The sequence below is a fragment of the Pseudomonas marincola genome (assembly GCF_900682675.2).
Taxonomy (GTDB): domain Bacteria; phylum Pseudomonadota; class Gammaproteobacteria; order Pseudomonadales; family Pseudomonadaceae; genus Aquipseudomonas; species Aquipseudomonas marincola.
This window is the reverse complement of record NZ_LR215729.2, coordinates 3022902-3136772: the sequence shown is the minus strand read 5'-3', so window position 1 is coordinate 3136772 and position 113871 is coordinate 3022902. Positions and strand designations below refer to the sequence as shown.

Annotated in this window: 106 protein-coding genes, 7 tRNA genes, 1 pseudogene and 1 riboswitch (2 of these 115 running past the window's edge); of the genes and pseudogenes, 88 read left to right on the top strand and 26 right to left on the bottom strand. The window is 58.3% G+C overall.

Annotated elements, in window-relative coordinates; all coding sequences use genetic code 11:
• Both rlmD and relA read left to right on the top strand, forming a co-directional pair.
• Window positions 1–582, top strand: the final stretch of a protein-coding gene (rlmD, locus tag PMYSY11_RS14645) for a 23S rRNA (uracil(1939)-C(5))-methyltransferase RlmD (protein WP_150547262.1). It extends 774 nt beyond the left edge of the window; the window shows 582 of its 1356 coding nt (coding positions 775–1356); the start codon falls outside the window, past its left edge; it ends in the stop codon at window positions 580–582.
• Between the two features lie 229 nt (window positions 583–811).
• A complete protein-coding gene (gene relA, locus PMYSY11_RS14640; RefSeq protein WP_150547261.1) occupies window positions 812–3055 on the top strand; it encodes a GTP diphosphokinase in 2244 nt (747 codons plus the stop codon).
• 84 nt (window positions 3056–3139) lie between these two features.
• Here relA and PMYSY11_RS14635 read toward each other — a convergent pair whose 3' ends face one another.
• Window positions 3140–3364 carry a hypothetical protein gene (locus PMYSY11_RS14635; RefSeq protein ID WP_150547260.1) on the bottom strand — a complete coding sequence of 75 codons (225 nt, stop codon included), beginning with the start codon at window positions 3362–3364 and terminating at the stop codon, window positions 3140–3142.
• 202 nt (window positions 3365–3566) lie between these two features.
• Complete coding sequence (locus tag PMYSY11_RS14630; RefSeq protein WP_172970620.1) at window positions 3567–4106, bottom strand: phage infection protein; 540 nt, start codon at window positions 4104–4106, stop codon at window positions 3567–3569.
• A 445-nt stretch (window positions 4107–4551) separates the two neighbouring features.
• Between PMYSY11_RS14630 and PMYSY11_RS14625 the strand changes: the two genes are divergently transcribed.
• The 4 genes and pseudogenes from PMYSY11_RS14625 to PMYSY11_RS14610 all read left to right on the top strand — a co-directional run bounded on the left by PMYSY11_RS14625 (window position 4552) and on the right by PMYSY11_RS14610 (window position 9055).
• On the top strand, window positions 4552–5793 hold the full coding sequence (locus PMYSY11_RS14625) for a glutamine synthetase family protein (protein ID WP_172970695.1): 1242 nt from the start codon (window positions 4552–4554) through the stop codon (window positions 5791–5793).
• Window positions 5794–6060: 267 nt separating this feature from the next.
• Window positions 6061–7401 (top strand): annotated as a pseudogene (locus PMYSY11_RS14620) (MFS transporter); the annotation flags it as partial.
• Between the two features lie 347 nt (window positions 7402–7748).
• Window positions 7749–8441, top strand: coding sequence for a TIGR04283 family arsenosugar biosynthesis glycosyltransferase (locus PMYSY11_RS14615; protein ID WP_150547257.1), 693 nt, complete (start codon window positions 7749–7751; stop codon window positions 8439–8441).
• Window positions 8438–9055, top strand: coding sequence for a TIGR04282 family arsenosugar biosynthesis glycosyltransferase (locus PMYSY11_RS14610; RefSeq protein WP_150547256.1), 618 nt, complete (start codon window positions 8438–8440; stop codon window positions 9053–9055). Before PMYSY11_RS14615 ends, PMYSY11_RS14610 begins: the two co-directional genes overlap by 4 nt.
• Window positions 9056–9061: 6 nt before the next feature.
• On the opposite strand, the gene PMYSY11_RS14605 is transcribed toward PMYSY11_RS14610, so the two are convergent.
• From PMYSY11_RS14605 to flgA, 4 genes are all read right to left on the bottom strand, one after another.
• Window positions 9062–9811, bottom strand: coding sequence for a flagellar brake protein (locus tag PMYSY11_RS14605; protein ID WP_150547255.1), 750 nt, complete (start codon window positions 9809–9811; stop codon window positions 9062–9064).
• A gap of 70 nt (window positions 9812–9881) precedes the next feature.
• A complete protein-coding gene (locus PMYSY11_RS14600) occupies window positions 9882–10352 on the bottom strand; it encodes a flagella synthesis protein FlgN (protein ID WP_150547254.1) in 471 nt (156 codons plus the stop codon).
• Window positions 10353–10445: 93 nt separating this feature from the next.
• The gene (flgM, locus tag PMYSY11_RS14595) at window positions 10446–10766 is read right to left on the bottom strand and encodes a flagellar biosynthesis anti-sigma factor FlgM (RefSeq protein ID WP_069899197.1); all 321 of its coding nucleotides are present in this window, start codon (window positions 10764–10766) and stop codon (window positions 10446–10448) included.
• A gap of 191 nt (window positions 10767–10957) precedes the next feature.
• Entirely contained in the window at window positions 10958–11701 is a 744-nt protein-coding gene (flgA, locus tag PMYSY11_RS14590) for a flagellar basal body P-ring formation chaperone FlgA (RefSeq protein ID WP_150547253.1), read from the bottom strand.
• 76 nt (window positions 11702–11777) lie between these two features.
• Between flgA and PMYSY11_RS14585 the strand changes: the two genes are divergently transcribed.
• The 6 genes from PMYSY11_RS14585 to flgE all read left to right on the top strand — a co-directional run bounded on the left by PMYSY11_RS14585 (window position 11778) and on the right by flgE (window position 17770).
• Complete coding sequence (locus tag PMYSY11_RS14585; RefSeq protein ID WP_069899193.1) at window positions 11778–12713, top strand: chemotaxis protein CheV; 936 nt, start codon at window positions 11778–11780, stop codon at window positions 12711–12713.
• A gap of 102 nt (window positions 12714–12815) precedes the next feature.
• Window positions 12816–13643, top strand: coding sequence for a protein-glutamate O-methyltransferase CheR (gene cheR, locus PMYSY11_RS14580; RefSeq protein ID WP_069899191.1), 828 nt, complete (start codon window positions 12816–12818; stop codon window positions 13641–13643).
• A 1158-nt stretch (window positions 13644–14801) separates the two neighbouring features.
• Window positions 14802–15209: a flagellar basal body rod protein FlgB gene (gene flgB / locus PMYSY11_RS14575; protein WP_090508679.1), complete on the top strand. Its 408-nt coding sequence runs from the start codon at window positions 14802–14804 to the stop codon at window positions 15207–15209.
• A 14-nt stretch (window positions 15210–15223) separates the two neighbouring features.
• The gene (gene flgC, locus PMYSY11_RS14570; RefSeq protein WP_069899187.1) at window positions 15224–15670 is read left to right on the top strand and encodes a flagellar basal body rod protein FlgC; all 447 of its coding nucleotides are present in this window, start codon (window positions 15224–15226) and stop codon (window positions 15668–15670) included.
• Window positions 15671–15690: 20 nt separating this feature from the next.
• Window positions 15691–16365: a flagellar hook assembly protein FlgD gene (flgD, locus tag PMYSY11_RS14565; protein ID WP_069899185.1), complete on the top strand. Its 675-nt coding sequence runs from the start codon at window positions 15691–15693 to the stop codon at window positions 16363–16365.
• Between the two features lie 43 nt (window positions 16366–16408).
• Window positions 16409–17770, top strand: coding sequence for a flagellar hook protein FlgE (gene flgE / locus PMYSY11_RS14560; protein WP_150547252.1), 1362 nt, complete (start codon window positions 16409–16411; stop codon window positions 17768–17770).
• Between the two features lie 126 nt (window positions 17771–17896).
• Here flgE and PMYSY11_RS14555 read toward each other — a convergent pair whose 3' ends face one another.
• Window positions 17897–19228 carry an IS4 family transposase gene (locus tag PMYSY11_RS14555; protein ID WP_150547251.1) on the bottom strand — a complete coding sequence of 444 codons (1332 nt, stop codon included), beginning with the start codon at window positions 19226–19228 and terminating at the stop codon, window positions 17897–17899.
• Between the two features lie 220 nt (window positions 19229–19448).
• Between PMYSY11_RS14555 and PMYSY11_RS14550 the strand changes: the two genes are divergently transcribed.
• The 31 genes from PMYSY11_RS14550 to PMYSY11_RS14400 all read left to right on the top strand — a co-directional run bounded on the left by PMYSY11_RS14550 (window position 19449) and on the right by PMYSY11_RS14400 (window position 47636).
• Window positions 19449–20189: a flagellar basal body rod protein FlgF gene (locus PMYSY11_RS14550; protein WP_069899181.1), complete on the top strand. Its 741-nt coding sequence runs from the start codon at window positions 19449–19451 to the stop codon at window positions 20187–20189.
• 46 nt (window positions 20190–20235) lie between these two features.
• The gene (flgG, locus tag PMYSY11_RS14545) at window positions 20236–21021 is read left to right on the top strand and encodes a flagellar basal-body rod protein FlgG (protein WP_069899179.1); all 786 of its coding nucleotides are present in this window, start codon (window positions 20236–20238) and stop codon (window positions 21019–21021) included.
• Window positions 21022–21074: 53 nt separating this feature from the next.
• Window positions 21075–21770, top strand: a complete 696-nt coding sequence (gene flgH, locus PMYSY11_RS14540; RefSeq protein ID WP_090508677.1) for a flagellar basal body L-ring protein FlgH — start codon at window positions 21075–21077, stop codon at window positions 21768–21770.
• Between the two features lie 8 nt (window positions 21771–21778).
• Window positions 21779–22885, top strand: a complete 1107-nt coding sequence (locus PMYSY11_RS14535) for a flagellar basal body P-ring protein FlgI (protein ID WP_069899175.1) — start codon at window positions 21779–21781, stop codon at window positions 22883–22885.
• Window positions 22886–22898: 13 nt separating this feature from the next.
• On the top strand, window positions 22899–24089 hold the full coding sequence (flgJ, locus tag PMYSY11_RS14530; protein WP_090508676.1) for a flagellar assembly peptidoglycan hydrolase FlgJ: 1191 nt from the start codon (window positions 22899–22901) through the stop codon (window positions 24087–24089).
• Window positions 24090–24097: 8 nt separating this feature from the next.
• Entirely contained in the window at window positions 24098–26137 is a 2040-nt protein-coding gene (gene flgK, locus PMYSY11_RS14525; protein WP_150547250.1) for a flagellar hook-associated protein FlgK, read from the top strand.
• Between the two features lie 27 nt (window positions 26138–26164).
• Window positions 26165–27409, top strand: a complete 1245-nt coding sequence (flgL, locus tag PMYSY11_RS14520; RefSeq protein ID WP_150547249.1) for a flagellar hook-associated protein FlgL — start codon at window positions 26165–26167, stop codon at window positions 27407–27409.
• A gap of 75 nt (window positions 27410–27484) precedes the next feature.
• Entirely contained in the window at window positions 27485–28156 is a 672-nt protein-coding gene (locus tag PMYSY11_RS14515) for a DNA-3-methyladenine glycosylase I (RefSeq protein ID WP_150547248.1), read from the top strand.
• A 13-nt stretch (window positions 28157–28169) separates the two neighbouring features.
• On the top strand, window positions 28170–28928 hold the full coding sequence (locus tag PMYSY11_RS14510) for an NAD-dependent deacylase (RefSeq protein ID WP_150547247.1): 759 nt from the start codon (window positions 28170–28172) through the stop codon (window positions 28926–28928).
• Window positions 28929–29004: 76 nt separating this feature from the next.
• A complete protein-coding gene (locus PMYSY11_RS14505) occupies window positions 29005–29610 on the top strand; it encodes a C40 family peptidase (RefSeq protein ID WP_069899163.1) in 606 nt (201 codons plus the stop codon).
• Window positions 29611–29806: 196 nt separating this feature from the next.
• Complete coding sequence (locus PMYSY11_RS14500; protein WP_335723251.1) at window positions 29807–30352, top strand: C40 family peptidase; 546 nt, start codon at window positions 29807–29809, stop codon at window positions 30350–30352.
• A gap of 40 nt (window positions 30353–30392) precedes the next feature.
• The gene (locus tag PMYSY11_RS14495) at window positions 30393–30911 is read left to right on the top strand and encodes a C40 family peptidase (protein ID WP_069899160.1); all 519 of its coding nucleotides are present in this window, start codon (window positions 30393–30395) and stop codon (window positions 30909–30911) included.
• A gap of 18 nt (window positions 30912–30929) precedes the next feature.
• Window positions 30930–31580, top strand: a complete 651-nt coding sequence (locus PMYSY11_RS14490; protein WP_150547246.1) for a class I SAM-dependent methyltransferase — start codon at window positions 30930–30932, stop codon at window positions 31578–31580.
• Between the two features lie 18 nt (window positions 31581–31598).
• On the top strand, window positions 31599–31919 hold the full coding sequence (locus PMYSY11_RS14485) for a hypothetical protein (protein WP_150547245.1): 321 nt from the start codon (window positions 31599–31601) through the stop codon (window positions 31917–31919).
• 35 nt (window positions 31920–31954) lie between these two features.
• Window positions 31955–32183, top strand: a riboswitch (cobalamin riboswitch).
• 119 nt (window positions 32184–32302) lie between these two features.
• A complete protein-coding gene (gene btuB / locus PMYSY11_RS14480; RefSeq protein ID WP_150547244.1) occupies window positions 32303–34144 on the top strand; it encodes a TonB-dependent vitamin B12 receptor in 1842 nt (613 codons plus the stop codon).
• A 72-nt stretch (window positions 34145–34216) separates the two neighbouring features.
• Complete coding sequence (locus PMYSY11_RS14475) at window positions 34217–34789, top strand: hypothetical protein (RefSeq protein WP_069899152.1); 573 nt, start codon at window positions 34217–34219, stop codon at window positions 34787–34789.
• Window positions 34786–35397: a cob(I)yrinic acid a,c-diamide adenosyltransferase gene (gene cobO, locus PMYSY11_RS14470; protein WP_069899150.1), complete on the top strand. Its 612-nt coding sequence runs from the start codon at window positions 34786–34788 to the stop codon at window positions 35395–35397. Before PMYSY11_RS14475 ends, cobO begins: the two co-directional genes overlap by 4 nt.
• A gap of 70 nt (window positions 35398–35467) precedes the next feature.
• A complete protein-coding gene (locus tag PMYSY11_RS14465) occupies window positions 35468–36760 on the top strand; it encodes a cobyrinic acid a,c-diamide synthase CobB (protein WP_150549589.1) in 1293 nt (430 codons plus the stop codon).
• Window positions 36761–36782: 22 nt separating this feature from the next.
• Window positions 36783–37433, top strand: coding sequence for a 5,6-dimethylbenzimidazole synthase (bluB, locus tag PMYSY11_RS14460; protein ID WP_150549588.1), 651 nt, complete (start codon window positions 36783–36785; stop codon window positions 37431–37433).
• A 40-nt stretch (window positions 37434–37473) separates the two neighbouring features.
• The gene (gene cbiB, locus PMYSY11_RS14455; protein WP_069899702.1) at window positions 37474–38382 is read left to right on the top strand and encodes an adenosylcobinamide-phosphate synthase CbiB; all 909 of its coding nucleotides are present in this window, start codon (window positions 37474–37476) and stop codon (window positions 38380–38382) included.
• On the top strand, window positions 38375–39367 hold the full coding sequence (gene cobD, locus PMYSY11_RS14450) for a threonine-phosphate decarboxylase CobD (RefSeq protein WP_150549587.1): 993 nt from the start codon (window positions 38375–38377) through the stop codon (window positions 39365–39367). The genes cbiB and cobD overlap by 8 nt, the downstream gene beginning before the upstream one ends.
• Entirely contained in the window at window positions 39364–40851 is a 1488-nt protein-coding gene (locus PMYSY11_RS14445; protein ID WP_150547242.1) for a cobyric acid synthase, read from the top strand. Before cobD ends, PMYSY11_RS14445 begins: the two co-directional genes overlap by 4 nt.
• Window positions 40844–41362 carry a bifunctional adenosylcobinamide kinase/adenosylcobinamide-phosphate guanylyltransferase gene (gene cobU / locus PMYSY11_RS14440; RefSeq protein ID WP_150547241.1) on the top strand — a complete coding sequence of 173 codons (519 nt, stop codon included), beginning with the start codon at window positions 40844–40846 and terminating at the stop codon, window positions 41360–41362. The genes PMYSY11_RS14445 and cobU overlap by 8 nt, the downstream gene beginning before the upstream one ends.
• Window positions 41359–42414, top strand: coding sequence for a nicotinate-nucleotide--dimethylbenzimidazole phosphoribosyltransferase (cobT, locus tag PMYSY11_RS14435; protein WP_150547240.1), 1056 nt, complete (start codon window positions 41359–41361; stop codon window positions 42412–42414). Before cobU ends, cobT begins: the two co-directional genes overlap by 4 nt.
• Complete coding sequence (gene cobC / locus PMYSY11_RS14430) at window positions 42414–42986, top strand: alpha-ribazole phosphatase family protein (protein ID WP_150547239.1); 573 nt, start codon at window positions 42414–42416, stop codon at window positions 42984–42986. The genes cobT and cobC overlap by 1 nt, the downstream gene beginning before the upstream one ends.
• Window positions 42938–43714, top strand: coding sequence for an adenosylcobinamide-GDP ribazoletransferase (locus PMYSY11_RS14425; protein ID WP_150547238.1), 777 nt, complete (start codon window positions 42938–42940; stop codon window positions 43712–43714). Before cobC ends, PMYSY11_RS14425 begins: the two co-directional genes overlap by 49 nt.
• 53 nt (window positions 43715–43767) lie before the next feature.
• On the top strand, window positions 43768–44649 hold the full coding sequence (locus PMYSY11_RS14420; protein WP_150549586.1) for a hypothetical protein: 882 nt from the start codon (window positions 43768–43770) through the stop codon (window positions 44647–44649).
• A gap of 124 nt (window positions 44650–44773) precedes the next feature.
• Window positions 44774–45121, top strand: a complete 348-nt coding sequence (locus PMYSY11_RS14415) for a cupredoxin domain-containing protein (RefSeq protein ID WP_150547235.1) — start codon at window positions 44774–44776, stop codon at window positions 45119–45121.
• A gap of 14 nt (window positions 45122–45135) precedes the next feature.
• Window positions 45136–45966, top strand: a complete 831-nt coding sequence (locus PMYSY11_RS14410; protein ID WP_069899131.1) for an FTR1 family iron permease — start codon at window positions 45136–45138, stop codon at window positions 45964–45966.
• A 232-nt stretch (window positions 45967–46198) separates the two neighbouring features.
• Entirely contained in the window at window positions 46199–46981 is a 783-nt protein-coding gene (locus PMYSY11_RS14405; RefSeq protein ID WP_150547234.1) for a COG4705 family protein, read from the top strand.
• A gap of 151 nt (window positions 46982–47132) precedes the next feature.
• A complete protein-coding gene (locus PMYSY11_RS14400) occupies window positions 47133–47636 on the top strand; it encodes a glutathione peroxidase (protein ID WP_420830082.1) in 504 nt (167 codons plus the stop codon).
• A 74-nt stretch (window positions 47637–47710) separates the two neighbouring features.
• Here PMYSY11_RS14400 and PMYSY11_RS14395 read toward each other — a convergent pair whose 3' ends face one another.
• The 3 genes from PMYSY11_RS14395 to PMYSY11_RS14385 all read right to left on the bottom strand — a co-directional run bounded on the left by PMYSY11_RS14395 (window position 47711) and on the right by PMYSY11_RS14385 (window position 50729).
• Entirely contained in the window at window positions 47711–48976 is a 1266-nt protein-coding gene (locus PMYSY11_RS14395; RefSeq protein ID WP_150547232.1) for an OmpP1/FadL family transporter, read from the bottom strand.
• 163 nt (window positions 48977–49139) lie between these two features.
• A complete protein-coding gene (locus tag PMYSY11_RS14390; RefSeq protein WP_090508654.1) occupies window positions 49140–49628 on the bottom strand; it encodes a hypothetical protein in 489 nt (162 codons plus the stop codon).
• Window positions 49629–49868: 240 nt separating this feature from the next.
• Window positions 49869–50729: a sulfurtransferase gene (locus PMYSY11_RS14385; RefSeq protein ID WP_150549585.1), complete on the bottom strand. Its 861-nt coding sequence runs from the start codon at window positions 50727–50729 to the stop codon at window positions 49869–49871.
• A 195-nt stretch (window positions 50730–50924) separates the two neighbouring features.
• Between PMYSY11_RS14385 and PMYSY11_RS14380 the strand changes: the two genes are divergently transcribed.
• The gene (locus PMYSY11_RS14380; RefSeq protein WP_090508652.1) at window positions 50925–51299 is read left to right on the top strand and encodes a SpoIIAA family protein; all 375 of its coding nucleotides are present in this window, start codon (window positions 50925–50927) and stop codon (window positions 51297–51299) included.
• A gap of 85 nt (window positions 51300–51384) precedes the next feature.
• Window positions 51385–52068: a spermidine synthase gene (locus tag PMYSY11_RS14375; protein ID WP_150547231.1), complete on the top strand. Its 684-nt coding sequence runs from the start codon at window positions 51385–51387 to the stop codon at window positions 52066–52068.
• A gap of 302 nt (window positions 52069–52370) precedes the next feature.
• Here PMYSY11_RS14375 and putA read toward each other — a convergent pair whose 3' ends face one another.
• Window positions 52371–56318, bottom strand: coding sequence for a trifunctional transcriptional regulator/proline dehydrogenase/L-glutamate gamma-semialdehyde dehydrogenase (gene putA, locus PMYSY11_RS14370; protein WP_204881713.1), 3948 nt, complete (start codon window positions 56316–56318; stop codon window positions 52371–52373).
• 420 nt (window positions 56319–56738) lie between these two features.
• Window positions 56739–57800 (bottom strand): SMP-30/gluconolactonase/LRE family protein, encoded by a 1062-nt coding sequence (locus PMYSY11_RS14365; RefSeq protein ID WP_204881712.1) that lies wholly within the window; start codon window positions 57798–57800, stop codon window positions 56739–56741.
• Between the two features lie 309 nt (window positions 57801–58109).
• Between PMYSY11_RS14365 and rnd the strand changes: the two genes are divergently transcribed.
• The 5 genes from rnd (at window position 58110) to PMYSY11_RS14340 (ending at window position 62420) form a co-directional block, all read left to right on the top strand.
• Window positions 58110–59258, top strand: coding sequence for a ribonuclease D (gene rnd / locus PMYSY11_RS14360; protein ID WP_150547230.1), 1149 nt, complete (start codon window positions 58110–58112; stop codon window positions 59256–59258).
• On the top strand, window positions 59255–59548 hold the full coding sequence (locus PMYSY11_RS14355) for a YcgL domain-containing protein (protein ID WP_069899112.1): 294 nt from the start codon (window positions 59255–59257) through the stop codon (window positions 59546–59548). Before rnd ends, PMYSY11_RS14355 begins: the two co-directional genes overlap by 4 nt.
• A 3-nt stretch (window positions 59549–59551) precedes the next feature.
• Window positions 59552–60484 (top strand): D-2-hydroxyacid dehydrogenase, encoded by a 933-nt coding sequence (locus PMYSY11_RS14350; protein ID WP_150549584.1) that lies wholly within the window; start codon window positions 59552–59554, stop codon window positions 60482–60484.
• A gap of 145 nt (window positions 60485–60629) precedes the next feature.
• The gene (locus tag PMYSY11_RS14345) at window positions 60630–61079 is read left to right on the top strand and encodes a YcgN family cysteine cluster protein (RefSeq protein ID WP_069899108.1); all 450 of its coding nucleotides are present in this window, start codon (window positions 60630–60632) and stop codon (window positions 61077–61079) included.
• 111 nt (window positions 61080–61190) lie between these two features.
• Entirely contained in the window at window positions 61191–62420 is a 1230-nt protein-coding gene (locus PMYSY11_RS14340; RefSeq protein ID WP_150549583.1) for a hypothetical protein, read from the top strand.
• 993 nt (window positions 62421–63413) lie between these two features.
• Here the strand turns inward: PMYSY11_RS14340 and PMYSY11_RS14335 are convergent.
• The 3 genes from PMYSY11_RS14335 to PMYSY11_RS14325 form a co-directional block, all read right to left on the bottom strand.
• On the bottom strand, window positions 63414–63866 hold the full coding sequence (locus PMYSY11_RS14335) for a hypothetical protein (RefSeq protein WP_150549582.1): 453 nt from the start codon (window positions 63864–63866) through the stop codon (window positions 63414–63416).
• Between the two features lie 146 nt (window positions 63867–64012).
• Window positions 64013–64483: an RNA methyltransferase gene (locus PMYSY11_RS14330; protein ID WP_069899104.1), complete on the bottom strand. Its 471-nt coding sequence runs from the start codon at window positions 64481–64483 to the stop codon at window positions 64013–64015.
• A 57-nt stretch (window positions 64484–64540) separates the two neighbouring features.
• Window positions 64541–64903 carry a YajD family HNH nuclease gene (locus PMYSY11_RS14325; protein WP_069899102.1) on the bottom strand — a complete coding sequence of 121 codons (363 nt, stop codon included), beginning with the start codon at window positions 64901–64903 and terminating at the stop codon, window positions 64541–64543.
• A 144-nt stretch (window positions 64904–65047) separates the two neighbouring features.
• Here PMYSY11_RS14325 and PMYSY11_RS14320 point away from each other — a divergent pair, with 144 nt between their 5' ends.
• Window positions 65048–65383: a hypothetical protein gene (locus PMYSY11_RS14320; RefSeq protein WP_150549581.1), complete on the top strand. Its 336-nt coding sequence runs from the start codon at window positions 65048–65050 to the stop codon at window positions 65381–65383.
• Here the strand turns inward: PMYSY11_RS14320 and PMYSY11_RS14315 are convergent.
• On the bottom strand, window positions 65364–67391 hold the full coding sequence (locus PMYSY11_RS14315) for a S9 family peptidase (protein WP_150549580.1): 2028 nt from the start codon (window positions 67389–67391) through the stop codon (window positions 65364–65366). The two genes, PMYSY11_RS14320 and PMYSY11_RS14315, sit on opposite strands and share 20 nt — an antisense overlap.
• Before the next feature lie 111 nt (window positions 67392–67502).
• Between PMYSY11_RS14315 and PMYSY11_RS14310 the strand changes: the two genes are divergently transcribed.
• The 3 genes from PMYSY11_RS14310 to PMYSY11_RS14300 all read left to right on the top strand — a co-directional run bounded on the left by PMYSY11_RS14310 (window position 67503) and on the right by PMYSY11_RS14300 (window position 69477).
• Window positions 67503–67964 carry an MFS transporter gene (locus tag PMYSY11_RS14310; RefSeq protein ID WP_178115980.1) on the top strand — a complete coding sequence of 154 codons (462 nt, stop codon included), beginning with the start codon at window positions 67503–67505 and terminating at the stop codon, window positions 67962–67964.
• A 157-nt stretch (window positions 67965–68121) separates the two neighbouring features.
• Complete coding sequence (locus PMYSY11_RS14305; RefSeq protein ID WP_069899096.1) at window positions 68122–68898, top strand: class II glutamine amidotransferase; 777 nt, start codon at window positions 68122–68124, stop codon at window positions 68896–68898.
• 57 nt (window positions 68899–68955) lie between these two features.
• Window positions 68956–69477 (top strand): DUF2937 family protein, encoded by a 522-nt coding sequence (locus PMYSY11_RS14300; RefSeq protein ID WP_150549579.1) that lies wholly within the window; start codon window positions 68956–68958, stop codon window positions 69475–69477.
• A gap of 46 nt (window positions 69478–69523) precedes the next feature.
• Here the strand turns inward: PMYSY11_RS14300 and PMYSY11_RS14295 are convergent, their stop codons facing one another.
• From PMYSY11_RS14295 to PMYSY11_RS14285, 3 genes are all read right to left on the bottom strand, one after another.
• Window positions 69524–70423, bottom strand: coding sequence for an EamA family transporter (locus PMYSY11_RS14295; RefSeq protein WP_150549578.1), 900 nt, complete (start codon window positions 70421–70423; stop codon window positions 69524–69526).
• A 67-nt stretch (window positions 70424–70490) separates the two neighbouring features.
• A complete protein-coding gene (locus tag PMYSY11_RS14290; protein ID WP_150549577.1) occupies window positions 70491–72050 on the bottom strand; it encodes a DHA2 family efflux MFS transporter permease subunit in 1560 nt (519 codons plus the stop codon).
• Window positions 72040–73089, bottom strand: coding sequence for an HlyD family secretion protein (locus PMYSY11_RS14285; protein ID WP_069899088.1), 1050 nt, complete (start codon window positions 73087–73089; stop codon window positions 72040–72042). Before PMYSY11_RS14285 ends, PMYSY11_RS14290 begins: the two co-directional genes overlap by 11 nt.
• A 104-nt stretch (window positions 73090–73193) precedes the next feature.
• Between PMYSY11_RS14285 and PMYSY11_RS14280 the strand changes: the two genes are divergently transcribed.
• From PMYSY11_RS14280 to PMYSY11_RS14250, 7 genes are all read left to right on the top strand, one after another.
• Window positions 73194–74114 (top strand): LysR family transcriptional regulator, encoded by a 921-nt coding sequence (locus PMYSY11_RS14280; RefSeq protein ID WP_069899086.1) that lies wholly within the window; start codon window positions 73194–73196, stop codon window positions 74112–74114.
• Window positions 74115–74256: 142 nt separating this feature from the next.
• Window positions 74257–75738: a glutamate--tRNA ligase gene (gene gltX / locus PMYSY11_RS14275; RefSeq protein WP_069899084.1), complete on the top strand. Its 1482-nt coding sequence runs from the start codon at window positions 74257–74259 to the stop codon at window positions 75736–75738.
• A gap of 146 nt (window positions 75739–75884) precedes the next feature.
• Window positions 75885–75960: transfer RNA gene (locus PMYSY11_RS14270), tRNA-Ala, on the top strand.
• A 64-nt stretch (window positions 75961–76024) separates the two neighbouring features.
• Window positions 76025–76100, top strand: a tRNA-Glu gene (locus PMYSY11_RS14265).
• Window positions 76101–76150: 50 nt separating this feature from the next.
• Window positions 76151–76226, top strand: a tRNA-Ala gene (locus PMYSY11_RS14260).
• Between the two features lie 77 nt (window positions 76227–76303).
• A tRNA-Glu gene (locus PMYSY11_RS14255) sits at window positions 76304–76379 on the top strand.
• Window positions 76380–76616: 237 nt separating this feature from the next.
• On the top strand, window positions 76617–77066 hold the full coding sequence (locus tag PMYSY11_RS14250) for an acyl-CoA thioesterase (protein WP_069899082.1): 450 nt from the start codon (window positions 76617–76619) through the stop codon (window positions 77064–77066).
• 8 nt (window positions 77067–77074) lie between these two features.
• Here PMYSY11_RS14250 and PMYSY11_RS14245 read toward each other — a convergent pair whose 3' ends face one another.
• Entirely contained in the window at window positions 77075–77464 is a 390-nt protein-coding gene (locus tag PMYSY11_RS14245; protein WP_069899080.1) for a hypothetical protein, read from the bottom strand.
• Between the two features lie 142 nt (window positions 77465–77606).
• Between PMYSY11_RS14245 and PMYSY11_RS14240 the strand changes: the two genes are divergently transcribed.
• On the top strand, window positions 77607–78611 hold the full coding sequence (locus PMYSY11_RS14240; RefSeq protein WP_150549576.1) for a tRNA dihydrouridine synthase: 1005 nt from the start codon (window positions 77607–77609) through the stop codon (window positions 78609–78611).
• Between the two features lie 30 nt (window positions 78612–78641).
• Here the strand turns inward: PMYSY11_RS14240 and PMYSY11_RS14235 are convergent, their stop codons facing one another.
• Window positions 78642–79391: an SDR family oxidoreductase gene (locus tag PMYSY11_RS14235; RefSeq protein WP_239655488.1), complete on the bottom strand. Its 750-nt coding sequence runs from the start codon at window positions 79389–79391 to the stop codon at window positions 78642–78644.
• 197 nt (window positions 79392–79588) lie between these two features.
• Between PMYSY11_RS14235 and PMYSY11_RS14230 the strand changes: the two genes are divergently transcribed.
• Window positions 79589–80035: an Hsp20 family protein gene (locus tag PMYSY11_RS14230; protein ID WP_069899074.1), complete on the top strand. Its 447-nt coding sequence runs from the start codon at window positions 79589–79591 to the stop codon at window positions 80033–80035.
• Between the two features lie 68 nt (window positions 80036–80103).
• Here the strand turns inward: PMYSY11_RS14230 and PMYSY11_RS14225 are convergent, their stop codons facing one another.
• Entirely contained in the window at window positions 80104–83769 is a 3666-nt protein-coding gene (locus PMYSY11_RS14225) for a sensor domain-containing protein (protein WP_150549575.1), read from the bottom strand.
• Window positions 83770–83888: 119 nt separating this feature from the next.
• On the bottom strand, window positions 83889–84770 hold the full coding sequence (locus tag PMYSY11_RS14220; RefSeq protein ID WP_090508636.1) for a LysR family transcriptional regulator: 882 nt from the start codon (window positions 84768–84770) through the stop codon (window positions 83889–83891).
• Window positions 84771–84904: 134 nt separating this feature from the next.
• Here PMYSY11_RS14220 and leuC point away from each other — a divergent pair, with 134 nt between their 5' ends.
• The 19 genes from leuC (at window position 84905) to PMYSY11_RS14125 (ending at window position 103773) form a co-directional block, all read left to right on the top strand.
• A complete protein-coding gene (leuC, locus tag PMYSY11_RS14215; RefSeq protein WP_069899069.1) occupies window positions 84905–86332 on the top strand; it encodes a 3-isopropylmalate dehydratase large subunit in 1428 nt (475 codons plus the stop codon).
• Window positions 86333–86342: 10 nt separating this feature from the next.
• Window positions 86343–86987: a 3-isopropylmalate dehydratase small subunit gene (gene leuD, locus PMYSY11_RS14210; protein WP_150549574.1), complete on the top strand. Its 645-nt coding sequence runs from the start codon at window positions 86343–86345 to the stop codon at window positions 86985–86987.
• A gap of 148 nt (window positions 86988–87135) precedes the next feature.
• Entirely contained in the window at window positions 87136–88218 is a 1083-nt protein-coding gene (leuB, locus tag PMYSY11_RS14205) for a 3-isopropylmalate dehydrogenase (protein ID WP_150549573.1), read from the top strand.
• A gap of 51 nt (window positions 88219–88269) precedes the next feature.
• Entirely contained in the window at window positions 88270–89382 is a 1113-nt protein-coding gene (asd, locus tag PMYSY11_RS14200; protein ID WP_090508634.1) for an aspartate-semialdehyde dehydrogenase, read from the top strand.
• A gap of 129 nt (window positions 89383–89511) precedes the next feature.
• Window positions 89512–90537 carry an aspartate-semialdehyde dehydrogenase gene (locus PMYSY11_RS14195; RefSeq protein ID WP_150549572.1) on the top strand — a complete coding sequence of 342 codons (1026 nt, stop codon included), beginning with the start codon at window positions 89512–89514 and terminating at the stop codon, window positions 90535–90537.
• Window positions 90538–90677: 140 nt separating this feature from the next.
• Entirely contained in the window at window positions 90678–93761 is a 3084-nt protein-coding gene (locus tag PMYSY11_RS14190) for a motility hub landmark protein FimV (protein WP_150549571.1), read from the top strand.
• 3 nt (window positions 93762–93764) lie between these two features.
• The gene (truA, locus tag PMYSY11_RS14185) at window positions 93765–94631 is read left to right on the top strand and encodes a tRNA pseudouridine(38-40) synthase TruA (RefSeq protein ID WP_150549570.1); all 867 of its coding nucleotides are present in this window, start codon (window positions 93765–93767) and stop codon (window positions 94629–94631) included.
• 56 nt (window positions 94632–94687) lie between these two features.
• Window positions 94688–95308: a phosphoribosylanthranilate isomerase gene (locus PMYSY11_RS14180; protein ID WP_090508630.1), complete on the top strand. Its 621-nt coding sequence runs from the start codon at window positions 94688–94690 to the stop codon at window positions 95306–95308.
• Window positions 95309–95534: 226 nt separating this feature from the next.
• Window positions 95535–96446, top strand: coding sequence for an acetyl-CoA carboxylase, carboxyltransferase subunit beta (accD, locus tag PMYSY11_RS14175; RefSeq protein WP_150549569.1), 912 nt, complete (start codon window positions 95535–95537; stop codon window positions 96444–96446).
• Complete coding sequence (gene folC / locus PMYSY11_RS14170) at window positions 96443–97750, top strand: bifunctional tetrahydrofolate synthase/dihydrofolate synthase (RefSeq protein ID WP_150549568.1); 1308 nt, start codon at window positions 96443–96445, stop codon at window positions 97748–97750. The genes accD and folC overlap by 4 nt, the downstream gene beginning before the upstream one ends.
• On the top strand, window positions 97734–98363 hold the full coding sequence (locus PMYSY11_RS14165) for an SPOR domain-containing protein (RefSeq protein ID WP_150549567.1): 630 nt from the start codon (window positions 97734–97736) through the stop codon (window positions 98361–98363). Before folC ends, PMYSY11_RS14165 begins: the two co-directional genes overlap by 17 nt.
• A gap of 140 nt (window positions 98364–98503) precedes the next feature.
• Window positions 98504–99058: a CvpA family protein gene (locus PMYSY11_RS14160; protein ID WP_150549566.1), complete on the top strand. Its 555-nt coding sequence runs from the start codon at window positions 98504–98506 to the stop codon at window positions 99056–99058.
• A 46-nt stretch (window positions 99059–99104) separates the two neighbouring features.
• Window positions 99105–100610, top strand: coding sequence for an amidophosphoribosyltransferase (gene purF / locus PMYSY11_RS14155; RefSeq protein WP_069899047.1), 1506 nt, complete (start codon window positions 99105–99107; stop codon window positions 100608–100610).
• Window positions 100611–100765: 155 nt separating this feature from the next.
• Entirely contained in the window at window positions 100766–101977 is a 1212-nt protein-coding gene (locus PMYSY11_RS14150) for an O-succinylhomoserine sulfhydrylase (RefSeq protein WP_150549565.1), read from the top strand.
• 23 nt (window positions 101978–102000) lie between these two features.
• The gene (locus PMYSY11_RS14145) at window positions 102001–102765 is read left to right on the top strand and encodes an SDR family oxidoreductase (RefSeq protein ID WP_150549727.1); all 765 of its coding nucleotides are present in this window, start codon (window positions 102001–102003) and stop codon (window positions 102763–102765) included.
• Between the two features lie 400 nt (window positions 102766–103165).
• Window positions 103166–103241: transfer RNA gene (locus tag PMYSY11_RS14140), tRNA-Val, on the top strand.
• Between the two features lie 32 nt (window positions 103242–103273).
• Window positions 103274–103350 (top strand) — tRNA-Asp (locus tag PMYSY11_RS14135).
• 105 nt (window positions 103351–103455) lie between these two features.
• Window positions 103456–103532 (top strand) — tRNA-Asp (locus PMYSY11_RS14130).
• A gap of 88 nt (window positions 103533–103620) precedes the next feature.
• A complete protein-coding gene (locus PMYSY11_RS14125; protein ID WP_172929108.1) occupies window positions 103621–103773 on the top strand; it encodes a hypothetical protein in 153 nt (50 codons plus the stop codon).
• 21 nt (window positions 103774–103794) lie between these two features.
• Here the strand turns inward: PMYSY11_RS14125 and PMYSY11_RS14120 are convergent, their stop codons facing one another.
• Together PMYSY11_RS14120 and PMYSY11_RS14115 are read right to left on the bottom strand one after the other, a co-directional pair.
• A complete protein-coding gene (locus PMYSY11_RS14120) occupies window positions 103795–104832 on the bottom strand; it encodes an AraC family transcriptional regulator (RefSeq protein ID WP_069899043.1) in 1038 nt (345 codons plus the stop codon).
• A complete protein-coding gene (locus PMYSY11_RS14115; protein WP_150549564.1) occupies window positions 104829–105962 on the bottom strand; it encodes a carbon-nitrogen hydrolase family protein in 1134 nt (377 codons plus the stop codon). The genes PMYSY11_RS14120 and PMYSY11_RS14115 overlap by 4 nt, the downstream gene beginning before the upstream one ends.
• A gap of 212 nt (window positions 105963–106174) precedes the next feature.
• On the opposite strand from PMYSY11_RS14115, the gene PMYSY11_RS14110 reads away from it, so the two are divergent.
• From PMYSY11_RS14110 to PMYSY11_RS14090, 5 genes are all read left to right on the top strand, one after another.
• A complete protein-coding gene (locus PMYSY11_RS14110) occupies window positions 106175–108208 on the top strand; it encodes an NADPH-dependent 2,4-dienoyl-CoA reductase (RefSeq protein ID WP_150549563.1) in 2034 nt (677 codons plus the stop codon).
• A 43-nt stretch (window positions 108209–108251) separates the two neighbouring features.
• Window positions 108252–108662 carry a nuclear transport factor 2 family protein gene (locus PMYSY11_RS14105; protein ID WP_090508623.1) on the top strand — a complete coding sequence of 137 codons (411 nt, stop codon included), beginning with the start codon at window positions 108252–108254 and terminating at the stop codon, window positions 108660–108662.
• 304 nt (window positions 108663–108966) lie between these two features.
• Window positions 108967–110340: a chromosome partitioning protein ParA gene (locus PMYSY11_RS14100; protein WP_150549562.1), complete on the top strand. Its 1374-nt coding sequence runs from the start codon at window positions 108967–108969 to the stop codon at window positions 110338–110340.
• 8 nt (window positions 110341–110348) lie between these two features.
• A complete protein-coding gene (locus PMYSY11_RS14095) occupies window positions 110349–111272 on the top strand; it encodes a 1-aminocyclopropane-1-carboxylate deaminase/D-cysteine desulfhydrase (RefSeq protein WP_150549726.1) in 924 nt (307 codons plus the stop codon).
• Window positions 111273–111406: 134 nt separating this feature from the next.
• On the top strand, window positions 111407–112630 hold the full coding sequence (locus tag PMYSY11_RS14090) for a lytic murein transglycosylase (RefSeq protein WP_197737978.1): 1224 nt from the start codon (window positions 111407–111409) through the stop codon (window positions 112628–112630).
• A 13-nt stretch (window positions 112631–112643) separates the two neighbouring features.
• On the opposite strand, the gene PMYSY11_RS14085 is transcribed toward PMYSY11_RS14090, so the two are convergent.
• On the bottom strand, window positions 112644–113636 hold the full coding sequence (locus tag PMYSY11_RS14085) for a DUF1853 family protein (protein WP_239655487.1): 993 nt from the start codon (window positions 113634–113636) through the stop codon (window positions 112644–112646).
• Window positions 113637–113776: 140 nt separating this feature from the next.
• Between PMYSY11_RS14085 and PMYSY11_RS14080 the strand changes: the two genes are divergently transcribed.
• Window positions 113777–113871: the 5' portion of an NAD(+) kinase gene (locus tag PMYSY11_RS14080; protein WP_069899031.1), read on the top strand. 796 nt of this gene lie beyond the right edge of the window; only the first 95 of its 891 coding nucleotides appear in the window; the start codon lies at window positions 113777–113779; its stop codon lies off the right edge, out of view.

Here is a 113871-nt window from a genome sequence, read left to right as displayed (position 1 = left end):
AATCCCGAGCACCAATTGGCGTTTGCATTGTCCGAGTGGAATGTCGAACTCGCCTATCGGCCAGGTGACTTTGTTCAGGTCAACGAACAGGTGAATCAGGCGATGGTCGCTCAGGCATTAGCCTGGCTCGCGCCTAAAGCCGGTGAGCGGGTGCTGGATCTGTACTGCGGTCTGGGTAACTTTGCCCTACCGTTGGCGCGCTTCGCCGATCAGGTTGTTGCGGTTGAAGGCGTTGAAGGCATGGTTGAGCGGGCTCGCGAGAATGCCCGCAGCAATCAACTGGAAAACGTTGAGGTGCATTGCGCGGATTTGTCCGAGCCATTGGCGGCGGCTGATTGGGCCACCGGTGGTTTTGCTGCCGTGCTGCTTGATCCGCCGCGTGACGGCGCGTATCAGGTGGTCAAGCAGATGGCGAGTCTGGGTGCGCAACGAGTGGTTTATGTGTCGTGCAACCCGACCACGCTGGCCCGCGACAGCCTTGAGTTGCAAGCGCAGGGCTATCGACTGGAGCGTGCCGGCATTCTCGACATGTTCCCGCAAACGGCGCATGTCGAGGCGATGGCGTTATTTGTAAAGGGTTAAGCGCTGTTGTGGATTGAGCAGCGATTAAACCCGGTAAGTGCGGTAAATACAGTTATAAGTTGTGGCCGTTTTGTGATTGCGCTGGCCTTGCAAGGGCCTATATTGATTGATCACAGCTTATGACGTTCACGGACGTGAAGGATCCGTCTGACGTGGTTTAACCACCGGCCCGTAGAAGGCTGGGTATGACTCGGTGTAACAGATGTACACCGTAGGGAAGGTAAGTGACATGGTTCAAGTGAGAGCGCATCAGCCGATCAACGAAGACGGCAGCATCAACCTTGAGGCCTGGCTGGATCACGTGCTGAGCGTTGATCCGGCACTTGACCGCAATGCTTTGCGTGAGGCCTGCGTGTTTGCCCGCGAAGCTGAACAGCAAGCCAACGCTGCGCAGAATCTCTGGGCAGAAGGCGCGTCGAGTTTCCGCGTGGGGCTGGAGATTGCCGAAATTCTCGCCGACCTGCGCCTAGATCAGGACTCCCTGGTCGCTGCACTCATCTACCGGGGTGTTCGCGAGGGCACTTTCAGCCTGGCCGATGTGCATCAGCGTTTCGGGCCGGTGGTTTCCAAACTGATCGACGGCGTGCTGCGCATGGCCTCCATCAGCGCCAGTATGAACCCGCGTGATTCATTGGTTCTGGGCTCGCAGGCTCAGGTCGAGAACCTGCGCAAAATGCTCATCGCAATGGTCGATGATGTGCGCGTGGCACTGATCAAACTGGCCGAACGCACCTGCGCCATTCGCGCCGTCAAGCAAGCTGACGACGAGAAGCGCCAGCGTGTTGCCCGTGAAGTGTTCGACATCTATGCGCCGCTCGCGCACCGCCTCGGCATCGGCCATATCAAGTGGGAACTGGAGGACTTGTCGTTCCGCTACCTCGAGCCGGAACAGTACAAGCAGATCGCAACTCTGCTGCATGAGCGCCGTCTGGACCGCGAGCATTACATTAACGAGGTCATGAGTCAGCTGCGCTCGGAGTTGACCGATACCGGCATCGAGGCCGATATCAGCGGGCGCGCCAAGCATATCTATTCCATTTGGCGGAAGATGCAGCGCAAAGGCCTGCAGTTCAGTCAGATATACGATGTCCGTGCAGTTCGCGTGTTGGTGCCCGCCGTGCGCGATTGCTACACCGCGCTGGGTATCGTGCACACCTTGTGGCGGCACATTCCCAAGGAATTTGACGACTACATCGCCAACCCCAAAGAGAACGGTTACCGCTCGTTGCACACCGCCGTGCTTGGCCCGGAAGGCAAGGTGCTGGAGGTACAGATTCGTACCCACGCCATGCACGAAGAGGCGGAGCTGGGTGTTTGTGCGCACTGGCGTTACAAGGGCACCGACGTCAACTCGAGCTCCAACCATTACGAAGAGAAAATCTCCTGGCTGCGTCAGGTGCTCGAGTGGCATGAAGAACTGGGTGATATCGGCGGGTTGGCCGAGCAGTTGCGCGTGGATATCGAGCCTGACCGGGTGTATGTATTCACCCCGGATGGTCACGCAATCGATCTGCCCAAAGGCGCCACGCCGCTGGACTTCGCTTATCGGGTGCACACCGAGATTGGCCATAACTGCCGGGGCGCGAAGATCAATGGGCGCATTGTGCCGCTCACTTACAGCCTGCAAACCGGCGAGCAAGTCGAAATCATCACCAGCAAGCATGGCACGCCAAGCCGTGACTGGTTGAACTCCAACCTCGGCTACGTGACCACGTCACGGGCGCGGGCGAAGATCGTTCACTGGTTCAAGATGCAGGACCGCGACCAGAACGTGGCGGCGGGTAAAGCCATGCTTGAGCGTGAGTTGGGCCGGCTGGGCTTGCCATCTGTCGACTTTGAGAAGTTGGCTGAGAAGGCCAATCTGAAAACCGCCGAAGACCTGTTCGCATCACTCGGGGCAGGTGATGTGCGCGTGGTGCATGTCATGCACCTTGCCCAGCAGATGGTCGAGCCGGAGCGCAGCGAGCAACTGGAGCTGATTCCACGTAAAGCGCTGGGCTTCAAGCCTGGCAAACGCGGCGATATTCAGATTCAGGGCGTGGGCAATCTGCTCACACAGATGGCGGGATGCTGTCAGCCATTGCCGGGCGATCCGATTGTGGGCTACATCACCCAGGGGCGTGGCGTCAGTATTCACCGTCAGGACTGTGCCTCGGTGCTGCAACTGGCGGGGCGCGAGCCGGAGCGGATCATTCAGGTGACATGGGGCCCGGTGCCGGTACAAACCTATCCGGTGGATGTGGTTATCAAGGCATACGACCGCTCGGGGTTGCTGCGTGACGTCACGCAGATTCTGCTCAACGAGAAGCTCAATGTGTTGGCGGTTAATACCCAGTCCAACAAAAACGACAACACCGCGACCATGTCGATTACCGTCGAGATTCCGGGGTTGGATGCTTTGGGTCGCTTGCTTGGGCGTATCTCGCAGTTGCCGAATATCATTGAGGCACGACGCCTGCGCTCGGTCTCATAACTTCGACTGAACTGTTGGACCGAACTGTCGGGACGGAGCGCTTGGGCAATCCGTTCCGGCAACGCTTTTAGCGGTGTTGCTCAATCAGCTTTTGCGGCGATTGGGGTAGCCATCGGTTATCAGTCGCTGGCCCATCACTGCCGCGCAACCGGGGTGGAGCAGAATCGATTTTTGCTGGTGATGATTGGCGAATCCGTTGTAGTAAACGGCGCTGTTGGTCAGCTTGCCGCCACACTCGAAACACACTTCTTGTTCCTGCATGCGCTCGAGCGGCAATTGCTCTTCGGAAAACTGTGCGACAAATGTCATGGTGTTCACCTTGAGTGGGGACACTTCATTTATTAAGTTATTTTGGCGTATATGCAAGCCAGACCGTTATCGTGAGGCCATTCAAGGTAATCACTAAGGGCTAAAAGCAGATTCATGCAGACGTAAAAAAGGCGCCGGGTAGGGCGCCTTTTTAATGTGGCTAACAGCACGCCTGGGTAATGGCGAGGAGCCTGGGTACTGCTTAGCTGATGCGGTTAGCGCCAGTGCGGTCGAAACCGTCTTCGGCTACGCGGTTAGCACCGGTACGGTCGAAACCGTCTTCGGCTACGCGGTTAGCGCCAGTGCGGTCGAAACCGTCTTCAGCGACGCGGTTAACGCCAGTGCGGTCAAAACCGTCTTCAGCGACGCGGTTGACGCCAGTGCGGTCGAAACCATCTTCAGCTACGCGGTTGGCGCCGGTGCGGTCAAAGCCGTCTTCAGCGACACGATTAGCGCCAGTGCGGTCAAAACCGTCTTCAGCGACGCGGTTGGCGCCGGTACGGTCGAAACCGTCTTCCGCAACGCGATTGACGGCAGTGCGGTCAAAACCATCTTCGGCAATACGGTTAATGCTGGTGCGGTCGAATCCGTCTTCGGCAACACGGTTGACGCCAACATGGTCTGCGCCGTCAGCCGCGATGCTGATGGTGGCGGAGTCCACTGTTGGGGTAGTCAGTGGCAAGGCAAAAGCGCTGGTGGTAAGGGTGGCCAGGATCACGCTAGCTAGGATTTGCTTTTTCATTGTGTTGCTCCTCGTGGGGGCGATGTAAGTTGATGGGTTTAGTTTCACTTAAAAGAATTTGATCAAGAAGACACGAGTGAGCATGGTAATTATCAATGTTTTTAATAGTTGGTTATGGCCGCTCTAGCGCGGCCTTCTATGGATTTTTTGAGGCGTTTTTTTAAGCGCTTGTGGGATTTTTAAGATAGGTTTTAAATATCGAATTAATTGATGAAATTGATCTCGCAGCGCACACAGCCCGCAAAAGTACGGTGTATGTGCTTGATATCTTGAACAGCTGGTGCGTATTTTGTACGCGCAGTCTCTAAACCCCCGTTTTTCGCGCAAATAAGGATAAGAAAACATGAGCACCGCTAGCCGCCCTGCACTGGAAGAACTACTTCGCGGCGTTGATGAAATTGAATGCGTAACCCCTGACCTCAATGGTGTTCCGCGCGGGAAGGTGATGACCGCCGATGGCTTTCTCGAAGGCCGTCGTTTGCAATTGGCACGCGGCGTATTGCTGCAGTGCATGATGGGTGGATACCCCGAAGCCAAGTTTTATGGCAGCGATGACAGCGATCTGGCCCTCAATGCAGTGGCCGGGCAGGTTCATCGCCTGCCTTGGAGTGACACGCCGCGTGCCTTCGCCATCTGTGATGCGGATGAGTTTGATGGCAACAGCTCAGGCCTTTCGACTCGTGGACTGCTGAAGAAAATAGTGGCGCGTTATGCCGCGCACGGCTGGCAGCCCGTGGTCGCCACCGAGCTTGAGTTTTTCATCTTTGCCGCCAACCCGGATCCGCAAAAACCGTTTCAGCCGCCGGTTGGTCTTGATGGCCGCCGTGAAGATGGCGGCAGCGCGTTCAGCGTCAGCTCGAACAGTGGCCTGCGACCGTTCTTCAGCGAAGTGTATAAATGCATGGAGGCGGTAGGCCTGCCGCGTGACACCTTTATGCATGAGATGGGTGTTAGTCAGTTTGAGATCAACCTGCTGCACGGTGATCCGCTCCTGCTCGCCGACCAGACGTTCCTGTTCAAGCACCTGCTTAAAGAGGTTGCCCTCAAGCACGGCCTGACCGTGGTGTGCATGGCCAAGCCGTTGGCCAACACACCGGGCAGCTCGATGCACATTCATCAGAGCGTGGTCGAGCAGGGCACCGGCAAGAATATCTTTACCGCTGCTAATGGTGAGGCTACACCGGCGTTCTATCACTTTATTGGCGGCCAGCAGGCTGCGATGGCCGATTTCACCTTGCTGTTTGCGCCTCACGTGAACTCCTATCAGCGCCTGTTCCACCCCTATGCATCGCCCAACAATGCGTGCTGGTCGGAAGACAACCGCGCGGCAGGCTTGCGTATTCCGGCAAGTTCGCCGGTTGCGCGACGGGTCGAGAACCGTCTGGCCGGTGCTGACGCCAACCCGTATCTGGCGCTGGCTGCCAGCTTGGCGGCAGGGCTGCATGGTCTTGAGCGCGAGTTGCAGCCGACGCCGCCGATTCAGGGCGACTTCGATGTGCCGCGCGAAATGAAGCTGCCGAACAATATGCAGTCGGCTATTGAGCGCCTGCAGAATAGTCAGTTGGCTGTCGAAACTTTTGGTGCCGAGTTTGTCGAAGGCTACATCGCCACCAAAAACATGGAGCTGACCAGCTTCTTTGAAGAGATCACGCCTTGGGAGCGCCGCGTACTGGCGGCTCATGCCTGATTAGCGTCATTGGTTCAGTCACCTGACCGCTTCAAAAAAGCCAGTTGCACACTCTGCAACTGGCTTTTTTCATGATGAATCCCTGTTGTGAGGTGATTTTTCAGATTTATACGGCGTTTGAACCGCTAATTCGTTAGGCTGCGCGCTTTCACGTAACCTCGCATCCTTACGCTGCGTCTATCCTCATATCGCCTGCACATGCGTGCCCATCTCTGTGTTTGAGCCCTGTTGCTCGCGCAGCTGCTACTTAGGAGTTTTTCAGCGGCCATGACCCTGATTTTGAAGTCGTTTAGTTCATTGTATTTCGCCAGTCTGTTGATGCTCTTCGGCTCGGGCTTGCTAAGTACGTATTTGGGCTTGCGCCTTGCAGAAACAGCCGATGGCTTTTGGGTGGGTGCCTTGATGGCGGCCAACTATCTGGGGCTGGTGGTGGGCGGCAAACTTGGCCATCACCTGATTGCCCGGGTCGGGCATATCCGCGCCTATGTTGCCTGCGCGGGCGTGGTGACAGCAGCTGTATTGGTGCACGGCCTGACGGATTCCCTGCCGATATGGATCGCCCTGCGTTTGCTGGTGGGTGTGTGCATGATGTGCCAGTACATGGTGGTCGAGAGCTGGCTCAATGAGCAGGCCGATACCCAGCAGCGTGGCCAAGTGTTCGCCTGTTACATGGGCGCCTCCTATATGGGGCTTATTTTTGGTCAGTTGGTGCTGGTCGTGCACCCCGGTTTGGGCACTGATCTCTTAATGATCATCGCTCTGTGTTTTGCCCTATGTCTGGTGCCGGTCGCTCTCACGCAAAAACTCCACCCGGCCGCGCTGCATCCGGCGCCTATCGAGATGCGCTTCTTCCTTAAGCGTTTGCCGCTGTCTTTGCTGACGATTGCGGTTGCCGGTTTGATGATTGGCTCGTTCTATGGTCTCGCACCTTTATACGGTGCGCGCTATGGCCTCACGACCGAGCAAATCGGTATGTTCATGGGCTGCTGTATTTTTGCCGGGCTTATCGTTCAGTGGCCGCTGGGTTGGCTTTCGGACCGGATTGACCGGGTTAAATTGATTCGTACTTGCTCGGGGCTTTTGGCTATCGCCGCGCTGCCGTTGGCGATTTTTGCGCAGCTACCTATTTGGGGCCTGTTTGCCGCCGGCTTTGCCGTGAGCATGCTGCTGTTCTGTCTTTATCCGTTGGCTGTGGCGTTTGCCAACGACCACGTCGAGAACGAGCGTCGGGTTTCGCTCACCGTAATGCTGCTGGTGACATTCGGCCTGGGAGCAGCGATTGGCCCGCTGCTGGTCGGCGTACTGATGCGCTTTTACGGCCCCAATATGCTTTACGCATTCTTTGTCGGCTGTGGCCTGCTGTTGTTCTGGCGGGTTAAGTGCAAGAACGTCACTAACGATCATCAGGTACAGGAAGCGCCGCTGCACCACATTGCCATGCCCGATGCCATCTCCAGTTCGCCGTTGGTTGCCGCGCTCGACCCGCGTATCGACGAGCACTTCGTGCAGGAGCAAATGTGCGATGAGCCTGAAGATATTTGCGCACAGCGCGAAGCAGATGAAGCCGCTGCGGCGATCTTCGAAGCCGAGGCTGCTGCGGCCGCCGAGGTGGTTATCGGCGCGGCAACCGATGTCGGTAACGTGCATTTGGCCAGCGTGGATCTGGCCGTTGTAGAGCCTGAGGTGAGCGAGGTCTGGGCGGCTGGCACCACCCAGATAGACAGCGCCAGTATTCAGGATCTCTACACCGACATTCCCCTTGGCGAGACCGATGAACAGCAAGCTGACGCTTCCTCTGAGCCAGAAGAGCCCGGCTCGGCAGAACCGCAAGTGAGCATTCCAGCGGCAGGCACGCCTCTCGCCGGTACGCTGTCGCAGGGTGAGGCGATTGACGGCGCCAACTCGGCTGGAACCGAGAACGATGCGCCCGCCAACCCTGATAAGCGGGATTAATAATGGCTGAGCTGCTCAGTATCGTGATTCCTGCGCGTAATGAGCGAGAGGCGTTGCCCCTGCTGCTGAGCGACCTGGCGCCGTTGCGCAGCGCTGGTGCCGAGATCATCGTGGTTGATGGCGGCAGCACCGATGGCACCCCTGAGCGGGTCGCGCCACTGGTTGATAAATTGCTGCAAAGTGCGCCCGGCCGCGCCCGGCAGATGAATGCCGGTGCGGCGGCAGCCAGCGGCGAGTACCTCTGGTTTGTTCACGCCGATACGCGTGTGAGTGCAGCGGCATTGCAACGTTTGCTTGATACCCTGCTCAAGCGTCCGCTTTGGGGGCGTTTTGATGTGCGGCTCTCCAGTGGCGGGCCGTCTTTGCGCCTGATAGGAACGATGATTAATCTGCGCTCGCGGCTGACCGGTGTCGCCAGTGGTGATCAGGCGATATTCATCAAGCGCGAGGTGTTTGCGCAACATGCTGGTTTTGCCGATATTGCCCTGATGGAAGACATCGAACTGAGCCGCCGCATGAAGCGCCTGCAGCGCCCAGTCTGCTTGCGTCCGGCCTTGCTGACCTCAAGCCGGCGTTGGGAGACCAATGGAGTTTGGCGCACTGTATGGCTAATGTGGAGGCTGCGTTTGGCCTATTACTGCGGCGCTAATCCCGATCAGTTAGCCCGCGACTATCAGCGAGGTTCTCGCTCATGAGTTTGTCGATTTCGCTGCACATGCTCGCACGCTCGCCCATTCCCGGGCGCGTAAAGACCCGGTTGATCCCGGCGTTGGGGCCTGAGGGTTCGTGCGACTTGCAGCGCCTGATGCTGGAACGGGCGATGCGCCTGCCGGCAGAGGGGTTCAGTGACCGTTTTATCTGGCTGGACGACGGCCCGGATGAAAGCGTTCAGGCGCTTGCCGATAAGCATGGCTGGACGCTGGTGGAGCAGCCAGCCGGTGATCTTGGCGAGCGTATGCGAACCATTGCAGCCTTGGGGCTCGCCGGGAGCGACGCGGTCATGCTGATCGGTAACGACTGCCCCGCGCTGGATGGCGAATACCTGCAACAAGCCTGTTCAGCGCTGAGCAAGAATCCTGCGGTGATTGGCCCGGCCGAAGATGGCGGTTATGTGCTGCTCGGCTTGCGCCAGCTCGATCCGCTGCTGTTCAGTGATATGCCTTGGGGAACAGAGAAGGTTTTGCGCAAAACCTGCCAGCGTTTGCGCCAGCTCGGTTGGGCGCATCATCTGCTGGACCCGTTATGGGATGTCGATCGCCCGGAAGACTTGCCACGTTTGGCAAGTCTGGGGATTCGCATCGAGGTGTGAGTCAGCTCAGAGGAAGCTTTCGCTTTCGAAGCGGCGTGCCTCGCGCTGGAGTTGGTAGACGAAACGCTCGATATTGCGCTGAATCAATCCTTCCATCCGGTAGAAGCGGGCGCCCACGATGGTCGTATCAAGTTTTTCGTCATAGCTGATATGGCGCAGTTCCACCGCCGTGGTGATCGCGCCAAACGGCAGTTTGGCGGTGAACTTTTCATACACCTGGCCGGATTGCAGTGACTCGCTGACATCGCCCTTGATCTTCAGCTTGCAGCCCGTCGCCGAGATATCCTGAAGCCCCCCATTGAGGGCTTTACGCAGTTTGTTTCCCGCCAGTTCAATCTCGACTACGTCCGATTGCTTGAGTGGTGCGCGATAGGCACTGCGGCGCTGGTAGTAGCTGATTTCCAGCGGCAAAGGGGCGATGTAGCAGCGTGAGCTTCCCTTATCGGTGATTTGGGTTGCGCGGTTACATTCCCAGGCGATGCGCACGCCATCATGAAACGCCTGAACCGCATATTGCTCGCCGTTTTTAAGGAAGCGCTCGCCATCGTTGGGCACCAGTTCGTCCAGGACCAGGCGTCCGTTGTCACTGTCCACCTCCACAATGAAACTCTGGAAGCGCTGGTTGCGACCATTGAAGCTGAGTACCAACGGCTGATTGCTGTCTTGCAGGAGGCGCAAGTTGGCGACGATCTCTGCATGAGCTTTCAGCAGCTTCGGTGGCTGCGGGCCGTCTGCATCTTGGAAAGGGCTGGACACGCTAGATAATTCTCCATGACATGCCGTGGTCGGACGCAGCGAGTGCATCAGGTCGGCGGCGTCTTATTATTTAAGCTTGGCTCAGTGGTCGTTGCTGCCCGGTGCGAGAGGTGCCACCGGTGCTGTCGTAGAGCGTTGGGGCGCTGTCGTTGCCGCGCAGGATGCCGAGCATTGATCGGGTCGATGCCTGGCTAGTGCGGATCAAACGGCCGTTGCGAAGATTGCCAGCTTGGCAGCGTTCGAGCAACAGGGACAGGGCTTCGCTTTGTGTCAGCAAGTCAGTACCGACGCCACTGTTGGCGGCGACGCTTTGCAGGCCGGCGCGATCTGCCGTCAGGCCCAGTTCCAGTAACAGTTGGCTACGGGCTTTGGCATTCTGGTCGAGCAGCGCGAGCAGCGGCGTTTTCGCGCTCAGAAGGCTGTCGAGTTGTTTCAGGTCACGCTCGCCAAGGGCCGTGAACTCGCGGTCGATCAATTCGGCAAGTTGCTCGGTAGTGATTATGTCGGCGTTAATCAACTGCAACAGTTTGGTGTCGTGCATCACAGGCTCTAGGTAGTTGCAGTCGGTCGCGCAGGCAGTAACTGCCTGTGTCTCCGGCTGTCAGGCGTCCAACACACCAGGGCCGCCCGTGGGCTAGCGCTGGGATTCTAGGTTCAGCAGTTTGCTGGCAACTCGCTGATTGTCTATTTGGTAGCTGCCGTCGGCAATGGCTTGCTTGAGTTTGGCTACACGCTCGCTGTCGACAACCGGCGTTGATTTCAGGTCTTCCGTGGCTTTTTGCATGTGCTGGGCTTCACTGCTGAGCTTGACGGACTCGCCGCCTGCAGCCTTGCCGGTTTCGGCAGCGCTGGTGGCCGGGTCTTTAATCGTATCAGTGCCAGATTTGGCTGCGCCGGTACGGCCGGTATTACCCGGAGTAGGTGCGTTGATTGGGCGATTTAAGTCGATGACCATAGTTCGAAACCTCAGGCAGTGAATGGACGCTTACACAGTATCTCGGTCTCATTCGCGAAAACTTTAGCCTTTTTGATAAAAATCTCATTGGCAAGGCGAAGCCGGTATTTCGGGTGATGCCTGTCGCGCAGTTTAATCCAGCAAGCGCTTAATCGACAGCCTGCACCTCGATTAAACCAGACGCGCGCCACTTACATGTTGACCTCAACCTGTCCCGGCCCGGTAACGCGAGCCTTGACCACCCGACTCGAGCGCACATTACGCACGCTGATCTGGCGGCCGACTGCGCCATCAGACAACGCCTCTCCGGGCATTCTTACCTGAATGCCACCCGAGCTGGCGGTGATGGTGACTTGATCGCCGCGCCGGACCGCTTCTGCCAGTTCGATTGTGGCCGGTGTGAGCACTTGGTCCGGGCGCAGGGTGCGCGTCAGTTTTTTGCCGAGCGCCTGATTGAGCGAGGTCAGATAGCCTTGATTGAGGCTGCCGATGTCGCGTTCGGCCAGTGCAATATCTGCCGAACTTAATACCGCTCGTCGCTTAAGTGGGCGCTGGGCGATCACTACGTCGCGATACAGATGTACCTCGCCCGGTACAAACACCGTCCAACGGGCTGTGCTGTCACAGCGCACGCGCATGGTGACACGGCCCACTGGCTCGCTGGGGCTTTCGAGGGTGACAGTCAAATCATTGTCGCAGGTCGGCAGGCGCAAACGCGGGTCTATGCGCTTGATCTCGATCTCGTGACGGCCGCTGATAGAGCTGCGTTGTAAATAGTCGCTCACGGACAGCTCAAGAAACTCGCGGGTCGCGCCGATAAGCTGGTCAGACAAGGTTGTTGCCTGTGCTGAAAGGCTCAGCGCGCCAATTAATGCGCCTGTGAGGTAGCGGCCTTGAAGTGATCGGCGCCAGTATGTCGTCGTTTTTGCATTCATGCGAAGTCAAAAGCAAGCCCCGTGCCGTCTGCACGACTGAGCGCAATGTTGGTTACTCAGGCAAAGGAGTTTGGGTATGGTCGGTATCATGGATTCAGTCAACCAGCGCACGCAGCTGGTCGGCCAGAATCGCCTGGAGCTGTTGCTGTTTCGCCTTAATGGCAAGCAGATCTACGGGATTAACGTGTTCAAGGTGAAAGAGGTGCTGCAGTGCCCGAAACTCACCTGCATGCCGCGCTCGAACCCTGTGGTGCGTGGCGTTGCGAATATTCGTGGCGGCACGATTCCGATTATTGACCTGTCGATGGCAACCGGCAAACGTGCGCTGGCAGACCTTGAAAGCAGCTTTGTGATTATCACCGAATACAACACCAAGGTTCAGGGGTTTCTGGTCGGTGCGGTGGAACGCATCGTCAACATGAACTGGGAAGCGATTCATCCACCACCCAAGGGAACCGGCCGCGACCATTACCTGACGGCAGTGACGCAGCTGGAGAATAATCTGGTCGAGATCATTGACGTCGAAAAGGTGCTGGCTGAAGTGTCGCCGACATCCGAGGTCATCTCGGTCGGGGTTGTCGATCAGCAGACCCAGGACCTTGCGGTGAACAAGCATGTGTTGATCGTCGATGACTCATCGGTGGCGCGCAAGCAGGTTATGCGTTGTCTGCAGACTGTGGGTGTTGAGGTCACGGCCCTGAATGATGGACGTCAGGCGCTGGATTATCTGCGCGGCATGCTCGATCAAGGCCGTTCGCCCAGCGATGAGCTGTTGATGCTGATATCCGACATCGAAATGCCGGAAATGGATGGCTACACCCTGACCGCGGCTATTCGTGAGGACAGCCGTTTGGCCGGCTTGCACATTCTGCTGCACACCTCGTTGTCTGGTGTCTTCAACCAGGCAATGGTCAAGAAGGTTGGCGCGGATGATTTCCTGGCCAAGTTCCGCCCCGATGATCTGGCGATGCGAGTCGTCGAGCGCATCAATGGTGCCGTCGAGCCCGCGTAAGCTGGCTCGAGCATCCGGCGGCAGTACGCTGCCGGATATTGGTCATTTGTTATACAACTCATGTAAAGTCGCCAAGACTTTCATATTAAGCAGGGCTGACGATTGTCTTCAGGTAATTTGGATTTTGATCAGTTCCGGGCTTTTCTGGAAAAGGCTTGCGGCATTCTGTTGGGTGCCAACAAGCAGTATCTGGTGTCCAGCCGGCTGAACAAGTTGATGGCCCAGCACGGCATCACAACGCTCGGTGAGTTGGTTCAGCGCATGCAGAGCGCTCCGCGCAGTGGTTTGCGCGAGCAGGTTGTGGATGCCATGACCACTAACGAAACGTTGTGGTTTCGCGATACGTATCCCTTTGAAGTGCTGAAGAAACGTCTGTTGCCCGAGATGATCAAGACGTTCCCCGGGCAGCGCTTGCGCATCTGGTCGGCCGCCTGTTCGTCGGGGCAGGAGCCTTATTCGCTGTCGATGAGCATCGATGAGTTCGAGAAGAGCAATATCGGTCAGTTGCGCGGAGGCGTGCAGATTGTCGCGACCGACCTGTCGCCGTCGATGCTGGCAAACTGCAAAACCGGCGAGTACGACAGCCTGGCCATCGGCCGTGGCTTGTCGCCAGACCGGCTCAATCGCTATTTCGATGTGAAGGCGCCCGGTCGCTGGCAGGTCAAGCCGGCAATCAAAAGCCGCGTCGAGTTTCGCCCGTTAAACCTGCTCGACAGCTACGCCGGGTTGGGCAAGTTCGACATCGTGTTTTGCCGCAACGTGCTGATCTACTTCTCGGCCGAGGTTAAGCGCGACATCCTCACCCGCATGCACGCCACATTGAAACCGGGCGGTTATCTGGTGTTGGGCGCATCGGAGGCGCTTAACGGCCTGCCGGAATTGTTCCAGATGGTGCAGTGCAGCCCGGGCATCATTTACAAGGTTAAGTGATTCGCCCGTTCCACACGGTGCTTTGCTGATGTTTGATAAGTGACGGATTAACCGCGGGTTAATCCGTCATTTTTGTATTCGGGATATGCCAGGGTTTTACTTGGTGCGAGACCTGTGATGCCCCCTTCGCGTGAACCATGTATTGCCGCCAATATCGCCCGACGGATTGCCCCGCAGGGGCTATCCATCCTCCGTTGTGTGGCGAGCCATGCGCCAGCATAAGTCTTGCGCCCCACCCACGGCGGACCACGACGGACCACGACGGAGGATGGATAAGCCGCAGGCTAATCCGTCATGGCGACCTATGGGCTGCAGCTGGATATTGCTGGAGGCAGGGCGCATGGCCGAAATGCGGGCATACGCCGTGATACCCCTTCGCGTGAATCATGCGTTGACGCCAATATCGCCTGACGGATTGCCCCGTTGGGGCTATCCATCCTCCGGTTGTGCGGTGATCGCTGCGCCAGCGTAAATCTTGCGCCCCACCAACGGCGGACCACGACGGAGGATGGATAAGCCGCAGGCTAATCCGTCATGGCGACCTATGGGCTGCAGCTGGATATTGCTGGAGGCAGGGCGCATGGCCGAAATGCGGGCATACGCCGTGATACCCCTTCGCGTGAATCATGCGTTGACGCCAATATCGCCTGACGGATTGCCCCGTTGGGGCTATCCATCCTCCGGTTGTGCGGTGATCGCTGCGCCAGCGTAAATCTTGCGCCCCACCAACGGCGGACCACGACGGAGGATGGATAAGCCGCAGGCTAATCCGTCATGGCGATCTATGGGGTGCGGCTGGATTTTTGCTTGATGCGGGGTGGTGGTAGGTATTGCGGGTTGTGCGCCGTGATGCCTCCTTCGCGTGAACCATGCATTGAGGCCGATATCGCCTGACGGATTGCCCCGCAGGGGCTATCCATCCTCCGGTTTGGGTTGGTTGGTTTCGATTGGGTTTGGATTGGTTTTGACTCGATGGGATGGGCGGCAAGGTTGTTGAATGTGCTTGCCGCATGCGGAAAAGCCTTGCCGCTTTGCCTCTTTATTCGCTGCTTTAAATGTCCAAGATGCTGATTTATATGGGTTTTTGATACTGGCACAGGGTTTGCTATATGACTTGCACAGATCAACTGGCAAGGCTAACGGCAAAGGTTCCTGAGTATGAGCATCAGCTTCGAAAGCGCTCTCGGCATCCACGAAAAAGCACTGGGCTTCCGCGCTCAGCGTGCAGAAGTGCTGGCCAACAATATGGCTAACGCTGACACGCCTAACTACAAGGCGCGGGATCTCGACTTTGCCTCGGTTCTCGCCGAGCAGGCGGGCGCCAACAAGAACGCCATGAGCGGCCTCAACGTGACCAACAGCCGGCACATTGCCGCCGACACGGTGTCGTTCAGCACTGAGAGCCTCAAGTACCGCACACCGCTTAGCCCTTCGCTGGATCAGAACACCGTCGATGAGCAGCTTGAGCAATCCAACTACGCGCAGAACGCGGTGGATTTCCAGGCCAGCTTTACCTTGCTCAACAGTAAATTCAAAGGGCTCGTCAGCGCCCTGCGCGGCGAATAAAGGAGCCTGATGCCATGTCACTAGCAAGCGTATTCAATATTGCCGGTACCGGTATGAGTGCTCAGAGCACGCGCCTCAATACCATTTCGAGCAACATCGCCAACGCCGAAACCGTGTCCTCAAGCCTGGATCAGACCTATCGCGCTCGCCATCCGGTGTTTGCCACCGTGCTCGGCCAGCAGGCGGCAGGCGGTGACCGTGGCTCGCTGTTCGCCGAGCAGGATGAAGCCGGTCGTGGTGTGCAGGTGCTGGGCATTGTCGAAGATCAAAGCACCTTGATGCCGCGTTACGAGCCGAACCATCCGGCGGCGGATAAAGACGGCTACGTCTACTACCCGAACGTCAATGTGGTTGAAGAAATGGCCGACATGATCTCCGCCAGCCGGGCTTTTCAGACCAACGCCGAAATGATGAATACCGCCAAACAAATGTTGCAGAAGGTCCTGACCCTGGGTCAGTGAGCCATCCGTGAGGGAAGTCCATGAGCATTGATAGCACAAGTGGTGTTAGCGCTTCGGTGCTTGACCAGTACTCGGTCAAGCAGCAATCCGGCAGCGGCGAGGAGTTGGGCAAGGACCAGTTCCTTAACCTTCTGGTGGCGCAACTGAATAACCAGAACCCGCTGGAGCCGCAAGGTAACGGCGAGTTCATCGCCCAGCTGGCGCAGTTCAGCCAGGTAGAAGGGATTCAGCAACTTAACGGCAGCGTCGATTCGCTGGTTTCCGGCTACCAGTCTTCGCAGGCGTTGCAGGCCTCGTCTCTGGTGGGGCGCAAGGTGATTGTGCCGACCGACAGCGCGGTGGTCGATACCAGCCAGAGCTTCAAGGCCAGCCTGTTGTTGCCGGTCAGCAGCAGTAACGTGTTCGTCAACATCACCGACTCTACCGGGGCGGCGGTGGGCCGGATCAACATGGGGGCACAGGAGGCTGGCAATGTCAGCTTCATTTGGGATGGCAAGGACAGCGACGGCAATTTGATGCCGCCCGGCAAATACAAGTTCGAGGCGCAGGCAAGTTACCCAGACGGTAACCAGGGGCTCTACACGATGCTGCCGGCGAACGTCGACAGCGTCACCTTGGGTGGCAGCGAATTGATGCTCAACCTCGCGGGGCTGGGCAGCGTTGCGCTGTCTTCAGTGCAGGTCATTGGTGAGTAATCCAGGTATTTAATCGCCGGTTTTGCCGGCAAAGGAGTATTGCATGGCGTTTAATATTGGTCTCAGCGGCCTGCGCGCGGCAACCAGTGACCTCAATATCACGGGCAACAACATCGCCAACGCCGGCACCGCAGGCTTCAAGCAGTCGCGGGCCGAGTTTGCCGATGTGTATGCCTCATCGGTTTTGGGTACGGGCAAGAATGCCACCGGCAGCGGCGTGCTGCTGAGCAACGTTGCGCAGCTGTTTAATCAGGGCAACATCAATTACACCCAGAATGCGCTGGACCTTGCCATTAACGGCAACGGTTTCTTTCAGGTCAGTAATAACGGTGCGCTGAGCTACACCCGTGCCGGCTATTTCGGTACCGATACCAATGGCTTTATTGTCGATAACACCGGCAACAACTTGCAGGGCTACACCGTTGATGCCAACGGCGTTCTGCAGCCGGGTGTAGTCGGTAACCTGCAGGTGCAGACGGCCAGTCAGGCGCCGAAGCCGACCAGTGAGGTCGGCCAGGTTTTCAACCTCAACTCGACCAGCACCACGCCGACCAACTCACCGTTCAACCCGGCCGACCCGACGACTTATAACTCGTCGACCTCGACCAATATTTACGACTCACAGGGCAACGCCCACGTGATGACGCAGTACTTCACCAAGGGTACTTCCAACCAGTGGACCATGTCGGTGTTGGTGGATGGCCAACGTCCAGACTTGGACGCAGCAAACCCGGGCGTGCCGTACTCGTTTGATGTGTCTTTCGATGCCGCAGGTAATCTGGTCAGTGCGGTGCCAGTCGATACGCTGGTTGGCCCAGCGCCCGGCACACCGGTGGCAACACCGGCCTCGGTCACCACCACCACTCCAGGCGTGCTGGACTTTGGTCCGGGCAGCTGGACGCCGGCTGTTGAGCAGCCTGCCGGTTCCGGCACATTTGTAGCCAATGGTTCGACCGCTGCGGCGACTGGGTTCAAGTTCGACATGCGCGGCTCAACTCAGTTCTCCAGTTCGTTCGCGGTCAACAGCGTCAGCCAGAACGGCTACACCACGGGCGAGCTGGCTGGCTTGCAGATTGATGAAACCGGGCAGATATTCGCGCGCTACACCAACGGGCAATCGAAGGTGCAAGGGCAGGTGGTGCTGGCCAACTTTGCGAACGTGCAAGGGCTGTCTCCAATCGGCAAGACGCAGTGGGTGCAGTCGTCCGAGTCGGGTGAGCCGGTGCGTAACCCGCCGGGCAGCGGCACGCTGGGTTCGTTGCAGGCCGGCGCGCTGGAAGACTCCAACGTCGAGCTGTCTGATCAGTTGGTTAACCTGATCGTTGCGCAGCGTAACTATCAGGCCAATGCCAAAACCATCGAAACCGAAAGTGCAGTCACCCAGACCATCATCAACCTGCGTTGATAGTCCCGGCTCTCGTCCGGCTTGGTTCACCTGAGCCGGGCGGCGCCGGCTTGGCAAAGCGCGTTGCCGGTAGCGGCAAACGATCGCCGATAATCATTTTAAAAGACGCCTGTTGGCTAATGCCAGTCAGTTAAGCTGACTGGCATTTTTATTTCTGGTCGGATACTTGGACGGCTTGGGTTTGACCGCTCGCGGATAACTGCGATCCTCACGGCGATGAGGTAGGACGTAGTGCATGGCCGAGGCCTGTAGTTCGGCCAGGTAGCGAGGGATGTTGCCTGGATGATTCAAAGAGACCCCGTTCAAGAAGCCCAGAATCGCCCAGGTGCAAGCGGTAAAACTCATTTCGCAGGGGTAGATGCCAGGGCAGTGGCGACTCATTTCCAACATTTGATAACGCAGCAGGTTGTACCCCAGTAGTACGCCCCACAGTTCTTGTTCAATCATCTCCGGCGTTTTACTACGCAGTGTGTAGTGCCCCGCGAGCATGCCTTGCTTCATTTCTCGATAGCCCAGCTCGATTTCCCAACGCTGGCTGTACAGATCCACGATTTCGTCTGGAGGGAAGCGCAGAGGATCGATCATTGAGGTCAGTACCTGCCGCACTTTGCCCTTGATGGTCTTGCTTAATAACCGAGCCTGTAGCGTGTCTGGCAGGTCGGGCCATTGTTTACGCGCCTGCGGCGAGGTCTTTAGCGAGACGATGGCATCGTGGCGCCCTAACTTACGCAGCACCTCGTATTGAGCATCCTTGCGCAGCGGCAGTAACCAATGGCGCTGAGTGCCTGTCTGTTGCCAGCGATAAAGTAACCCCAGTGAATAGAAGCCACGGTCGAACAAGGTCAGCGAGTGATCGGGTGTACTGTCGATCAGTTGTTCGGCCAGTTTCATCTCGTTGCTGTGGTAGCCGGCAAAAGCACTATTCACCAGCATGTGGCTGGTCAGCTCCATCTGGCAGACCATGCGAACCTGGGGATAGCCGGTATCGCCATGCTGATTACTGGCGCTGCCATAGTGCTTGCGGTTGTCGTCCGTATCCGGCGTGCGCCAGACCACGCCATCGACACTGAGCAGGCGCAAACCGGCCCAAGTGGGGTGATTGGCGCTGGCATGCCAGCGTTGTTGAGTCAGGGAAAAGACTTCTCGCACCGCAGCGCTGCCCAAACGCTGGCGACCTTGCACGATTGCACTGGGTGCTACCAATGGCTTCTGCCCAGGCAGCATGATGCCCATACGGCTCGCGGCATCCCAGGCCGACATCCGGCGAAACAACGCCATGGCGATCACGCACCAGATCATGGCTTCAAGAGGGAGACGTCGCTTACGCAGGGTCGCCACTCCCGCCGTTTCCAGTGCGGTGCTAACTAGGTCTGGATCAAGCAGCGCCCCCAGCTCGTCAAGGGAGTGGGTGGCAGAAGCCGCTTCGTGAGTCAGTGCCAAGGCGCGGGAAAGTCGCATAAAAAATCCGATGCTCAAAACAAGCATCGGATTTTCGTTTCAGCACGCAGAAGGTCAAGCTGTAGCGCTTAACTGACTGGCATTAGCCTGTTGGCGTCTTTTTTTTGTTTATAAAATCGTTGTAAATCAGTGGCTTATTGTTTTTATTCGAGGATTGGCACAGCCTTTGCTGTATTGCTTGTATAGAGCAGCAGGCGGCAAGCCTATCTCGGAGAAGAACATGGACAAGATGCTGTACGTCTCCATGACTGGAGCCCAAAACAACACCCTCGCACAACGTGCCCACGCCAACAATTTGGCGAACATCTCGACCAGTGGCTTTCGCCGCGATTTCGAGCAGGCGCGTTCGATGCCGATGTTTGGCGACACTTTTCCATCCCGTGTTTTTGCCATGACCGAGCGGCCAGGCACCGACTTTACCCCCGGCTCGTTGCAGGAAACCGGTCGCGATCTGGATGTGGCCGTGGGCGGTGACGGCTGGTTGGCGGTGCAGGCGCCGGACGGCAGCGAAGCGTATGTGCGCACCGCCAGCCTGAACGTCGATGCGCTGGGCGTATTGCGCACCGGCAACGGTTTGCCGGTGATGGGCAATGCCGGACCGATTGCCGTGCCGCCTGAGCAAAAAGTCGAGATCGGCCAAGACGGCACTATCAGCATCCGTGCCTTGGGCGAGGGGCCGAGTGTGCTGGCTGAAGTCGACCGCCTGAAGCTGGTTAACCCGGATCTCAAGCAAATGGAGAAGGGCACTGACGGCATGATCCATTACAAAGGCGCGCAGCCGCTGCTGGCGGATGGCGCTGTCAGCGTGACGTCGGGCTTCCTTGAGTCCAGCAACGTCAACGCGGTGGAAGAGATGACCGCCATCCTGTCTCTGTCCCGTCAATTCGAACTGCAAGTGAAGATGATGCGCACCGCCGAAGACAATGCTTCGTCGATGGCGCGGGTTTTGCAACTTAGCTAATCAACAGTACATAGCGCCGTGAAAACGTCGCTAGAGGAGATTCGATATGCTTCCGGCTTTGTGGGTCAGCAAGACAGGTTTGTCTGCACAGGACATGAACCTGACCACCATTTCCAACAACCTGGCCAACGTTTCGACCACAGGCTTCAAGCGTGATCGCGCCGAGTTCGAGGACTTGCTGTACCAGATCCGCCGGCAACCTGGCGGTCAGTCCAGCCAGGACAGCCAACTTCCTTCCGGCCTCCAGCTGGGCACTGGTGTGCGCATTGTCGGCACCCAGAAAAACTTTACCGCAGGCAGCCTGCAAACCACCGATCAGCCGCTGGATCTGGCGGTTAACGGTCGCGGTTTCTTTCAGGTATTGCAGCCCGATGGCACGGTGTCTTACACCCGTGACGGCACCTTTCACCTGGACTCGGATGGCCAGATCGTTACCTCCAACGGTTTTGCGCTTGAGCCGGCGATTGTTCTGCCGAACAACGTCAGCACCTTCACCGTGGGTGAAGACGGCACGGTTTCGATTACCACGCCAGACAGCCCGCAGCAGCAGGTCGTGGGCAACTTGCAGATTGCCGACTTCATCAACCCGGCCGGTTTGCAGGCAATGGGCAACAACCTGTTCCTGGAAACCTCTTCAAGTGGTGCGCCGCAGGTGGGGACTCCGGGCTTGAACGGCTTGGGCACCACATTGCAGAACACCCTGGAAAACTCCAACGTCAGCGTGGTTGAGGAGTTGGTGAACATGATCACCACTCAGCGTGCCTACGAGATGAACTCGAAAGTGATTTCCACCGCAGACCAGATGCTGAGCTTTGTTTCCCAGAACCTTTAATGCTGATTGGCTTCGCCAGACACACTGATTGAGCGCGCCGCGAGGATGCAGTAATGAACCGGTTAAATTTGATATTCGCAGCGTTAAGCGCGGTCGCCCTGAGTGGTTGTATTTCGCCACCGCCCAAGGCTAACGACCCGTATTACGCGCCGGTTTTGCCGCGCACGCCACTGCCGGCGGCGCAGAACAATGGCTCGATCTATCAGTCAGGTTTCGAGAACAATCTGTACGGTGACCGCAAGGCTTATCGCGTGGGCGACATCATTACCATCACGCTCAACGAGAAAACCCAGGCCAGCAAAAATGCCGGCTCGCAGATCAAAAAAGACAGCAGCACCAAGCTTGGCCTGACCTCATTGTTTGGCGGCACCGTCAGCGGCTCCAATCCGTTCTCGGATAACAGCCTGACCTTGGGCGCCGAATACGGCGGCAACCGCGCGACCAAAGGTGACAGTCAAGCGGACCAGAGCAACAGCTTGAGCGGCTCGATCACCGTTACCGTCGCCGAAGTGCTGCCTAACGGGATTCTCTCTGTGCGCGGCGAAAAGTGGCTGACGCTCAATACCGGCGATGAGCTGGTACGCATTGCCGGCTTGGTGCGCTCGGACGACGTGGCCACCGATAACACCATTTCCTCGACCCGGGTTGCCGATGCGCGCATCACATATTCGGGTACCGGCGCCTTCGCCGATGCCAGCCAACCCGGTTGGCTTGATCAGTTTTTCATAAGCCCGCTGTGGCCATTTTGAGGTTGCCGATGAATACCTTGTCGAAATGGTTGCTCGGCGTTTTGGCCCTGTCGCTGGCTGCAATGGCGCAAGCTGAACGGCTCAAGGACATCGCCACTATTCAGGGCGTGCGCACTAACCAGTTGATCGGCTACGGGTTGGTTGTGGGCCTGAATGGCACGGGCGATCAGACCACCCAGACACCATTCACGGTGCAGACCTTCAACAATATGTTGGCCCAGTTCGGCATCAAGGTGCCGGCCGGTGGCAACGTGCAGTTGAAGAACGTCGCGGCGGTTTCCATTCATGCCGACCTGCCTGCATTCGCCAAGCCGGGGCAGACGATCGACATCACTGTGTCTTCGATTGGTAACTCGAAAAGCTTGCGCGGCGGTAGCCTGTTGATGGCGCCGCTTAAAGGTATTGATGGCAATGTTTACGCCATCGCGCAGGGCAATCTGGTGGTCGGCGGCTTTGACGCCGAAGGTGGCGACGGCTCGAAAATTACCGTGAACGTGCCGTCTGCCGGGCGTATTCCGGGCGGCGCTACGGTCGAGCGGACTGTGCCGAGCGGTTTTGATCAGGGCAACACGCTGACACTCAACCTCAATCGCCCGGACTTCACCACCGCCAAGCATATTGTCGACCAGATCAACGATCTGCTCGGGCCAGGTGTGGCACAGGCAATTGATGGCGGCTCGGTGCGGGTCAGTGCGCCGCTGGATACCAGCCAGCGCGTCGACTATTTGTCGGTGTTGGAAAATATCGAGGTCAAGCCGGGTCAGGCCGTGGCCAAGGTCATCATCAACTCGCGTACCGGCACCATTGTCATTGGCCAGAATGTGCGCGTGCAGCCAGCGGCAGTCACGCATGGCAGCTTGACCGTAACCATTACCGAAGACCCGATTGTCAGCCAGCCGAATGCCTTGTCCGGTGGCCAGACGGCCGTTGTTCCGCGCTCGCGAGTCGATGCCACGCAAGAGACCAAACCGATGTTCAAGTTTGGCCCTGGCACCACGCTGGATGAAATTGTACGTGCGGTTAATCAGGTGGGCGCAGCGCCATCCGACCTGATGGCCATTCTTGAAGCGTTGAAGCAGGCCGGTGCGTTGCAAGCCGACCTGATCGTGATTTAAGCAGGTTAGGCTCATGGAATCTCGACTGCAGGCCGGACTCCTCGGCGCCAGCACCGCTGGCCCGGACACTGGCGCGTTCACTGATCTCAATCGCCTGAACAACCTCAAGGTTGGTGGCGACAGTCAGGCCAATATCGAGAAAGTGGCCAAAGAGTTCGAGTCGCTGTTTCTCAATGAAATGCTCAAGGCCATGCGTGCCGCCAACGCAGGCTTTGGTGAAGGCAACTTCATGAACAGCAGCGAAAGCAAAACCTATCAGGATATGTACGACCAGCAGCTCTCGGTGAGCCTGTCGAACAACCAGAATGGCATCGGTTTGGCCGAGGTACTGGCGCGGCAGATGGCTGGAATGAAGAGTGGCAGCGATCGCCCCAATCCATTTGCCAAAGCGGTCACCGAGGTCACTGATGCAGCGGCTGTTACCGGTACGGCTGCTGTTAGCGGCGCTCAGGTAGTGGCCACGACATCGAGCAAAACTGACGCCTCTCGTGATGATTCGGCGCTGCTAAACCGCCGTCGCCTGTCGTTGCCGAGCAAGTTGAGTGATCGCCTGATGGCCGGCATCACGCCGAGCGCAGACAGCGTTGGTCAGCCATTGGCCAAGCAGGATTGGGTGGCTGCCAGTGCTTACGCAGCGCCGCCAGATAAAGGCCTGAGCATTAACGGTCAGGAGCCTGAAAGCGCTGCCTCGAAGAAATCTGTGTTCTCGTCACCGGCCGACTTCATCGCGACCATGATGCCGATGGCGGAAAAAGCGGCTGCCAAGATTGGCGTCGAAGCGCGTTATCTGGTGGCTCAGGCGGCGCTTGAAACCGGTTGGGGCAAGTCAATCATCCGTCAGCAAGATGGCTCGACCAGTCACAATCTGTTCGGCATCAAGAGCCACAACAGTTGGGGCGGTGATTCGGCCAAGGTCATGACCACCGAATATGAAAACGGGGTGGCGGTCAAAGAGCCCGCATCGTTCCGCGCCTATGACTCGTTTGCCCAGAGCTTCGACGATTACGTGAGCTTTTTGCAGAACAATGGTCGCTACGAAGGGGCGTTGAACTCGACGGCCAACCCCGAGCGTTTCGTGCAAAAACTGCAACAGGCCGGTTATGCCACCGACCCGAACTACGCCCGTAAGGTGTCGCAGATCGCGCGCAAGATGGCGACCTATCAAACCATTGCCGCCGCGGGCAATCTTTCAACGCAGGGATGAGTTAAGCCATGGCTGACCTACTGAATATTGGCCTGTCCGGGCTGTCCTCGAACAAGACTTCGCTGGCGGTCACCGGGCACAATATTACCAACGTAAACACGCCAGGTTTCACCCGTCAGAGCACGGTGCAGGGCGCCCGCACGCCGCAATACACCGGCGCCGGTTTCATCGGTTCGGGTACGACCTTGACCGACGTGCGCCGCAGCTACAGTGAGTTTCTGACCAATCAGGTGCGCAGCAGCACCTCGCTGAGCAGCGATGTGGAAGCCTATAAAGCTCAGATCGAACAGCTCGATTCGTTGCTGGCAGGCTCCACAACCGGTATCTCGCCGGCCATCCAGAATTTCTTTTCGGCGCTGCAAACAGCGGCCGAAGATCCGTCGAATATTCCCGCTCGGCAATTGGTGCTGTCTCAGGCCGAAGGCTTGGCGCGGCGCTTCAATACCGTGAGCGACCGGATCACCGAGCAGAACAGCTTCATCAATACCCAGATGAGTGCGGTGACCGATCAGATCAACCGTTTGTCTGGCTCGATCGCCAGCCTCAACGATGCGATTGCCAAATCAGCCGCCAACGGCCAGCAGCCCAACGATTTGCTTGATGCGCGTGAGGAAGCCGTGCGTCAGTTGGCAACCTATGTTGGCGTTACCACCGTGCCGCAAGACGACAACACGGTGAATATATTTATCGGCACCGGCCAGCCGCTGGTTGTCGGCAGCAGCGCCAACCGTCTTGAAGCGACCGCTGGCAAGGAAGACCCGAGTCGCTTCGAGATTGAGTTTGTCAGCGGCACCTCTCGCCAGGGCGTGACCAGTTTGATCAGCGGCGGTGAACTGGGCGGGTTGGTGCGCTACCGCTCGGAAACGCTCGACCCGACGCTGAACTCGCTCGGGCGCCTGGCGCTGTCGATCAGCGACCAGATCAATTCGCAGTTGGGCCAGGGTGTCGACCTCAAAGGGCAGGCCGGGTCGTCGCTGTTTGGCGATTACAACACGGCCGATCTGGCAGCCTTGAGGGTAAAAAGTGCGTCGGGCAATACCGGTACGGCGTCGCCCGCGTTGTACATCGGCGACACCGAGTCGCTGACCACCAGCGATTATCGGCTGGAGTTCGATGGCACCAATTACACCGCGCGGCGTATCAGTGACGGCGCCAAGATCGATGTGCAGGTTACGGCTTTGCCGGCGCCGAGCACTGAGGTCAGCCTGACGTTCACCGACAGCGCCGGTCGCGATCAAGGCTTCAATGTACAAATTGATCCGTCTGGCGTGCAGAAGGGTGACGTGTTCCAGTTGCAGCCAACGCGTCGCGCTGCCGGTACGATCGAAGTCACATTGGATCAGCCCGACCAACTGGCGTTCGCCGCGCCGATCCGCTCGATTAACGGCTCGCTTGATGCCAACGGCAACATCATCGGTGATAACCGCGGCACGGGCGTTATGTCCCAGCCGACGTTGGTGTCCAACGGCAGCGCGCTGGATATCGCTGCGTTGCAAGGCTTCAGCAAAGAGTTGAGCTACGACGCAACAACCGGCTTCACGGTTGCCGCGCCAGACACGCTTACGCTCAAGGGTGGCGGCAGTTTCGTGCCGGGGCAGGTGAATACCTACACCCTGACCTCGGGCGGCCAGACCATTGAGTTCACTATCAGCGGCAAGCCAGAGCAGGGCGACACATTTACTCTGGCATTCAATGCCACCGGCGTGTCGGATAACCGCAACGCGCTGCAACTGGTCGATCTGCAAAACAAACAGGTGATCGGGGTTGACCCGACCGTAACCGGAATTGCCACCGGCTCCAGTTTCACCGACAGCTACGGCGACACAGTGGAGCGGGTCGGCACGCTCACCGCGCAGGCGCGTCAGGACAGCGAGGCAACCACCGCGATTCTCAAGCAGGCCACCGATAACCGCGATTCGCTGTCGGCGGTCAACCTTGATGAAGAGGCGGCCAACCTGATCAAGTTCGAGCAGTACTACAACGCCTCTGCGCAGGTGATTCAAGTTGCGCGCTCGTTGTTCGATACCCTGATTGGCACGTTCCGCTAATTACCCAAAACTGCTTAAGGAGGCCCTATGCGTATTTCCACAATTCAGGCGTTTAACAACGGGGTCTCCGGGCTGCAGCGTAATTACGCCGACGCCACTCGCACGCAAGAGCAGATCAGTACCGGTAACCGAATTCTGACCCCCGCCGATGATCCGGTGGCATCGGTGCGCCTGCTGCAACTTGAGCAGCAGCAGAATGTGCTGGGCCAGTACAGCAGCAACCTGACGGCGGCCAACAGCAGCCTGACGCAGGAAGAGGTCACCCTGAACTCGGTCAACACGATCATGCAGCGCGTGCGGGAACTGGCCGTGCAGGCCGGTAACGGCGCATTGAGCCAGGCTGACCGGCAGTCTATTTCTGCTGAACTGGGCCAGCGTGAGGATGAACTGCTGGGCTTGATGAATACGCGCAACGCCCGTGGTGAATACCTGTTTGCCGGTTTTCAGGGCAAAAGCCAGCCGTTCGTGCGCAATCCGGATGGCAGCTACAGCTATACCGGCGATGAAGGCCAGCGCACGCTGCAGATTTCTGCCTCACTGAATGTGCCGATCAGCGATAACGGTCTGGCGATCTTCCAGAGTGCCGTCAACGCCGGTCGCCTGTCGCTTACCGACAACTCAACACCGGCGGCGCCTGCCTCGACCGTCAGCGGTATGCTGATTGAGGATGAGGTCGCGTTTGCCAATTTCCCAACGGCCGGTATTCAGTTGGATTTTGATCCGAGCGACCCGACCAAGTACTCCATCACCAATCTCGATACCGGTGAGGTGACAAATGGTGTGTTGGAAGAGGGCAAGGATACGCAGGTCAAATATGCCGGTACGTCGCTGTTCGTTAATGGCACACCGCCTGGCGGTGCAAGTTTTGTAGTAACCGGTCCGGATGCCAATCCGGCGAGCCCGCCGCCGAACAAGGTGGGTATTCTCAACACCATCGCTGATTTGCGTAAGTCGCTGGAGTCCGCGCCGGACTCGGATGCCGGCAACCGCCAGACCCGTGATGCAGTGGCACTGGCGATTACCAATCTCGACAACGGCATGACCACCATCGACCTCACACGAGGCAAGATCGGTGCGCGTCTGAACACTATTGAAACTACCCAAACCGACAATGACGACGTCTCGCTGGTCAACAAGTCGGTGCAGGCAGACCTGCGTGAGCTGGATTACGCCGAGGCGCTGTCACGCTTGTCGTTTCAGTCGATCATTCTCGAAGCAGCGCAGCAGAGCTACGTGAAAATCAGTGGCCTGAACCTGTTCAACAAGCTCTGAACCCTCGATTGATCTTTTCAGCCTGCGCCTGCTCAGGCATGCTCTGCTGCTGATTTGTTGGCAACAGAGCATGCAATGCACGACTACCAATGGCTCCACGAATACTGCCTGAACCGCTTTGGCTCAAGCCGGGCGCTGGAAGCGCGTCTGCCGCAGCCGCAGAGCGAGCAGTACCTGCGTGAGCTGAGTGATGACCGTTATCTGTCGACCATGAGCCTGCGGATTTTCCGCGCCGGGCTCAAACACAGCCTTGTGGACGCCAAATGGCCTGCTTTCGAGCAGGTGTTCTTCGGCTTCGATCCCGAAAAAGTGGTGTTGATGGGGGCGGAGCGGCTGGAAAACCTGATGCAGGATACGCGCATCATCCGCCATCTCGGCAAGCTCAAGAGCGTGCCGCGCAATGCCCAGTTCATTCTCGATGAGCGCCAGCGTCGTGGCAGTTTTGGCGCGCTGATTGCTGACTGGCCGAGCAGCGACATTGTCGGACTGTGGAAATACCTGGCCAAGCAGGGCACGCAATTGGGCGGCTTATCGGCGCCGCGTTTTCTGCGTATGGTCGGTAAAGACACCTTTGTGCCGACGGATGACATGGTAGCAGCGCTCAAGGCGCAGAAAGTCGTGGATAAAGCGCCCACCAGCCTTAAAGAGCTGGCAGCGGTGCAGGCACTTTTCAACGGTTGGCAGGAGCAAAGCGGGCGGCCGCTGTGCCAGTTGTCCGTCATGCTCGCGCACACGGTTAATCACTGAGTCTGGAGCGTCCGTGCAATCGTCTGTTGAGCAAGTTGTCAGCGCCATCAGGGCGGCGAAACGGATTCTGGTCATCACCGGGGCTGGCTTGTCGGCTGATTCCGGCTTGCCGACGTATCGCGGCCTTGGCGGGCTCTATAACGGTAAAACGGCCGAAGGGCTGGCTATCGAGACGGCATTGTCCGGGCCGATGCTCAGGCGTGATCCGGCGTTGTGCTGGAAATATCTGGCTGAGCTGGCGCGCGCCTGTATGCAGGCCGAGCCCAATGCCGGGCACTATGCGTTGGCGAAATTGCAGCAGTTGAAGCCCGAATGCTGGGTGCTGACCCAGAATATTGACGGTTATCACCGGGCGGCGGGCAGTCCTGACGAGCGATTGATCGAAATACACGGCGAAATAGCGCCGCTGTTCTGTCAGGCCTGTGGTGAGGTCGATGCGCAACTGGCCGAGCATCTGCAAAGGCCGTTACCGCCGTTGTGCCAACACTGTGGTGGGATTTTGCGCCCGCCAGTGGTGCTGTTCGAGGAAATGCTGCCAGCGCGCGCTTTAGCGCAATTGCAGGGGCAAATGATGCAGGGTTTTGACCTGGTAATGAGTGTCGGCACCACGGCAAGCTTCGGCTATATTACCGAGCCAATCCTGCGTACGCGCTTCGACGGAGGCTTCACCGTAGAGGTTAATCCGACCGTAACCGCGCTTAGCGAAACCGTCGATGTTCACCTGCAAGGAAAAGCCTTAGATGTTCTGCCGGCACTGGTAAGTCACATTTAGTTCAATAGAATTTGCAAATGGGCGCTATAGAAGGCATAGTTTCGCGAATATCTGAATTTTGACACGTACGCGCCCTATGCTAAAACGCCTATCGCCCCTCGTGCCGATTGCACTCACTGTCCTCCTGGCTGCTTGTGCAAGCCAGGCGCCTCAGCAACCGCCAATGACGGAGGCAGTCAAAGCCCCGACGGTTGCAATTGACTTGGACTCGCTGCCAGAGCCGGAAAACGTTCCATCATTCAGTGATGAAACAGCCTACAAACTGCCTGAACTGGCAGACAGCATTCTCTCTCACGGTCGTTCACTTCTGGGTACTCGTTACCGCTGGGGTGGTAGCTCGGTGCAAACCGGCTTCGACTGCAGTGGCTTTATCGGTTATCTGTTTGAAGAAGAGGCGGGCCTGCAGTTGCCGCGTTCGACGCGTGAAATGATTCAAGTAGATGCCCCTGTCGTTAAGCGCAGTGAGCTTGAACCGGGCGATGTGGTGTTTTTCAGCACCAATGGCCGGGGCCGTGTCAGCCACGCTGGTATTTACTTGGGGGATGATCAATTCATCCACTCCGCAAGCCGACGCAACGGTGTGCGGATCGACAGCCTGAAGGACAGTTATTGGAAGCGAAATTATCTTGAAGCCAAACGAGTTCTGGCAATGGCTTCCACAGAACAGTCCTCCGTTCGGTAGTGTTTTTCAAAGGCGCTTAGGCGCCTTTTTTCATTTGTGTTTGGCCGCTTTTATCTTTCAACAAGGTGCGGTCTTAGGTGGTGAGCCGCGATCACATTAAATTTTTGCAGCGTCGTCGTTGGTATGCTGCCAGATTCAGGTTGTTAAGTTTATGCGTCACTTTTTAATAAAATCATTCTTGTTGTTCTCTTTGACCGTGAGCACCGCATTCCAGGCTCATGCAGCCCCGGCAGCCCGAGCGGTCAAGGTTGAGTTGCCCAAGGCCGATGCCATTGTTGATCGCGCCCGTGAGTTGTTAGGGATTCCGTATCGCTGGGGCGGCACCAGTGTTCATCGCGGTTTCGATTGCAGCGGCCTGATCGTGTATCTGTTTGGCAGCGAGGCGAACATTCACTTGCCGCGCACGACTCAGCAAATGCTGCACTCGACCAAAGCGCCAACTGTCGCGCGCTCCAGCCTGCGGGCAGGGGATGTGGTGTTCTTCAACCACAACGGCAGCGGTCGGGTCAGCCACATGGGGCTGTATATCGGCGGCGGGCGCTTCATTCATGCTCCGCGTACCGGCAAGACAATCCGGATTTCCAAGCTGGACAGCGCGTATTGGAGCCGCCATTACATTGGTGCCAAGCGCTTTCTCGGCGGAGCCAGTGCGGCCTCTCGTGTAGCCAGCAGCAAGGCCGATCGTGGCAATCGCGACCAGCCTGTACTAGCCTCTCGGTCACGTGTGTCGCATCGCTCTTAGCTCGACTCAGTAATTTTGCAAGGCTCAGGATCGAACTCGCATGGTAGCAACGACCCGTAACGCCCTATTACTTGTTCTCGCTTTGCTGGCCGGTTGCGCCAGCCAGGCGCCGGCTCCCCAACCGGTACAGCCTATAGTCAGCCACAGTTTCAACGGCAATGCAGATGATGTGCTGATGCGCGCCATCGGCCTGGTCGGCACGCCTTATGTTTACGGTGGCAACACCCCGCAAGGCGGTTTTGATTGCAGCGGCCTTATCGGCTTCGTCTACCGCGATGCTGCGGGTATCCAATTGCCGCGCACCACCTCGCAACTGATCAATCTGCGTGGTCCGAGTGTTTCGCGCAATGCCCTGCAAAGTGGCGATCTGGTGTTCTTCGCGACCGCTGGCGGCAACAAGGTCAGCCATGCCGGTATTTATGTCGGCGAAGGGCGCTTTGTACATGCGCCATCAAGTGGTGGTACCGTGCGTCTTGATAGCCTGAGCAATGTTTACTGGCAGCGCGCCTACCTCAACGCCAAGCGCGTGTTCACTGCGGATATTGCTCACAACCCTTGATAGAACGGGTTTTGCGATATGACCAATCGGACCTTGAATCTCGACGATTCACTTTATAACTACCTGCTCGATGTCTCCCTGCGCGAGACGCCGCTGTTAAAGCGTCTGCGCGACGAGACCGCGCAAATGCCCACTGCGCGCTGGCAAATCGCGCCCGAGCAAGGTCAGTTCATGGCGTTGCTGGTGCAGCTCACCGGCGCCAAGCGCATCGTCGAAGTCGGCACGTTCACCGGTTACAGCGCATTGTGCATGGCGCAGGCAATGCCGGCTGACGGGCAGATGATTTGCTGCGATCTGGCTGCGGACTACAACCGCATCGCCGAGCGTTATTGGCAGGAGGCGGGAGTCGATTCGCGCATCGAACAGCGCCTGGCTCCGGCCTTGGAGACGCTGGCGCAACTGGCCGATGACACATTTGATCTGGTTTTTGTCGATGCCGACAAAGCCAATTACCCGGCGTATCTCGAACACGGCCTGCGGCTTCTGCGCCAAGGCGGATTGTTGCTGTTCGATAACACCCTGTGGAGCGGCCGGGTGCTTGAGATGGATGCTGAGAGCGCCGATACGCGGGCGATCCAGATGCTCAACAGCGCACTTAAACTCGATACGCGAATTGATCTGTCGTTGCTGCCGATTGGCGACGGCCTGACGCTGTGCCGCAAGCGCTGAGCAAACCTGCGTCCGATCATGCCCGAACCGATTCGTCTGCCCCCGCAACCCGATGCCTGCGAATTGTGCCAGCGGGCGGCGGCATTGACGCGCCATCATCTGATCCCCAAAGCCCTGCATGACAAAGCGTATGTGCAAAAACGCTTCAGCAAGCAACAGTGTATCAGCGCCACGCTCTGGGTCTGCCGGGCCTGCCATAACCAGATCCACAGGTTGTTCAGCGAGAAGCAACTGGCGCTGACCTATCACAGCCGCGAGGCGCTGTTAACGGATGAGCGCTTGCGAACCTTCGTCGAGTGGTTAGCAACCAAACCCGCCGGTTTCATGCCGCGGCATTAATCGTAGCAATTGACCTTCTGGCATCAAGCCACTACTCTGCGCGCCTTGCTTCAGGTGCCCCGACATTTAGTCAGGGGTGAAACAGGGAAGTCGGTGCGCCAGATATCGATCTGACAATTCCGACGCTGCCCCCGCAACGGTAGACGAGTCAAGCCAACGCTTTTTCAACCACTGTGCTCAGCATGGGAAGGTGCGTTCGCTGGTGTGCTGATCTTCAGCAGACAACTCGTAAGCCCGGAGACCGGCCTGTCGCAGTTCACGGCATAGCGGAGGGCTTTGTCTGGCGTACGTGCGGCCCTGTGTTGTTGCGCGTGCGCGTCTGTTCTCCGTATGTCTCCCTAAGCCTATGTCGCACGGGTGAGAGCGACGGAGCATACCTAGAAATGAGTAAGTCCCTTTTCACGCCAGCAGTTGCCTTGCTGTGCGCCGCTGTAACTCAGGTTCACGCTACCGACAGCAGCGAACTCGAACCCTTGGTCATCACTGCCACGCGCACCCCGCAAACGGCCGAGCAAAATCTGGCGGCGGTCACGGTGTTTGATCGCAAGAAAATCGAACAAAGCCAGGTCAGCTCGGTGCCCGAGTTGCTCAAGCGCGTGCCCGGCGTCAACTTGGTCAACAATGGTGGCCCCGGCAAAAGCACTTCGTTGTTCATGCGCGGCACCGAGTCTGACCACGTTCTGGTCATGATCGACGGCGTAAAAGTCGGCTCAGCCACTTCGGGCGGAGCGGCGTTGCAAGACCTGCCGATTGAGCTGATTGATCGCATTGAAGTTGTTCGCGGGCCACGCTCAAGCCTTTATGGTTCCGAGGCGATTGGCGGGGTTATCCAGATTTTTACCCGCAAAGGCACCGACGGTAGCCCCAAACCGTTTTTCTCGGCGGGTATCGGCACACATGACACCTATACCGGCAGCGCCGGGGTAGCGGGCGGCACCGATAAGGGCTGGTACAACCTGAGCATGAGCAGCTCGGACACCGACGGCATCAACGTCAAGTCGGTCGGCACCAGCGGCTATGAAAGTGATGACGACGGCTATCGCAATCTCGCCGGTTCGTTGAGCGGTGGTTACCGTTTCGACAACGGGCTGGAGTTGGACGCGAACATTCTGCAGGCCAAGTCGCACAACGATTACGACTCGGTGAACCGTTCACGGACCTCGGGCTTCAATGCCAATGCCGACGGCGAAACCCGGGTGCTTGGTACGCGGGCGCGGTTTTCACCACTGGAACCCTGGCAGGTCACCTTGCAAGCCGGGCGCAGCGAAGACAAATCCGACGCCTATCAGGACGCCGCGTTCTACTCGCGTTTCGACACCCGTCGCGACAGCCTGAGCTGGCAGAACGACTTTGCCGTCGCCGCTGGTCAGACCCTGACCGTTGGCGTCGATTATCAGCTTGATGAGGTCAATGGCAGCACCGCTTATGCCGAAGACTCGCGCGATAACAACGGCGTGTTCGTGCAATACCTGGGCAATGTGGGCCGCCACGACTGGCAACTGTCGCTGCGCCAGGACGATAACCAGCAGTTTGGCCGCCACGACACCGGCAACATTGCGTACGGCTACGCACTGACCGACTGGCTGCGCAGCACTGTCAGCTTCGGCACGGCGTTTAAGGCACCGACCTTCAATGAACTGTACTACCCCAACTACGGCAACCCTGACCTCGATGCGGAAACCTCCGAAAGCCTGGAGTTCGGTCTGGTCGGGGAGCACAGCTGGGGCCAGTGGCAAGTTAATGCGTTCCGCACGCGCATTGATGACCTGATTGCCTACGACTCCTCGATTCAAGGCCCGGCAAACGTTGCCGAGGCGACGATTCGCGGCGTCGAGCTGGTACTTGCCAGCCAGTGGATGGGCGTTGACTGGAATGCCAACTACACGTTGATGGACCCGGAAGACAGCTCTGGCGGTGCCAATGACGGCAACGAACTCGCACGCCGGGCCAAGCAACTGTTCAACCTGGATCTGGATCGTCGTTTTGGCGACTTCAGTGTGGGCGCCAGCGTGCACGCGGAAGGCCAGCGTTATGACGATCTGGCCAACACCACCGAGCTATCCGGTTACGCCAATGTCGACCTGCGCGGCGAGTATCGCCTCACGGAAGAATGGCGCCTGCAAAGTCGTATCGCCAATCTGTTTGATGCCGATTACGAGACGGCTGACGGCTATAACCAGCCGGGCCAGGCGGTGTATTTCACCGTGCGTTACCAAGCCCTGTAACCCTGTGCAAACGGCTGCGCTGCCGTTAAGGCGCGCAACCGTTTTGCTGCCAAGCGATTCAAGGAGTTAACGATGAACCTGAGCACACGCAATCAATTGCTGATCGGCCTGGCGCTGGCGGTGTTAATGGCAATTACCCGGGGCCATCATTTTGCGACCGTGAATTTGCCCAGCGCCTCGTGGGCCGTGTTTTTTCTGGCAGGCGTTCTGCTCAAGCCTCGCTGGGTTTTTCCGGCGTTGTTTATTGAGGCGTCCTTGCTCGACTTTGCGGCAATTGAGTGGGCTGGCGTCAGCGACTGGTGCATGTCCCCGGCTTACTGGATGCTGGTTCCAGCCTATGCCTCGCTGTGGTTTGGCGGGCGCATATACGCGCGCATGCATCAGGATAAATTTTCCAGCCTGCTGCTGTTGGCCGTTACGGTGATTATCAGTGCATCAGTCTGCTACCTGTTCTCGGGCGGCGGGTTTCTGTTTTTCTCCGGCCGCTATGCAGATCCGACTTTGAGCATGTTGTTGGAGCGTTTCAGCGTTTACTTGCCGCGTTATCTGGGCACGCTGGCCTGGTACATCGGCGTTGCGGCGCTGTTGTTTGTGTTGATCGGGCAGGGCAGCCACTTCAAGCAAAAGAGTGAGGTGAAGTCATGAGTGAATCTGCAGAACGCGACGCCCGGCACAAGGCGCGAATGGAACGAAAAAAAGCCCTGATTGATGAGCGCATTGCTCAGGCGCAGGACGAATATGGCTTGTTGCTGGTACATACCGGCAACGGCAAAGGCAAAAGCAGTTCGGCATTCGGCATGGTTGCCCGTGCGCTGGGTCACGGGATCAAGGTCGGTATCGTGCAGTTCATCAAGGGCTCGGCGACCACTGGCGAAGAGGCGTTCTTCCGGCGCTTTCCGCAAGAGGTCCGCTACCACGTGATGGGCGGTGGCTTTACCTGGGAAACCCAGGATCGCCAGCGTGATATCAGCATGGCCAAGGCAGCCTGGGCAATTGCTGTAGAGCTAATGAGCGACCCTGAGATTGGCTTGGTGGTGCTTGATGAGCTGAATATCGCGCTCAAGTACGGGTATCTGGAATTGAGCGAAGTGCTTGCCGACATCGAAGCCCGGCCGATGCTGCAGCACGTTGTCGTGACCGGACGCGGCGCACCGCCGGCAATGATCGAAGCGGCCGATACCGTGACTGAAATGGGCTTGATCAAACACGCCTACAAAAACGGCGTGAAGGCCCAGCCCGGAGTCGAATACTAGGCGGCTTGGCGGCGAGCCGAGGGCCTTGAGCACTCTACGTCAGCGCTATAACTGGAGAAGGTGACAAGCTATGAGTATTCGCAAGTGTCCGGCTCTGTTGGTCGCAGCGCCAGCCTCGGGGCAGGGCAAGACGACCGTCACTGCTGCGCTGGCGCGGTTATACAGCCGTGCCGGCAAGCGCGTGCGGGTGTTCAAATGCGGGCCTGACTTTCTCGATCCGATGATTCTGGCGCGTGCCTCTGGCCAGCCGGTCTATCAGTTGGACCTGTGGATGGTCGGCGAGGCGGAAAGCCGTCGCCTGCTGTGGGAGGCTGCGGGGGAAGCTGATCTGATTTTGATCGAAGGCGTCATGGGCCTGTTCGATGGCAACCCTTCGGCCGCGGATTTGGCGCGACATTTCGGCGTGCCGGTGATGGCGGTGATTGATGCCTCGGCCATGGCGCAAACCTTCGCCGCGCTGGCACATGGTCTGGCGACGTATCAGGCAGACTTGCCGTTCTCCGGGGTTCTGGCCAATCGTCTGGGCAGTGCCCGTCACGGCGAGATTTTGCGCGACGCTCTGCCAACATCAATTCGCTGGTACGGCGGCTTGCCGCGCAGTGCCGGCTTTGAGTTGCCGAGTCGGCATCTGGGCCTGGTTCAGGCCGATGAGCTGAATGATCTCGATGCCCGACTCGACGCTGCCGCCGATGCCCTGCAAGCCAGTGCGTCAGTCGAGTTGCCGCCCGCGGTCAGCTTTGCGGCGCCCACACCGAGGGATATTCAGCCGCTGTTGGCCGGGGTCAGAATTGGCGTGGCCCGAGACAGTTCGTTCGCCTTTATTTATCAGGCCAATCTCGATCTGTTGCAGGCGATGGGCGCCGAGTTGTGCCTGTTCTCGCCGGTCACTGATCAGCATCTGCCCGAGGTCGACAGTCTGTATTTGCCAGGCGGTTATCCCGAGTTGCATTTGCCGCAACTGGCCGCCAATCAGTCAATGGCGCAAGCCATTAAAAGCCATCATGCGGCCGGCAAGCCAATTCTCGCCGAGTGCGGTGGCATGCTTTATTTACTTGAAAGGCTGACCGACAAGGACGGTCATGGCGCGGCCATGCTCGGGATTCTCCAAGGACAGGCGACCTTACAAAAGCGCCTGACGGCTTTGGCGTTGCAATCGGTCGAACTGCCGGAAGGTGTATTGCGCGGCCACACCTTTCACCACTCCAGCATGCACACTGCACTGCAACCGCTGGCCTTGGGTGAATGCCCGAACTACAAACGCACGGCAGAACCGGTGTATCGCGAGGGCCGCCTGTGCGCCTCGTATATCCACTTCTATATGCCGTCCAATCCTGCGGCTGCTGCCGCTTTATTGCGGCCATGACGGTGAGTTGAAGGGAGCCAACATGAGCGATCAACACTTCACCGAGCAAGAGCGCGACGCGGTCTATCGGGTGATTGCCGAGCGGCGTGACATGCGCCACTTTGTCGGCGGCGAAGTGCCCCCGGCAATTCTGGCGAATCTGCTGGAGGCGGCTCATCAGGCGCCGAGTGTTGGGTTGATGCAGCCGTGGCGGTTTATCCGCATTACCGACCGCGCGTTGCGGGGGAAGATTCAGGCGCTGGTTGAGGAGGAAAGGCTGCGTACCGCGCAGGCGTTAGGGGAGCGCAGCGATGATTTTATGCGCCTCAAGGTGGAGGGAATTGCCGACTGCGCCGAAGTTTTGGTTGTCGCATTGATGGATGGACGTGAAACTCACGTGTTTGGCCGCAGGACATTGCCGGAAATGGATCTGGCATCCATGTCGTGCGCCATTCAAAATCTATGGCTGGCAGCGCGTGCCGAGAATCTTGGCATGGGTTGGGTCTCACTGTTTGAGCCACAGGCAATGGCGCAATTGCTAGGCATGCCGACTGGCAGCAAACCCCTTGGGGTTCTGTGTCTGGGGCCGGTTGCCGAGTTCTACAGTAAGCCAATGCTGGTCCAGGAAAGTTGGGCAAAGACCCGGCCGCTGAGTGAGCTACTGTTCAACAATCAATGGGGAAAACACCAGTAATGAACGCCTTGTCTGCGTCAAATAGTCGGGCGCGATGCCCATGAGCCTGTTCCTTGCGAGCGCAGCAGGTGTCGCGCTGGATGCAGTTTTCGGTGAGCCAAAGGGCTGGCATCCGCTGGTCGCTTTCGGCCAGATGGCGGAGCGTATCGAGCAGCGCTTCAATCAGTCGGGTGGCGGTTGGCGCAGCCATGGCGTGAGCGCGTGGTGCATCGCTGTGCTGCCGATTACGCTGGTGGTCGGCCTGCTTGCGCAGGTCCCGGCGTTTGGCTGGTGCGTGGAGATTTTCGCTTTGTATTTTGCCCTTGGCCTGAAAAGCCTGGGCGAGCACGCGCATGCAGTGGTTAAAGCATTGCGCCTGGGCGATCTGCCGCTGGCGCGTGAGCGTGTCGGTTATATGGTCAGCCGTAATACCCGTGAGCTGGACGCGACCGGGGTGGCCCGTGCAGGTACTGAGTCTGTACTTGAAAACGGCAGTGACGCGGTGTTTGCCAGTTTATTCTGGTTTTTAGTTGCGGGCGCTCCCGGCGTGGTGTTGTACCGGCTGAGCAATACCCTCGATGCCATGTGGGGTTATCGCACCGAGCGCTTCGAGCGTTTCGGCTGGGCCGCGGCCAAGATAGATGACTTGCTCAACTATATTCCCGCGCGTCTGGTAGCCCTGACTTATGCGCTGTGCGGGCGCACGCGGCAGGCGCTGCACTGCTGGCGAACCCAGGCGCCACTGTGGGACAGCCCCAATGCCGGGCCGGTAATGGCTGCTGGTGCGGGAGCGCTGAATGTCACCTTGGGCGGGCCTGCTTATTATCACGGCGAGTTGCATGAGCGGCCCGAGTTGGGCGACGGCCCGCAGCCGCGGGCACGCGATATCGAACGGGCAATGAATCGCGTCTGGGCCGGGGTGCTGTTGTGGTTGCTTATCGTACTTGGCGTCGAGCTGACCCTTGCTTGAGCATGGCGGCCGGCTGCGCGAAGCTGCGCAGAAGTACAACATAGCGCTTTCGCTGTGGCTGGACTTGTCGACCGGTATTGCCCCGTATACGCCTGAACTGGCGCCGGTAAGCACTGATGCATGGCGTCGTTTACCCGAGCTGGATGACGGCCTTGAGGCGGCGGCTTGCGCGTTTTACAGCGCGCCGCAACTATTGCCGGTGGCCGGCTCACAAGCGGCAATTCAAGCGCTGCCACGCTTGCGTAAGAACCAGCAGGTGGCGATTGTCTCGCCTGCGTACGCCGAGCACGCCGCCGCCTGGCTGCGTGAAGGCCATCAGGTTAACGAAATCGAAGCATCGGCAATCGACGCTTATGTCGGGCAAGTCGATGTGCTGGTGCTGATCAATCCGGGCAACCCGACCGGAACCTTCTATTCACCGCAGCAGTTGTTGGGCTGGCATCGACAGCTTGCCGGGCGGGGCGGATGGCTGGTGGTCGATGAGGCGTTTATCGACTGCACCCCCGAGCTGAGTTTGGCGCCGCAAACAGCCAAGCCCGGCTTGATCGTGCTGCGTTCGCTGGGCAAGTTCTTTGGCTTGGCCGGTGCGCGTTTGGGCTTTGTGTTGGCCGAGCCCAAAGTGCTGGCGGCGCTCGATGCGTTACTCGGACCCTGGACCATCAGCGGGCCCACGCGACAAATTGCCAGCAGCGTGTTAGCCGACAGACCTGCTCAGCACCTGCAACGTCAGCGGCTGTTGATCGACAGCGCCCGTTTGCAGCAACTGCTAACGGTTAACGGCCTCGAGCCAAGCGGCGGCTGCGCATTGTTTCAGCGGGTCGAGTTGGCCAATGCCGCACAGTTGCATGGGTTTCTGGCCGAGCGCGGCGTGCTGGTGCGGCTCTTCAATACACCTCCAGGCATACGTTTTGGCTTGCCTGCCGATGAACCCGGCTGGCAGCGGCTGGCACGCGGCTTAAGCGACTTTCAGCAGAGATATAAATGACCCAAACAGCTCATACCCTGATGGTGCAGGGCACAACCTCCGACGCTGGCAAGAGCACGCTGGTAACGGCGTTATGTCGCTGGCTGGTGCGCGATGGCGTTAGCGTCGTGCCGTTCAAACCGCAAAACATGGCGTTGAACAGTGCGGTGACTGCCGACGGTGGCGAGATTGGCCGTGCGCAGGCTGTACAGGCACAGGCCGCGAAGCTGGCCACGCACACCGACATGAATCCGATTCTGCTCAAGCCCAATAGTGATGTTGGCGCGCAGGTGATTATCCATGGGCGGGCGCTGAGCAACATGGATGCGGTGGCCTATCACGACTACAAGAAGGTCGCGATGAATGCCGTGCTCGAGTCTCACCAACGCCTCAGCGCGGCTTATCAGGTGGTCATGGTGGAGGGCGCCGGTTCGCCTGCCGAAATTAATTTACGCGCCGGTGATATCGCCAACATGGGCTTTGCCGAGGCTGTGGATTGCCCGGTCATCATCATTGCAGACATCGACAAGGGCGGCGTATTTGCGCATCTGGTGGGCACGCTAGAGCTGCTTTCACCCAGCGAGCAGGCGCGGGTAAAGGGTTTTGTGATCAATCGCTTTCGCGGCGACATTGCCTTGCTGCAGCCCGGCCTCGACTGGTTGGAGGCGCGCACCGGCAAGCCGGTGTTGGGCGTGCTGCCGTACCTGATGGATTTCCATCTTGAAGCCGAAGACGCAATCGACCAACGTCAAAGCGTCAAAACCTGCGAGCAACTCAAGGTGGTTGTGCCGGTGCTGCCGCGCATCAGCAACCACACCGATTTCGACCCGCTGCGCCTGCATTCGCAAGTCGAGTTGGTATTTGTCGGCCCCGGTCAGGCCATTCCGCCGGCAGATCTGATTATTTTGCCGGGCTCGAAAAGCGTGCGTGCCGACCTGCAGTTCTTGCGCGAGCAGGGCTGGGATCAAGCGCTCAGCAAGCATCTGCGTTATGGCGGAAAAGTCATCGGCATTTGTGGTGGCATGCAGATGCTTGGTCAGTCGATTGATGACCCCGATGCCATCGAAGGCCCGGCTGGCAGTAGTCAGGGTTTGGGCTTGCTTGAAATCGACACGGTGCTGCGCGAGCACAAGCAACTGCGCAATGTGCAGGGCCGCCTGTGCCTCGAAAGTGCCGCTGTCAGCGGTTATGAAATTCATGCGGGAGTGACCACGGGCGCCGGGCTTTTGCAACCCGCCGTGAACCTGGATGACGGCCGCACCGATGGCGCCATCAGCGCCGATAGTCACGTGCTGGGCACCTATCTTCACGGCTTGTTCGAGTCCACTGCTGCTACCACGGCACTGCTCGGTTGGGCTGGTTTGCGTGAGGTCGAGGCGGTTGATTACCACGCTCTGCGCGAGCGCGATATCGAGCGGCTGGCGGACATGGTCGTCGAACACTTGGATACTGCAAAACTGCGCGCACTTTGCGGCCTGCCTGCAGCGAGTGCTGTCCATGGTTGATTTGATTCTCGGCGGCGCCCGTTCCGGTAAGAGCAAACTGGCTGAAAAGCTGGCATCTGAGAGCGGGCTGCAGGTGACTTATATCGCCACCAGCGAGGCGCTGGATGGCGAGATGAGCGAGCGTATTCGACACCACCGCGAACGTCGCCCTGGTCATTGGCAATTATGTGAGGAGCCGCTGGAACTGGCCCGTGTGCTGCGTGAAAACGCCAATGAGCAGCGTTGCCTGCTGGTCGATTGCCTGACGTTGTGGCTGAGTAATTTGTTGCTGCTTGATGATCCGCAGCGTCTGGCAGGCGAGCGTGATGCGCTGCTGGCGACGCTGGCCGATTTGCCCGGGCGGATTATTTTGGTGAGTAACGAGACCGGTCTGGGCGTGGTACCGATGGGCCAACTCAGCCGGCGTTTTGTGGATGAAGCCGGCTGGTTGCATCAGGCACTGGCCGACCGCAGCGAACGTGTGGTGTTTTGTGTGGCAGGTTTACCGATGGTTTTAAAAGGGCAGTTATGAGTAGTCAGGCGTGGTGGCAACAACCAGCGAAAGCAATTGATCAGGCCGCGCGTGCACAGGCTCAAGCCCGCCAGCAGGTGCTGACCAAACCCAGCGGCTCGCTCGGCCAGTTGGAGCAACTGGCAATTGAACTCGCCGGTATGCAGGGCCGTGAGCTGCCGCAGGTCGATGCGGTTTCGATCTGTGTATTTGCCGGTGATCACGGTATCGCCGCCGAGGGCGTATCGGCTTACCCGCAAGCCGTTACCGGCCAGATGCTGGCAAACTTTGTTAATGGCGGTGCGGCGATCAGCGTGCTGGCGCGCAGCCTTGGCGCGCACATGCAGGTGATTGATCTGGGCACCGCTACAGCATTGCCTGAACTGGCGGGCGTGAAGCATCTGACGTTGGGCAAGGGCACGGCCAATTTTGCCCACACCCGTGCCATGAACATGGAGCAGTGCAGCGCGGCATTGGCTGCTGGAAGTGACGCCGCACTGCAAGCGGATGCACTGAATTGCCAGCTATTTATCGGCGGCGAAATGGGCATCGCCAATACCACCTCGGCCACGGCGCTGGCCTGCGCGTTACTGGATTGCCCCGTGGCAGATTTGACCGGCCCGGGCACTGGGCTGGATCACGCTGGCGTGCTGCACAAGATTGCGGTGATCGAAGCTGCGCTGGCGCTGCATCGCCCGCAGTTGGACGATCCGTTAGCGATTTTGCAGTGCTTGGGCGGGTTTGAGATTGCAGCGTTAGTTGGGGCGTATCTGGCCGCCGCACAAGCCGGAATCACTGTGCTGGTCGATGGCTTTATTTGCAGCGTTGCCGCCTTGCTTGCCGTGCGTCTCAATCCATCGTGCCGGGCGTGGTTACTGTTTGCTCATCAAGGTGCAGAGCCCGGCCATGCCCGGGTATTGCAAGCACTTGAAGCCGCGCCTTTGCTGCAATTGGGGCTGCGACTGGGCGAGGGCAGTGGTGCGGCACTGGCCACGCCACTGCTGCAAATGGCCTGTAATCTCCATGGCGAAATGGCCACCTTTGATCAGGCCGCTGTGGCGAATCGCAGCTGATGAATCTGCTGATCGACTTGCTGCGCCACGGTGAAACCGAATGCGGTGGCGGGCTGCGCGGCAGCATTGATGATGCACTCACAGCGCTGGGCTGGGAGCAGATGCACGCCACTGCCAGCCAACTGCCGCGTTGGGATCGACTGGTCAGTTCGCCCTTGCAGCGCTGTCGTTTATTCGCCGAAGCGCTGGCGCAAAGCAGCGGTGCGCCCTTGAGTATTGAGGCAGATTTACAAGAACTGCATTTTGGCGAATGGGAAGGGCGCAGCCCTGCCGATTTGATGCTTACCCATGAGCAGCAACTCGGGCAGTTCTGGGCCGATCCCTATGCCTATACACCGCCAGGCGGTGAGCCCGTTGCCGAGTTCGCCGCGCGCGTGTTCGGCGCTCTGGATCGCCTGCAAGCACGCTTTGACGGGGAACGCGTTTTGCTTGTGACGCATGGCGGGGTGATACGCCTGCTCTCTGCGTTCGCCCGTGGCTTGCCGCGTGAGCAGTTGCTGCAAGTGGTGGTTGGTCATGGCGAATGTGTGCACCTGCAACGCAACACGGAGGGCCACTTGTGTCTGGTCTGAGCTTGCCTCTGCTGATCGCCGTGCAGTTTCTCACGCGCCTGCCGGTACGTTTACAAGCGATGCCGAGTGATCAGCAACTGGGCCGTTCACTGCTTTGGTATCCGCTGGTTGGGTTGCTCATCGGCGCCTTGCTGGTGCTCCTGCAATGGTGTCTGTCGGGTAGCCACAGTTTGCTTCAGGCCGCTCTGTTATTGGCGGTGTGGGTGGCAATCAGCGGCGCCTTGCATCTCGATGGGCTGGCCGATTGCGCTGATGCCTGGGTTGGCGGGCAGGGCGATCGCGAGCGAACCCTGAGCATCATGAAAGACCCGCGCAGCGGTCCGGTAGCCGTCGCTGTGCTGGTGGTGGTGCTGCTGCTCAAGTTCGCTGCATTGGTGGCGCTGATTGAGGCGGGGCATGGCATGTGGTTACTGCTTGCACCCTGGATTGCCCGCTGCGCCATGCCATTGTTGTTCATGACCACGCCGTATGTTCGAGCCAACGGCTTGGGCGCGGCGCTGGCGGCGAATTTGCCGGGTGCGATGATGACGCGGGTGTTGCTGCTCAACGCCGCTGTGCTGGTGCTGCTGTTTGGCGCTGCGGGTGGGGTTGGGCTGCTGGTCGCTGGTTTTGTCTTACTGGTACTGCGGCGTGCAATGATCCGGCGAATTGCAGGAATGACGGGTGATACCGCTGGCGCTGTGCTTGAATTGATAGAATGTGGGGTATTAGTCGCCTTGGCCATTTAGCTGCTGAGTGCATCCCCCAATAGTCCACAATAATAATTCAGAGCACTCGCTTGATGCGGTTACCGCTAGCCTTCCTGTTGGGTATCGTTTTGAGTTGCCAGCCCTTGCAGGCGCAGCCGCAACCACAGTCGCTGAACTGGGCAATTGTGCCGATGCCCGGCATCTTCAATGTTGAAGGGGGCCAGCCGGTATCCGGTGCTTTGTACGAAGCCACCCAGCTTATCGATGCGCAAATGCCCGAAGTACAGGTGCGTTATCAGGTGATGTCTTTGCTGCGCATGCGCCAAAGCCTGCGCAAACAATTGCAGTTGTGCAGCAATGGCCTGCTGCAAACCCCGGCACGCGATAAGCAGGGCTATTTCATTCCGTATCTGTTATCCACACCGATGCATCTGTTGGTGCGTCAGCCAACCCTGAATCAACTGCTTTTGGAGAACGGCGAGGTAAGCCTCGACTGGCTGTTTGCCAACCCTTATCTGCGTGGCGCTATTGCCACTGCCCGCCAATACCCGGATGACATCAGCGCGCAATTGATCAAAGCGCGTGACAGCGGAACCCTGCAAGAAATGACCGGCAGCCTGTCCGGCGAAAACCTGTTGCTGATGGTCAGCTACCACCGGCTCGATTATGCCTTCGACTACCCGATGGCCTACAGCGAAGTGGCCAGCAACTACACGCTCAGTGACCCGTTGATCAGTGTGCCGCTGAAAGAGAGCAAGGAATTACTGCCTGTTGGGGTTTACTGCCCGCGTACCCCGTGGGGGCTGGAGATGGCTAAACGGATTGATCAAGCCGTTCGCGAGGCCACCCGCAACAATCAAGCCTTCATGGCGCTGCACCAACGTTGGTTGCCCGCCGAGGTGTACACGCGCTTCACGCCCCAACTCCTGCGCTTCTATGAAGGGCGTTCAGCCACTGCATTGAGCTTTGAGTAGTTCAGCTCGTCGTACCTTTCTGCGTTTTGCCGCGCCTTGTTTGCGCTTTCTTGACGACTAATCAACGAATCTTTCACACCGGCACGGTCATATTGCGCGCATTCACTTAATAGGAATGCTAATCATGAAGTTTAAACGTCTCATTAACTCGGCAGTCATCACCACCTGCGCCTTGTTGAGTGTCGCTGCATCCAGCGCCTTCGCGCAGGACAGCGCGTACGAACTGACGGTAAAGAATCACCAGTTTTCACCCGCTCCGCTGACTATCCCGGCAGACACCAAAGTCAAGATCACCCTGACCAATCAGGACACGACCACGGCCGAATTCATCAGCGATGACTTCAAGGGCGGCAAGTTGGTCAAAGGCGGCAAGACCGTGAGCTTCTTCATCGGCCCACTCAAGGCTGGTACTTACAGCTTTTATGACGAGTACCACGAAGCGGCGTCGAAGACGCAATTGATCGTCCAGTAAGCGGTGCCTGACCCATGCTCTCTACCGCGTTGATCGTGTTTCGTGAAATTGTTGAAGCTGCACTGGTTGTCTCAATCGTGTTGGCGGCCACACGCGGCGTTGCCGGGCGCGGCCGTTGGGTCGGCGGCGGTGTGCTTGCCGGGATTGGCGGCGCCGGGTTACTGGCGTTGTTTGCCGATGCGCTCAGTGAGCTGGCCAGCGGCATGGGCCAGGAAGTGTTCAATGCCCTGGTGATGCTGATCGCGGTGGTCATGCTTGGCTGGCACAGCATCTGGATGGGCCAGCATGGCCGGGAAATGTCTGCCCAGTTGAATCAGATGGGGCAGGCGGTTGTCACCGGCAATAAATCTCTCGCCGCCATGGCAATTGTGGTGGCGCTGGCGATATTGCGTGAAGGCTCGGAAACCGTGCTGTTCTTGTATGGCATCGCGGTGAGCGAGCCGGGGCAGGCCTTGCCAATGATGGCGGGCGGGCTGCTGGGTATCACCGCCGGGATTGCAGTTGGCGTGGCGATCTACTTCGGACTGATGCGCATGGCCATGCGCCATTTGTTCAAGGTAACCAATGCCCTTGTAATCCTGATGGCAGCCGGTATGGCCAGCCAGTGTGCCGGATTTCTGGTCGCGGCAGACTGGTTGCCAGCCCTTGGCGACACGCTGTGGGACACCTCTGCGCTGCTGAGCGAGCACAGCATCACTGGTAAGTTGCTGCACACCCTGATCGGCTACACCGCGCAGCCTTCAGGCGTGCAGGTGCTGGCCTATCTCGCCTGCCTGGTCGTGATTCTGGGGCTGGGTTGGTTGACTGCCCGGCCAAAAGCCGTACAGCCGCAAATGAGCCACTAAGAACGCCTGCAACCGTTGGCCGGGTGCTGGCGGTTGCGCTCATTCTTGCTGGTTGGAGAGGTGCAGAGCCAGGTTGCCAACCAGCAATCGTTCACATTCTCAGCACATAAAATTCACCTGAGGGCGAATAGATTGGCTGTGTATCAACTGCACGATGGGCGTTGGCGTTTTGCCGGAGGCCATCGTTTGACGCAGTTGGATCAACCCACTTTTTGACTGTCGTGAGCCCATCATGAGCCCTGCAAACGCGTCCGCTAACAGCCTGCTGAACAAAGTCCCTGCGGTCACCCTGATCTTCTGGATCATCAAGATCTTGTCGACCACCGTGGGTGAAACAGGTGCGGATTACCTGATCTTCAAACTGCATTTCGGCCTGCCGCTGACCTCTGTACTGATGAGTGCGGTGCTGGTTTTGGCCATCGCCATTCAGCTGCGCGCAGACCGTTACGTGCCCTGGAAATATTGGCTGGCGGTGGTACTGGTGAGTATCGTCGGCACGCTTATTTGTGACAGTTTAGTGGATACCTACGGCGTATCTCTGGTCACCACCACGGTGCTGTTCAGCGTGGCATTGCTGGTCACCTTTAGTTGCTGGTACGCCAGCGAAAAAAGTCTGTCGATTCTGAGCATTTACCGGGGCCGGCGCGAGTATTTCTATTGGTTGGCGATTCTGGTGACGTTCGCGCTTGGCACCGCAGCTGGTGACTTGTTGGGTGAGGAAATGGGCCTTGGTTATGCCGTGTCGGCGCTGTTATTTGCGGCGGCTATCGGCGTGGTTGCGATTGCCCACTACCTGTTCGGCCTTAACTCGGTTGCGACATTCTGGATTGCCTACATCCTGACTCGCCCGTTTGGTGCATCCTGCGGCGACTGGCTGTCTCACTCGGTCGCCAAAGGTGGGCTGGGTCTGGGTACGGTGGGCACCAGCGAGATATTTCTGGTGGTCATCATCGCTCTGGTTGGTTACCTGAGTTGGCAGCAGCGTGCCGCTCAGCGCCTGGAGTCAGTCCGCTAAGTTCACGCTCAGCAGGCTCTGTTTATCGGCCTGGTGCTCTATTATGTTTAGAAGGGCTTCGCCATGTGCGGGGCTATTAATGGCAGGAGCGTGGGCGATGAAAACACAGGCATGGCTGGTCGTAGCAACTTTGGCCGTTGGCGTAAGCTCGATGAGTTATGCCGATAGCTGCCCGCAACTGTTGCAGGGCGAACTGCCGCGTTTGCGCAGTAAAGACACCATCGACCTGTGCAAGACCTTCGGCGGTAAGCCGCTGGTGGTGGTCAATACGGCCAGCTTCTGCGGTTATACCCCGCAGTTCAAAGGGCTTGAGGCGTTGCAACAGCGCTATGCCGAGCAAGGCCTTAAAGTGCTGGGCGTGCCCTCGGATGACTTCAAACAGGAGTCTGCTGATGCGAAGGAAACCGCCAAGGTGTGCTTTGTGAATTACGGTGTGACATTCGATATGACCCAGCCGCAGCAGGTCACGGGCGAGCATGCAGTCGCCTTGTTCAGGGGGCTTGCCGAGCAGAGTCAGGCGCCGCGCTGGAACTTCACCAAGTATGTGGTCGACCGTAAGGGCAAGGTTGTGGCGAGCTTTCCCAGCAGTATCAAGCCGGATGATCCGCAGTTGATTGCTGCGGTCGAGAAGGCGATTGCCAGTGCGCAGGAGTAGGCAAAACGGTTAACTCTGGCGGCACGATTATTGTGCTTGTTCTGACCGCCAAAGTGGCTGGCTAACCGTTTCGATTAGAAGCGGTAAGTAACCTGAGCGCCCAGCGCGTGTGCGCTGTTACGGTACGTGGCGCTGTACGAGCCTTTAGTAGCGCTTACGCGATCGATGTGTACATCTTCTTCGTTGAGGTAGGAGTACGCGACGTCAACTGTGATGTCGTCGTTCGGGCTCCAGCCTGCGCCGATGCTGTAAATCGTGCGGTCGCCAGTTGGGATGCGCGGGGACAGGTCGGTGTTGTTGGTCGGTGCCTGATCCAATGCGATACCGGTGCGCAATACCCACTGCTTGTTCAACTGGTATTCAGCGCCTGCAGCAACTGCCCAGGTGTCATGCCAGTTTTCTTCTTCGGTGATTGTGGTCAAAGCACCGCCGTAGGCGCCGCCCACTTGATCGTTCTCAACCACCAGCTTGTCGAAGCGGCTCCAGCGAGTCCAGGTCGCGCCTGCGTGTACGGTCCAGCCGTTGTTCAACTGATGAGTGAGGGAGAAGTCGACCGCTTCAGGCGTAGTCACATCGAGAGATGCGCCGTAACGACCTGCTGAGGTGCCCACTGCACCAACACCGCTGACAGTGGTGTGACCTTCGAGGCTGTACTCAACCTTCGAGTGGTAGGTAACGCCAAGACGGGTCGACGGGGTGATTTCGTACATCAGGCCGAAGTTGTAACCGTAGCCGACGTCATCGCCCTTGATATCAACTTCGCCATCTGGAGCGCCTGCCGGTGCAAGGTTTGGCACCTCTGACGTCAGTTCACCTTCGATACGGTTGATCGTCGGACCAAAACCGATCGACAGCTGATCGTTGAAGCGATAGCTGACAGTTGGCTGAATGGTGATGACGTTCACTTCGCTCTTGTCGCCGTAGTAGCGACCGGCAAAGCCGTTTTCATAGTCAGTCGCCAGGCCGAACGGGACATATACGCCCAGACCGAATGCCCAGTTTTCGTCGATCGGCTTAACGTAGTAGCCCATCGGAATGGCTACGGTCGGAACCATGTCGCCATCGTTGCTGCCGCCAGGACGGCCGCTTGCATTGGTGATATCGGCCTTGGCAAAAATAACAGCGGCGCCTGCGGTAACCTGCTCGCGCTCGATCAGCGCCATACCAGCCGGGTTGCCATAAACAGTGCTGGCATCGCTTGCGCTGGAAGCACGGCCGGCGTTGGACATACCCAACGAACTGATGCTTTGTTCGTTGATGGCGAAACCGCTGGCCAGGCTGTAGCTCGAGACAGCTGAAATGGCGAGTGCGAGAGTGCTTTTTAGGATTTTATTGCTCACGGATGACTCCAGATGGAAGCAGGGGCGGCAAAACTACCAGCCTTTAGCGGTGCTTGCCAAGATTTAGACGTGTTCTGTTTTGTAGCAATCCTCGGGAATAATAGAGGCAAAGTGCCGTCATCTACGAAAATGTGAACACTTGTTCTCTGATCTTTGCAGTGGTTCACGCGGCGGATAACGGCGTTTGCACATTGCCCACGCAACGTTGCCAGGCATCCATAAAGTCGCGTTGCCTGCCGTGCGGGTGAAATACCTCGCGCCAAATTCGTGCAAGGCCCAGCAAGTCGGCCGCATCGGGTAAGTCGTTGCGCTTGACCTCAATCATCATCCAGGCAATGGCCGTGGCGTAGCGCAGGTTGACCGTGAGCTCGATATGCGGCGAGGCAAGAAAGGCATGCTGGCTGGCAAGGCCGCGAATCTGGCTGGCCAGATCGGGATCATGGGCCAGATGGCGGTCCCACAACTCTTGATGGCTGCGCTCGGCAATGCGATACAAGCCGTGGCCGTGGCGGCAGTCGAGTGCGGTTCCCAGCCCCGACTGACAAGCCGCCGCCCCTAACAGCAGGGCTTCGGCGGCGGCACAATGGCGGCCAAGATAGATCAGGGTTGGCCGGATTACGTGCTGACAGAGTTCACTCGCTGCAATACCCATATCAACCTCGAGAAAATGGACCGGTGGAGCAGGGCGCGTGGCAGCTTTTGATTCTTTTACTATTGCCCCACCGGGAGTGGGGTTAGCCACTCATTCTCAAGTGTAGTGCGACCTTTGTGCTGTAAAGGACTGTTTTTAAATTGTTTTCAGCTTTCGGTTATTGCCTATATAGCGCATCGTGCTTAGCACGACGGGTAAAGTCGGCATGTCTATATGCCAGCACAAGCGCCTGTAAGCCCTTTAATCACCCACTGCCACGGGACGCTCTGGTTGGGTGATCCACTCGCTCCAGGAGCCGGCGTAGAGCGGCGCAAGCGGGTAGCCAGCCAGGCACAGGGCGAACAAGTTGTGGCATGCCGTTACACCGGAACCGCAATAGGCAACCAGATCACTGGCGGGCCGACTGCCGAGCAATGTCGCGAAACGCTCTTGCAATTGCGCCGGCGTCAGAAAACGGCCTTGTGCATCGAGGTTTTCGGTGAAGGTCGCGCACTGCGCACCAGGGATATGCCCGGCAACCGGATCGAGCGGTTCGACTTCACCACGAAAGCGCGGCAGGGCGCGGGCGTCCAACAGCGTCAATTGGGTGTCTTGCAGGCGATGCTGCAACTGCGCTGCGCTGATCAGCAGTTGGTTATCCGGGCGGGCAATAAAATTGCCAGGCTCGACGCGTTTCACTTCAGCAGTCAGCCCCAAGCCTGCCTCACGCCAGGCGCGTAAACCGCCGTCGAGTAATGCCACGCCGCTGCGTTTGCCCAGCCACGCCAACAACCACCAGGCGCGTGCTGCAAATGCACCTGGGCCATCGTCGTACAGCACAATCTGCGAGTCGTCATCCACGCCCCAGGCTTGCAGCTTTGCGCTCAGTGTTGCCGGGTCTGGCAGCGGATGGCGACCGGTAACGCCCTTGCTGACCGGTCCGGACAGATCCTGCTCCAGATCGGCAAATTGGGCCGTGGCAATATGCCCCTGCTGAAAACTGGCAAGACCATAGGCAGAGTCTTCCAGGGCGAAGCGGCAATCGATGACAACTATTTTGCGGTTTTTATCATCAAGCAACTGCTCAAGTTCAGCTGCGCTGATCAACTGGGCGATAGCCATGCGGGCAATTCTCCGGCTGGATTGTTCGGGGCGTGGGCGGGTTCTACTCTCTATAAAGCAAACTACCCGTTGTCTATGTGGTCAAAGTTAACGGGTTGTGCTTGCTCTGCAAACCTTAAAACTACACAGCCCGTTATTCAGTCTTAGCGCCGCCGAGCCGTTTGCTCAGGCGTCCATGGATAAGGAGACACAGTCATGCTGACCCTCACGCACGTAGAGAACAGCAATATCCTCGAATTCACCCTGGATGGCGATTTCAGCCGCGCCGATTTCGATCAGGTCGCCCAGCAGATGGAGGCGCTGATTGATCAGTACGGCACGATCAAGCTGATCGAGATTGTGCGCAGTATTGGTTCGATCGAACCGTCGGCGCTTTGGGAGGACTTCAAGTTCGCGCCCAAACACCTCAAGCATTTCTCTCAGGTGGCGGTGGTCGCAGACCAGAAGTGGATTGGCTGGCTGAGTAAAATGGTCAAGCCAATGATTCCGGGAGAGGTTCGCCATTTTGAGCTGAGCCAGTTGCAGCAGGCCCGCGACTGGATTCACGGGGTCGAGCCGGTCACCGTCTGATATTCATCAGCTAACCTGTGCAGCGCTGGCGACGCTGCTGTATGGTGCGCGCTTCGGGTCGATCCCACTGTTATAAGAGCCTGCCATGAAGCGTTTTGTGCTGCTGGATACCGCTGAAATCCCTGGCACGCAAGGTGCGCTGTGCCTGTTTGAATACGGCGATGACTTTGTCATCAAAATTGCCGGTGGCGATGGCGGCCAATTGATGAACACGCGCATGCATGGCTCTGAAGACGCGCTGGCCGCCATCCCCTGCAAGAAAATTGCCTCCCGCGCCAATGCCCGCGTACTGATCGGCGGGCTGGGCATGGGGTTCACACTGGCTTCGGCGCTGGCGCATTTGCGTGCAGATGCCGAAGTGGCTGTGGCCGAGTTGGTGCCGGGTGTGGTTGGGTGGAATCGCGGGCCACTGGGCGCCAAGTCCTCCTACCCGCTGAGTGATCCGCGCACCCGGCTGATTCAGGGCGATGTCGCCGAAGTGCTGAAAAGCCAGAACGCTGCATACGACGCAATCATGCTCGATGTGGATAACGGCCCGGAAGGTCTGACGCAGAAATCCAACAGTTGGCTGTACTCGGCCGCCGGTCTGCATCAGTGCCACCGTGCATTGCGCGCGGGAGGCATGTTGGCAGTGTGGTCTTCATCGGCGGATCGCAAGTTTACTGAAATGGTCAGCCGTGCCGGTTTCAGTGTCGAGCCGGTGCAGGTTTATGCGCACGGTAATCGAGGCACACGGCACACCATCTGGATCGCCCAGAAACGCGCGTAGCCTTCAAGCTAATCATTACATTAAACAGTGTGTGAGCGCGCAGGGCGTTTTCGAGGCAGGGTTTGGCCAGACGAGGAACAGGTTCGGCTGATTATGCTGGGCGCCCGAGGGCTAAATGCGGGATGCAGATGTGAAGCGAGCGCCGCGCCTTCGGTTACGAAGACGAGGCGCTCGGGCTTCTGCGCCGACCTGATGAGTTAGCGCCTGGCAGCAAAGTGCCTTCAGGAAACTCCCGTTCAGCTTTGCAGCTTTGCGGGAGATTGCGTGTGCAGATTGTGTCCGCACACGCTGTGTTGCGCGGTTTAGCCGATGGTCATCAGGCTGGCGTTGCCGCCTGCTGCTGCGGTGTTGACGCTCAACGAGTGCTCGACCAGCAGACGCTCCATCGGAATGTCGGTCTCGCCTTTGTTGAGGCCGTTAACTCCAATGATTGCACCCGGACGCTGGGCTGCTTGCAGGCAGACTTCGCGCAGCTGGTCGGAGTCACCGTGGTGGATAATCGAGTCGAACGCGTTATCGCAGGTGGTCCAGTCGGTGATCAGCTGAATGCGTTGCTGCACCTCTTTCGGCAACTTGGCGTGCAGTTCGCTGTGGTTTTCCGGCCACAGAGCAATGCTGCCCACAGCCAGTACCGCCGCCAGTTGCAACAGCAGGTCTTGCTCGTCATCGGCCAGGCACAGCACGTGCTCGCGGGCGATCAGGCTATACGAGTTACGCTCGCCAGTCGGGCCAGGCAGTAGTTGGCTGATACCGCTTTGCGCCAGTGCTGCAAGTTTCTCGGCCTGGATTGCCAGCTCAGGACGCTCCTTGGCAGCCCATTCGCACAGCGCAGCAAAGGCCTTGCTCTGGGTGGCCGGCAGTTGCGCTGGCGTTGCGTCTGGGGCATCGCTGCGCAGTTGCTGCACCACTGCATCTTGTGGGCGCTGCGACAGCAGGCGATACAGATACAGCGGGCCGCCCGCTTTCGGGCCGGTGCCAGACAGGCCTTCGCCACCGAACGGCTGCACGCCAACCACGGCGCCAACAATGTTGCGGTTAACGTACATGTTGCCGACCTTGGCGGTGCTGACAACCTGGCTGATGGTCTCGTCGATGCGCGTGTGCACGCCCAGCGTCAGGCCATAACCGCTGGCGTTGATCTGGTCGAGCAGAGCAGGCAGTTCGTTGCGCTGGTAACGCACGACGTGCAGTACCGGGCCGAAAATTTCACGCTCAAGCTCGGCGAAGCTTTCGAGTTCGATCAGGGTCGGGGTAACAAAAGTACCGCGCTGCATCACATCGCCGGCCACGCGAGCCAACTGGAATACTTTGCGGCCTTTGTCACGCATGCCCTGAATGTGACGCTCGATGTTGCCCTTGGCTTCGGCATCAATCACCGGACCAATGTCAGTGTTAAGGTGCTCAGGATTGCCCATGGTGTATTCCGCCATGGCGCCTTTGAGCATTTCCAGCACGCGATCAGCCACGTCATCCTGTACACACAGAACGCGCATCGCCGAGCAGCGCTGACCGGCGCTGTCGAATGCTGATGTAACAACGTCGACGACTACCTGTTCGGTGAGCGCCGAGGAGTCGACGATCATTGCGTTCTGCCCGCCAGTTTCTGCGATCAGTGGAATCGCCCGGCCATGAGCGTCCAGGCGGCCGGCGAGGTTGCGCGCAATAATTCGTGCAACTTCGGTGGAGCCGGTGAACATCACGCCGCGAACACGTTCGTCGGCAATCAATGCCGCGCCAACAGTCTCCCCCTGGCCCGGCAGCAGTTGGACTGCACCTTCCGGTACGCCGGCTTCACGCAGAATGCGCACCGCCTGTGCGGCGATCAGCGGGGTTTGTTCGGCTGGCTTGGCGAGCACGGTATTACCGGCAGCCAATGCCGCCGCCACCTGTCCGCTGAAAATTGCCAGCGGGAAGTTCCACGGGCTGATGCACACCACCGGGCCTAGTGGGCGGTGGCTGTCGTTGGCGAAGAAATCACGCGCTTGCACCGCGTAGTAACGCAGGAAGTCGACGGCTTCGCGAACTTCGGCAATCGCGTTGTTGAAGGTCTTGCCGGACTCGCGCACCAGCAGGCCCATCAGTTGTTGCATTTCTGCTTCCATCTGATCGGCTGCGCGTTCAAGCACGGCAGCGCGCTCGGCAGGCTGGGTCGATTGCCAGATCTGGCCGCTCGAAACGGCGCACAGCACGGCGTTGTGTGCATCCTCAACACTGGCTTCAATGACCTGACCGACGATGTCGCGGTGTTCGGCCGGGTTCTTGATCGCTTGCGCGGCGCTGGCAGTCGAGGCTTCACAACCCAGCATCGGCTGCGCGATATAGGCGTTGTTGGTGCTGCTCAGCAGCGCCGAAGACAACGAGGCGAGACGGTGTTCGTTGGCCATGTCCAGACCGCTGGAGTTGGCGCGTTTGTCTCCGTACAGATCACGCGGCAGCGGGATGCGCGGGTGCGGCAAGCCGAGGCCGCCTTCGTGTGCAGCCATCTGCTCGATCTGGGTGACCGGGTCCAGTACCAGTTCTTTGAGCGAGATGCTCTGGTCGGCAATGCGGTTGACGAACGAGGTGTTGGCGCCGTTTTCCAGCAGGCGACGCACCAGATATGCCAGCAGCGTTTCATGGCTGCCAACCGGTGCATAAATACGGCACGGACGGTTCAGTTTGCCGTCGCTGATCTTGCCGACAACCTGCTCGTAAAGTGGCTCACCCATGCCGTGCAGGCACTGGAATTCATACTGGCCGGGGTAGTAGTTCTGGCCGGCCAGATGATAGATCGCCGAAAGGCTGTGGGCGTTGTGTGTCGCGAATTGCGGGTAGATGGCTTCCGGCACCGCGAGCAGTTTGCGCGCGCAGGCAATGTAGGAAACATCGGTGTAAGGCTTGCGGGTGTAAACCGGATAACCTTCGAGGCCATTGACCTGCGCCAGCTTGATCTCGCTGTCCCAGTAAGCGCCTTTAACCAGACGAATCATCAGGCGATGACGGCTGCGTTTGGCCAGATCAATCAGGTAGTCGATAACGAACGGGCAGCGCTTCTGGTAGGCCTGAATCACAAAGCCGATACCGTTCCAGCCACTCAGCGACGGCTCGAAGCACAGGCGCTCGAGCAGATCGAGCGACAGCTCCAGACGATCTGCTTCTTCGGCGTCGATGTTGATGCCGATGTCGTACTGCTTGGCCAGTTGAGTCAGGCTCAGCAGTGTCGGGTACAACTCGTCCATCACGCGCTCGTATTGCGCGCGGCTGTAACGCGGGTGAATCGCCGACAGCTTGATCGAGATGCCCGGGCCTTCGTAAATGCCGCGACCGTGCGAGGCTTTGCCGATGGCGTGAATCGCTTGCTCGTAAGAGGCCAGATAACGCTTGGCGTCTTCTTCGGTCAGCGCGGCTTCACCGAGCATGTCGTAGGAATAACGGAAACCCTTGTCTTCGAGCTTGGTTGCATTGGCCAGTGCTTCGGCAATGGTTTCGCCGGTGACGAACTGCTCGCCCATCAGGCGCATCGCCATGTCCACGCCTTTGCGGATCACCGGCTCGCCGCTCTTGCCGATCAGGCGATTGAGGGTCGAGCTCATGCCGGCTTCGTTGTGTGTCGACACCAGTTTGCCAGTGATCAACAGGCCCCACGAAGCGGCGTTGACGAACATCGACGGGCTCTGGCCGAGGTGAGTGCTCCAGTTACCGTTGCTGATCTTGTCGCGAATCAGGGCGTCACGAGTGCCTTTGTCCGGGATGCGCAACAGCGCCTCGGCCAGACACATCAGGGCTACACCTTCCTGCGACGACAACGAGAATTCTTGCAGCAGGCCTTGAACCAGGCCCTGACGGCCGCCAGCGCTCTTCTGGTTGCGCAGTTTTTCAGCGATTTTCAGCGCCAGCTTCTGTGAGCCATCGGCCATTTCTTTGGACAGGCGAGCCTGTTCCAGCAATACCGGCACCACTTCTTCTTCAGGGCGGCGGTAGGCGGCGGTGATTGAGGCGCGCAGAACTGATTGCGGCAGGATGTGTTCGGCAAATTCGAGGAAGCACTGCAGGCTTTGTTCGCTCAGCAACTCCGGGGACTCATCACCCAGTGCGGCGGCGCTGACAGCTGACATCTCGGTCGGCGAAAGGCCGTTTTCGAGCTGCTCCAGATAGTTGAAGATCGCCTGCTTGATCAGCCAGTGAGGAGTGCGGTCGATGGCGTGCGCGGCCTGCTTGAGGCGGTCGCGGGTTGCATCGTCTAGTTTAACGCCAAGTGTTGTAGTGGCCATCTGGAGTCCTATTGTGTTTATGCGCTGCAAAGCAGGCGCGAGAATAAACCCAGTGGTTACAAAGGTGCAACTAGGTGCAACCCAAAAGATGGCTGCCTTTTGTCGGGTTGTACCTTCTGTTTTGCGGGTACTACCTTTGCGTTCTACCCAGGCAGAATGCGGCACTTCTTAAGATCTGTTCCTTTGCTCGGTTGTGCGGCTGCAGCGTCTGCGGGCCAGCGCCGGGAGCAAAAGTGCCGGGGACAGAGGATTAAGCGTAGTCGCGATTGCTGCTCGGGCCCTGCATCTGCAGGTGATACCGGCGGTGCGACTGATGAGCGGTAATGCGTGCGTGAGAAGCTTGCCGAATGGCAAGTGAGGCGTGTTGCTTGAGTAAAACTGCCCGCCACACAGGGCGTGCGACGGGCTGGGTGGCGTGGCTTAGCGGATCTTCAGTTTGCCGATGCGGTCGTTCTCCAGGCTGCCTAAATACAGATAGTCGCCCACTGGTTTTACCGAGGTGATCATGCGCAAGTGGCTGCCGCTGGTGTCGTGCAGGCTCTGAATAATCTGGCCTTGCTCGTCAATCGCAATCGCCAGCCCGTAAGGCGTCGCTTTCGGCCACATGGCGCGCGGCAACTTGGCGATCTGTGCTTTGAGCCAGGGGTGCTGATGCAGAAAATCGGCGTCGGATTTGCGCGGGGAGGGCAGCGCCACCCAGAACGTTCCGGCGCGATCGCCCTCAAGGTTGTCCGGCAGCCCCGGCAGGTTGTCGATGAACACCTCGTGCTCTCCGGCCTTGTCGCCCTTGAGCCAATAGCGGGTGATGCGGTAACGATACGTCTCGTTTACCAGTACGAAGTCTTCTTTGGCCGACAGGGCCACGCCGTTGGCAAAATACAGGTCTTTGAGCAGCACCTGGGTTTTGCCGGAGCTTGGCGTGTAGCTCAGCAGGCGGCCCCACGGGCGGGCTTCCAGCAGGTCGAGCAAGTAATCGGGTTGCTCAAATCGTGAGCTGGCGTCACTGAAGTAAATCGTCCCGTCGCTGGCAATGTCGAGGTCGTCGGTAAAGGCGAATGGCAGGCCTTCGGCTTCGGTGGTGAGCACTTTGATCGCGCCCTGCGGATCAATCGATAACAGGCCTTTATAGGCGTCAGCGACGATCAGGTTGCCCTGTGCATCGAAGTCCATGCCCAATGGCCGGCCTTGGGTGTCGGCGAATAGCTCAACCTTGTCATTGCTGTCGATGCGCACAATCGTGCCGTCTGCCTGGCCTGCATAAACGCGGCCCTGAGCATCTACTGCTGTGTCTTCCGGGCCATGCAGTTTGCCTTTGCCGACGAGTTCGGCCTTCATCAGCGTGTCATTCGGTTCCAGCACGCCGGTGAGTGTCGGTGCGGTCGGTGCATCCCAGGCCAGCGGATCAATCGGGCTTGGCGTGATGACGAGAAATATCGCACCGGCGGCAATCAGCAGAAGCAGCAGGCCGAGCACTTTTTTCATTGTTGTTATTCCTTGTGGTGAAGACAGAGGTCCGCTCGCAGGTTACACAATCCATGCGCGGCTGTGATAACCATTGCTAGGTGTGCTGCGCCAGTATTCAGGGCGTATAGGTCAGTTGCCGATGAGCGCGCGGCGTTGCCGGCGGTGAATTGCCTATGCTGTCGAATAGCCCGTAGCCATTTTCAGGCTTGAGTCGTTTGCGGGCGCTGGCGACTGATTTTGCAGGCTTGTGGCCGCATTGCCGCAGTTGCTGCCCCGCGGAGGGCGCGGGCATATATACTGCGTCGCATTCTTTATGGGGAGAGCCGTGTGGCGATTGATATTCAGTGGATTCTGGACGATGCAAGTCTGGCGCAACATTGCGCGCACTGGCAGGGCTTGCCTTTTGTGGCGTTGGACACCGAGTTTATGCGGGTCGATACCTTTTACCCGATTGCCGGCCTCATCCAGGTTAGCGAGGGTAAGGACGCTTATCTGATTGATCCGCTGCAGATCACTGATTGGTCGCCGTTTGCCGCACTGCTGGAAAATCCGGCAGTGACCAAGGTTTTGCATGCGTGCAGCGAAGACCTTGAGGTTTTCATGCGTCTCACCGGCAGCGTCCCCGTACCCTTGTTCGACACCCAGATTGCTGCCGGTTACCTGAATATCGGTTTCTCGATGGGTTATTCGCGTCTGGTGCAGACGCTGCTGGACATCGAATTGCCTAAAGGCGAGACCCGCTCCGACTGGCTGCGCAGGCCGCTGTCTGACACCCAGATCAGCTACGCCGCAGAAGATGTGGTGCATCTGGCGCATGTTTACAAAGAGCTGCAATCGCGCCTGCCGGCCGACAAGGCCGAGTGGGTGCTGGAAGATGGCGCCGAGATGGTGGCTAATCTGAGCCGCGAAGTCGCGCCCGACGAGCTTTATAAAGACGCCAAACTGGCCTGGAAACTCAATCGCCAGCAACTCGCCGTGCTGCGCGAGCTCTGTGCATGGCGCGAGCATGAGGCGCGTGCGCGTAACCTGCCGCGCAATCGTATTTTGCGTGAGCATTCTTTATGGCCGTTGGCCCGCACGCAGCCGGATAATCTGGTCACGTTGGCGCGTATCGAAGAGATGCACCCGAAAACCGTGCGTCAGGACGGCGAATTCCTTCTCAATCTGATTCGCGAAGCGGGCTCGACACCCGAGCCGAGTTGGCCCGAGGCACTGCCAGAACCCTTGCCGATTGAAGCGTCGGGCATTCTCAAGAAGCTGCGCGTGGTGGGTCAGCGCGAAGCTGAGCGGCTGAACATTGCCCCCGAACTGATGCTGCGCAAGAAAATTCTCGAAGCCTTGCTCAAGTCCGGCTACCCCAACGGTCCGTATCAATTGCCCGATTCGCTCCGTGGCTGGCGCCGCGAGTTAATGGGCCAGGCATTGCTCGATTGCCTCGATAAAATCAGCAACAACTCCGCTGGAGAAACGGCGTGAAACGCATCTGTTCGATCTACAAAAGCTCGCGTAAAAACGAGATGTACCTTTATGTGCTGAAAAGCGATGAGCTCAAGCGCGTGCCTGAAACCCTGATGGCCGCTTTTGGTACGCCGACGCTAGCCTTCAGCATGGTCCTTACGCCCGAGCGTGCGCTGGCCCGTGAAGACATCAACGAGGTGCTGGCCAATCTCGACAAGCAGGGTTATCACCTGCAAATGCCGCCACCGGAAGACGACTACATCGAGCACCTGCCCGAAGAACTGCTGCGTCGCAACGATCCGGTATAACCCATGCGCCTGCTGATTGCCGAAGCCGAACATACGCGCTACGCCGAGCTGCTGGCGCCTGCCACCGGGCACATCGAGGTGCGCGCCGAGGCGGATGTAAACGCGCTGCTGGCATTGGCCGACGGTTGTGATATTTGGCTCGGGCAGCCCGATTTACTCGCCGCGCTGTTGCGTGGCGGGCACAAGCCGCAATGGCTGCAATCTACCTGGGCCGGCATCACGCCGCTGCTGGCGGCAGATCTGCCCAAGGATTACCAGCTAAGCCGTGCGGTCGGCATCTTTGGTCAGGTCATGGCCGAATATGTGCTGGCGCATATGCTTGCGCACGAGCGCAGCCTGTTTGCCCGGCGTGCGGCGCAAGCTGAACAGCGCTGGGATAACCGCCTGCCACGCAGTCTTGCCGGGCTCAAGGTGTTAATTGTGGGCTGTGGCGATATCGGTCAGGCGGTTGCAGAGTTTCTGCAACCGTTTGCCGTCGAGTTGACCGGCATTGCCAGTCAGGCTCGCCAGCAAGCGCCATTTTCCAAAGTGTTGGCAATGGGCGCCCTGGCGGCGCAATTAGCCAGCGCCGACTATGTCGTCAACCTGCTGCCCGACACGCCCGCAACACAGAATATCTACGACGCAAAGGCATTCGCTGCGATGCAGGCGAGTGCGGTCTTTATCAATGCGGGGCGCGGCGTGGCGGTCGTCGATGCGGATCTGGTCAGTGCCTTGCAACAACAGCAAATTGCGTCGGCGGTGATTGATGTTTGTCGTCAGGAACCCTTGCCGGCGGGGCATATGTTTTGGGGCGCGCCCAATCTGTTGCTCACCGGCCACAGCTCGGCACCGACTCAGCCAGCGCTGATGGCGCAGTTGTTCATCGACAACCTGCAGCGTTTCAATAACGGCGAGCGGCTTCACGGCGCTGTGGATTTCGCGCGCGGTTACTAGGTTTTCAGGTGCTGCCAGGCGTAAACGGAGCTTTTCGGCTCAGGCGCTATACTTTTATTGCGCATAGCGGGTTTCGCCATCTTGGCCGCATCGAGGTGGCACGCTAGACTGCCGACCCATTCTCAGTACTCGCGTCGTTAACACCATGGCAGCTAAAGTCGAACCCTTCTGGAAACGCAAAACGCTTGATCAGCTCGATCAGCAGGAGTGGGAATCGCTGTGCGATGGTTGCGGCCTGTGCTGCCTGCAAAAGCTTGAAGATGAAGACGATGGCAGTGTTTTTTACACGCGCATCGCCTGCAAACTGCTCGATCTCAAGACCTGCCGCTGTACCGACTATGCTAACCGGACCCAATTCGTGCCGGATTGCATTCAGCTAACCCCCGCTCAGGCCGACCAGTTTCAGTGGTTGCCGCCGACCTGTGGTTACCGTCTGGTCAGCGAAGGCAAGGATCTGCCGCTTTGGCATCATCTGGTCTGCGGTGATCCTGAGGCTGTGCACATCGAGCGTATCTCCCAGTCCGGGCGCATGCTGAGCGAGCAAAGCGTGCCCGAGGATGACTGGGAGGATCACCTGATATTTCGCGCGGGTTGATACCGGCGCATTTCTCGCTGTTTAAATGCTTTGCGGCGCCCGCACGTTGCAACTGTGCGGGGCGCTGCAGGTCTACCTATATCTGATCAGTCTGTTCTGGAGCTGCTTGCAATGTCGATTCGTCGTACTCTGTTGTCTGTTGCACTGCTGGGCATCAGCGCGCCACTTTGGGCCGCTAAAAAAGTTGATCTCGATTACAACGTAAGTTTCTTGCCGGAGACCGATCAGGCCGAAGTCAGCATGACGTTCGAGGACGGCGAGCCGATCAACAGCCTGTCGTTCAATCTCGGTAAAAACGGTGCCTACAGCGACTTTACAGCTGCCGATGGCGAGTGGACTCAGGAAAGCCCCGAGCGCGGGATCTGGAAGCCGGGCAAGGGCAAGTCGAGGCTGACCTACCGGGTAAAGATCAGCCACGAGCGTGACAACAAGCGCTTCGATGCCCGTATGACGCCGGACTGGGCGCTGTTTCGCGGCGACAATCTGGTGCCAAGCGCGGCAATGAGCATTCATGACAAGACCGAACTGGTAGCGCGCCTGCAGTTTGATCTGCCCAAGGGCTGGCCTGCGGTCGAAACTGGCTGGCCGCGCATCGGCAAGAACAAATTCCGCATTGATAACCCACTGCGTAAATTCGACCGCCCGACGGGCTGGATGCTGGCCGGTAAAATCGGCTCGCGCCGCGCGCAGTTGGGCCTGACCGATGTAACCGTGGCAGCGCCAAAAGACGAAGGCATGCATCGCATGGACGTGCTGACGTTGCTGACGTTCATCTGGCCGGAAATGCAGTCGGTATTCCCCCGTGACCCCGCCAAGTTGCTAATCGTAGGGGCGGGTGATCCGATGTGGCGCGGTGGCCTGTCGGCGTCCAACTCGTACTTCATGCACGCCGACCGTCCGCTGGTCAGCGAGAACGGCACCAGTTCATTGGTGCATGAGTTGGTGCATGTATTCAGCCGCATCAACGACGCCGACAAGAGCGACTGGATCAGCGAAGGCCTGGCCGAGTATTACGCCATCGAGTTGATGCGCCGTGCCGGCGGCATGAGCGAAGATCGCTACCAGATCGTGCGCAAGAAGCTGATTGACTGGAGCCGTCCGGTGAAAAGCCTGCGCACCGAAAACTCGACCGGCCCGGTAACCGCGCGGGCGGTGTTGCTGTTCCAGGAGCTGGACCGCGAAATCCGCAAAGCCACCAAGGACGCCAATGGCCGCTCGCTTGATGACGTCGCACGCGGCCTGATGCGACTGGACAAGGTCACCACCAAAGACCTGATTGATATCAGCGAGAGCGTAATGGGCAAGCCGTCAGACGTGCTGGACACCAAGCTGCTCAAATAACCGTTGATGACGGGACAAAGGCTGCCGCGAGACGGCCTTTTTTTGTGGATTTGTGTTGGGGGTTGGAATCCGCTTGCGGCTTCCGACATGGTTATTCCGGCGGGTTCACTCGAGGGCATTTGCGCCTGTGAAATCGCCCGACGGATTGCGTTGCTGCGCGCCGCTATCCATCCTCCGCACGTTTGAGATGTGCGTCTAATTTTCGAATGGGGGTCTGCCGGAGGTTGGAATCCGCGTCGCGGCTTCCGACATGGCGATTCGTCGGGTTCACTCGGCTGCATCGGCGCCTGTGAAATTGCCCGACGGATTGCGTTGCTGCGCGCCGCTATCCATCCTCCATTTGTTCGGGTCTTGCGTTGAATCGGTTGTCTAACGCTGGCGCTAAGCCTGATTTTTGGGTGTTCTCTGGTCACCTTTTCGCCCTTACGGCGAGTTACTTTTGGCAGTCGCCTGCTACGCGCGTCCCATAAGTAACCCAAAAGTCTATGCCCCTCCATTGGGCCTCGCTGCGCTCGGCTTCCCGCATTCCATCGTTGCTCCGTGGGCACGCCGCGATGGGCCGTCCTTGGCCCAGCGCGACTCTCGCAGCATCCATGCTGCTCGACCCACTGCACAACGATTGCATTTGGCCTGCTGGAAAGGGGCGTTGGCGGTGTCTGAAATATCGCATTAGAGGCTGTAAACACAGCTTTGCTTCAACCCCTGCACAGCGCATTCGGCACAAACAACTCGGTCGCCCGGTCCCGTCAGAAGGCTGAGTGGAGGCGGTGTGGAGTTGGGCATTTGGCAAGGACGCCAAATGAGCCATCAAGGGACAGGGACGTCCCTTGGTGGCGACCAACGGAGCGGCGCCGGAACGAGGGAAGTTTTGCTCAGCAAAACCCGTATGCCGGGTGCGCTTTCTCTTTGGTTACTCTTCTCTTTGCGCAAACAAAGAGAAAGTCACTCGCCGTAAAGGCGAAAAGCTGACGAAAGAAATACAACAATCCCAGCTTAGCGCCAGCGTTCAAAAAACCGAGAAGCCCCCAAAGGCAAAACACCCGGAGGATGAATAGCGGCGCGCAGCAACGCAATCCGTCGGGCGATCGCACAGGCGCCGATGCAGCCGAGTGAATCAGATAGATCGTCATGTCGGAAGCCGCGACGCGGATTCCAACCTCCGGTAGCCCACCATTCGAAAATTCGGCGCATATCTCGAACGAATGGAGGATGGATAGCGGCGCGAAGCAACGCAATCCGTCGAGCGATTTCGCGGGCGCCGACGCTGCCGAGTGAATCAGATAGATCGTCATGTCGGAAGCCGCGACGCGGATTCCAACCTCCGCCCATCGAAAATTCGGCGCGCATCTCAAACACCCGGAGGATGGATAGCGGCGCGAAGCAACGCAATCCGTCATGCAATTTCGCATGCGCCGATGCCGCCGAGTGAATCAGATAGACCGCCATGTCGGAAGCCGCGGTGCGGATTCCAACCTCCGGCCCCCCACCATTCGAAAATTAGGCGCACAGTGAACCCGTTAGACCGCCATGTCGGAAGCCGCCAAGCGAACCCATCCGGCCGCCAGACCGCCTATCAAACCCCCATCCAATCCTCAGTAATAAAGCGGCCCCGACTTGGTATTCAACCCTTTAGCCATCCGGTCATACAGCACCACATTCACCGTCGCCGCGAGGTTCATGCAGCCCTCGGTCGGGATGTAGATAACATCCTCACACCAATCACGAATCTCCTGATTCAGCGAACCATCTTCTGGCCCGAAGATATAAATCGCCCGATCCGGGTGGGTGTAGGTCGGCAGTGCCTGCGCGCCTTCGACCAGTTCAACAGCCACCGGCGTGCAGCCTAAAGGGACGATCTTCTTCAGGTCATCAATGCCGATCAGCGGGATGTCGAGATGGACGCGTTTGGTGTCAGTGATAAAACTCTGCGCGCGGTCATAGCGCACGCCGGTATAAAACACGCTGCTGACGCCATAGCAGCCAGCTGCACGCATCACCGCGCCGACATTTTCTGGCGACTTGGGGTTGTACAGGCCGATGCAGCTGAATCGTTTGTTTGCCACCGAAAGTGCCCTTTGAATGCAAAGGGCGCAATTATACGGCCTGACAACGCTTTGGGCTTACTCTTTGCTTTTCAGCAATGCAGCCAGGTCGGCAAAGGCTTTGTGGGTCACTTTCGGGCCGGAGCTGCCTGCGGTGGTTTCACTGAAGTATTGCTGGTCGGTATAGCGCGAGTGCTCGTTGTCATGGCAGAACAGGCACAACAGTTCCCAGTTGGAGCCGTCTTGCGGGTTGTTGTCATGGTTGTGGTCGCGGTGATGAACGGTCAGCTCGCTCAGGCGCTTGCCGGAGAACTCCCGGGCACAGCGCCCGCACACGTGCGGATACATCTTCAGGGCCTTGTCGCGGTAACCGGCTTCGCGGCTGCGCTGGGCGTCGGCGAGGATGCGGTCTAGCTTGGCGGTGGGGTTGTCGGTGCTCATTAGTCTGTCCGTGGCGGTGCGTATATGGGCTTAGTTTAGTCCGCCCTTGGCGCCGGGAGAACAACTGTATTGCGGCTTTTTAGCGGCTTGGGCCTAAACTGCAATGTACCTGTCAATTTTGGCTTAAGCCTTGGGAGTACTGCCGTGAAAGCCCTAGCCTCGATGTTGTGCACCTTTGCGTTATTGGGGGCGAGTGCAGGTGTTGTTGCGCAGACTTATCCAATGCCTTCGGTCTCCGGCGGCAGTGGCGGCGCCGGTACGGCCAACCCGAAACCCTATACACCGGTCACGCCACGCGGCATGCCTTCGACTGCGCCGAACAATCCCCCGCTGATCAGCCCGTCGCTAACCGATAAGCCAGCAGCGCAGACGCCACTGCGCCGGCCTGTCGACAGCCTGGCGCCGCCGGATAAAGACCTGCAATTGCTTGAGCAGCAGCGCCAGCGCAACAGTGAGAAGGCTAAAGACCCAGCACCTTGAGGATGAACGCGTATTCCAGCGCGACATCTTTCAACGCCTGATACCGGCCGCTCATGCCGCCATGCCCGGCATCCAGATCGGTTTTCAGCAGCAACAGGTTATCCTCGGTCTTGCGCACACGCAGGCGTGCGACCCACTTGGCGGCCTCCCAATATTGCACCCGACTGTCGTTGTAGCCGGCGACCACCAGCATGGCGGGGTAGGGCTGGGCGCTGACGTTTTCATATGGCGCGTAGCTTTTGATGCGCGCGTATACCTCGGGCTGATTCGGGTCGCCCCATTCGTCGTACTCGGTAACCGTGAGCGGCAGCTCCGGGTTGAGCATGGTGTTGAGCACATCGACAAAAGGCACTTCGGCAATGGCTGCCGCAAACAATTCAGGTCGCTGATTCAGCACGGCGCCCATCAACAAGCCGCCGGCGCTGCCGCCACTGATAACCAGCTGCTGGCTGCTGGTGTAGCCCTCGGCAATCAGGTGCTCGGCGCAAGCGATAAAGTCACTGAAGCTGTTTTGTTTGTGTTCCAGCTTGCCTGCCCGATACCACGCTTCGCCCAATTCGCCGCCGCCGCGCACGTGGGCGATGGCGAAGACGAAACCTCGATCAAGCAGGCTCAGACGTGCGTGCGAGAACCACGGATCGAGGCATTCACCGTAAGCGCCATAGCCGTATAGATACAACGGTGCAGGCTGGCCGAGAACTTCGCGTTTGGCGACCAGGCTGATGGGCACTTGAGTGCCGTCGGCAGCGGTGGCCCTGATGCGCTGGCTGACATAGGCATCGGCATCGAATGGGCCTTCGACGGGCGTCTCTTTGAGCACCTGCTGTGCGCCGTTTGTCAGCGTCAGTTGGCGGATTTGTGCCGGGCGATTGAGTGCCTCGTAGCGCAGGCGAATGGTGCTGCTGGCAAACTCCAGCGTGTCCTGCACATAAAGGTTATACGCCGCATCTGGCAGCTGGATACGGTACTCGGGCAATTCCTGCGGATGCACTTCGACTACCGGCAGCCCGGCTTCACGCAGGCTCAGAACAAACGCCGCGTGGTTAAGGCTTACGCCTTCCAGCATGACTTGCGGGTTGTGCTCGATGACTGTTTGCCAGTGCTGGCGCTGAGGCGAGTGTTCGGCGGCGGTGTAAAGGGCGAAGTTGATGCCGCTCTGGTTGCTGCGGATAAACCAGCACCATTGGCCGTTGAGCTGGCCATGATCCACCTCGTATTCGTGGTCTTCCTCGCGCGGGGCCACGCAGTTGAATGGCTGCTCAGGTGTTTGCGCGTCGAGCGTCCAGACTTCGGTGGTGGTTTTGCTGCCGAGCATCAGCAATAACTGGCGCTCGGAACTGCTGCGGTAGCAACTGACAAAGAAGCGCCCATCCGGCTCGTCGATTACCAAGTCGCTGCCAGTCTCGCCGAGTCTGTGGCGGTGTAGCTGGTGCGGGCGGTGGGTTTCATCAAGGGTGGCGAAGAACAGGGTCTGGCTGTCATTGGCCCACGTCATGCTTCCATCGCATTGTTCGAACGGCAGCTCGAGGGTGTCGCCGCTGTCGAGTTGCTTGACCCGCAGCTGATAAGTTTCCTCGCCACTGGTGTCGAGGCTGTACGCGAGGCGCTGATGATCCGGGCTGATGCTGAACGCGCCCAGCGACAAAAAGCCGCCGTCGGCTAACTCATTAGGGTCCAGCAGCAGTTGTTCCGAGGCACTGTCGACTTGCAGTGAGTCGTCGGCCGGGCGCTTGCAGCGGTAATGGCGCGGGTATTCATCGCCTGCAGTGGTGCGTTGATAGTAGAGATACGGACCCCAAGGCGAGGGCAGCGATAAATCGGTTTCGCGGATACGTCCCTTAATCTCTTCGAACAGGTTGTCGCGCAACTCGCGCTGCTCCGCCAACTGGGCTTCAAGGTAGGCGTTCTCTGCCTTGAGATAGTCAAGTACTTCGGGGCTGTCGCGGTTCTCCAGCCAGCTGTAAGGATCAGCCCCTTGATTGGATTTTGCGATGGGTGCGGGCAGCATAGTACGGCTCCAGATTCAGGGTTGATCAACAGCAGGCGCGCCGGATCGATTAAAAGTCGCTATCATAAGCCGCTATTAGTGACCCTCGCCATGTCAGGAAACCGCAGCATTATGATTGAGAACGACAACCTGCTCGCCTGGGCCGCCTACGCAATTGCTGCGCTGGGCTGCCTGTTGGTCTGGCTGCGCATGACTGGCTGGATGTGGCGTTATGTGCGCGAACCATTGCGTGTGGTGATGGCGGTGCTGTTGCTCAGCCCGACTATTGTTGATCCGGCCCGTGAGTTGTTTGCACCTGCTATCGCGGTTATCGCGCTGGATATGCTGTTCAATGTGGGCAACAACGCCTGGCGTGCGGTGGCGGACCTCGCGCTCTACGGCATGATTGCACTCGCGGTTTACCTGGTTTTCGTTGCTGTGCGCTGGCCCATCGAGCGCTGGTGGCGCAACCGGCAGCAGCCTGCCAATCCGGTCGAAGAGGCTGATGAAGACGCCCCCACACTGCGTGAAATCATGGCTGAAGGACGACCGCAGGCCGCGAATACTGGCGGGCGCATCGAGCCGCGTCTCTAAGTCGCAGCCGGCAACTGGCCGGCTGCATCCTTTTGGCGGCTTGGCCGCTGGTCTGTAGGTTGTATCTACTTTTATGCTTTGATTAGCGCTCGGTTTTTATCCGCCGAAGTGTTTGTCACGCCACGACTTTGTGATGCCTGGCGCAAGGAAATTAGCCATGTGTGAGCTTTTGGGCATGAGTGCCAATGTACCCACCGATATCGTCTTCAGCTTTACCGGGCTGATGCAGCGTGGCGGTTGCACCGGACCGCACCGCGATGGCTGGGGCATCGGTTTTTATGAGGGGCGCGGCCTGCGCCTTTTTCAAGACCCGCGTGCGAGCAGTGAGTCCGAGGTGGCGCAGTTGGTTCAGCGCTATCCGATCAAGAGTGAAGTGGTAATCGGACATATCCGTCAGGCCAATGTCGGCAAGGTGTGCCTGGCCAATACGCATCCGTTTGTGCGTGAAATGTGGGGGCGCAACTGGTGCTTTGCGCACAATGGTCAGCTCGCTAATTTCAATCCTGAACCCTCGTTTTATTGCCCGGTGGGAGACACCGACAGTGAAGCGGCGTTCTGTGACCTGTTAAATCGTCTACGCTCGCAATGTACGGGGCCCACTAGCCTTGAAACACTGTTGCCGGTGCTGGTTGAGGCCTGTGTGGAATATCGTCGTCTAGGTGTGTTCAACTGTCTGCTCAGCGATGGCGATGTGCTGTTCAGCTTCTGCTCGACCAAGCTTGCGCACATAACGCGGCGGGCGCCATTTGGTCCTGCACACTTGCGTGATGCGGACTTGCAGGTGGATTTTCAGGCGGAAACCACGCCGGATGATGTGGTCACCGTGCTGGCAACCGAGGCCTTGACCGATAACGAACGTTGGCAGGTTTATCAGCCAGGTGAATGGCGACTGTGGCGCGGCGGTGAGTGTATTGCTCAGGGGCTGAGCGCCTAGAACGACAGGCCCATTGTGGGTAAAGACGCTCGTGGATAACAGGACAGGGGGACGTGCATGTTGATGAGCTATCTGCGCTTGGCATTATTCGCTCTGGGGTTGTTGGTTGGGGTGCAGATCCCGGGTTTTATGGCGGACTACAGTAAGCGTGTCGATGCGCACCTGACCGAATCCACGCAAAGTATTCAGGGTTTTCGCGCCACTGCCAGCCGGTTTTTCGGCGGCGATCTGAACAAGCTCATCGCTTACTACCGCGAGAGTAAAGACCCGGTTATGCGCAATGATGCGCAAAGCGTCAGTACGCTGGTCTCGCGCGCCGGCCTGCTAGAGGCCGAGGCCAAGGCCATGCAGGGTCCGTGGTACGCCCAAGCCTGGCACTTGCTGACACGCGCCGATCCGGCGCTGCTCAATGAAACCTACGCGGCATATCGTTATCAGGTGCTTCTGGCCCCCGAAGCTATTGCCTGGGGCATTGCTTGCGCCCTGTTGCTGGCTTGGCTGATAGAGGGCCTGTTGCGCGCCATTGGCTGGCTGTTCGGCTTTCGCGGAGACAGTCGCATGCGTCAGCGTCACTGGTAAAAGTGACGCCTCTGTCTCGCCTGACAGCCGCTATGCGCTGCGGCTGTCAGCGCCTGCCGAGAATGATCAGCATCACCCCGCCCAACGTGATGACGCAAGCGAGCATGGCCAGTGCGCTGAGTTGCTCGCCCAGCAGCAGATAGCCAAGCAACAGCGCCACTACCGGATTGATGAAGGCAAAGGTCGATACCAGGCTCGGGCGTACTTCGCGCAGCAGCCAGAAGTAGGCAGGATAAACGCCCAGGCTGACCGGCAGCACCAGATACGCCATCCACAACCATGACTGTTGGCTCAACCCGGCCAAATCGAGGTGTTGCCAGTCGCCATGCAGCACGCCAAACAAGCCTAGCAGCACCGCACCCACCAGCATTTGCAGGCTCAAGCCGAGCCAGCTGGAGCGAAACGCCGGTCTTTTGCGCAACATCCACACGCCGCATGCCCAGATCAGCGTGGCGCTGACGACAACCAGACCGGCAAACAACTGCGGCCCCGATGCGCTGGTCTCAAGACCATTGCTCATCAGCAACACAATGCCGGTGCACGCAATGGCCAACCCGAACAGTACCCAGACTGGCGGGCGCTCTCCGAGTACCCATTCCAGCGCCACACTCCAAAGCGGCAAGGTGGTGTAGAGCATCGCCACCATGCCGGTCGGCAAGAACTGGTTGGCGTAAATCAATGCGCCCTGACCGACTGCAATCAGCGCCAGACCGCCGATGAAGACCCCGCCGAGATCGCTGCGTTGCAGCTGCAATTGGCCGCTGAGAACGACCCAGATAAACGCCAGGCTGCCTGCCAGCGTAAAACGCAGGCAACCCAACACGAATGGCGGCAGTTCTTTGAGCAGGAAATGATTGGCCAGGTAGGTTGTACCCCAGCCCAGATAAATGACGGCGAACGCGCCGATCAGCAGCAGGCTGCGCGCGCGGGGAGTTGCAGTGGGCATGATTGACCTAAAACAAGCGCGCGCCCAAGTGGGCGCGCTGGTTAAAAGTAGCTCCGGGCCTGCGCCGTCAGTGGGCGGCGGCTGCCGTTGAATTGGTGGCGGCTTTGGGCAGGCTTTTGGTCAGCAGCACCGCGGTCATGCTGACGCACAGGGCAATACCAATCCAATGGAAGGCGTCATTGTAGGCCATTATCGCGGCTTGCTGGTGGGTGATCTGGCTGATCTGCGCCAAGGCGGCCTGTTCGCTGCCCAGCTTGCTGGTGAGCATCGCAATGCGCTCGGCCACTTGCGGGTTGGTCGGCACCAGTGCTTCACGCAAGTAGTCGAAATAGACTTTCGCGCGGCTGTCGAGCAGCGTGGCGAGCAGGGCAATGCCGATTGCACCACCGAGGTTGCGCAGAATGTTGAACAGACTTGAGGCCGAGCCGGCATCTTCGGCGCGAATATAGGCGGTGGCAATCAGCGATACCGTGACCATCACCATCGGTTGGCCAAGGGCGCGGACCAGTTGGATGTGGTTGAACTGCTCGCCGGCGAAATCCGGATTGAGTGTGCCGGAAAAAAAGCTCGCCGCGCCGAACAGGCCAAAGCCCAGAGCGCAGAGGATTTTCGGGGTGATGAACTTCATCAGTTTGGGAATTAGCGGAATCAGGAACAGCTGGGGAATACCCATCCACATGATCACTTCGCCAATTTGCAGCGCGTTGTAGTTCTGTATCTGCGCCAGATACAGCGGCAAAACGTAGATCGAGCCATACAGGCCCATACCGAGGCCGACGCTGGAGATGCTGGTGAGGCCAAAATTGCGCTCACCGAGCACACGCAGGTTGATCAGCGGGTTGGGCTTGGAGAACTGCAAAATTACAAACGCGATCAGGCTGATGCTGGCGGTAGCGCCCAAACCTGCAATCAAGCTGGATTCCAGCCAGTCTTTGCGGTGACCTTCTTCAAGGAATACCTGCAAACAACCGAGCCCGATGGCCATGGTGACGATGCCGGCATAATCGGTGCTTTTCAGCAGTTCCCAATGCGGCGCTTTCTTTTCCAGGCCGTACATCAAGCCTGCAATCATCAACAGGCCAGGCGGCACGTTGATGTAGAAGATGTATTCCCAGCCGAAGTTCTCGGTCAGCCAGCCGCCGAGTGTCGGCCCGATGGAGGGCGCAAAGGTCGCGGTCATGGCAAACAGCGCCATGCCTTTGGCGCGGTGATGTTCCGGTAGTTTGATCAGGGTCATGGTGAAGGCGAGCGGGATCAGCGCGCCGCCGGTAAACCCCTGCATGGCGCGGAACACGATCATGCTTTCGAGGTTCCACGCCATCGAGCAAAGCAGGGACGAGAACAGGAAGCCGATTGACACCCAGATGGCCAGACGCCGCGCCGAGAGCAATTGCATCAGCCAGGCCGTGAGCGGGATCATGATGATCTCGGCCACCAGATACGAGGTGGAAATCCACGAGCCTTCTTCCAGCGTGGCTGCCAGTGCGCCCTGAATGTCTTTGAGCGAGGAGTTGGTAATCTGAATGTCCAGCACCGCCATAAACGCGCCGAGCATCACACTCATTACCGCAATCCAGTCACGCCTGCTCGGCTCGCCGGTAGGGCGAACCAGCTGATCACCCGCCATGTTGCACGTCTGCCTTGATGTCTACTTTGACTTCAACGGACATGCCGGGGCGGATTTTGCCTTGCAGCGGATTGTGTGCAGCGAACGTCAGCTTTACCGGAATGCGCTGCACAACCTTGGTGAAGTTACCGGTGGCGTTGTCTGGCGGTAACAGGCTGAACTGAGCGCCGGAAGCGGCAAACAGGCTTTGTACCGTGGCTTCGATCGGCGTATCGGGGAAACTGTCGAACACCAGTTCGGCCTGCTGGCCAACCTGCATGTGACCAATCTGGGTTTCCTTGAAGTTGGCCTGCACCCAGATGTCGAGATCCGGGACGATCGACAGCAGATAGCCGCCCACTTGAGTGTATTGGCCGTTGCGCGCTGCCCGCTGGCCGATAAAGCCGCTGATGGGGGCGTAGATCTTAGTGCGTTTGAGGTCGAGTTCGGCTTTTGCGATGTCGGCGCGGGCGCTGGAGATTTGTGCGTTGAGGCTCTTGATCTCGGCTTGCAGGGTATTCACCTGCTGGCGCTGGGCTTGCAGGTCTGCCTGGGCCTTGGTGACTTGTGAGCTGGCAATGCGCTGGTCGGCGTCGAGTGTGGTGACCCGTTCCTCAGAAACATAACCAGGCTTGCGCAAGGTTTTGGCGCGGGACAAGTCGACTTTGGCGCGGCTCAGCGAGGCTTGCGTCGAGGCCACCTCGGCAGCGCTGGCAGCGATCATGCTCGACTGCTGGCTGAGTGTGCTCTGGGTTTGCGCCAATTGTGCTTCGCGGGTTGCAAGGGCGGCGCGGGCGCGGGTGAGGGCAAGTTCGAAATCGCTGGAATCAAGCTCGGCCAGTAGTTGGCCTTTTTCGACGTGCTGATTGTCTTTTACCAGTACTTGATCAATGCGTGCGTTGAGCTGGCTGGAGACGCGGGTGATTTCACCTTGTACATATGCGTTGTCAGTTGACTCGACGTATCGACCAATCAGCAACCAGTGAGCCAGAAGCGCCGCAGCTATCAGGGCAACCAACAATACAAACAGGGATAAGCGACGTTTTAGCTGGGCAGGCATGAACAAACTCAAGTTATAGGTATTAGTTCTTAGAATCTAACAGTGTTCCTTAAGAAGCTGTAGCGGGTAGAATTCAGAAACTTTGTTGCTTATGGGGAACAATAATGGGGCTCGATGATGCTCTGATCTTCACGCGCGTTGTGGAGTGCCACAGTTTTACCCTGGCCGCGAAAGGGTTGGGCATGCAGAAGTCGACAGTCAGTCGGCGTCTGGCGTTGCTAGAGGACCGGTTGGGCGTGCGTCTGCTCAACCGGACCACGCGTAAATTGCGTCTCACCGAGGTGGGCCAAGCTTATTACGACCGTTGCCGGCAGATCATGTTTGATTTCGCTGAGGCTGAGCAGGCGGTCATGCAGTTGCAGCGCGAGCCTTCCGGTTTGCTGCGCATTTCATCGCCGATAGAGTTCGGACAACTGTTTCTGGCGCATGCGATTGGTGCATTCATGCGCCAGTACCCGCAGATCACCGCCGAAGTGGAGTTGACTGCGCGTTATGTCGATCCGGTCGAGGAGGGCGTCGATATCGCCTTGCTGGTCGGTCAGCCGCAAGACTCGACCCTGATTGCCCGCAAGCTGCTGGAAACGCCGAGAAGCCTGTGCGCCAGTCCCGAATATTTGGCCATTCATGGTGTGCCGCAAACGGTGAGTGATTTGGCGTCGCACCGGGCCATCGTGCTCGGTCATGACTCACCGCGCTACTGGCCGCTGCTGGGGCAAAGCATTGCCTGCCACAGCGTGATGACCTGCAACAACATCACCTTCGCCCGCGAGGCCGTGCTTGCCGGTGCCGGGATTGCCGGTTTACCGGACATGATCTGCGCGCAGGCAGTCGCCGAAGGGCGCCTGGTTGAGGTGTTGCCGGAAGCGGAATTGCCCGTGGGTGAGTTGTATGCGGTGTATCCGTCGCGGCGTTTTCAGGCGATGAAGGTCAAAGCCTTTCTCGACTTTCTGATCAATGCGCTGCAAGCGCTTGATGGCTTTGAACTGGAGCCCAAGCCCCCCGGCCTGTTAATATCCAAGCCTTGATTCAGGTTGTTGAGTCCCTGTGCGCGGCTGGCTTGCCGCGCAACGGTTAAGCGCTGCGCTGCTGGCTGTTTCTGGCTGAGCAGGGCGCGCCTCTGTGATTCAACCCATTGCACCTTCTTGCGTTTATCCCTCGAGAGCCGCCATGACCACCGTTCGTACCCGTATTGCGCCATCCCCCACCGGCGATCCGCACGTAGGCACTGCCTATATCGCGTTGTTCAACTTGTGTTTCGCCCGCCAGCATGGCGGCGAATTCATCCTGCGTATCGAAGACACCGATCAGGTGCGTTCAACTCGCGAATCCGAACAGCAGATCTTCGATGCGTTGCGTTGGCTGGGTATTGAGTGGAGCGAAGGCCCGGATGTCGGTGGCCCGCATGGCCCGTATCGGCAGAGCGAGCGTGGGCATATCTACAAGCAATACACCCAGCAGTTGATCGACCAGGGCCACGCATTCAATTGTTTTTGCAGTGCCGAGCGTTTGGACAAGGTCCGTGCTGAACAGATGGAAGCCAAGCAGACGCCACGTTATGACGGCCACTGCATGCACATCTCCAATGCCGAAGCGCAGGCGCGCATCGAAGCCGGTGAGCCACATGTTGTGCGCATGAAAGTGCCGACTGAAGGCGTGTGCGTGGTGCCTGACATGCTCCGTGGCGAAGTCGAGATTCCGTGGGACCGCATGGACATGCAGGTGCTGATGAAGACCGACGGCCTGCCAACCTACTTCCTCGCCAACGTGGTTGACGACCATCTGATGGGCATCACGCACGTGTTGCGGGGTGAGGAATGGCTGCCATCGGCGCCCAAGCTGATTCTGCTTTATGAATACTTTGGCTGGGAAAAGCCGCAGCTGTGCTACATGCCGCTGCTGCGTAACCCGGACAAGAGCAAGCTCTCGAAGCGCAAGAACCCGACCTCGATCACCTTCTACGAGCGCATGGGCTACCTGCCAGAAGCGATGCTCAATTACCTCGGCCGCATGGGCTGGTCGATGCCGGATGAGCGCGAGAAATTCTCGCTGGACGAGATGATCGCCAACTTCGACATTCAGCGGGTTTCGCTGGGCGGGCCAATCTTCGATCTGGAGAAGCTGTCCTGGCTCAATGGCCAGTGGATGCGTGAGCTGAGTGTCGAGGACTTTGCGGCAGGCGCGCAGAAGTGGGCCTTCAACTCCGATTACATGATGCAGATTGCCCCGCACGTTCAGGGCCGCGTCGAGACGTTCAGCCAGATTGCGCCGCTGGCAGGTTTCTTCTTCTCGGGCGGGCTTAATCTGGATGCCAAGCTGTTCGAGCACAAGAAACTCTCAAACGATCAGGTGCGTCAGCTTATGCAGTTGATTCTGTGGAAGCTCGAAGCGCTGCGTCAGTGGCAAAAGGACAACATTACGGGCTGCATTCAGGCGGTGGTCGAATCGCTTGAGTTGAAGCTGCGCGATGCCATGCCGCTGATGTTTGCCGCCGTTACCGGCCAGAGCAGCTCGGTTTCTGTACTCGACGCCATGGAAATTCTCGGCCCGGATTTGACTCGCTTCCGCCTGCGTCAGGCAATCGAGTTGCTGGGCGGAGTGTCGAAAAAAGAAAACAAAGAGTGGGAAAAGCTTCTGAGCAACATTGCCTGACAAGGCATGCGGCGCGGAAGGTTTATCGCTGAAACTGCTAAAAGCGGGTAAGTGGTTGTTCTGTCAGCATAAAGAATCTTCAAAAGGTCTAAAATTTTGTTGACAGTAGGCGGGGGCGCACTTAATATGCGCCCCGTCCTTGAGATGGGGCTATAGCTCAGCTGGGAGAGCGCTTGCATGGCATGCAAGAGGTCGACGGTTCGATCCCGTCTAGCTCCACCAATCTCTTTAAAGCCGTAAGGCTTGCCACGATCGGTTCATTGAACGGGTCGAGTTTGAAGGTTTTGTCCCCTTCGTCTAGTGGCCTAGGACACCGCCCTTTCACGGCGGTAACAGGGGTTCGAGTCCCCTAGGGGACGCCATTTTAAAACGCAGTGCCGCAAGGTGTTGTGAGCCGAGAGGCGATAAATCTGGGGGTATAGCTCAGCTGGGAGAGCGCTTGCATGGCATGCAAGAGGTCAACGGTTCGATCCCGTTTATCTCCACCAATTTTTTAGCGGTTCAATTCATTTGATTTGCTAACTGCCACGAGTCAGCGATTAGCTGGCTTGGTTTCGAAGGTTTTGTCCCCTTCGTCTAGTGGCCTAGGACACCGCCCTTTCACGGCGGTAACAGGGGTTCGAGTCCCCTAGGGGACGCCAATTTTTACCCGCTGTGCGGGTTTTTTAAAGGGTCATTCTTAACGGAATGGCCCTTTTGTTTGTCTGCTGTTTTTATCCCCGTACATATCGCAGTTGTGCTGGTACAAGGGCTCTGGCAGTGTTGCGCGTAGGTGCAGGCACATGCCTGTGAAGCTATCGTGTCCATGCAGCGCTCATGCGTAGAGGCCTCTTTGTGGGCCGCAGCGCTGGGCGTGAAGGGCGAGAAGGGAGGCAGGGATGAATTGGGATCTTGATAATCCGTTCGTGATCGATATTGCGGTAACCGCCGATGATATCGACGGTCTGGGGCACGCCAACAACGCGGTGTATATCACGTGGATGGAGCGTTGCGCGTGGCGCCATACGCAGTATCTGGGGCTGGATCTGGTTGAGTACCAGCGCTTGAACCGGGCAATGGCGGTGGTGCGGCACGAGATCGATTACCTGGCCAGTGCCTATGAGAATCAGCAGCTGCAGGTCGCGACGTGGATTGTGGAGTCTGACCAGCGTTTGAAGATGGACCGTCAGTTCCAGATCGTGCGCCCCGAAGACGGCATGACCCTGCTGCGCGGCAAGACCACTTTTGTCTGCATCGAGTTGTCGAGCGGTAAGCCCAAGCGCATGCCGCGCGAGTTTATCGAGGGTTACGGCAAGGCACTGCGCCAGCCTTATCCTCTGGAGTTGTAAGCGCGCGTTTACTGCGTTTCTGGCGCGATGAAGATCGAGTCGTTGGTGACCTTGATCTGGAAGTAGCGCGTTTCTCCCGGCGCAATGATCAGCGACTGGCTGTTGCGCAGATTGAGATTGCCGCAGTAGCCGGCAGGTGAGGTCATCATCAGGATGTTTTGCTCGCCGGCTTCAATGTTCAGCGTCACCGATTCGCCGATGCCCAGTTCGGCGCCGTGCAAACCGCCGACCAGAATGGCTACGTCGCAGGCTGTGGGCGCATTTCGGTCGCGACTGAATACGACGTGCGCAGCTTTGTTGGGCATGGGTTTCAGGCCAGGTTGCTCGAATATTTGGGCGCCGTCAGCCGTGCTGACCATCAGGGTGAGCAGGCATACAGGCAGCAGCGATAAACGCATAAATATCCTCCGGGATCAGCGTCGGGTTAGTGTGCAGCATTCGCTTCGATAAGTCCGTGGAATTGATCCGCAGAGTTGTCATTTAACGCAATACGCCCCTGCTGCGCAGTGCAAGGCGCGACAGGTTCTTGAGAGTACAGTTATGCAAATCGCTTTGGCGCCCATGGAGGGGTTGGTTGACGATATTCTGCGCGATGTGCTGACGCGCGTCGGGGGTATCGACTGGTGTGTGACTGAATTCATTCGTGTCACGGAGCGCCTGTTGCCGGAGGCGACCTTCTACAAGCTCGCCTCAGAATTGCACAACGGCTCGCGCACTGCAGCGGGTACTCAGTTGCGGGTGCAATTGTTGGGCTCCGATCCCAAATGCCTGGCTGATAACGCCGCGCTGGCTTGCGAGTTGGGTGCTCCGGTGATCGACCTGAACTTCGGCTGCCCAGCCAAGACTGTCAATAAATCCCGTGGCGGTGCGGTGCTGCTGAAAGAGCCGGAGCTGCTTTACGAGATCTTGTGCGAGGTGCGTAAAACCGTGCCTGCGAATATTCCGGTCACCGCCAAGATGCGCCTTGGTTTCGAGCACAAGGATGGCGCTATGGACTGCGCGCGTGCCCTCGCCGAGGGTGGCGCCGAACAGCTCGTTGTTCACGCCCGCACCAAGGTCGAAGGCTACAAACCTCCGGCGCATTGGGAATGGGTGGCGCGCGTGCAGGATGTCGTGAGCGTGGCGGTGTTTGCCAATGGCGAAGTCTGGAATCTTGAAGACTGGCAGCGCTGCCGTGAGATCAGTGGTGTTGATAACATCATGCTGGGTCGCGGGCTCGTTGCGCGTCCGGATTTGGCCCGGCAGATTTCTCAGGTGCGCGCGGGCCTGCCTGTCACCGAAATGAGCTGGGCCGAGTTCATGCCGTTACTCACCGATTTCTGGGTGCAGGCGCGCTACAAGATGACCCAGCGCTCGGCGCCGGGGCGACTCAAGCAATGGCTGGCGTTGCTGACCAAAACCTATCCCGAAGCTGTCGAGCTGTTCAACGTGTTGCGCCGCGAGACGGACTGCGAGCGCATCGATCAGTTGTTCGCGGTACAGCTCGACCGCGAACGCTTCCTGCACGCGCAGCATGCCCTGCAAGTCCAGGCGCAATGTGCATAGAGCCTTGAGTCGTCACGTTTTCGGCGATTTCTAGCGCCCGCCGGCTACGTCGAGTAACGCCCCGCTGGTGTAGGACGCCGCATCGCTGGCCAGCCACAAAATTGCCTCGGCGATTTCTTCGGGTTGGCCGCCGCGCTGCATCGGGATGCTCTTGCTGACTCGCTCAACGCGTCCCGGCTCGCCGCCGCTGGCATGAATCTCGGTGTCGATCACGCCGGGGCGAACAGCATTGACCCGAATGCCGTCAGCGGCCAGTTCTTTGGCCAGGCCCACGGTCATGCTGTCAATCGCGCCCTTGGCGGCGGCATAGTCGATGTATTCCTCTGGTGCGCCAAGTTTGGCGGCGATTGACGACAGGTTGATGATCGCGCCGCCATTACCGCCACGGCGTTTCGACATGCGTTGGATGGCTTGGCGTGCGCAGTAAAAACTGCCGTAAACATTGGCGGCAAACACCCGCTGCAGGCGCGCGCCGTCGATCGCTTCGAGGCGGCTTTGCGATTCCAGCATGCCCGCGTTGTTGACCAGTACATCCAGCCGCGAGAACTGCTGATCGAACTGTACGAACAGCTCCGCAACTTGGTTCTCGTCACTGATATCAGCCTGGATGGCAAATGCTTCGCCGCCGTCTGCGCGGATCTCAGCAACCAGTTGTGTTGCTGCGTCCTGCTGTTGCCGGAAGTTGATGCACACGGCGTAACCCCGCGCGGCGGCGAGCCTTGCAGTGGCGGCGCCAATGCCGCGACTGGCCCCGGTAATCAACATGACTTTGCTGTGCATGAAGCCTCCTTGTGCGGTTAAGTGAGCAAACAGTCTAGGTAAAAAATTTTACAACCGACTCTTGAAAATGATTTTGCCGTCCACATTTTTATTCCTGAGAGATGCCGAAGTCGGGTCTCGTCAGCTTGCACCAAAGCCACTTTCTAGTGGGTGCAAGCGGTTAATTGAACACCCTCGCTGAATATCAGGAGAAACACATGAGTACTGCATTTTCCATGACCCCGCTGCTGCGTCAGTCCGTTGGCTTTGACCGCTTCAATGATTTGTTTGAGTCGGCCATGCGCAATGAAGGCGGGAGCAGCTACCCACCGTACAACGTTGAAAAGCACGGTGAAGATCAATACCGAATTGTGGTTGCCGCAGCCGGTTTTCAAGATGAAGACCTTGAGTTGCAGGTAGAGCGCAGCGTGCTGACTGTAACCGGTGGCAAGCGTGAAGCACCAACCGAAAGTGTCAGCTACCTGTATCAGGGCATTGCCCAACGGGCTTTCAAGTTGTCGTTCCGTCTCGCGGACCACATTGAAGTGCGCTCGGCGAGCCTGATCAACGGCTTGCTTAATATTGACCTGGTACGTGTTGTGCCAGAAGAAGCCAAGCCCAAGCGCATCGCCATCAACAGTGCGACTCAAGCGCTGAACAGCTAAGCGTCTGAGGCACTCAGCCAAAGCAGCGCCCCCGCATTGTCGGGGGCGTTTTCGTGAGAGGCGTTTGCTTAGTGAATCAGCGGGTTTTGCGCGTCGCGTAACAGCTGGCGGAATGCGTCGAGTGGCAGTGGCTTGCTGAACAGGTAACCTTGATACAGGTTGCAGTTCTGCTTGAGCAGGAAGTCAAGCTGCTCCTGTTCTTCAACGCCTTCGGCAATCAGGGTCAGCTCCAGGCTGTGAGCCATGGCAATAATGGCGCGAATAATTTCTGCATCGTTCGGGTCGCTGGTCGAATCCTGAATGAACGACTTGTCGATTTTGATCACGTCAACCGGCAGCTTTTTGAGGTAGGTCAGCGAGCTGTAGCCGGTGCCGAAGTCATCCATTGCGAAGCTGATGCCCAGCTTCTTGAGCTTATTCATCTTGGCGATCGCGTCTTCGATATTCTGAATCACAATCCCTTCGGTAATCTCCAGCTTGAGCATCGGCAAGCTGCTTTGGCGCAGGCAGTTCTCGACACGCTGGACGAAGTCTTTCTGGCGGAATTGGCGGGGGCTGATGTTTACGCAGAGGCTGAAGTTCTCGGGCGCGATCAGGCCTTCATCGATCAACGCCACGCAGCTGGCGCAGGCCTCGTTGAGAACCCAGCTGCCCACTTCGAGAATCAACCCGCTTTCTTCGAGAATGTGAATGAACCGGGCAGGGGACTGAGCGCCCAGTACCGGATGATTCCAGCGTAGCAATGCTTCCGCGCCAATGATCTGGTTGGTTAGTGCGTCCACCTGCGGCTGGAAGTACAGCTCGAACTCGGAGCGCTGCAAGGCCAGACGCAAGTCGCTTTCAAGGCGCAGGCGTTCGCTGGCAACTTCCTGCATGGAGGCGTCGAACATTTGCACGGTGTCACGCCCCAGGTCTTTGGCGCGATAGAGGGCAATGTCGGCACGCTTGAGCAGATCGGCCGGGGTCTGGCCATGATCCGGAATCAGCGCCATGCCGATGCTGGGTGTGACCTGCAGCCGGTGCCCGTCAATCAGCATCGGTTCGGCCAGCAGAGAGCGGAAACCATCGGCCAGACGATAAACCAGCTCGGTTACGCGGCTCATATCGCCTTCCAGGCCAGACAACAAAATCACGAACTCATCACCACCGAGTCGCGCTACTGTGTCTTCCATGCGCACGCTGGCTTCAAGGCGCGCAGTGGCCATTTTCAGCACGCTGTCGCCAACCGGATGGCCGAGAGAGTCGTTGATGTGCTTGAAATGATCAAGGTCGAGAAACAGCAGGGCGCCCCGCAAGTCATGGCGTTTGAGCAGGGCAATTTGCTGGCTCAGGCGATCCATCAGCAAGGCGCGGTTGGGTAAGTTGGTCAGCGAGTCGTGGTAAGCCAGATGCTGGACCTGAGCCTGCGCTTCCTTGAGCTCGGAAAGGTCGCGCACCGTCATCAGCAGGCAAGGCACATTGTTCAGCTCGATAGTCTGAACCGAGATGTCGACCGGAATGATGTTGCCGTCACGATGGCGGCAGCGCATTTCCATGTGCACAGTGCTGCGCGCGTTCTGGATTCTGTCGAGCACGCGTTGACGCTCTGCCTGACTTTCCCAGATATTAATATCGTTGGCGGTTAGGCCAATAATATCTTCACTGCGATGGCCGGTCAGGCGGTGGAAGCCCTCGTTTACTTCGATGTAGCGACCGGTCGCACGCTCGGTAATGGTGATGGCGTCCGGGCTTGAGTGGAATGCTTTGGCAAACTTGTCCTGGCTGGCCTCAAGCGCTGCTTCTGCGGCCTGTTGATCGGTAATGTCGCGGAATGTGGTGGTGATGCATTCATGTTGGTCGACGGTGATCAGTCGGCTCGACAGAATGCAGGTCAACTCTTTGCCTGAACGGGTGATGAACTGAACGACTTCGTTGTTCAGCTCATGGTCGCGCATGAATCGCTCATGCAGTTCAATGCGTTGATCAGGGCTGCGCCAGATTTTCAGGTCGGTACTTTTGCTACCAATCAGCTCGGCCTGACTCCAGCCAAAGGTCCTGCAAAAACTGGGGTTGACCTCAATCATGGTGCCATCTTCCGCCCGCGATACGCAGATCGGCTCCGGGCTTGCCTGGAACAGTGCGGAGTATTTCTCCTCTGATGCAGCGAGCGTCTGCTCGCGCAACGTGCGCTCGGTAACATCCATTACCACGCCGGTCAGGCGCAGCGGATTGCCAGCGGCGTCGCGGCTGAGTTGGGCGATGCATTCCAGATAACGCGTGGAGCTGTCGGGCAGTTGCGAGCGGTAGGTCAGTTGATAGGTCGGCTGATCGCTCGCCAGCAACGCGCGATAGTCCTGGTACATGCGTTGTTGGTCTTGGGCATGGACGTGCGAGAAGAATGTGCTGAACGGACCCTGGTATTCCTCTGCCGGGAGGCCGTGCAGCATCGCGGCGCGTTGTGAGCCAAACAGGGTTTTATTCGGAATATGCCAGTCCCAGGTCCCAAGGTTGGCCGAGTCCAGCGCCAGGTCAAGACGCGCCTGGCTGTCTTTGAGGGCGCGTTCCTGGCTTTTTTGCCGGCTGATATCGCGAATGGTCAATATCAGGCAGTCGTGATTGTTCAGCTCGATTTCATCGCCGAACAACAGCTTGGTGCTCGGCTTGCCTTGTTTGTCGCATAGCTCGACCTCGAACTCTTGCAGGCTGTTCGCCTCAAGTGCTTCGATCATTCTCATGCGGTCTTGTGGGTGCTGCCAGACGCCGAGTTGGCTGGCTGTTTTGCCGATGGCATTGGCGTTGCTCCAGCCGAACTGGCGCTCGAAACTCGGGTTCACCTGAATCAGTTTGCCGCTGTATTTCTCGCTGATAACCACCGCGTCCGGGCTGTACTGAAACGCCTTGGCGAACTTCTCCTCACTGAAACGCAGCGCTTGTTCGGTGCGCTTTTTTTCGCAGGTGTCAGTGAAGGTGCAAAGCACGTAGTCGACCTGATCAATCTCGATCAGTTGAACACTGAGAATGCCATCAGTCAGGCTGCCATCGCGGCGGCGCAGGGTGACATTCTTGCTCAGCGGCTCGAGGGTGGACTCAAGTGCGGTGCGCAGCGTGTCGCGGTCATTGGGTTCGGTCCAGATATTCGCGTCAAAAGTGGACTTGCCGCATATCTCCGGGCTCGACCAGCCAAAGCTGTTTTCAAAGTGCTGGTTGACCGCGGTAATGATCGAGTCAGCTTTGCGCACCAGTGCGACTGAGTCCGGGCTCAGCTGAAACAGGCTGTCAAAACTTCTCGAGGATTCAGCCAGTGCATGCGCCTGTTCCTGCTGACAGGTGATGTCACGCACAACGCCGTAAAGCGCGATTTGATCCTCGTCGCGTTTCAGGCTGGCGTTGATCTCCAGCCAGTGCAGGCTGCCATCGGGCCACATGATCCGGTGGCGCATGGTCTGCTCGCTGAGATTACCCCGGCAGATATCAGTAAACAGGGCTCTGATTTGTTTGTGGTCCGCCTGCGGCACCAGGCTGAAGTAGTCGATTCGTTTGCGTGGTTGCTTGTCGGTGTCAATCCCGAAGATCGCCTGTGAGGCGCGCGAACCGGTGATCCGGCCGCTGTTTACGTGCCAGTGCCACGCACCCATGCGTGCGCCATTCAGCGCCTTGAGCAGGTGCGGAAATTGTTCCCAGGTACTCTCGAACTCGCCGTCATCCAGTGGCTCAAGGAAGGGGTCCGGGTATTCGATATCGGGGCGGTTGCTCATAGACCGCCTTTCACAGGGGAGTTGTGCTGCCCAGTTTGCCGAAGGAAGAGAGGGTGTTTGGGCATATGCACCAATTTATTGTTCACAGATTTTAGCAACGTTAGCTGTTCGCTGAATGATTATGCAACACCGTCCCGCTGGGCATCGAGAAGATTCATGAAAGCCTGCGCCGCGTTGGAACGGGTGCGCTCGGTGTGCAGGATGTAGCCTAGTTTTCGGGTTAACTGGATACCCGGCAGCGGTAAGCGTGTCACCTGATCATCTAGCATCGTGCGCGGCAGTACGCTCCAGGCCAACCCAATAGAAACCATCATTTTGATTGTCTCCAGGTAATTGGTGCTCATGGCGATGTTTGGGGTCAGGCCCTCAGCTTCAAACAGGCGCCGGACAATGTGATGAGTGAAGGTATTTTCGCCCGGAAATACCGCCGGAATATCTGCTATATCGGCAAGAGTGATCGCGGGTTTAGCGGCAAGTGGATGTTCGGGCGCTGCGACGAAATCGAGAGGGTCGTCCCAGACCGGAACAGCCTGCACGGGCGCCTGCGTTTCCGGGGCCAGAGTGATGACCGCCACTTCTGCGCGGCCGTGCAGAATTTCCTCGTATGCGACCTCGGAGTCGAGAAACTGAATATCCAGCGCGACTTTCGGGTGGCTGCGGGTAAAAGCCCTTAATAGAGGCGGCAAGCGGTGCAAACCGATGTGGTGACTGGTGGCGAGAGTCAGGCGACCGCTGATCTCGCCGCTCAGGTTGGTCAGGGCGCGGCGCGTGTCTTCCAGTACGTTGAGTATCTGGTAGGCGCGTGGCAGCAGGGCCCGGCCGGCCTCGGTCAGGCTCACCTCACGGCCCAGGCGATCAAACAAGCGCACCTTGAGTTGCTGCTCCAGGCTGGCAATGCGCTTGCTCACGGCGGGCTGGGTTAAATGCAGGCGCTCGGCAGCCTCGGAGAAGCTGCCCGATTCGGCAATGGCGATAAAGGCATTAAGCGCGGCCAGGTCCATTCAGGTATTCCTGCTAGTAATCCAATCGATGAAAAATATGAATTTGAGTAATTTAAACCAACCCCATAAAATTGGCCACATAAGCTAAAGGGATACTCCTGAAGCACAGAAATATGCTGATGAGGAACACGCTGATGGCCGGCAAAACGCTTTACGACAAACTCTGGGAAATGCACGAGGTAAAACGCCGTGACGATGGTTCGTCGCTGATCTACATCGACCGCCATATCCTTCACGAAGTGACCTCTCCGCAGGCCTTCGAGGGTTTGCGTCTGGCTGGCCGCAAGCCGTGGCGCATCGATGCCAACATCGCCACGCCGGACCACAACGTGCCAACCACCAAGGCCGAGCGTCAGGGCGGTCTTGAGGCGATTGCCGACGAAGTGTCGCGCATTCAGGTGCAAACACTGGATGAGAACTGTGACGATTTCGGGATTCTTGAATTCAAGATGAACGACATTCGCCAGGGCATCGTTCACGTTGTAGGCCCGGAGCAGGGCGCGACCCTGCCAGGCATGACTGTGGTTTGTGGTGACTCGCACACTTCGACTCACGGTGCCTTCGGCGCATTGGCGCACGGTATCGGTACCTCGGAAGTCGAGCACGTGCTGGCCACACAGTGTTTAGTCGCGAAAAAAATGAAGAACATGCAGGTGCGCGTTGAAGGCAAATTGCCGTTCGGCGTTACCGCTAAAGACATCGTGTTGGCCGTGATCGGCAAAATCGGCACCGCGGGTGGCAATGGTCACGCCTTGGAATTTGCCGGCAGCGCTATCCGCGACTTGTCGCTGGAAGGCCGCATGACCATCTGCAACATGTCGATCGAGGCGGGTGCCCGCGTCGGTATGGTGGCGGTCGACGACAAGACCATCGAGTACGTTCAGGGTCGTCCATTCGCGCCACAGGGCGCGCAGTGGGAGCAGGCCGTGGCGCAGTGGCGCGATCTGGTCTCCGACGCCGACGCTCACTTCGACACCGTGGTTGAGTTGCGCGCCGAAGACATCAAGCCGCAAGTCAGCTGGGGCACTTCGCCGGAAATGGTCTTGGCTGTTGATCAGAATGTGCCGGACCCGGCAGTTGAAGCTGATCTGGTCAAGCGTGACTCGATCACCCGTGCGCTGAAGTACATGGGTTTGACCGCCAATCAGGCGATTACCGATATCCAGCTTGATCGCGTGTTCATCGGTTCATGCACCAACTCGCGCATTGAAGATTTGCGCGCCGCCGCTGAAGTGGCCAAGGGCCGCAAGGTTGCCGCCACCATCAAGCAGGCGATGGTGGTGCCAGGTTCGGGTCTGGTCAAACAGCAGGCCGAGCAGGAAGGTCTGGACAAGATTTTCATCGAGGCAGGCTTTGAATGGCGTGAGCCGGGCTGCTCGATGTGTCTGGCGATGAACCCGGACAAACTCGGCAGCGGCGAGCATTGCGCATCGACCTCCAACCGTAACTTTGAAGGCCGTCAGGGCGCCGGTGGACGCACCCATCTGGTGAGCCCGGCGATGGCTGCAGCGGCGGCCGTGACCGGTCGTTTTGTTGATGTTCGTGAATTGATTCAGGCCTGAGGAGACCGACATGAGAGCTTTTACCCAACACACCGGTCTTGTCGCGCCGTTGGATCGTGCCAACGTGGATACCGATCAGATCATTCCCAAGCAGTTCTTGAAGTCGATCAAGCGGACTGGCTTCGGCCCGAACCTGTTCGATGAGTGGCGCTATCTGGATGTCGGGCAGCCGAACCAGGACAGCTCGCAGCGTCCGGTGAATGAGGATTTCGTGCTCAACTTCCCGCGTTATCAAGGTGCCAGCGTATTGCTTGCACGCGAGAACTTCGGTTGTGGTTCCAGCCGCGAGCACGCGCCTTGGGCTTTGGAAGAGTACGGTTTCCGGACCATTCTGGCGTCCAGCTTTGCCGATATTTTCTACAACAACAGCTTCAAGAACGGCTTGCTGCCGATCATCCTTGAAGAGTCCGAAATGGATGAGTTGTTTGAGCAGGCTGAAGCCACTGAAGGCTACGAGTTGACCGTTGACCTCGCGGCGCAGAAAGTCACGCGCCCCGATGGCAAGCAATACAGCTTTGAAGTCGATGCGTTCCGCAAGCACTGCCTGCTTAACGGCCTGGATGACATTGGCCTGACCTTGCAGGATGCTGAGGCTATTCGCGACTTCGAGGCCGGTTATAAGCAGAAGCAGCCGTGGTTGTTTCGCGACGCCTGAGCCTTACAACAACCCTTGAGCGCTATTGCTAGCGCCGCGCCGAGCCTGTGTAATACCCGGCTCGGCATGGCTTTAGTGACAGCTTAAGGCGCTACACCCGATTATTGATGGCGCGCCAATGGCAGCCGCAGAAGAACATGAGGAAAGCATGAGCAAGCAGATTCTGATTCTCCCCGGTGACGGTATTGGCCCGGAAATCATGGCCGAGGCGGTCAAGGTGCTGGAATTGGCCAATGACAAGTTCAAGCTCGATTTCGAGCTGAGCCATGACGTTATCGGTGGCGCGGCTATCGACAAGCACGGCGTGCCGCTGGCAGACGAGACGCTGGCGCGTGCGCAAGCAGCCGATGCCATTCTGCTCGGTGCTGTCGGTGGTCCGAAGTGGGACAAGATCGAGCGCGACATTCGCCCTGAGCGCGGCCTGCTGAAAATTCGTGCGCAGCTGGGTTTGTTCGCCAACCTGCGTCCGGCCATCCTTTATCCGCAACTGGCTGATGCTTCCTCGTTGAAGCCGGAAGTGGTGGCGGGGCTGGATATCCTGATTGTTCGTGAGCTGACCGGGGGCATTTACTTTGGTGCGCCACGCGGCACCCATGAGCTGGAAAACGGTGAGCGTCAGGCCTACGACACACTGCCTTACAGCGAGAGTGAAATCCGCCGTATCGCCCGCGTTGGTTTCGACATGGCCCGTGTGCGCGGCAAGCGTCTGTGTTCGGTCGACAAGGCCAACGTATTGGCGTCCAGCCAGCTATGGCGTGAAGTGGTTGAAGAGGTTGCCAAGGACTATCCGGATGTCGAGCTGTCGCACATGTATGTCGACAACGCGGCCATGCAGCTGGTGCGTGCACCGAAGCAATTCGACGTGATGGTGACCGACAATATGTTCGGTGACATTCTGTCGGATGAGGCTTCCATGCTCACCGGTTCTATTGGCATGCTGCCATCGGCATCCCTTGATTCGAACAACAAGGGCATGTATGAGCCGTGTCACGGTTCTGCACCGGATATCGCCGGCCAGGGCATTGCCAACCCGCTGGCAACCATTCTTTCGGTTTCGATGATGCTGCGTTACAGCTTCAACCAGCTTGAAGCGGCAGCTGCTATTGAACAAGCCGTCAGCAAGGTGCTTGATCAAGGTCTGCGTACTGGCGACATCCACTCTGCGGGCACTCAAAAAGTGGGCACTGCGGCAATGGGTGATGCGGTCGTCGAGGCCCTGCGTAGTTTATAAATTTCTGGATGCCGGAAGCTCCGGCACACTGTTCACATAGGTGTAGTTGTTATGAAGCGTGTAGGACTGATCGGTTGGCGTGGCATGGTAGGTTCCGTGCTGATGCAGCGCATGTTGGAAGAGCAGGATTTCGACCTGATCGAACCCGTGTTCTTTACCACCTCCAATGTTGGTGGCCAGGGCCCGGCTATTGGTAAAGACATTGCGCCACTCAAAGATGCCTACAGCATTGATGAGCTGAAAAGTCTGGACGTGATTCTGACGTGTCAGGGCGGCGACTACACCAATGAAGTGTTCCCGAAGCTGCGTGAAGCGGGCTGGCAGGGTTACTGGATCGACGCGGCATCTTCGCTGCGTATGGCTGATGACGCAGTCATTGTGCTCGATCCGGTCAACCGCAAAGTGATCGATCATCAACTCGATGCTGGCACCAAGAACTACATCGGCGGCAACTGCACCGTCAGCCTGATGCTGATGGGCCTCGGTGGTCTGTTTGAAGCGGGTCTGGTTGAGTGGATGAGCGCCATGACTTATCAGGCGGCCAGCGGCGCGGGTGCGCAGAACATGCGCGAACTGATCAAGCAAATGGGTGCGGTTAACAGCTCGGTTGCCGATGAGTTGGCTGATCCGGCCAGCGCGATTCTGGACATCGATCGCAAAGTGGCTGAAGCCATGCGCGGCGAGTCGTTCCCGACTGATAACTTCGGCGTGCCTCTGGCGGGCAGCCTGATTCCTTACATCGACAAGGAGCTGCCAAACGGTCAGAGCCGTGAAGAGTGGAAGGCGCAGGCTGAGACCAACAAGATTTTGGGTCGTTTCAAGAGCCCGATTCCGGTCGACGGCATCTGCGTGCGCATCGGCGCCATGCGTTGCCACAGCCAGGCATTGACCATCAAACTTAACAAGGATGTGCCAATCTCGGACATCGAAGGTTTGATCAGCCAGCACAACCCATGGGTCAAGCTGGTGCCAAACCATCGCGAGAGCAGCATTGCTGACCTCAGCCCGACGTCGGTAACCGGCACCCTGAACGTACCTGTCGGTCGTCTGCGCAAACTCAATATGGGTTCGCAGTACCTGGGCGCGTTCACTGTTGGTGACCAATTGCTGTGGGGCGCGGCCGAACCATTGCGGCGTATGCTGCGTATCCTGCTGGAGCGTTAATTCGCCCGCTACAGGCTGCCATTTGCCGAAGAGCGATTTCTACGGGTTGATTGACCCGTGGCAATCGCTCTTTTGCGTTTAAGAGGTGCACTATAGAGTGCATGTCCGGATCTGATCAGAAGTGATGTTATGAGTGCGACTGTTGATGTAGCTGTAATCGGTGCCACCGGCGCTGTCGGTGAGGCGTTGGTGCAAGTGCTCGAAGAGCGTGATTTTCCGCTCAAGACCTTGCATCTGCTGGGCGTGGATGAGGCTGTTGGCCACAGCGTAACGTTCCGCGGCAAGAACCTGCGGGTGCGCGCTGCTGACGAATTCGACTTCGCCAACGTGCAGGTTGCCTTCTTTGTTGATGAAGCCGATGTCACCCGCGAGTGCCTGGAGGCAGTGCGCCGTGGTGGTTGTGCGGTGATTGACCTGAGTGCAGGGTTGCCGGCCGGGCAAGCGCCGATTGTGGTGGCTGACGTTAACCCGCAGGTGATGGCTTCGCTAAAGGCGCCTTACTGGGTGAGCAGCCCGGCAGCGGTGAGTGTGGCGCTGAGTTGTGTGCTGGCGGCCATTGCCGGGCAGGTTGAAGTGACACGCGCCAGTGTAACGGCGTGCTTGGCCGTCTCGAGCCGCGATCGCCAAGGCGTGACTGAACTGGCGCGCCAGACCGCAGAGTTGCTCAACGCGCGGGCAATGGAGCCGCGTCTGTTTGACCGGCAAATCGCGTTTAACCTGCTCGCTCAAGTTGAAGAGCCGGACAACAGTGGGCATGGCGCGTTGGAGCGGCGCATAGGTAATGAATTGAAAACACTGCTGACACGCCCGCAGCTCAAGGTCGCGGTGACCTGTATTCAGGCGCCGGTATTCTTTGGTGACAGTCTTAACGTATCGCTGCAAACCGAAGCTGCTGTAGATATACCGGCAGTTTGCGCGGCGCTGGATGCGTCGCCGGCAATCGAATACGTAGAGCCAGGCGATTATCCGACCGCGGTTGGCGATGCGGTGGGGCAAGATGTGATCTATGTCGGGCGAGTGCGCGGCGGGATTGAAGATGAAAGGGAAGTCAATTTGTGGATTACGTCTGATAATGTACGAAAAGGTACTGCTGTCAACGCAGTGCAGTTAGCTGAGTTATTGATAAAAGACCATCTGTCAAAGATACTTACCTAGAAGTTTGAAGAATCTTTCGAGCTTGGCAACACTGGTTTAATTAATTATCGAGTGCTCAGCTGACATCAGCTATGTGCCCTCGATAGTTATCAAGATCCTCTCGCTTGCCGGGAAAAAAAGATAAAACTAAGGATAACGATATGATTCGGGTTCGCAAACTGGTGCTGGCGATTGCGGCGGCCTCGGCACTCTCCTCCGGTATGGCGCAGGCGCTGGGCTTGGGCGAGGTGACGTTGCGCTCAGCGCTTAACCAGCCACTGGTCGCTGACATCGAATTGCTGGAGGCACGCGACCTGGGTAATCAAGAAGTGCTGCCCAAGCTCGCCTCTCCGGATGCGTTTACCAAGGCGGGTGTGGAACGTGCTTACTTCCTCACCGATCTCAAGTTCACCCCGGTAATCAAGCCTAACGGCAAGAGCATCATCCGGGTGACATCGAGCCAGCCGGTGCGCGAACCGTATCTGAATTTCCTGGTTGAAGTGCTGTGGCCGAATGGCCGTGCGCTGCGTGAATACACCCTGTTGCTCGACCCGCCACTGTACTCGCCGCAAGCCGCTGCCGCCGCAGCGCCACGCGCACCGGTAACCGGTTTGCAGCAACCTGCAGAAACCCGTACAGCCAAGGCGTACGCCTCCATGCCGGCAGCCTCTGCGCCAACTCCGGTAGCACCGGCGCCTGCTCGCGAGTCCTCGGCTTACCGCGGGCCAGCAGCTGAACCGACCCAGACGCCGAAAGTCAGCGCTGAAACAGCGGGCGTTTACAAGACCAGCAGTGCCGATACCCTGTGGCAGATTGCTGAGCGCACGCCGGGCAATGGCAGTGCTCATCAGAAAATGCTGGCAATTCAGGACCTCAATCCGGACGCTTTCATTGATGGCAACATCAACCGCCTGAAGCGTGGTCAGGTCTTGCGCCTGCCGGACGATCAGCAGATCAACAGCCGTACTCAGCCGCAAGCCATCGCCGAAGTTCGCCAGCAGAACACCGCCTGGCGCGCGGGTACTACTGCTGCGGCTGATCCGCGCCAGCTGGATGCCACCAAACGCAACGCTGCGGGCGCGGCACCTGCTGAAATCAAAGAAGATGACAACCTCAAACTGGTTTCAGCTGAAACCGGCAAGGCGACTGCCGGTGCTGACACCGGTAAGGTCGACACCAAAGTACTTAGCAACAAACTGGCAGTGACCGAAGAGAGCCTCGACTCGACTCGTCGCGAAAACGAAGAGCTGCAGAGCCGCATGGGCGATCTGCAAAGCCAGCTTGATAAACTGCAACGCCTGATCCAGCTCAAAGACAGCCAGTTGGCCAAGCTTCAGGCTGAATTGGGTGAAGACGGTACTGCCGCCGCTGCCGCTGGTGTAGCTGGCGCCGCTGCAGGCGCCGCAGCCGATAACGCTGCAGCTGGCGCGTCTCCATCGAATGAATCTGGCACTGATGCTTCGGGAAGTTCCCCAGCCGGTGATGTGGCAGCCGATCCTGCGGCAGGCGAACCTGTGGCAGCCAACGCTGCGGCAGCCGGCGCTGCGCCAGCCGATGCCTTAGCCGGCGCTGAATCTGCCGATGCTAATGCAGCCGCCGGCACAGAAACCGCCGACACAGCTTCCGCCAACGCTACGGCAGCCGATGCTGCGGCAGGCGGTCCTGCGGCAGGCGACCCTGCATCTCCTCAAGCACAGGCCACGCAAGCTCCGGCTGAAACCGATTACAACTACAGCGAAGAGCCTGAGTCGGACGAAACTCAGCCAGTCGTTGCGGATTCCGCTGCAGCGCCGGCACCTGCTCCGGCAACCACTGAGCCTACGCCTGCGCCAACACCGGCAGATGCGCCAGCAGAGGAGAGTGCGCTGGACAGCTTGATGGCCAATCCAATGTTGCTGGGTGCAACTGCGGGTGGTGCGCTGCTGTTACTGCTGTTGGCACTGATGGCGGTATCACGGCGCAATGCGGCTAAAGAAGCTGCTGCGCAGGAAGAGCTGGCCGGCGATTACAATTTCGAGAATGATGTCGAGTTGCCGGCTGGCAGCCTTGATGAGCAGGACGCCGATACGGCTGTGACCGCGCATGAGGCAGGCGAGGAACCTGTTACCGCTAAAACCGCTGATGTATTGAGCGAGGCGGACATTTATATCGCTTACGGTCGCTTCAATCAGGCTGCCGAGTTGTTGGTTAACGCCATCAATGATGAGCCTCAGCGGGCCGACTTGCGCCTCAAGCTGATGGAGGTCTATGCCGAGATGGGCGACCGCGAAGGGTTTGTCCGTCAGGAAAGCGAGCTGCTTGATTTCGGCGGTTCGGCTGCTGAAATCGATCAACTCAAGGCGCGTTATCCGGCTATGGTTGTTGCTGGCGGTGCTGCCATGTTGATGGCAGCCGACAGCGCGGCGCTGGATGATGCTGAAAACTTCAATCTGGACGACTTGAGCATTGATGATGAGCCGCAAGCTCCTCAGGCGGCTCCGGTTCAGAGCGCAGCGCCGGCTGAAGACGATGCTTTCGACTTCGATCTGGATGATCTTGAAGACCTTGATGCCCCGACACCTGCGCCAGCGCAGCCGACAGTCGAGTCGACCACTGAAACTCATGCAGACAGTGATCTCGCCGGGTTTGAGGATCTGCAGCTTGATGAACAGTTGTCTGAAGAGCCGGTTACGCTGACGGACGAACTCGATGATTTCAATTTCGATTTCGCTGCAGATGAGCCACAAACACCTGCTGCCACGCCAGTTGCAGAGGATGAGTTCCTGCTCGACTTTGAGGATGAGCTGAGCGAAGACACCACCGCGATCACCCCAAAGGCAGAAGAGACGGCTGAATTCGATACCCTCGATTTGCCTGCTGATTTCGACCTGTCGCTGGATGAGACGATCAGCGCGGAAGACAAGCCTGAAGCCGCGGCGGAGTCCTTTGAGGTCAAGCTTGAAGATGTCAGTGGTGAGTTGGAGCAGCTTTCCGACAGCCTGGCAGAAAACCAGCCGGAGGAGATTGATCTTCCCGATGTGCCTGAAGTAACTGCCGAGTCGTTGGCGGCAGAGGACTTCGACGGTGAAGACGACTTTGACTTCCTGTCCGGTACAGATGAAACTGCGACCAAATTAGATCTGGCGCGAGCCTATATCGATATGGGTGATGCCGAGGGTGCCAAAGACATTCTCGATGAAGTCATCGCCGAAGGTAACGATGGTCAGCAGCAAGAAGCTAAAGAGCTGATCGCTAAATTGGTTTGATACATGTCCGAAGCTTTTCCAGAAACGGCGGCCAACTCGGCCGCCGTTGATCTTTTCAGGGTCGCCCTCGGCGTTGAATACAACGGTTCACGTTATCGTGGTTTTCAGCGGCAAAAAGATGGCGTGCCTACCGTTCAAGGCAAGCTTGAACAGGCCTTGAGCAAAGTCGCCGGTGGTGCGCCAATCACGCTGAGTTGCGCCGGGCGTACCGATGCTGCGGTTCACGCAAGTGGACAGGTGGTGCATTTCGATACGCACGTCGAGCGCTCGACACACGCCTGGATGATGGGCGGCAACATGAATCTGCCGCATGACATCAGCATTTGCTGGGCCAAGATCATGCCGTGCGAATTCGATGCGCGTTTCTGTGCCCAGGCGCGGCGCTACCGTTATGTCATCTATAACGACCAGATTCGACCGGCGCACATGGCCGAAGCTGTCACCTGGAACCATCGTCCGCTGGATATCGAGCGCATGCGCGAAGCGGCCAAAGCATTTCTGGGAACACACGACTTCAGTGCTTTCCGCGCGCGTCAGTGTCAGGCCAAGTCGCCGATCAAGACCGTTCACCACCTTGAGCTGCTGCAAACTGGCCGGTTCATCGTGCTGGATATTCGCGCCAATGCCTTTTTGCATCACATGGTGCGCAACATCGCCGGTGTGCTGATGACCATTGGTGCGGGTGAGCGACCTGTCGAGTGGGCCGCCGAGGTGATTGAAAGCCGCGTACGTCGCACCGGTGGTGTAACCGCGCACCCTTACGGGCTGTATCTGGTGCAGGTCGATTATCCGGATACGTTCGAGTTGCCGTCCCGTTACTTGGGGCCACACTTTCTATCCGGCTTGCCTGACGTGAGGACTGACGGCTGAAAGGCCTTTTGCTACCATCGGTCGTATAGCGTTTTATCTGCTCAAGGAACTCACCGTTGTCAGTTGTTCGCAGCAAGATCTGTGGCATTACCCGCATAGAAGATGCACTGGCTGCGATTGCCGCCGGTGCGGATGCAATTGGCCTGGTGTTTTATCCGAAAAGCCCGCGTGCCGTGAATATTGCTCAGGCGCAGGCTATTCTCGCTGCGCTGCCGCCATTCGTGACCACTGTTGGTTTGTTTGTGAATATGCCGCGTGAGCAGTTGAACGCGTTGCTGGCGCAGGTGCCGTTGGACTTGCTGCAATTTCATGGTGATGAGACCGCGGCGGATTGCGCCGGTTACAACCGGCCCTTTATCAAGGCGTTGCGGATCAAGAGCGATGATGATGTGGCGGCCATGATTGGCGAGTATCCGGCGGCCAGTGGCATTTTGCTCGATACCTTCGTGCCGGGAATCCCCGGGGGAACTGGCGAGGCATTTGACTGGTCATTGGTTCCTAAGGGGCTTGATACGCCGATAATTCTTGCTGGCGGTCTCACGCCCGAGAATATTGCCAGCGCGATTGCGCAGGTTCAGCCGTATGCTGTTGATGTCAGTGGTGGAGTGGAAGCAAGCAAAGGGATCAAGGATGCTGCTAAGGTACGTGCGTTTGTTGCAGCAGTAAGAGCGTGCTGATGGTTCGATGAACTGCGCGACCTGATGTGACGGCTGACCGATCAGTGCCGTCCAAAAGTGCAGGTTGCAAGTGATGCAATTGAAGTCTGATCAAGGTGGCGGGTAATGGGCGTTGGTGGCAATTGCCGAATGCTGGTGCCGGCCCCTCAAGTGACTGCACTCGTGAATTTGCCTGATTGCGTTATTGTTAGCGCGGGCGGGCCTACAGCTTTGGAGAGTTAAGAGCATGAGCAACTGGTTGGTAGATAAGCTGATCCCTTCGATCATGCGTTCCGAGGTCAAGAAGAGCTCGGTACCGGAAGGCCTGTGGCACAAATGCCCATCGTGTGATGCGGTGCTGTACAAACCCGAGCTGGAAAAGACCCTGGATGTCTGCATCAAGTGCGGGCATCACATGCGTATCGATGCACGTACGCGTCTGAATATTTTCCTCGATGCCGAAGGCCGTGAAGAAATCGGTGCCGATCTTGAGCCGGTCGATCGCCTGAAGTTTCGCGACAGCAAAAAGTATAAAGACCGCCTGGTGGCAGCACAGAAGCAGACCGGCGAGAAAGACGCGTTGGTCGCGTTCAAAGGGCAGCTGCAGAGCATGCCGCTGGTAGCCGTGGCGTTCGAGTTCTCGTTCATGGGCGGCTCCATGGGTGCAATCGTTGGTGAGCGCTTCGTGCGTGCCGCCAACGTGGCCTTGGAGCAGCGTATCCCGATGGTGTGTTTCTCGGCCTCAGGCGGCGCACGTATGCAGGAAGCGTTGATCTCGCTGATGCAGATGGCCAAGACCTCGGCTGTGCTGGCGCGCCTGCGCGAGGAAGGCATTCCGTTTATCTCGGTGCTGACCGACCCGGTTTACGGCGGCGTTTCGGCCAGTCTGGCCATGTTGGGTGATGTCATCGTTGCCGAGCCTAACGCGCTGATCGGCTTTGCTGGCCCGCGGGTTATCGAACAGACCGTACGCGAGAAGCTGCCAGAAGGCTTCCAGCGCAGCGAGTTCCTGCTGGCGCACGGCGCTATCGATATGATTATTCCGCGCGCAGAATTGCGTCCGCGTCTGGCGCGCCTGTTGGCGCAGTTTACCGGCAAGCCAACACCTGCTCAGAAAGTAGAGGCCCCGGTCGAGGCTGCGGTAGCGACTGCTGAATGACCCAACGTTCTTTGGCAGATTGGCTTGCCTATCTGGAGCAACTCCACCCCGTTGCAATTGACATGGGGCTGGACCGTTGTCGCGCCGTAGCTGAACGCATGGGCCTGGCCCGGCTTGCACCACGCGTTATCACGGTTACCGGCACCAACGGCAAAGGCTCGACCTGCGCGTTTATCGCATCGCTGCTGAAAGCTCAGGGCCTCAAAGTGGGCGTTTACAGCTCACCGCACCTACTGCGCTACAACGAGCGGGTGCTGTTCGATGGCCAGGAAGTCTCGGACGAGCAACTGTGCGAAGCCTTTGCTGCGCTGGAGCAAGTGCGCGGTGATATCTCGCTGACTTACTTCGAAATGGGCACGTTGGCGGCGTTTTGGCTGTTCCAGCGCGCAGGTTTGGACGCTGTGGTGCTTGAAGTGGGCCTCGGCGGTCGCCTCGATACGGTCAATCTGGTGGACGCCGATTTGGCGGTGATCACTTCGATTGGCGTGGATCATGTTGAATACCTCGGTGATACCCGCGACAGCGTAGCGTTTGAGAAAGCCGGTATCTGCCGGCCGGGCAAGCCTGCGTTGTGCGGTGACTTGCAGCCGCCGCAGACGCTGCTGGATCAAGTTACCCTGATTGACGCGCCGCTGTTTCTGCGTGGGCGCGACTTCGATCTGGCGCGGAGCGATGACTATTGGTCGTGGCGCGGTGTGGACGGGGCAGGGCAGAGCCTGACATTGACGCAATTGCCGGTGCTGGATTTGCCTCAGGAAAACGCCGCGCTTGCGTTGCAGGCTTATGCGTTGCTCGACTTGCCCTGGCAGCCGGAGGAACTGGCAGCTGCCTTGCAGGCTACCCGCGTAACCGGCCGGCTGGAACGGCGCACCATCAACTTCAGCGGCAAGACCCTCAAGCTGCTGCTCGATGTTGGTCATAATCCGCATGCGGCTGAATATCTGGCGGGGCGTCTGGCTGCTCGTCCACCGGCTGGCAAGCGCCTGGCGGTGTTTGGTTTGTTGGGCGACAAGGCCTTGGCCGGCGTGGTCGAACCCTTGCTTGAGCATGTGGCGGATTGGGCTGTAGCCCCTTTGCCGACCCTGCGTTCGCGTCCTGCGAGCGAACTTGCTGATTTTTTACAGGATAAAAACGCGGCAGTGGCGGTCTATAGCGATGTTCAGACTGCTTTAATGGCACAATGCGCGCAGGCTACGGAGCAAGACGAGATCTTGCTGTTCGGGTCGTTTTATTGTGTGGCCGAAGCCTTGGAATGGCTGGCCCGCCATGCCAAAGGGGAAGATCAGGATGGCTTTGCTGGATAAAGGATTCAAGCAGCGAATTGTCGGCGCGTTGGTGCTCGTTGCGCTGGCCGTCATTTTTTTGCCGATGCTGCTGTCGCGTCAGGATGAGTTGCGTCGGGTCTCGGTAGAAGCCCCGGCCATGCCCGCTGAGCCGCCTGCGGCTGAGGTCGCGCTTGATCCGGTGCCCGTGCCCCAGCCGGTGCCGGATGCCAGTATTGAAGAATCCGCGCCCGAGCCTGCCGATCCGGCTGCAGACACTGCACCTGAGCCCATTGAGCCGCTTCCGGCGCCGCCTGTTGAAGAGGCTCCTGCTGTTGCGCAAACGCCGGCCAAGCCAGTTGAGCCCGAGGCTGAGGCCGCGCCTGCGCCGCAGAAGCATCTGGACGCTAACACCTTGCCTGTCAGTTGGTCGGTGCAATTGGCCAGCCTGTCCAGTCGTGCGGGGGCTGAGAAACTGCAAGGCACTCTGCGCAGTCAGGGCTATGACGCCTATATTCGTACCTTCGATGGCATGAATCGGGTGTTTGTTGGCCCGTACATTGATCGTGGCGACGCCGACAAGGCGCGCGAAAAGATCAACGGCCAATTGAAACTCAATGGATTTATCGTTCGTTTCAAGCCGGAAGCCAACTGATTGATCACGGACTGTTCAGTGCTGAACCGTCCGTGGCAGCATCCCGTCATAGGTTTTTCATCCCAACGGCCAACCTTGGCTTACCCTGCGGGCAGCGGCTCTGCTAAAATGCTGCGCCTATTCAAACGGTAGCCTTCATCGTGGCATTTACCTGGGTCGATTGGGCGATTATCGCCATTATCGCCATATCAAGTCTGATCAGTCTGAGCCGTGGCTTCGTTAAGGAAGCACTTTCATTGCTCACGTGGATCGTCGCAGGCGTCGTTGCCTGGATGTTCGGCGGTGCCTTGTCGCAGCATCTCGACGCTTACATTCAAACACCTTCGATGCGGGTTATCGCAGCCTGCGCGATCTTGTTTATTGCCACATTGCTGGTGGGCGCACTGGTCAATTATCTGGTCGGTGAGCTGATTCGCGTGACCGGGATGTCCGGCACGGATCGTTTTCTCGGCATGGTTTTCGGTGGCGCACGCGGCGCCCTGTTGGTTGTGCTGTTGGTCGGCTTGCTCAGCCTTGCGCCTGTGCAGCAGGACATCTGGTGGCATGAGTCTGCCTTGATTCCACATTTTCTCTTGGTCGCTGACTGGTCAAAAAACCTGATCCTGGGTTTGTCCAGTGAGTGGCTCGCAAGCGGCGTCAGCGCACCTGCTGATCTGCCGTTCAAGGAGGTGCTCTCAATGCCTAAAACGCCTTGAGAGCCTCCAGTATTCAGTCTGTTTTATAACGTAGGGGTTGCGCCAAATGTGCGGCATTGTCGGTATTGTTGGTAAATCGAATGTCAATCAGGCGCTGTATGACGGTTTGACCGTTTTGCAGCACCGCGGCCAGGATGCTGCCGGTATTGTCACCAGTCATCAGGGGCGTCTGTTCCTGCGCAAGGATAATGGTCTGGTTCGTGATGTGTTTCAGCAGCGCCACATGCAGCGCCTTGTTGGGCACATGGGCATTGGTCACGTGCGTTACCCGACTGCGGGTAGCTCAAGTTCGGCCGAAGCGCAGCCTTTCTACGTCAACTCGCCTTACGGCATCACGCTTGCACACAACGGTAACCTGACCAACGTTGAGCAACTGGCTAAAGAGATTTACCAGTCCGACCTGCGTCACGTTAATACCAATTCCGACTCGGAAGTGCTGCTTAACGTGTTTGCCCACGAACTGGCTCAGCGCGGCCGTTTGCAGCCGACCGAGGAAGATGTATTCGCCGCGGTCAGCGATGTGCACAAGCGCTGCAAGGGTGGTTACGCCGTTGTTGCCATGATCACCGGTTATGGCATCGTCGGTTTCCGCGATCCGCACGGTATTCGTCCGATCGTATTCGGCCAGCGTCACACCGACGAAGGCGTTGAGTACATGATCGCTTCCGAGAGCGTTTCCCTCGACGTGCTCGGCTTTACCATGATCCGCGATCTGGCGCCGGGTGAAGCGGTTTACATCACTGAAGACGGCAAGCTGCACACGCGTCAGTGCGCCGAAAACTTTGAATACTCGCCGTGCATCTTCGAGCATGTATACCTGGCGCGTCCGGACTCGATCATGGACGGTGTTTCGGTCTACAAAGCGCGTCTGCGCATGGGCGAGAAGCTGGCTGAGAAGATTCTCCGTGAACGTCCCGAGCACGACATCGACGTGGTTATCCCGATTCCGGATACCAGCCGCACGGCAGCGCTTGAGTTGGCCAACCATCTGGGCGTGAAGTTCCGCGAAGGCTTCGTCAAGAACCGCTACATCGGCCGTACCTTCATCATGCCGGGCCAGGCGGCGCGCAAGAAGTCCGTACGCCAGAAACTCAACGCCATCGAGCTTGAGTTCCGCGGCAAGAACGTGATGCTGGTCGATGACTCGATCGTACGTGGCACGACCTGCAAGCAGATCATTCAGATGGCCCGCGAAGCCGGTGCCAAAAATGTCTACTTCTGCTCGGCGGCTCCAGCCGTGCGTTATCCAAACGTGTACGGTATCGACATGCCGAGCGCGCACGAGCTGATCGCCCACAACCGCACCACCGAGCAGGTTGCCGAGCTGATCGGCGCTGACTGGCTGATCTATCAGGATCTCGAAGACCTGGTTGATGCGGTGGGCGGCGGCAAGATCAAGATCGGCAAGTTCGATTGTGCGGTGTTCGACGGCAAGTATGTTACCGGTGATGTTGACGAGGCATACTTGGCCAAAATCGAGCGTGCACGTAACGATTCGAGCATGAGTATGTCGATGGTCAACAGCGCCATCATTGATTTGCACAACAACTAAGTCAGTGCCTTACAGCTGCTGTGCCCTTGTATCCACTGCCGCGCTCAATTGCGCAGGCAGTGTTGAGGGAGAGTCAGGCTTGTAGCAGCAGCTTTCGGCAGGGAACAAGCGGCAGGCGCACAGCGTTGCGCCATGCTCGCACCGAGGAAAAGCAGATGACGCAAGAATGGCAAGCAGGACGACTGGACAGCGACCTAGAAGGTGCTGCATTCGATACGCTGGCGGTGCGAGCCGGTCAGCGTCGCTCGCCTGAAGGTGAGCACAGCGAAGCAATTTTTCCCACCTCAAGTTATGTATTTCGCACCGCAGCCGACGCGGCTGCGCGCTTTGCCGGTGAAGTGCCGGGCAATGTCTATTCGCGTTATACCAACCCGACTGTACGTGCCTTTGAAGAGCGCATTGCCGCTATGGAAGGGGCAGAGCAGGCCGTAGCTACGTCCTCCGGCATGTCGGCAATCATGGCTATCGTCATGAGCCTGTGCAGTGGCGGCGACCATGTATTGGTGTCGCGCAGTGTGTTTGGCTCGACCATCAGCCTGTTTGAAAAATACCTCAAGCGTTTCGGCGTAGAAGTTGATTACGTGCCGCTGTCCGATCTGGATGCGTGGAGCGCTGCGTTCAAACCCAACACCAAGCTGCTGTTTGTCGAGTCGCCTTCAAATCCGCTGGCCGAGTTGGTCGATATTGCCGCGCTGGCCGAAATCGCCCACGCTCACAATGCGTTGCTGGCTGTCGACAATTGCTTCTGTACGCCAGCCTTGCAGCAACCGCTCAAGCTTGGCGCAGACATCGTCATGCACTCGGCAACCAAATATATCGACGGCCAAGGCCGGAGCATGGGCGGCGTTGTTGCCGGTCGTGCCGAGCAGATGAAAGAAGTGGTCGGCTTCCTGCGCACAGCGGGGCCAACCCTGAGCCCATTCAATGCCTGGATTTTCCTCAAGGGGCTGGAGACCTTGCGCATCCGCATGCAAGCGCATTGCGCCAGTGCGCAGTTTCTTGCCGAGTGGCTTGAGCAGCAGCCCGGTGTTGAGCAGGTCTACTACGCCGGTTTGCAGAGCCATCCGCAGCATGAGCTGGCCAAGCGTCAGCAAAGTGCATTCGGCGCAGTGGTCAGTTTTGAGGTCAAAGGCGGTAAAGAGGCAGCGTGGCGCTTTATTGATGCCACTCGGGTGATCTCGATCACCACCAATCTGGGTGATACCAAAACCACCATCGCCCACCCTGCAACCACGTCGCACGGGCGCCTGTCGCCGCAAGAGCGCGCGAATGCCGGGATTGCCGACAACCTGATTCGCGTTGCCGTTGGGCTTGAGGATCTGGCTGATCTGCAAAACGATCTGGCTCGCGGGTTGGCAGCGCTTTGACTGAGCAAGCCGAAATGGACTGGATGCAGGACGATGGTTCTGCGCTGGGCCATGTGGCGCTGGTCACCGGTGCCGCGCAAGGCATCGGTTTGGGCATTGCCGCGTGGCTGATCGCTGAAGGCTGGCAGGTGGTGCTGGCGGACATCGATCGCGCGCGCGGCTCGATTGTGGCCAAGGCGCTGGGTGAGAGTGCCTGGTTCGTGTCGATGGATGTCGCCGACGAGGCGCAGGTTACGACTGGCGTGGCAGAAGTGCTCGGCCAGTTTGGCCGCCTCGATGCGTTGGTGTGCAACGCGGCGGTGGCTGATCCGCATAACCCGCCACTCGAAAGCCTCAGTCAGTCGCGCTGGGAGCGCACCTTGGCCGTCAATCTGACCGGGCCAATGCTGTTGGCCAAGCATTGCGTGCCGTATTTGCGCGCACACCGTGGCGCCATCGTTAATCTCACCTCAACCCGAGCGCATCAGTCCGAGGCTGATACCGAGGCGTATGCTGCGTCCAAGGGCGGTTTGCTGGCGTTGACTCACTCGCTGGCAATCAGCCTGGGGCCAGAGGTGCGGGTGAATGCAGTCAGCCCCGGCTGGATCGACTCGCGTGATTCACAGGCGCGTCGTGATGAGCCACTGCGGGGTGATGATCATGCTCAGCACCCGGTAGGGCGTGTCGGCAAGGTTGAAGATGTGGCGGCGGCAGTTGCCTGGTTGCTGTCTGGCAGCAGTGCATTTGTCACGGGCCAGGAAATTGTTGTCGACGGCGGATTCAGCCGGAAAATGAATTACCTCGATTAACGGTTGAGCCCGTTGCGACCAAAGCAAAAGCCCCGAAGCGATTCGGGGCTTTTTTGTTTGCGAGTGCGGGGCCGCTGCCCATATAAAACTCAATCAGGCTTTAAATGATGATCAATGGCGGAATTATTGGCAGTGAACTTGAGTTAAATCGGTCAGCGGCAGAAATAATTTAAAAAATTACCTTTCACAGGGCATTAGCGCGTAATTCTGCAAAGCTCTCGATGTGATTGAAAAATAACCAATTTATTCGATTTTAGTAGCTGTTTTTTTGCGTAAACCTATTGACTGTTTCGCGCGCTGCATAAACACCTGATTATTTTGCACTTTTTAAGAAAAACTTTAAGCAGGGTATTGACTTAGGTGTGCCCCACGCGTAAATTTCGCGTCCTCACGAAGGCAAGGGTGATTAGCTCAGCTGGGAGAGCATCTGCCTTACAAGCAGAGGGTCGGCGGTTCGATCCCGTCATCACCCACCACTTCGAGAGTTGAACGAAAGTTCATAAAATGCGCAGCGGTAGTTCAGTTGGTTAGAATACCGGCCTGTCACGCCGGGGGTCGCGGGTTCGAGTCCCGTCCGCTGCGCCATATTTTCCATCTCAGGCTTGCCTGGGATGAGGTATCACAAACGAAGCGATTTGTTGTGATGCCAGATGAAGTAACGTGTTTACCGGGCGCAAGCTCACGTAACACGCAGCGGTAGTTCAGTTGGTTAGAATACCGGCCTGTCACGCCGGGGGTCGCGGGTTCGAGTCCCGTCCGCTGCGCCATATACGAAACCCTCAGATAGCAATATCTGAGGGTTTTTTATTGCCCGCGATTTACAGATATTCGCCTCTTGTCATAAATTCTTAATCGTTGGTTTTTATTCTGCTGCTGAACCTAAGCACATCGCAGAAAATCCTGAAGATTGAGGAGAGACTAATGGAAGACTATCAAGAAGAATTGCTCGAAGGCCGCGCGGGTGAGTTCGACCTGCCGGAGCTTGAAGAAGACGCTACCGAACTCTGAGGTTTGTCGATTTTAATCGCCTTAGCCGGCATTGCGCTGGCTGCGGCGAAACTCTCCCGGGGTTTGCTGGTTCCAGCGCTTAAAGGCGCGCTGGAAGGCCTCTGCCGACGCAAAGCCGAGCAGGTAGGCGATCTCGCCAAAAGCCAGTTCGGTGTCGCGAATATACGCCATGGCCAGGTCGCGGCGAGTCTCGTTGAGAATGCTGCGAAACTGCGTGCCTTCTTCGGCAAGTTTGCGCCGCAGCGTCCAACTCGGCAGTTGCAGGCGTGCAGCTACCTCATTCAAATCCGGCTCACGGCCGTGTAGCAATGGCCCCAATAGCAGGGTGATCTGTTCACGCAGGCTGCGGGTGCGGGTCAGTTGTTCCAGTTGCTGTTCACACAACTCCAGTAAATGCAGCCAGGTGCTTGGGCAGTGGTTCGGGTTGCGCCGGCTAAGGCTGGCTTGGTTCAAGCGCAGCTGGTTGTGGCTGCTGGCAAACTCGACCGGGCAGGCAAAGCGCTGTTGATAATGCGCGCTGTAAGCCGGTGCTTCGAATTCGATCTGGACCTTGTCGATGCTCAGCGCTTCGCCGCAGACGCTGCTGAGTTGTTGCAGCCAGCCAGACATCACGGAGTCGATCACAAAGCGGTTGTAGGCGTTGTAAGGGCTGATTGAGTAAAACCGCAGCCAGGCACCTTGCGGGTCTTCGTGCAGGCTCGACTGGCCCCGGTAGTTGGACGCGTACAGCGGCTCGAAGCGGGTCAGGGTCCGCGCCGCATCGCGCACTGTCGGCGCCTGCATGGCGGTAACACCGGCCAGCCCCAGCTGGCCCAGTTTAATGGCCTGGCCCATTAACAGGCCCAGTTCAGGAGTCCCGGTTTGCTCGATTGCCGCATGGCCGAGGCGCATGTAGCGCGGGATCGACAAACGCGCCCTTGGGGTCGCCAGGCGCGCGGTATCAAGGCCGTAGCTATCGAGCAGCGGCTTGGGGTCGTGGTCCAATCCGCGCATGGCGCCAGCCAGGCTGTCGATGAAGCCGACAGACAGATCGCCGAGGCGAACCCGCGGGCTGTTCATAACCAGATATTGATCAGGTGTGCGCCGAGCGCATCACCGGCCAGCGCATGTTCGCGGGAGTCGCTGGCGATACTGCGCCCGTCAATCGACATGCGCCACAATTGCCCACGGCTGAACACCAGTGCGCCGGCCTCGGCACCGCTGGCTTTCAGCTGATTGGGTATGGCCAATTGTTGCCAGGCATTGGCTTCGGTCGATTGCGCTTCCTTGAGTGCGATGAAAGCGGGTTCCTGAGCACCTTTATTGCCGCGCCACGGCTTCTCCCACTGATTCTTGCCTTTGATAAAGGCCGGGATTGCCAGCAACTTGATGTCGAGCTTGGCCAGCGCTGCATAACTGTCCGGATACCAGCTGTCTGTACCGATTAATACGCCCAGTTTTCCGGCGGGCGTATCAATGGCGTGCAACTGCTCCAGAGGAGCGGCAGCAATAAAGCGCCGTTCGCGGCTGGAAAGATGCACCTTGCGCTGCGCCGGGCCAATGATTGAGCCGTCCGCGCCAAACACTACGCTGATGTTGTACAGCGGGCCGTCATCGATTTTTAGCTGGCCAGACTCTACGCGGGGTTCGGGCAGCACAATCGAGCCTGCGACCAAGGTAATGCTGAACTCCTTGGCCAACTCGCCGAATAACTGTTGATAGTCCTTGGCCATCTGTTTGGCCTTGAGGCGGAACAGGGCGTCACTGAATTCCTTGTCGCTGGGCGTTTCCATCAGCGCCTTGGGAATTGCCAGCGGATGGCTGGCCGTCAGCCAGCCGATGGCCTCTACCAGGCTGTCGCTTTGGTAGAACTCGGGCTTCTCGCCGCTGGCCACCAGCCAGGTACCAATATGCTCAGGCAGCACGGCCACGGTTTTGCTATTGAGCAGGCCTTTGTCGCGGGCTTTTTGCAGATAGGCCGCCAGCTTCAGGTGCAAGGTTTCGCGGCTCTGATAATCGCTGGCATAGAGCAAGGGTTGAATGCCCAACAGATTCCCGCGCTCACTCGGCTGGCCCTGATTGACGCTGAGTTGGCTGCGCAGGTCGGTCAGGAAAATACCTACGTCCGGTCGCTGTTTGGCCCAGTACAGGTAGACGCCAGCGCCACCGATAATCAGCAGAAGCAGGGCGTACTTGGTCAGTTTGTGCATGGTGATTTCGCTGTCAGAATTTCTCCAGTCAGGGTAGGGGAGTCACGCGTCGTTGCCAAGTCGCCCTGTCATTTATGATCAATAATTTGTTATTTACAGTCATTGAGGCAAAGCCTTCAGCTACTTATTGTGCAGCTCATACCGACTGCGATCCGTGAATGTCCCGAGATTGCAGCACTCCGTGAATTGCACTGTTTGAACTGGAGATCGCCATGAGCGCTTTGTATCCCAACCTGCTGGCCCCGCTCGACCTGGGTTTCACCACGCTGAAGAACCGCACATTGATGGGTTCGATGCACACCGGTCTTGAGGAGAAACCGGATGGTTTCGAGCGCATGGCGGCCTACTTTGCCGAGCGCGCCCGTGGCGGTGTCGGCCTTATGGTGACCGGCGGTATTGGCCCGAACGTGGAAGGCGGCGTTTACTCCGGCGCGGCCAAGTTGACCACGGTTGAGGAAGCCGAAAAGCACAAGATTGTGACCCGCGCCGTGCATGAAGCGGACGGCAAGATCTGCATGCAGATTTTGCATGCGGGTCGTTATGCCTACAGCCCCAAGTCCGTTGCGCCTAGCGCCATTCAGGCGCCGATCAACCCGTTCAAGCCGACCGAGCTGGACGAGGAGGGTATCGAGAAGCAGATTGCCGACTTCGTCACCTGCGCCTTGCTCGCACAGCAAGCCGAGTACGACGGCGTTGAGATCATGGGTTCCGAAGGTTATTTCATTAACCAGTTCCTCGTTGCGCACACTAACCAGCGCACGGATCGCTGGGGCGGCAGCTATGAGAACCGCATGCGTCTGGCGATTGAAATTGTCAGCCGCGTGCGCAAGGCAGTAGGACCGAATTTCATCATCATTTATCGCCTGTCGATGCTCGACCTGATCGAAGGCGGCAGCACCTGGGATGAAGTGGTCATGCTGGCCAAGGCCATCGAGAAGGCCGGTGCGACCATCATCAATACCGGTATTGGCTGGCACGAGGCGCGTATCCCGACCATCGCCACCAAGGTGCCGCGCGCTGCATTTACCAAGGTCACGGCCAAGTTGCGTGGCCAGGTCAGCATCCCGCTGATCACCACCAACCGTATCAATACCCCGGAAATCGCTGAGCAAGTGTTGGCCGAGGGCGACGCCGACATGGTGTCGATGGCGCGTCCATTCCTGGCTGATCCTGAATTCGTCAACAAGGCAGCGGCGGGTCGCAGCGACGAGATCAACACCTGCATCGGCTGCAACCAGGCCTGCCTTGATCACACCTTCGGCGGCAAACTGACCAGCTGCCTGGTCAACCCGCGCGCCTGTCACGAGACTGAACTCAATTACATTCCGACTGTTGCTGTGAAGAAGATTGCAGTCGTCGGTGCTGGCCCTGCTGGTCTGGCTGCAGCCACGGTTGCGGCTGAACGCGGCCATTCGGTGACCCTGTTCGACTCGGCTGAAGAAATTGGCGGGCAGTTTAATGTCGCCAAGCGTGTGCCGGGTAAAGAGGAGTTCTTCGAGACTCTGCGTTACTTCGATCGCAAGCTGAAAAGCACCGGTGTCGATGTACGCCTGCAAACCCGCGTCAGCGCCGATGACTTGATCAAGGGCGGTTACGACGAGGTGATTCTGGCCACCGGTATTGCGCCGCGCACGCCTGAGATCCCGGGTATCGACAACCCTAAAGTGATCAATTACCTGGATGCGATTTTGCAGCGCAAGCCGGTCGGTAACAACGTGGCGGTTATCGGTGCGGGCGGCATTGGTTTCGACGTTTCCGAGTTCATCACTCACGCCGGTGCTGCAACCAGTCTCGACCGTGATGCGTTCTGGAAGGAGTGGGGCATCGACGCTCAACTGGATGCCCGTGGCGGCGTTGCCGGTATTCAAGCTGAGGTGCATGCACCTGCACGCCAAGTCTTCCTGCTGCAACGCAAAAAAACCAAGGTCGGCGACGGTCTGGGCAAAACGACTGGCTGGATCCATCGCGCGGGCCTGAAAAACAAGAACGTGCAGATGATCAACAGCGTCGAATACCTCAAGGTTGATGACAACGGTCTGCACATCAGTGTTGCCGGCGGTGAGCCGCAGGTATTGCCGGTGGACACTGTAATCGTCTGCGCAGGCCAAGATCCGCTGCGTGAACTGCAGGATGGTCTGGTCGCCGGTGGGCAGAGCGTTCACCTGATCGGCGGCGCAGATGTGGCGGCTGAACTGGACGCCAAGCGTGCAATCAATCAGGGATCGCGACTGGCTGCTGAACTCTGAGACGGCTCGACATTAACAATAAAAACGGCAAGGAGCTTCTATCATGCAACAAGCACTGGATTTACAGCCCGCTGTGGCGGCATCGCTCGAAAAGTGGCACGCGATGATCGCCGCCGGGAATCTCGCCGAATTGCCGGCGATGCTCAATCCGCAGGCGGTGTTTCGTTCGCCCATGGCATTCCACCCTTACGAGGGGGCAGCCAAGGTGGCGCATATTCTCAACACGGTTTTGCAGGTGTTTGAGGACTTTCGCTATCACCGCGAGCTTGCCACTGGCGATGGCTTGAATCTGGTGCTTGAGTTCAGTGCGCGGGTCGGCGAGCGTGAGCTTAAAGGCATCGACATGATTCGTTTCGACGAACACGGCAAAATCTGCGAGTTCGAAGTCATGATCAGGCCGATGTCAGGCTTGCAGGCACTGGGTGCCGAGATGGCGCGCCGACTGCAACTCTGAGTCGCGGTCACAAAACGACCATAAGCCGGGTGCTATAAACAGCCCCGGCTTTTTTGTGCCCAGGCTATTTAGTGACTATTTTTTGACTGCGCGGGATTGACGCTAGCTTCCAAGCCGATCACAGTTTCAGCCTGCTGTTTGCTCATCTGGGCGTATGCGCAAGTCGCTTGCCAACCCGATCACACTGCCAGGTTGAGGTTTTCTCCTAGACTTGCGCAGCGATGAAGGGCTGCCGCATGGACTATTTTCTTGCGCGCATGCATTGCCAGCTGTCAGGGCTGATGAATCAAGGGATGTGACACGGATGCAGAAAAAACCGAAGACGGTTGAAGCCGTTCTGTTCTTCAATGAGCAGGGCGGCATCTGTACGCAAATGCTCTACCCAGAGTTTGAGGCATTGCTCGATGGCGTGGTCAACATGCCCAGCTATGTCGGCAAGCAGGTGCGTATGGTCCACCTGTCCATCAATCCACGGCTTAAAATTCGTTCGGTGGTTTGTTTTCTGTTGGAGTTCGACGAGAGCGGTCGCCCCGACAAGAGCTGGAACATTCCCCTCCAGCATTTGGCTGAGCGGGCGGGGCGCGGCCCTGATCTGGGCGCGGGCCCGATCCGCCTGGCCTGCCGAAGCCAATGTCCGGTTTCCTGGCACCAGGGTCATTTGTGGGACCCCAATATGGCGCCCGGCAAGAACCATTTGACGGCTGCCAGAGAAGCGATTACCCGCAACACGCTGGGCCTGCTGGTTGAAGACGAGGCGAGCGTGGCGGCCAGCGCTGCAGAGCTGCAAGTCAGTGGCGAAGAAAACTGGCACATTGCCGACTCGCCGCGAGCGGGTGATCCGGATGCGCTGGAACTGGCCGAGAAGATCAATCAGGAGCAGCGGGTCAAGGCTGCACAGTTGATCAAGCAACAACGCCTGCGCATCACCAGCCTGACTAAACAGTACGAAGAGGAGCTGGCCAAACTTAAGTTTACCAGTGCCGATTTCTCAGCTGAGCAGCAGGAAAAGGTCCGGCTTGCCGAGGAGTCGCTCCAGCAGCAAGTCGAGCTCAATGTTGCGCTCAAGGCCCAGCTGGCGATTCAGGCGGCGACCTTCCAAGCCTCTCGGGAAGAGCTCACTGAGCAGCTGAATCGCCTCGAACGTGACGATAAATCCTCTACCGCAGCGCTGCGCAAGCAGTTTGAAAGCGAGATCAAAGCGCGGATCAACACCGCAGTGGTCGAATACCAAGAGCAGATTGCATCGTTGCAGAAGAACCTCAAGCGCGCTGAGCAGAAGAATACCAAGCTGCAGGCTGAACAGCAGCGGCTGCAGCACGAACTCGAACATGCATCTAGCCAAACCGGCGAGCAAGTGCTGGAACGGCTCGCCAAGCTGGGCGTGGTCTTTGTTGTTTACCATCCAGGCGCGGGCCATCTGACTATTCCGCTGAAGGACATTACCCACTATCAGCGCAACACCATGGCGTATGTGGCTGCCAAGTGTTTCGTTGGCGAAGACCAGTACCGTCAGTGGCTGGAACACTACCAGCAGCCGTGCTGTGTAGCCTTGTTGCCGAGCGGTGAACGCTGCTCGATTCCGATTGACCGGGTCGATAGCCCGAGCCGCTTTGTCGCCGACGAGTCGAACTGTTGTGCCCGGCACATGGTCGCAAGTCGCATGCAGACTACCGGCTAGCCTTGCCTCTGATCGCGCCTGACTGGGCGCCTTCTGCTCCGCTGCAGCAGGTACATCTTGATTGGCTGGACGCAGCAGGGATTGAGCTGGCTGTCTTGCGTCTCGACCTTACTGACCGGCTCATCAGTGGCAATAAGTGGTTCAAGCTCAGTGGTTATCTGCAGCAGGCCGATGCCGCCGGTTGCACCGGGGTGATGAGCCTGGGCGGCGCGCACTCCAATCATTTGCATGCCCTGGCCAGTGCCGGGGCCCGCTTCAACTTCCCAACCGTTGGCTTGCTGCGCGGCACAGAATGCCAAACCCCCACTGTTGCCGATCTCAAAGCGCTCGGCATGCAGTTGCATTGGCTCGGCTATGGCGGCTATCGAAAACGCCATGAGGCCGATTTCTGGGTGCCGTGGCAACAGCAATACGCCCATTTTCAGCCGGTGCCGGAAGGGGGCGGCGGCTTGTTGGGCGCGCGTGGCTGTGCGCCTATCATTGGCCTGATCCGTGAGCAACTGGCGGCGATCGGTTGGGCAGACTACGACGCACTCTGGCTTGGCGCTGGCACAGGTACCACGCTGGCCGGGCTGGTCATGGCCGAGACTGGCGCGCATCCGGTATACGGCGCTATGGCCGTACCGGCTTCCCACGGCGTACAAGCGCAGGTTACGCAGTTACTCGGCCAGGCAGGTTTGGCGGATAGCGGCTATCAACTGCTCGATGCGTGCCGTGGCGGCTTTGCCAAGGTAGACAGTGAACTGGTGAGCTTTATGCAGGCGTGCGAGCAGCAGATGAATATCCCGCTGGAGCCGCTGTATACCGCTAAAACCTTGTTTGCTCTGCAACAACACGTGCGAGCCGGTCTGGTTGCCCAGGGCAGTCGGCTGATCTTCATCCATACCGGCGGTTTGCAGGGGCGTGCGGCGGCATTGGCAGCGTTCCAGTAGCATTTGAGCAAGTTGACTCTCGGGCTAATCACGATTTGTTGCGCCCCGGCACTTGTCAGTGCATGGGGCGCGTGCCTTACCATGGTGTGAAGAGCGGCGCAGTGGCGCCAGCGGTGACGTTATGGAGGGCGATAATGGCGAGCAATCGTTTGGTGTCAGGTGCAGCGCTGCTGTTAATGGGTGCGGCGGCTAGTGCGGCGGCTAGTGCCGCGGCCAGTGCGGCGGATGCGGCAGACGGATTCCAGCAATGTTTGGCCGGCCTGCAAAGCAAGGCACAAGCCAAAGGCGTCTCGGCCGCGACCTACAAGCGCTACACCGCCGATCTTGCGCCAGACATGAGCGTGATCGAACTGCTCGACGCGCAACCTGAATTCAGCACCCCGATCTGGGACTACCTCGCAGCATTGGTCGACCAGCAGCGGGTCGATGATGGCAAGGCGATGCTCAAGCAGCATGCCGCGGTGCTGGAGAAGATTTCCCGTCAATACGGCGTAGATGCGGCCACGGTCGTCGCCGTCTGGGGGGTGGAGAGTGACTACGGTAAAACCTTCGGCAAGCGCCCGCTGCTGACTTCGCTGTCGACGCTGTCCTGCTACGGTCGGCGTCAGAGTTTCTTTCAGGGCGAGTTGTTTGCCACGCTCAAACTGCTGCAGTCCGGCGATATTCAGGCTGAGGAGCTTAACGGTTCCTGGGCCGGTGCATTCGGCCACACCCAGTTCATGCCCTCGACCTATCAGCGTATTGCGGTGGACGGCGATGGCGATGGTCGCCGCGATCTGGTCGCCAGCATCCCGGATGCATTGGCGTCTACCGCCAACTACCTCAAGCGTTCCGGCTGGCGGACGGGCCAGCCCTGGGGTTATGAGGTCAAGTTGCCGAGTGGCTTCAATTCCGCCAATAGCGGGCGTAAAAACAAGCGGCCATTAAGTTCGTGGGCGGCTGCTGGCGTGCGCAAAATTGACGGTTCGCCGTTGCCTTCAAGTGATACCGCCGCTGGCATTCTGTTGCCTGCCGGGGTCAAAGGGCCGGCGTTTATCGTGATGCGCAACTTCGATGCGATTTATTCCTACAACGCGGCTGAGAGCTACGCACTGGCGATTGCGCATTTGTCCGACCGCTTGCGCGGGCAGGGCGAGTTTGTCACGCCGTGGCCAACCGATGATCCGGGCCTTAGCCGCGCTGAGCGTAAGCAAGTGCAAGAGTTGCTGCTGGCGCGGGGATACGAGATCGGCGAGGCCGACGGCATGATCGGTACGCTGACGCGCCGCGCAATCGTCAGCGAACAAAAGCGTTTGGGCCTGCAACCGCAGGACGGTCGCGCCGGCAAGAAAATCCTCCGCGCGCTGCAGGCGCAGTAGGTAATCGGTACAGCTAGTGCGCGGCTGCGCCCTGAGTATTGGGCCAGTCGTCGCACACGATAAACAGACGCTGCTTTTCCAGCCAGTCGCCGCATGCGCTGCGCTCTGTGCGCACCAGCAATTGGGCGTTTTCGTGTGGGCCGAGGGTGGCAAACCAGATGTGCAGTTGCTCGCGCGACCAGTGATCAGCGTCGCTGATGCGTGCTGGCGCCAGCCAGTTGTGGCGTGGCAGAACCTGCCAGCAGGCGTCGCCCTGAGTGCGCAGAAAGTCGGCCCATTGGCATTGATGCAGCCAGATGCCTTTAAGGTGCTGTGCATTGACATCGGTCGGTGACGAGCAGGGTTGCGGCCACGGATAAAACAAGTATCCCGAGACCCACATCGCCGCGTTGAGCGTGTTTATTTGCAACTCATCCAAGGCGCCGCGTGCTTCTTCGCGGGACGAAAGCGGCAATTGGTGGTTGCACAGGTGATCAAGTTTTATATCCAGTCGGTCATGGCTGCCGGGGCCCAGCCAATGCGCCGGCGATTCACCTTGTTCAGCGTCCGCGCCCAGATACAGTTTGATCGCCAGTTCAAGGTGATGAACGCCCTCGGCATCACGCAGCAGTAAATCCAGTTCGCCGAGTGTGTGGCCACGCTGGCGGATGGGCAGGTTGGCGGCCAAGACCTCAACATCCGGCGCTGCGTTCAGCGCGAATTGCCACAGCCGCTCATAATACAAACCGAGCCTGCGCACCGAACGCTCTGCCAGCCAATGGCGCAGGGCGTCGGGTTGCTGGTCGAGTTGCAGTAACCAGTCAGCCAGTTGTTCAGGGGCGCTTAGCCAGCGGCTTGCCTGCAACGGATGGCGCTGCGGCCACGGCGCGGTTTGCAGCAGGGGTGGGGCAATAATCACCCAGGCCAGATCGCGTACCGCAGGTTGCTGCAGGCGCATGGGCAGATCGAGCAGGTTTTCAAAAGGATTCATCCAGCGAGCATAGCGCTTCAAGCGCTTGATGTGCATGTTGCGGTTGCAATTGGGCCTTCCAGCACCCATCTGACACATACGGCTACGGGCAGATTGTTTCGCGTCGCAAGTTTGCCGCGCTGAACGCCTTTCGCCCATAATCAAAGCCTTAAAGACCCAGAGCCTGCGAGAGCCCCATGGAGCAATTTCGAAATATCGGCATCATTGGCCGCTTGGGCAGCACTCAGGTGCTGGACACTATTCGACGCTTGAAGAAGTTTCTTCTCGACCG

Coding starts and splice junctions, on each gene's coding strand:
- relA (WP_150547261.1), top strand. CDS start 812: ATGGTTCAAGTGAGAGCGCATCAGCCGATCAACGAAGACGGCAGCATC.
- PMYSY11_RS14635 (WP_150547260.1), bottom strand. CDS start 3,364: ATGACATTTGTCGCACAGTTTTCCGAAGAGCAATTGCCGCTCGAGCGC.
- PMYSY11_RS14630 (WP_172970620.1), bottom strand. CDS start 4,106: ATGAAAAAGCAAATCCTAGCTAGCGTGATCCTGGCCACCCTTACCACC.
- PMYSY11_RS14625 (WP_172970695.1), top strand. CDS start 4,552: ATGACCGCCGATGGCTTTCTCGAAGGCCGTCGTTTGCAATTGGCACGC.
- PMYSY11_RS14615 (WP_150547257.1), top strand. CDS start 7,749: ATGGCTGAGCTGCTCAGTATCGTGATTCCTGCGCGTAATGAGCGAGAG.
- PMYSY11_RS14610 (WP_150547256.1), top strand. CDS start 8,438: ATGAGTTTGTCGATTTCGCTGCACATGCTCGCACGCTCGCCCATTCCC.
- PMYSY11_RS14600 (WP_150547254.1), bottom strand. CDS start 10,352: ATGCACGACACCAAACTGTTGCAGTTGATTAACGCCGACATAATCACT.
- flgM (WP_069899197.1), bottom strand. CDS start 10,766: ATGGTCATCGACTTAAATCGCCCAATCAACGCACCTACTCCGGGTAAT.
- flgA (WP_150547253.1), bottom strand. CDS start 11,701: ATGAATGCAAAAACGACGACATACTGGCGCCGATCACTTCAAGGCCGC.
- PMYSY11_RS14585 (WP_069899193.1), top strand. CDS start 11,778: ATGGTCGGTATCATGGATTCAGTCAACCAGCGCACGCAGCTGGTCGGC.
- flgB (WP_090508679.1), top strand. CDS start 14,802: ATGAGCATCAGCTTCGAAAGCGCTCTCGGCATCCACGAAAAAGCACTG.
- flgC (WP_069899187.1), top strand. CDS start 15,224: ATGTCACTAGCAAGCGTATTCAATATTGCCGGTACCGGTATGAGTGCT.
- flgD (WP_069899185.1), top strand. CDS start 15,691: ATGAGCATTGATAGCACAAGTGGTGTTAGCGCTTCGGTGCTTGACCAG.
- flgE (WP_150547252.1), top strand. CDS start 16,409: ATGGCGTTTAATATTGGTCTCAGCGGCCTGCGCGCGGCAACCAGTGAC.
- PMYSY11_RS14555 (WP_150547251.1), bottom strand. CDS start 19,228: ATGCGACTTTCCCGCGCCTTGGCACTGACTCACGAAGCGGCTTCTGCC.
- PMYSY11_RS14550 (WP_069899181.1), top strand. CDS start 19,449: ATGGACAAGATGCTGTACGTCTCCATGACTGGAGCCCAAAACAACACC.
- flgG (WP_069899179.1), top strand. CDS start 20,236: ATGCTTCCGGCTTTGTGGGTCAGCAAGACAGGTTTGTCTGCACAGGAC.
- flgH (WP_090508677.1), top strand. CDS start 21,075: ATGAACCGGTTAAATTTGATATTCGCAGCGTTAAGCGCGGTCGCCCTG.
- PMYSY11_RS14535 (WP_069899175.1), top strand. CDS start 21,779: ATGAATACCTTGTCGAAATGGTTGCTCGGCGTTTTGGCCCTGTCGCTG.
- flgJ (WP_090508676.1), top strand. CDS start 22,899: ATGGAATCTCGACTGCAGGCCGGACTCCTCGGCGCCAGCACCGCTGGC.
- flgK (WP_150547250.1), top strand. CDS start 24,098: ATGGCTGACCTACTGAATATTGGCCTGTCCGGGCTGTCCTCGAACAAG.
- flgL (WP_150547249.1), top strand. CDS start 26,165: ATGCGTATTTCCACAATTCAGGCGTTTAACAACGGGGTCTCCGGGCTG.
- PMYSY11_RS14515 (WP_150547248.1), top strand. CDS start 27,485: ATGCACGACTACCAATGGCTCCACGAATACTGCCTGAACCGCTTTGGC.
- PMYSY11_RS14505 (WP_069899163.1), top strand. CDS start 29,005: ATGCTAAAACGCCTATCGCCCCTCGTGCCGATTGCACTCACTGTCCTC.
- PMYSY11_RS14495 (WP_069899160.1), top strand. CDS start 30,393: ATGGTAGCAACGACCCGTAACGCCCTATTACTTGTTCTCGCTTTGCTG.
- PMYSY11_RS14490 (WP_150547246.1), top strand. CDS start 30,930: ATGACCAATCGGACCTTGAATCTCGACGATTCACTTTATAACTACCTG.
- PMYSY11_RS14485 (WP_150547245.1), top strand. CDS start 31,599: ATGCCCGAACCGATTCGTCTGCCCCCGCAACCCGATGCCTGCGAATTG.
- btuB (WP_150547244.1), top strand. CDS start 32,303: ATGAGTAAGTCCCTTTTCACGCCAGCAGTTGCCTTGCTGTGCGCCGCT.
- PMYSY11_RS14475 (WP_069899152.1), top strand. CDS start 34,217: ATGAACCTGAGCACACGCAATCAATTGCTGATCGGCCTGGCGCTGGCG.
- cobO (WP_069899150.1), top strand. CDS start 34,786: ATGAGTGAATCTGCAGAACGCGACGCCCGGCACAAGGCGCGAATGGAA.
- PMYSY11_RS14465 (WP_150549589.1), top strand. CDS start 35,468: ATGAGTATTCGCAAGTGTCCGGCTCTGTTGGTCGCAGCGCCAGCCTCG.
- bluB (WP_150549588.1), top strand. CDS start 36,783: ATGAGCGATCAACACTTCACCGAGCAAGAGCGCGACGCGGTCTATCGG.
- cbiB (WP_069899702.1), top strand. CDS start 37,474: ATGAGCCTGTTCCTTGCGAGCGCAGCAGGTGTCGCGCTGGATGCAGTT.
- PMYSY11_RS14445 (WP_150547242.1), top strand. CDS start 39,364: ATGACCCAAACAGCTCATACCCTGATGGTGCAGGGCACAACCTCCGAC.
- cobU (WP_150547241.1), top strand. CDS start 40,844: ATGGTTGATTTGATTCTCGGCGGCGCCCGTTCCGGTAAGAGCAAACTG.
- cobT (WP_150547240.1), top strand. CDS start 41,359: ATGAGTAGTCAGGCGTGGTGGCAACAACCAGCGAAAGCAATTGATCAG.
- cobC (WP_150547239.1), top strand. CDS start 42,414: ATGAATCTGCTGATCGACTTGCTGCGCCACGGTGAAACCGAATGCGGT.
- PMYSY11_RS14425 (WP_150547238.1), top strand. CDS start 42,938: ATGTGTGCACCTGCAACGCAACACGGAGGGCCACTTGTGTCTGGTCTG.
- PMYSY11_RS14420 (WP_150549586.1), top strand. CDS start 43,768: ATGCGGTTACCGCTAGCCTTCCTGTTGGGTATCGTTTTGAGTTGCCAG.
- PMYSY11_RS14415 (WP_150547235.1), top strand. CDS start 44,774: ATGAAGTTTAAACGTCTCATTAACTCGGCAGTCATCACCACCTGCGCC.
- PMYSY11_RS14410 (WP_069899131.1), top strand. CDS start 45,136: ATGCTCTCTACCGCGTTGATCGTGTTTCGTGAAATTGTTGAAGCTGCA.
- PMYSY11_RS14405 (WP_150547234.1), top strand. CDS start 46,199: ATGAGCCCTGCAAACGCGTCCGCTAACAGCCTGCTGAACAAAGTCCCT.
- PMYSY11_RS14400 (WP_420830082.1), top strand. CDS start 47,133: ATGAGTTATGCCGATAGCTGCCCGCAACTGTTGCAGGGCGAACTGCCG.
- PMYSY11_RS14390 (WP_090508654.1), bottom strand. CDS start 49,628: ATGGGTATTGCAGCGAGTGAACTCTGTCAGCACGTAATCCGGCCAACC.
- PMYSY11_RS14385 (WP_150549585.1), bottom strand. CDS start 50,729: ATGGCTATCGCCCAGTTGATCAGCGCAGCTGAACTTGAGCAGTTGCTT.
- PMYSY11_RS14380 (WP_090508652.1), top strand. CDS start 50,925: ATGCTGACCCTCACGCACGTAGAGAACAGCAATATCCTCGAATTCACC.
- PMYSY11_RS14375 (WP_150547231.1), top strand. CDS start 51,385: ATGAAGCGTTTTGTGCTGCTGGATACCGCTGAAATCCCTGGCACGCAA.
- putA (WP_204881713.1), bottom strand. CDS start 56,318: ATGGCCACTACAACACTTGGCGTTAAACTAGACGATGCAACCCGCGAC.
- PMYSY11_RS14365 (WP_204881712.1), bottom strand. CDS start 57,800: ATGAAAAAAGTGCTCGGCCTGCTGCTTCTGCTGATTGCCGCCGGTGCG.
- PMYSY11_RS14350 (WP_150549584.1), top strand. CDS start 59,552: ATGCGCCTGCTGATTGCCGAAGCCGAACATACGCGCTACGCCGAGCTG.
- PMYSY11_RS14345 (WP_069899108.1), top strand. CDS start 60,630: ATGGCAGCTAAAGTCGAACCCTTCTGGAAACGCAAAACGCTTGATCAG.
- PMYSY11_RS14340 (WP_150549583.1), top strand. CDS start 61,191: ATGTCGATTCGTCGTACTCTGTTGTCTGTTGCACTGCTGGGCATCAGC.
- PMYSY11_RS14335 (WP_150549582.1), bottom strand. CDS start 63,866: ATGGCGGTCTATCTGATTCACTCGGCGGCATCGGCGCATGCGAAATTG.
- PMYSY11_RS14325 (WP_069899102.1), bottom strand. CDS start 64,903: ATGAGCACCGACAACCCCACCGCCAAGCTAGACCGCATCCTCGCCGAC.
- PMYSY11_RS14315 (WP_150549580.1), bottom strand. CDS start 67,391: ATGCTGCCCGCACCCATCGCAAAATCCAATCAAGGGGCTGATCCTTAC.
- PMYSY11_RS14310 (WP_178115980.1), top strand. CDS start 67,503: ATGATTGAGAACGACAACCTGCTCGCCTGGGCCGCCTACGCAATTGCT.
- PMYSY11_RS14305 (WP_069899096.1), top strand. CDS start 68,122: ATGTGTGAGCTTTTGGGCATGAGTGCCAATGTACCCACCGATATCGTC.
- PMYSY11_RS14300 (WP_150549579.1), top strand. CDS start 68,956: ATGTTGATGAGCTATCTGCGCTTGGCATTATTCGCTCTGGGGTTGTTG.
- PMYSY11_RS14295 (WP_150549578.1), bottom strand. CDS start 70,423: ATGCCCACTGCAACTCCCCGCGCGCGCAGCCTGCTGCTGATCGGCGCG.
- PMYSY11_RS14290 (WP_150549577.1), bottom strand. CDS start 72,050: ATGGCGGGTGATCAGCTGGTTCGCCCTACCGGCGAGCCGAGCAGGCGT.
- PMYSY11_RS14285 (WP_069899088.1), bottom strand. CDS start 73,089: ATGCCTGCCCAGCTAAAACGTCGCTTATCCCTGTTTGTATTGTTGGTT.
- PMYSY11_RS14280 (WP_069899086.1), top strand. CDS start 73,194: ATGGGGCTCGATGATGCTCTGATCTTCACGCGCGTTGTGGAGTGCCAC.
- gltX (WP_069899084.1), top strand. CDS start 74,257: ATGACCACCGTTCGTACCCGTATTGCGCCATCCCCCACCGGCGATCCG.
- PMYSY11_RS14250 (WP_069899082.1), top strand. CDS start 76,617: ATGAATTGGGATCTTGATAATCCGTTCGTGATCGATATTGCGGTAACC.
- PMYSY11_RS14245 (WP_069899080.1), bottom strand. CDS start 77,464: ATGCGTTTATCGCTGCTGCCTGTATGCCTGCTCACCCTGATGGTCAGC.
- PMYSY11_RS14240 (WP_150549576.1), top strand. CDS start 77,607: ATGCAAATCGCTTTGGCGCCCATGGAGGGGTTGGTTGACGATATTCTG.
- PMYSY11_RS14235 (WP_239655488.1), bottom strand. CDS start 79,391: ATGCACAGCAAAGTCATGTTGATTACCGGGGCCAGTCGCGGCATTGGC.
- PMYSY11_RS14230 (WP_069899074.1), top strand. CDS start 79,589: ATGAGTACTGCATTTTCCATGACCCCGCTGCTGCGTCAGTCCGTTGGC.
- PMYSY11_RS14225 (WP_150549575.1), bottom strand. CDS start 83,769: ATGAGCAACCGCCCCGATATCGAATACCCGGACCCCTTCCTTGAGCCA.
- PMYSY11_RS14220 (WP_090508636.1), bottom strand. CDS start 84,770: ATGGACCTGGCCGCGCTTAATGCCTTTATCGCCATTGCCGAATCGGGC.
- leuC (WP_069899069.1), top strand. CDS start 84,905: ATGGCCGGCAAAACGCTTTACGACAAACTCTGGGAAATGCACGAGGTA.
- leuD (WP_150549574.1), top strand. CDS start 86,343: ATGAGAGCTTTTACCCAACACACCGGTCTTGTCGCGCCGTTGGATCGT.
- leuB (WP_150549573.1), top strand. CDS start 87,136: ATGAGCAAGCAGATTCTGATTCTCCCCGGTGACGGTATTGGCCCGGAA.
- asd (WP_090508634.1), top strand. CDS start 88,270: ATGAAGCGTGTAGGACTGATCGGTTGGCGTGGCATGGTAGGTTCCGTG.
- PMYSY11_RS14195 (WP_150549572.1), top strand. CDS start 89,512: ATGAGTGCGACTGTTGATGTAGCTGTAATCGGTGCCACCGGCGCTGTC.
- PMYSY11_RS14190 (WP_150549571.1), top strand. CDS start 90,678: ATGATTCGGGTTCGCAAACTGGTGCTGGCGATTGCGGCGGCCTCGGCA.
- truA (WP_150549570.1), top strand. CDS start 93,765: ATGTCCGAAGCTTTTCCAGAAACGGCGGCCAACTCGGCCGCCGTTGAT.
- accD (WP_150549569.1), top strand. CDS start 95,535: ATGAGCAACTGGTTGGTAGATAAGCTGATCCCTTCGATCATGCGTTCC.
- folC (WP_150549568.1), top strand. CDS start 96,443: ATGACCCAACGTTCTTTGGCAGATTGGCTTGCCTATCTGGAGCAACTC.
- PMYSY11_RS14165 (WP_150549567.1), top strand. CDS start 97,734: ATGGCTTTGCTGGATAAAGGATTCAAGCAGCGAATTGTCGGCGCGTTG.
- purF (WP_069899047.1), top strand. CDS start 99,105: ATGTGCGGCATTGTCGGTATTGTTGGTAAATCGAATGTCAATCAGGCG.
- PMYSY11_RS14150 (WP_150549565.1), top strand. CDS start 100,766: ATGACGCAAGAATGGCAAGCAGGACGACTGGACAGCGACCTAGAAGGT.
- PMYSY11_RS14145 (WP_150549727.1), top strand. CDS start 102,001: ATGCAGGACGATGGTTCTGCGCTGGGCCATGTGGCGCTGGTCACCGGT.
- PMYSY11_RS14120 (WP_069899043.1), bottom strand. CDS start 104,832: ATGAACAGCCCGCGGGTTCGCCTCGGCGATCTGTCTGTCGGCTTCATC.
- PMYSY11_RS14115 (WP_150549564.1), bottom strand. CDS start 105,962: ATGCACAAACTGACCAAGTACGCCCTGCTTCTGCTGATTATCGGTGGC.
- PMYSY11_RS14110 (WP_150549563.1), top strand. CDS start 106,175: ATGAGCGCTTTGTATCCCAACCTGCTGGCCCCGCTCGACCTGGGTTTC.
- PMYSY11_RS14105 (WP_090508623.1), top strand. CDS start 108,252: ATGCAACAAGCACTGGATTTACAGCCCGCTGTGGCGGCATCGCTCGAA.
- PMYSY11_RS14100 (WP_150549562.1), top strand. CDS start 108,967: ATGCAGAAAAAACCGAAGACGGTTGAAGCCGTTCTGTTCTTCAATGAG.
- PMYSY11_RS14090 (WP_197737978.1), top strand. CDS start 111,407: ATGGCGAGCAATCGTTTGGTGTCAGGTGCAGCGCTGCTGTTAATGGGT.
- PMYSY11_RS14085 (WP_239655487.1), bottom strand. CDS start 113,636: ATGCACATCAAGCGCTTGAAGCGCTATGCTCGCTGGATGAATCCTTTT.